This is a genomic window from Nocardioides proteolyticus, assembly GCF_051280635.3.
Taxonomy (GTDB): domain Bacteria; phylum Actinomycetota; class Actinomycetes; order Propionibacteriales; family Nocardioidaceae; genus Nocardioides.
Window position 1 is genome coordinate 1 of sequence record NZ_JBNBPO030000008.1, and the last position, 112,915, is coordinate 112,915.

Consider the following 112,915-nt stretch of genomic DNA (forward strand, 5'->3'; position numbering starts at 1 on the left):
AAGTGCAGGAATCACCGGTTAACCGGTGATTCCTGCACCCCGACGATCAGGCCGGGAAGCCCTTCCCGGACGCGGCGAGCTCGCGCAGCCACGGGGTGGCCCGGAAGCGGTCGCCGTACTTCTCGGCCAGCTCGTCGGCACGCTTGAGGAAGGCGTCGAGGCCGATCTCGACCTCGCCGTCGGCGTTCTTGAGCTCGTAGCCGGTCATGAACTGCGCCGCGCCACCGGTCATCGGGGGGAAGCCGATGCCCATGATCGAGCCGATGTTGGCCGCGGCCGCGGAGGTGATCACGCCCTCCTCGAAGCACTTCGCGGTCTCCAGCGCCTCGGCGAAGAGCATCCGGTCGCGGATGTCCTCGATCGGCGGCTGCTCCTCGGAGACCGGGAAGAGGTCGGCCAGACCGGCCCAGATCGACTGGCGCTTGCCGGTCTCCTGGTCGTAGTCGTAGAAGCCGGCCTTCTTCAGGCGGCCCGACCGGCCGGCGTCCAGCATCTTCTGGACGACCGCGATGCCCGGGTGCTCGACGTACTCCACGCCGTCGCGCTCGGCCGCCTCACGGGTGGCCTTGGCGATCTTGCCCATCAGCTCGAGGTTGAGCTCGTCGGACAGCTGCAGCACCGGCGCCGGGTAGCCGGCCTGGGTGGTGCCGCGCTCGATGCTCCACGGCTGCACGCCCTCGGCCAGCATCGCCATGCCCTCGTTGACCATCAGGCCGATCACCCGCGAGGTGTAGAAGCCGCGGCTGTCGTTGACCACGATCGGGGTCTTGCGGATCTGCTGGACCACGTCGTAGGCCTTGGCGAGCGCGACGTCGGACGTCTCCTTGCCGGTGATGATCTCGACCAGCGGCATCTTGTCCACCGGGGAGAAGAAGTGCAGGCCGATGAACGACGGACGGGCCGCCGGGTCCTCGATGCCCTGCGCGAGCTCGGTGATCGGCAGCGTCGAGGTGTTGGAGCACAGCAGCGCGTCCTTGTTGACGTACGGCGCGATCTCGCCGAACACCTTGGCCTTGAGCGCCGGGTCCTCGAAGACGGCCTCGATCACCAGGTCGCAGCCGGTCAGGTCGGCCGGGTCGGCGGTCGGCTTGATCCGGCCGAGCAGCTCGGCCTTCTTCTCCTCGGTGGAGCGGCCGCGGCTGATCGCCTTGTCGAGGATGCCCTCGGAGTAGGCCTTGCCCTTCTCGGCGTTGGCGACCTCGACGTCCTTGAGCACGACCTCCATGCCGGCCTTGGCGCAGACGTAGGCGATGCCCGCGCCCATCATGCCGGCGCCGAGGACGCCGACCTTGGTGGCCTTGAACGTCTCGATGCCCTGCGGGCGCAGGGAGCCGGAGTTGATCGCCTGCAGGTCGAAGAAGAACGCCTGGATCATGTTCTTCGAGTTCTGGTTGACGACCAGGTTGGTCAGGTAGCGGGACTCGATCCGCGAGGCGGTGTCGAAGTCGACCTGCGCACCCTCGACCGCGGCGCTGAGGATCGCGCGCTGGGCGGGGTAGACGGCGCCCTTGGTCTGCTTGCGCAGCAGGGCGGGGAACGCCGGCAGGAAGCCGGCCAGGGCCGGCGACTTCGGGGTGCCGCCGGGCATCTTGTAGCCGGGCGCGTCCCAGGGGTTCAGGCCGGCCTCCGGGTTGGCCTTGATCCAGGCCTTGGCGGCCGGGACCAGCTCCTCCTGGCTGCTGACGAGCTCGTCGACGACGCCCTTCTTCAGCGCGTCCTGCGGGCTGAACTGCTTGCCCTCGAGCAGCACGTCCATCAGCGCTGACTGCAGGCCGAACTTCCGCACCGCGCGGGTGACGCCGCCGCCGCCGGGCAGCAGGCCGAGGGTCGCCTCGGGCAGGCCGATCTTGATCCGGTTGTCGTCCACGGCGATCCGGTGCTGGCAGGCGAGCGTGATCTCGTAGCCGCCGCCGAGCGCGGCGCCGTTGATGGCGGCGACGACGGGCTTCGGGAACAGCTCGAGGCGGCGCAGCGCGGCCTTGACGTCCTCGGCCATGGCGAACACCTCGGCGGCGTTCTCCTTGGTCGCGGCGACCATGTTCTTGAGGTTGCCGCCGGCGAAGAAGGTCTTCTTCGCCGACGCGATCACCACGCCGGTGACCTCGTCGTGCTCCTCGTGGAGGCGCTCGACGGCGGCCTTCATGGAGGAGATGTAGAGGTCGTTCATCGTGTTGGCGCTGGCGGTCGGGTCGTCGAGGGTGAGGGTGACGATGCCGTCGGCGTCACGCTCGTAGCGCACAGCGGTTGCAGTGTCGGTGCTCAATGTTCTTCCTTGCGGTCGTGAGGAGTTCGAGGGAGTACGGCGCTCAGACGCGCTCGACGATGGTGGCGATGCCCATGCCGCCGCCGACGCAGAGCGTGGCGAGGCCGCGGCGCAGGTCGCGCCGCTCGAGCTCGTCGACCAGGGTGCCGAGGATCATCGCGCCGGTGGCACCGAGCGGGTGGCCCATGGCGATGGCGCCGCCGTTGACGTTGGTGATCTCGTGGCTGATCCCCATGTCGCGCATGAACCGCATCGCGACGGCGGCGAACGCCTCGTTGATCTCGAACAGGTCGATGTCGCCCACCTCGAGGCCGGCCTTGGCGAGCGCCTTGCGGGCGGCCGGCGCCGGGCCGGTGAGCATGATGATCGGGTCGGCGCCGGAGACGGCCGTGGCCAGGATCCGGGCGCGCGGGGTGAGGCCGAGGTCCGTGCCGACCTGCTCGTTGCCGACCGCGACGAGCGCGGCACCGTCGACGATGCCGGAGGAGTTGCCGGCGTGGTGGACGTGGTTGATCCGCTCCAGCCAGTGGTACTTCTCCAGCGCCACGTCGTCGAAGCCGGCGTCGGCGCCGATCTGGGCGAAGGACGGCTTCAGGCCGGCCAGGCCCTCGACCGAGGTGTCCGGGCGGACCGTCTCGTCGCGGTCGAGCACGGTGATCCCGTTGATGTCCTTGACCGGCACGATGGCGCCGTCGAAGTAGCCGTTGGCCCACGCCTTGGCGGCGCGGTGGTGGGACTCGGCGGCGTAGGCGTCGACGTCCTCGCGGTTCCAGCCCTCGATCGTGGCGATCAGGTCGGCGCCGATGCCCTGGGGCACGAAGCCGGCCTTGAACGCGGTGGCGGGGTCGGACGCCCAGGCGCCGCCGTCGGAGCCCATCGGCACCCGGCTCATCGACTCCACGCCGCCGGCGAGGATCAGGTCCTCGAACCCGCCGCGGACCCGCCCGGCGGCCTGGTTGACGGCCTCGAGGCCCGAGGCACAGAAGCGGTTGAGCTGCACGCCCGCGACGGTGTCGGGGTAGCCGGCCGCGATCGCGGCGGTCTTGGCGATGTCACCGCCCTGGTCGCCGATCGGGGAGACCACGCCCAGCACCACGTCGTCGACGCGCTCGGGGTCCAGGCCGGGGTTGCGCCGCTTGAGCTCGTCGAGGAGTCCGACGGCCAGGTCGACCGGCTTGACCTCGTGGAGGGAGCCCGTGGCCTTGCCCCGCCCTCGCGGCGTGCGGATGTGGTCGTACACGAATGCTTCTGCCATGACCGTCCTTGTTTCTCGGCGTGGGGTACGGCGGTCGGCGGGCGCGCCGTACGGGAAGAGGTGTCCCTCCCGACGATTGTGACACTATTACTGTCATGGTCAAGAGCGAGGGTGGTCCCGAGGAGCGGTCACCGGGTGACCTGCTCACCCTCGACGAGCTCACCCAGCGCGTCGGGATGAGCGTGCGGACGGTGCGCTTCTACACCACCCGCGGGCTGGTGCCGCCGCCGATCCGGCGCGGCCGGCTCGGCTACTACACCGCCGACCACGTCGCCCGGCTGGAGCTGGTGCAGGAGCTGCAGGCGCACGGGTTCACCCTGTCGGCGATCGAGGGGTACGTCGCCAGCATCCCGGCCGACGCCTCGCCCGAGGACATCGCGCTGCGCCGCACCATGCTGGCGCCGTGGCAGGCCGACCGGCCGCTCGAGCTGAGCCACGACGAGCTGGAGCGCCGCTGCGACCGCAGCCTCGACAGCGACACCCTCAAGACGCTGGAGGCGCTCGGGGTGATCTCGACCCTCGAGCACGGCCGGTACGCCGTGGCGCTGTCCCAGCTCTCGGTCGGCCTGACCCTGCTCGACCTCGGCTTCCCGACCGAGGCGGCCGAGGCCGCCGCCGAGGTCTACCGCGAGCACGGCCGCCAGATCGCCGAGGAGCTGATGGAGCTGTTCCGGACGATGGTGTGGCCGGCGTACAAGTCCCAGGGCGCGCCGCCGGAGACGATCCGCCAGGTCGTCGAGCAGCTCAAGCCGCTGTCGGTCGCCAGCCTGGTCGCCGCCTACGAGCAGGCCATGGACGAGACGCGGCGGCGTCAGGCGCTCAAGGGCACCTGACCCGGCCGCCCGTCGGGCCCGTCCGGGCCCGTTGGGTCGAGCGCGCTCAGCGCCGGCCGGAGCTGAACGACGCCGCGCTGTGGCTGCCGCCCGCTGCGGAGCCGCCGCTCGTACGGCGCCGGTTGCGGCCGCCCCCGCTGGCACCGTTGGCACCACTGCCCGAAGCGCCGGACCCCCCGGACCCCCCGGAGCCGGACGCGCCGCGCCGCTTGCCGCCGCCGGAGCGGGGCTGGCCGCCGGCCTTCGCCGGGGACTGCCCGCCGCCGTTGCGCGAGCGGCCGCCGGACCGGCCACCGCCCTGCTTGCCGGCACCGGCCTTGGGGCGCGAGCGCCCGCCACCGGAGGAGGCCGTGGCCACCTCCGCGACCAGGCCGCCGGGCCGCGACCGCTCGCCCGGCGCGAGGTCGCGCAGCAGCGGGTGGCCGGCGTCGTCGACGCGAGTCGTGGTGGGCTGGATGCCGGCGGCGCGGGTGAGCGACCGGACGTCGCCGCGCTGCTCGCTGGTCATCAGGGTGACGACCGTGCCGGCGGCCCCGGCACGCGCCGTACGACCGGAGCGGTGCAGGTAGGCCTTGTGCTCGGCCGGCGGGTCGGCGTGGATGACGAGCGAGACGTCGTCGACGTGGATGCCCCGGGCGGCGATGTCGGTCGCCACCAGGGTGGTCGCCCGGCCGCTGTGGAAGGCGTCCATGTTGCGGGTGCGGGCGCCCTGGCTCAGGTTGCCGTGCAGGTCGACGGCCGGCACGCCGTTCTTGTTCAGCTGGCGGGCCAGCGCCTTGGCGCCGTGCTTGGTGCGGGTGAAGACGACCGTGCGGCCGGGCGCGCTGACCAGGTCGAGCAGCACCGGCAGCCGCAGGTCGCGGTCGACGTGGAGCACGTGGTGGTCCATCTTCGCCACCGGCGACTGGGCCGAGTCGGCCTCGTGCACGGCCGGCTTGTCGAGGAACCGCTTGACGAGCACGTTGATCGCGCCGTCCAGGGTCGCCGAGAACAGCATCCGCTGGCCGCCCTTGGGCGTCTGGTCCAGCAGGCGTCGTACGGCGGGCAGGAAGCCGAGGTCGGCCATGTGGTCGGCCTCGTCGAGCACGGTGACCTCGACGTCAGCGAGGCTGCAGTGGCCCTGCTGGATCAGGTCCTCGAGCCGGCCGGGGCAGGCGATCAGGACGTCGACGCCCCTGCGCAGGGCGGTGACCTGGGGGCCCTGGCCGACGCCGCCGAAGACGGTGGTGGTGGTCAGGCCGGCCGCCTTGGCCAGCGGCTCGATCGTGGCGTTGATCTGGCTGGCGAGCTCGCGGGTCGGGGCGAGCACGAGCGCGCGGGGGCGCTTGGCTGCCGGCCGGCGGCCCGACTGCGTGAGTCGAGCCACCAGCGGGAGCCCGAAGGCGTAGGTCTTGCCGGAGCCGGTGCGGCCGCGGCCGAGGACGTCGCGGCCGGCCAGGGAGTCCGGCAGGGTCGCGGCCTGGATGGGGGTGGGAACGGTGATCTGGTCGGCCGTCAGCACGGCGAGCAGGTCGGTGGGCACGCCGAGGTCGGCGAAGGTGGCAGTCACAGAAGAGATCTCTCGGTGGGCGTCTCGCCGTGCTGTCCCGACGGGTGAGGGGACGAGGTAAGCGGGCCTCTGGATCGAGGGCGCCGCGCCGAGGCGCTGCGCGTGGGTCCGGGGCAAGACCGGCCGGACCAGTGGTCCCAGCCTAGCGGGGTGGTGGCCGCGTCAACGAATCCCGGACGGCCCTGGCGGGTCGGGGCGGGGCGGGGCGGGGCGGGGGCCTCCGCGACGGTCGGCCTACTTCAGCTGGAGGACGCCGTCGTCGATGGGCGCCTTCTGGATCGCCTTGCGGTCGACGATGTAGTTCTGGTCGAGCCGCCACGGGGCCTGGTCGCCCTGGGCGGGGAGCAGGTGCGCGGAGCGCTCGACGTAGCCGGACTTGAAGTCGAGCAGCGGCATCCGCTCGACCTGCGGGTCGGGCTCGGGTACGGCGATCCGGTAGCCGTGCCGGTCCATGTGCTCCAGCAGCCGGCAGACGTAGTCGATGACGAGGTCGGCCTTGAGCGTCCAGGACGCGTTGGTGTAGCCGATGGTGAACGCGAAGTTGGGCAGGCCGCTGAGCATCAGCGCCTTGTAGGCGACCAGGTCCTTCAGCTCCATCTCCTGGCCGTCGACGGCGAGGTCGACCCCGCCGAACGGCAGCAGCAGCTGGAAGCCGGTGGCGGTGACGACCACGTCGGCGGCGATCTCCTCACCGGAGGTCAGCCGCACCCCGTCGGGCGTGAACGTCTCGATGGTGCCGGTGACGATCTCGGCCTGGCCCTTGCGGATCGCGCGGAACAGGTCGCCGTTCGGCACGAAGCAGAGCCGCTGCTCCCACGGGTTGTACGGCGGGTTGAAGTGGGTGTCGACGTCGTAGCCCTCGGGCAGCATCCGCTCCGCGTTCTTGCGGATGAACGCCTTCGCCTTCTCCGGCCAGCGGCGGGCCACCTGGTAGGACACCACCGCCTGGAGGATGTTGGACCAGCGGACGACCGGGTAGGACAGCCTGTAGGGCAGCCGGCCGAGCGCGCGGGCGACCGGGTCGCGGCCGGGCCGGGACAGGATGTAGGTGGGCGTGCGCTGCAGCATGGTCACGTGCTCGGCGCTCGGGGCCATCGCCGGCACCAGGGTCACGGCGGTCGCGCCGCTGCCGATCACGATCACCCGCTTGCCGGAGTAGTCGAGGTCCTCGGGCCAGTGCTGGGGGTGCACCAGCGCGCCGCGGAACTCGTCCATGCCCGGCCAGGTCGGCTGGAAGCCCTCGTCGTAGCGGTAGTAGCCCGCGCACGACCACAGGAAGCCGGTGGTGATGGTGACCGTCTCGCCGTCGGCCGGGTCGCCGACGGCGACGGTCACCGTCCAGCGGGCCTCGGAGGTGTCCCACTCGGCCCGCACCACGCGGTGGCGGTAGCGGATCAGCTCGGTGACGCCGTACTCGTCGGCGACGGTGCGGATGTAGGTCTTGATCAGGTCGCCGTCGGCCAGGGCGACGTCGCTCTTCCACGGGCGCCACTTGTAGCCGAAGGTGAACATGTCGCTGTCCGAGCGGATGCCGGGGTAGCGGAACAGGTCCCAGGTGCCGCCGAGGTCGTCGCGGGCCTCGAGCACCAGCACGCTGCGACCGGGGTGGCGCTCGCGCAGCTGGGCGGCGGCGCCGACACCGGAGAGCCCGGCTCCGATCACCAGGACGTCGACGTGCTGGGGCGTGGCCGCGGAGGACTGCTCGGTCATGGCGTCAGTCTGTCACCTCGACCGCGGCGCCCCGCTCGACGAGGCCGTCGACGTCGCCGATCCCCCAGGCGGCCAGGGCCTCGCGGGTGTGCGCACCCGGCGCGGGGGCGGGCGGCAGGCCGAGCGTGGCGGCGGTCCGCGAGAAGCGCGGCGCCGGCTGCGGCTGTACGACGCCCTCGTGCTCGACGAACACCTCGCGCGCCTTGATGTGCGGGTGGTCGGCCGCCTCGCTGATCCGCAGGATCGGCGCAACGCACGCGTCGGTGCCGTCGAAGACGGCGCACCACTCGTCGCGGGTGCGCTCCTTGAAGCGGTTCGCGATCAGCGTGCGCAGCTCGTCGGTGCGCTCGAGGTCGAACCGGTCCGGCGCGGTGTCCTGGATGCCGAGCAGCTCGACGAACTTGTCGTAGAACTGCGGCTCCAGCGCCCCCACCGACATGTGCTCGCCGTCGGCCGTCTCGTAGATGTCGTAGTACGGCGCCCCGCCGTCGAGCAGGTTCGCGGCCCGCTCCTCGTGGAAGTTGCCGCTGGCCAGGAAGGCCGAGGTCATCGCGTTGAGGTTGGCGGTGCCGTCGACGATCGCGGCGTCGACCACCTGGCCCTTGCCGGAGACCTTGGCCTCCAGCAGCGCGGCGAGGATGCCGATCACCAGGTAGGTCGACCCGCCGCCGAAGTCGCCCACCAGGTTGGTCGGGAACTGCGGCTTGTCCTTCACCTGGCCGAGCCCGAACAGGGTGCCGGTGATCGCGATGTAGTTCATGTCGTGGCCGGCCGCCTGCGACCAGGGGCCGTCCTGCCCCCAACCGGTCATCCGGCCGTAGACCAGGCGCGGGTTGCGCTCGTGGCAGGCCTCCGGGCCGAAGCCGAGCCGCTCGGCGACCCCGGGCCGCATGCCCTCGACCAGCACGTCGGCGGAGTCCACCAGGTCGAGCACGGTGGCGACCGCCTCCGGGTTCTTCAGGTCCAGCGCGACGCTGGGCCGGCCGCGGTTGAGCAGGTCGTGCGAGCCGCCGGTCAGCATCTGGCCGCCGGGGCGCTCCACCCGGATCACGTCGGCGCCGAGGTCGGCCAGGATCATGCAGGCGTGCGGGCTGGGGCCGATGCCCGCGATCTCCACGACCTTGAGGCCCTTCAGCGGACCGGTTCCCTGACCGAGCTCGTAAGACATGGGCCGATCATGGCACGACGATGACAGTGATGGTGTCACCGTCCGGCGCTCGGGGCGCTCGCCGCTCGACCCCCGGGAGACGGGCGGCGGCTCAGCCGGGGCTGACGATCCGCTCGAGCTCGAAGTGCATCGGGTCGGTCCAGGACCAGTCGCCGCCCCAGGCGAAGCCCCAGCGCTTGAAGATCGCCACCACGCCGCGGTCGAGCTCGCCCACCGTGCCGCGCTGGTTGCCCGGGACGTTGATGTCGAAGGCCAGGCCGAAGGAGTGGTTGGACAGCGTCGTGGAGCCGGCGATGAAGCGCGGGTAGTAGCAGCCGGCGTACTCCCCGGGGTTGATCTTGTCGGCCAGCCCGGTGCGCTGGATCTCGGCGAGGGCGGCCTTGAACTGCGGCATCATGTAGCGGTTGCAGGTGACCCGGCCGAGGATCGGCACGGTCTCGGTCACGATGTACTTCTTCACCCAGGCCGGGTCGGGCGCGATCCGGCCGCCGCCGATCGGGGTGTAGCGGAAGACGCCGACCGCGTCGCTGAACGCGCCCACCGGGATGACGTTCTGGTAGGTGTCGAGGTCGATGCCGGCCTGCTGGACGATGTCGAGGGCGGTGATCGAGACGGCGCCCTGCCCGAGGGCCTTCTCGATCCGCTCGCGGACCACCTGGGGGGAGGCCAGACCGGTGTTGATGATGACGGCGTTGTCCTCGGGGAGCCCGAGGGTCTCGCCCCACTTCTTGTTCACCATCGCGTCGACGCTGTCGACGGCCGCCGGCGACCAGGCGCCGAGGTGGATCCGCTGCTTGCCGACCTGCACGTAGCCGTCGTCGTCGACGGGCACCTGCTCCTGGAGGTCCTGGTCGACCGCGATCTCGCCGCCGGCGATCCGGTCCCACTGGTCCTGGAAGGTGGCGCTGCGGTCGCCGGTGAACCGGCGGTACTCCGCGGGATCGACGGCGGCGATGTTGAACACCTGGTTCTCCACGGAGAACTGGCCGTAGGCGAGCCGCTCGTGGGCGACCACGGCCTTCTTGCCGCGGACCTTGATCGAGGTGATCTGCTCGAGCATCTCCTCGGAGATGGTCTCGTCGCTGACGACCAGCAGGTCGTCGCCGTACTGCTGGCCGTCGAAGGTGCCGGGCGCCTCGACGGTGTGCTCGCCGCCGGCGGAGCGGTCGGGGGTCTGCGTCGCGGGACCGGAGGCGTTGCTCGGTTGGTCGCCCTCCGGGGTGCTCCGCTGCGGCGTCGCGCACGCGGACAGCACCGTGACGGCCACGGCGCCCACCAGGCCAGCCGTGACCCCCGCGCGCGGTCGCGCAAACGCCATGGACCTTCCCTCCCACCCCGAGGGTAGTTGCGAACCCCGGGCCGTGCGACCGGATGTCTCAGGAAGGTGCGGATCCCCCGCGGCCGGACTCGAGCACCCGCGCCGCGATCCAGGCGATGTCGTCGGCCGTCCTGGCGGGGTCGCCGGAGGGCTGCATCACGTGGCTGAGCACCAGCCGGACCACCATGTCGATGCTGGCCTCGAGCCGCTCGGCCGGCAGCCCGAGGTCGTACGACGCCACCCGCTCGGCCACCACCAGCTTGGCCCCGTCGAGCAGGTGCTCGGAGTGGGTGGTCAGCAGCGGCAGCAGCTCGGTGTCCGCGCCGTGCGTCGCCGAGACCACGGCGTGCAGCAGCGCATTGTCCTGGGCGTAGCCGAGGACCCGGCGCGCGGAGTCGCGGATCGCGCCGATCAGGTCGTCGGGGTTCTCCTCGAACGACCGGGTCACCCCCGCGAGGAACCGCTCGAGCTCCCGCATCACCATCGCCTCGGCGAGGTCGTTCTTGGTGCCGATCTCGTTGTAGACGGTCTGGCGGCTCACGCCGACCTCGTCGGCGAGCCGCGCCATGGTGACCTTCGCCCAGCCCTGGTCGGTGGTGAGCCGTACGGCGGCGTCGACGAGCCGGTCGCGCAGGGTGGTGCCGGCGGCGCCGGACGCCCGCTCGCCCACCCGCGCGCTTAGACCCGGTAGGATCCCCATCGTAATGCCCTTCATCTCGGCCGGCCAACCGGCGCGGCGCCGGCCGCGTGCTGCGGCCGGCGCCACCAAGGATGCCAAACGGTCCCCCGTCCTGCTCAGCCCTCGAGCGTCAGCGCGAGGACGGGGCAGGCCTGCACCGCGGCGTAGACGTGGGCGCGGTCCGCCTCCGGGGGGGTGTCGTCGAGCACCCGGACCAGCTCCTGGTCCTCGTCGACCTCGAAGTAGTCGTCGGCCATCGCCTCGCACATGCCGAGGCCCTCGCACTTGTCCAGGTCCGCGATGATCCTCATCTGCTCCTGCCTCTCCTGCCTCTGAGCCGCGGGCGGCTCAGGCCTCCACCTTGTCGGGGTCGAACGGGACGAAGTCGATCTTGTCGCGCACCCCGCAGTCGGGGCAGGTCCAGTCGTCGGGGATGTCGGCCCAGGCGGTGCCGGCGGGGAAGCCCTCGTGCTCGTCGCCGGCGGCGACCTCGTAGCTGTAGGCGCAGCCGGGGCAGCGGGCGGCGAGCACCTCGCCGTCGTACTTCTGCATCCAGACGTCGTCCTTGTGGACCTCGTGGTCCGAGGGCGGCGGGAACTTGGCGAGGTACTTCTGCTCCTTGCCGGGCTGGATGTTGGCCAGCGTCACGTCGCCGTCGAGGTGGTCGACGACCCGCTTGTCCATCACCTTGCGCCACAGCGGCGGCACCAGGGCGAGGTTGATCATCCCGGCGTAGCCGGTCGGCAGGGCCGGCGACTCCTTGAAGTCCCGCAGCGTCTGGTAGCGCCGGGTCGGGTTCGCGTGGTGGTCGCTGTGCCGCTGCAGGTGGTAGAGGAAGACGTTGGTGACGATGTTGTTGCTGTTCCAGCTGTGCATCGGCAGCACCCGCTCGTAGCGCTGCTTGGGTCCGACCTTCTGGCGCAGCATGCCGTAGTGCTCCAGGTAGTTGACGACCTCCAGCAGCGAGAACCCGATCACCATCTGGAGCAGCAGGAACGGGATGATCTCGACGCCGAACAGCGCGATCACGGTGCCGAACAGGGCCAAGGACATCAGCCAGGCGTTGAGCACGTCGTTGCCGAGGTGGAAGGGGTGCGTGCCCTTGCGGCGGTAGCGCTTGGCCTCCAGTTCCCAGGCGCTCTTCAGCGAGCCGCTGACCGTGCGCGGCCAGAACCGGTAGAAGCTCTCACCCAGGCGGCTGGACGCGGGGTCCTCGGGGGTGGCCACCCGCACGTGGTGGCCGCGGTTGTGCTCGATGTAGAAGTGGCCGTAGAAGGCGGGCGCCAGCGCGATCTTGGACAGCCAGCGCTCGACCGACTCCTTCTTGTGCCCGAGCTCGTGGGCGGTGTTGATGCCGATCCCGCTGATGTAGCCGAGCGAGATGGTGATGCCCACCTTGTCCCAGACCGAGAGGTCGAAGTCGCGGACCAGGTCGGCGCTGACGTTGGCCGCGACCCAGTCCCGGATGCCCAGCAGCTCGGCCGCGCCCTGCAGCGGGTTGCCGCCGGCCACCATGTACATCACCCCGAAGAAGGCGAGGTACTGGATCGGCAGGTACATGAAGACCACCCACCGGTAGTAGCGGTCGTTCTCCAGCTCCTCGATCGCGTCGTCGGGCGGGTTGGTCGGGTCGAGGCCCGCGAGCAGGTCGAGCACGGGGATCACCGCGACGATCAGGATCGGCCCGATCCACAGCGCCCAGCTCCAGCCGGCCGTGGCGTAGGCGACGAACGCGAACACTGCGAAGCCGGGGATCAGCAGCCCGAGCAGCCACAGGTAGCGCTTCTTGTCCTTCCACTTCTCCGTCGAGCCCTCGGGGATCGTGTGGCCGTACTCGTCCGAGGTGGCTCGGGTGCTCGAGGTCGTCATCGATCTCTGCCTTCCGCTGTCGTGGTCGTCCGGTGCGTCCGGGCCCGGCGCGGGCGTGGTCGGCGCCGGTGGTTGACAACACCGTAAGACTTGTAAAGCGTGCTTGACAAGAGGGCGGCGGTTGTAAAGTGACCGGCGTCTCTCCGGCAGGCCGGTCAGCGGACGTCGAGGTCGTGACGGGTGCCGACCTGGCTTCCCGGGACCGGGCGGAGGCGCAGCAGGTCCAGGACCAGGTTGGCGACCGCGGCGTTGCGCACCGGCTGCGGGCCGTCGTACGACGGACGGCCGGTGCCGGGGTCCGCGTAGTCGGGGTTGAGTGCGTAGAGGTCGGCGGCGGCCACGCCGCGGCCCCAGACGACGAACGGCACCTGGTGGTCGGCCCGCGAGGCGGGGTCGCCGTGCTCGAACTCGCCCCGGGCGCCGCCGTGGTCGGCGGTGACGACGACCAGCGTCTCCCTGGCCAGCCGGGGGTCGGCCTCCACCGCGTCCACCACCCGCGCGAGCGCGGCGTCGGCCTCGACGACCGCGGCGTCGTACTGCGGCGACCCCCAGGCGTGCTCGTGGCCGGCGCTGTCGGGCGCGGCGACGTGGAAGAAGGTCAGCTCCCGGCGCTCCTCGGCGAGGTCGTCGAGCAGCGCACCGGTCAGCGCGGGGAGGTCGTCGTCGATGACGAGCTCGTCGATCGTCCCCGGCCAGGCCCGCTCCCACATCTCGAACTTCGGCTTGCCGGCGAAGACGGCGCTGTCGCCGCCCGCCCGGGCGATCACCGAGAACACCGACTGCACCCCGGGCCGCACCGTGCGCCGGGACTCCTCGTTCCACGTGACACCGTGACCGCCCTCGGCCGGGTCGACCCGCCGGCCGGTGACCATGCCCGTGTGGTTGGGCAGGGTGTGGGTCTGCTCGTAGGCGGTGCGGGCGTTGAGCGTGCCCGCGCCCTCCTCCAGGAGCCGGTGGAGCGTCGGCGTGCCCTGCTCGGTCACGGCGTACGACGCCAGGCCGTCGATCGACACGACCACCACGCGGGGGCGGCGCGGCAGCGCCGCGGGGGCGGCGCCGGCCCCGGGACCGCCGGTCGCGGTCTCCCCCGGCGCCGCATCGGCAGTGTCGTCGGCAGTGTCGTCGGCGGGGCCGTCGGCAGGGTCCTCGGCGGGGCCGGAGGGCTCGGCCGGCGTCGACGTGCCCGCCGGTGTCGCGGTGGGGAACTCCGTGACGGCGCCGCCGGGCGGCTCGCCGCCGTCGCGCTGCCAGAGGAAGCCGGCTGCGACGAGCACGACCACCAGGACGACGAGCGCGACCGTGCCCAGGTGTCGGGAGACGCTCCGCGGGCTCGGGTCGGGCACGTCTCGACCGTAGCCCCGCGGCGGAGACCCCTCAGGCGTCGACGCGGGCCCCGGTCGCGACCGGCAGCCGCTCGAAGCCCCGGAGCACGCGGGTGGTGCGGCGCTCTGTGCGGCCGGCGATGCGGAGACCCGGGTGCCGCTCGTAGAGGGTCCGCAGCGCGACGGCCGCCTCCAGCCGGGCGAGGCTCGCCCCGAGACAGAAGTGGACGCCGGCGGAGAAGCCGAGGTGGTCGGCCGCGTTGGGGCGGCCGACGTCGAAGCGGTCCGGCTCGGCGAACACGGCCGGGTCGCGGTTGGCCCCGCCGAGGAACACCAGCACCGCCTCGCCGGCGCGCATCGTCGTCCCGGCGACCTCGACGTCGTGCTTGGCCGCCCGCATCGTCATCTGCACCGGCGACTGGTGCCGGAGCACCTCCTCGACCGCGTTGGGCCAGCCGTCGGGGTCCTCGCGGAGCCGGGCCAGCTGGTCGGGGTGCGCGTCGAGCAGCGCCACCGCGTTGCCGATCAGGTTGACCGTCGTCTCGAACCCGGCGCCGAGCACCAGCAGGCCCACCTGGTGGAGCTCGACCTCGGTGAGCCGCTCGGGTCCCTCGACCAGCGACAGCTGGCTCAGCAGGTCGTCGCCGGGGCGCTCGCGGAGCCGGGCGACGTGCGCGGCGAACCACCGGTGCATGTCGCGCAGCGCGGCCTCGGCGCGGCGGTACTGGCGCCAGGTCAGTGCCGGGTCCAGGGTCACGGCCGCCTCGTTGCCGAGCTCGAGCAGGCGGCCGTGGTCGGACTCCGGCACCCCCAGCAGGTCGGCGATGACGGCGACCGGCAGCCGGGCGGCGTACCGCTCGACGAGGTCGAACCCCGTCGCGCCCTCGGCGTCGAGCCGGTCGAGCAGCTCCTCGGCGACCGCGGCGACCCGGTCGCCCAGCCGGCCGACCTTGCGGGCCGTGAACGCGCGCGCCACCTGCTTGCGGTAGCGGGTGTGCTGCGGCGGGTCGACGACCAGCATCGACGGCGGGTCGACCGGGCCGAGCGCCTGCGGGTCGGCGACGCGGTCGTGCAGCCACCGCAGCGGCGCCGGCAGCTCGGCGTGGCCGCCGCCGGTCCCGAACGCCTCGCTGCGCAGGATCTCGTCGCAGACGGCGTGGTGGGCGGTGCCGTGGACGAACCCGTTGCTGACGAGCGGGCCCTGCGCCCGCAGCGCGTCGTACGACGGGAAGGGGTCGGCCGAGACGTCCGCGTCGATCGAGAGCCGGCTGATCAGGTCGCCGCGGCGCGCGGCGCGCAGGATCAGCCGCCGCTGCATGCCGTGCGCGAGGGTCCAGGCGACGAAGGAACGGGGGGTGTCAGGCGACCACACGCCGGTCACCCTCCTCCTTCGCGGGCTCCTCCGCCATCCGGCGGTCCAGCACCTGGAGCACCCCGCGGGAGCGGAGCGCGAGCCGGCGGCGCTGCTCCTCGAGCAGGTGCTCGGGCAGGTGGGTGTCGAGCTGGGCGGTCGTCGCCAGCCGCCAGCGGTAGCGGAGCGCGGCCAGCAGGCCGTCGCGGTCGCCGAACAGCTCGGCGTACTCCTCCCGCCACGGCAGCTCGGGCACCTCGGCGGCCGACAGCTGCTCCTCGATGGCACGCAGTGCCTGCCAGCGGCGGTGCGTCTGGTCCCACGTCATCGTCCTCACCGACCTTCCTCGGCCCCGCGGCGGCCGGGCGGCCTCCGTCGGAGCACCGACGCTACGGAGCCCGGGGCCCGCGCGCATCGCGCGACGGGAGGGCTCGCACCTCCTCCCCTGGTAGGAGTCGAGCCGCCTCCCCCAGCAGGATGACCGGAGCGCCGGTCGTCCCTAGGGTGGGCTCATGCTGCGCTGGTTGCGGCTGCGGATAGAGAGGTCTATGGCGCAGCGCCAGATCCTCTACCCGTGGTGGGTGCCGGCGATGTGCTTCGCCGGCCAGGTGACGTGCGTGCTCGTCGCGCTCGGCATGCGTGACGCACTGTGGCCGCTGCAGCCCCTCACCCTGACGCTGCCGCTGGTGCTGTTGTCGCCAGTGGTCCACTTCGGCTTCCAGCGCTGGCTGCCGTGGTGGCTCGACGGCCTCGGCGCGGTCGTCGCCGCCACCTGGCTGATGCTGGTGCCGATCGGCGGCGTCGTGGACCTCGCCCCGTCGGTGCTGGCGCTGGTCACCGCCGAGATCGTCGCGCGCGACGGGCTCCGCCCGGGCCTCGCCGTCGCCGTCACCTCCTTCGCGCTGCTGACCGGCACGGCCCTGGCGCTCGACGTGCCCGGCTACGTCCTGCACGTGCTGGAGCTCCCGCTGGGCTTCGCCGTCGGAGCGGCGCTCCTGTGGCAGATGCGCGCCCTGGCCGCCGAGCGCGAGGCCCGCGAGCGCGCGTGGGCGCAGGCGACCACGGCCGAGCGTGAGCGGATCGCTCGGGAGATCCACGACCTCGTGGCCCACTCGCTGAGCGTCTCGCTGCTCCACGTGACCGGTGCCCGGCACGCGCTGCACGACGTCCGCGGTGGCCGCGACGAGGCCGACGTGGCGGAGGCCGTGGCCGAGGTCGACGCCGCGCTGGCCGACGCCGAGCAGGTCGGCCGTCGCGCGATGGCCGACATCCGTCGTACCGTCGCGGCCATGGCCGACGGCGCGGCCGACCGCCAGCCGCTGCCGGGCGCGGGCGACATCGCCGCGCTGGTGCAGGAGGTGGACGGCGCCGGCCTCCGCGTGGAGTACGACGAGCACGGCGACCCGGCCGCAGTGCCGGCCGCCGCGGGCCTCGGCCTGTACCGGATCGCGCAGGAGGCGCTCGCCAACGTGGCCAAGCACGGCACGGGCGCGGCGCGGATGCGGCTGGAGGTGGCGCCCGGCGGCGCGCGGCTCGAGGTGCGCAACGGGCTGCCCCCCGGCCGGCCGCGGAGCGACGGGCTGGGCTCCGGTCTCGCCGGCATGCAGGCACGGGCGGCTCAGCTCGACGCCGTCCTGGACGTAGGGCCGGCCGGCGGTGCCGACTGCCCGGAGTGGGTCGTCGACGTCCGGCTCGGCGACCGCCGCCCGGCCGACGGCCGCGAGGGGCGGTTCGAGCTGCCCTGCGGCCACACCCTCGGGCTGCCCGGCGTGCTGCGGGCTCGCGAGGCGCGGCTGTGACGGCTGCTGCGCCGGCCGAGCCGGTCCGGGTGGTGCTCGTCGACGACCAGGAGCTCGTGCGCTCCGGGCTGCGGCGGATCCTGCGCCGGCGCGACGGGTTCGAGATCGTCGCCGAGTGCGGCGACGGCGCCGAGGTGCCGGCGGCCCTCGCCGACGCTGCCGTCGACGGGACTGTCGACGGTGCTGTCGACGTCGTGGTGATGGACCTGCGGATGCGCGGCGTCGACGGGATCACCGCCACCACGGGGATCGTCGCCCGCGGCGGGCCGCCGGTGCTCGTGCTCACCACCTTCGACGACGACGAGATGCTCTCCGGCGCGCTCCGGGCCGGAGCCGCCGGCTTCCTGCTCAAGGACTCCTCGGCCGAGGACCTGATCCGCGCGGTCCGCACGGTCGCGGCGGGCGGGAGCTGGCTGGACCCGGCCGTCACCGGGCGGGTGCTGAGCCGGTTCCGGTCCTTCGCCGCGCCGGCGCCCTCGCCGGCGCCCGCCGCGGCCGACCAGCTGACCGCCCGGGAGCTCGAGGTGCTCCGTGCGATGGCGCTGGGCCGCAGCAACGCCGAGATCGCCGCCGACCTGGTGATCTCCGAGCTCACCGTCAAGAGCCACGTCGGCCGGATCTTCACCAAGCTCGGCCTGCGCGACCGGCCGGCCGCGATCGTCTACGCCTACGACCACGGCCTGGTCTCGCCGCACCGCGCCTGACCGGCCACGCCGACCGGTCACCTGGCCACCTGGGCGCAGGCTGGTCGGCGTGCTGCGCTCAGGAGCCGCTGCCGGCCCCCGAGGCGACCGCCTTGCCGTCGGTCCCGGGCGCCCCGTCGGCCCCGTCGGCGCCGGAGATCGCGCCGAGCCCGTTGGCGGCGCGCTCGACCGAGCGGTGGATCAGCGACTCCAGGTCCAGACCGGTCGAGGTCTTCAGCATCTGCAGGGTCTGCACCACGTTGTCGGTGACCTGCTTGGGCATCGCGCCGGCGCCGTCGCTGGAGATCACCGTCAGCTGGTCGATGGCGCTGATCGGCGCCGCGACCTCGCGGGCGATCTGCGGCAGCACCTCGATCAGCATCTGCAGCACCGCGGCGTCGTTGTAGTGGGCGAACGCGTCGGCGCGCTTGTCCATCGCCTCGGCCTCCGCCTGGCCGACGGCGAGCGTGGCCGCCGCCTGCGCCTCGCCCTCGGCGCGCGTGGCCTCGGCCTCGGCGACCCGGCGGGCCTTCTCGGCCTCGCCGCGCCGGGCGCCCTCGATGGCCTCCGCCTCGGCGAGCGCCGCGCGGCGGGACTTCTCCGCCTCACCGGTGAGCCGGGCCTCCTCGGCCTTCGCCTCGGCCGCGGCGATGGTGGCCGCCTTGCGCGCCTCGGCCGCGGCGATCTCCGCCGTACGACGGGCCTCGGCCTCCTGCTCGACCTTGTAGCGCTCGGCGTCGGCGGGCTTGCGGACCTGCGTCTCGAGCTCGCGCTCGGTGAGCGCGGCCTTCCGGACGGCCACCTTCTCCTGCTCGGTCATGATCGCCTGGTCGCGGTCGGCTTGGGCGAGCGGCCCGGCGGCCGCGGCCTGCGCGGCCGCGGCGTCGGTCTCCGCCTTGATCTCGGCCTGCTTGAGCGCGAGCGCCCGCTGGGAGACCGCGATCTCCTCCTCGGCCTTGATCCGGGCCTGCTCGGACGCGCGGCGGGCCTCCGCCTCGGCGATCGAGGCCGCCTGCTGGATGCGGGCCGCCTCGGGCCGGCCCAGGTCGGCGAGATAGCTGCCGTCGTCGGTGACGTCCTGAATCTGGAAGGTGTCCAGGATCAGGCCCTGCCCGGTCAGCGAGGTCTCCGACTCGTCGGCGACCCGCTGGGCGAAGGCCGCGCGGTCGCGGATGATCTGCTCGACGGTCAGGCCGCCGACGATGGACCGCAGCGCACCGGCGAGCACCTCCTGGGTGAACGGCTCGATGTCGCCCTGCTGGGAGAGGAACCGCTGACCCGCCAGCCGGATCTGGTCGGCGTTTCCGCCGACCTTGACGATCGCCACGCCGTCGAGGTTGAGCTTGATGCCCTGGCCGGACACCGCGCCGCGGATCTGCACCGAGATCCGGCGGCTGGAGAGGTCCATGGTCGCAAGCTTCTGCACGAACGGGATCACGAAGACGCCGCCGCCGAGCACGACCTTCTGCCCGGACAGGTCGGTGGTGAGCTCGCCCGTCTCCGGGTTGATCACCGCCTTGCCCTTGCGGCCGGTGACGATGAAAGCCTGGTTGGGGCCGGCGACCTTGTAGCGGCTGGTGACCAGCAGCACGAGCAGCACCAGCAGGAGCACGATGCCGGCGACCGGCACCAGGACGTCAGGGTTCATGGGGGTTCCTCTAGAGCGGCGGAGTCAGGGTTTCCAGACGGCCACGACGTGGACCGCGGTGGGGGAGAGCACGCCGGCGACGCTGACCTCGGTGCCGGCCGGGAGGGGCACGTCGGCCCTGGCGTTGAGCCGGAGGGTGTGGCCGCCGACGCTCACCCGGACGACGCCGAAGCCGTCGCCAGGGACGTCGGTGACGACCTGTCCGACCTTGCCCACGCTGTCGCCGACGGAGACCGTGGCGTCGCTGGGTCCCTCCTTGAGCAGGCCGGTGAGCCACCCGGCGAACCACCCCACCGTGACGCCGGCGACCGCGCCGACCCCCAGCGCAAGGGGCAGGGGCGCACCGGCGCCCTCGGCGATCGCACCGCCGAAGCCGAAGGCGGAGACGAACCCGCCGATGATCGCGGACGAGAGCCAGTCCGCCTCCAGCGCGTCGAGCAGCCCGTCGAGCAGGTCCCCGGCCACCAGCGAGAGCGCGACCAGGAGCAGGCCGACGACGCCGAGGGCGAGGAAGAAGGTCACGGAGACTCCCGTGGGTGGGGGGCACCGATCCTAGGGGGCCGCCAGCGGCCGCGTGACCACGGTCACACTTTTGCACTGTCAACCAGCAGAGTGCAAGAATGCTGGGCATGGCCGACCCGTCCTCTCCGAGCACCGGACGCGAGGCGAAGCGACACCAGACCTCGCTCCGCCTGCAGCAGTGCGCGGTGCGGCTGACGCTCGACAAGGGCTTCGACGGCTGGACGATGGACGACCTGGCCGAGGCCGCCGAGGTGTCGCGGCGCACCGCGTTCAACTACTTCGACAGCAAGACCGACGTGGTGCTGGGCCCGCGGGTCGAGCTCGACCCCGCCCGGGTCGAGGTCTTCGTCGCCGGCGGACCCACCGGCAACCTGCTCGACGACGTGCTGGCCCTCGCCGCGGACGTGATCGAGGAGCACGGCCAGGACCAGGACGCGATGGCGGCCGGGCGCAAGGCCGTGCTCAGCGACGCCCGGCTGCTGGCCGTGGTGCACGAGCGCTTCGAGGTGATCACCGCCGACTTCGTCGAGCACATGCACGCCCGTGAGGGCGCCCGGTTCGACGAGCCGCGCGCCCGGCTGCTCACCCGGCTCGTGGTGATGATCTTCGACGCCGCGCTCGAGCGCGCGGAGGCGGCGCCCGGCCGACCCTTCGCGGAGCACTTCTCCCGCGCGGTGGCCGACGCGCGCGCCGTACTGACCTGACCACCCACCCCCCGAGCTCCGGAGACCCCGGACGACCCCAAAACCAGGAGACCTCACATGGCCCGCCTGCTCTACCGCCTCGGCTCGACCGCCTACCGGCGGTGGCCCTTCTTCGTCGGCGCCTGGCTGCTGCTCGCCGTCGTCGTCGGCAGCCTCGCCGCGACCCTCGCGAAGCCGACCACCGACGAGTTCACCATCCCCGGGATCCCGTCGGAGCAGGCCGCGGACATGCAGCAGGAGCTGTTCCCCGGCGCCGAGGACCCCTTCGACGACGTGTCGGTCAACGTCGTGGTCGCGGCGCCGGAGGGGCACACCCTCGACGAGCCGCAGTACGCCGAGGCCGTCGCCGGCCTGATCGACGACATCGCCGAGCTCCCGCAGACGGCGGACGACCCGGCCGCCCACCCGCAGCTGGTCGACCCCGTCGCGGCCGCAGCGGGCCAGGAGCAGGCCCTCGTCGAGCGGGCCGAGGCCGCCGGAGGCGACGTCGCCACCGCTCGCGCCGACGCGGCCGCGATCTCACCGCTCTCCGAGGACGGCCGGATCGGCGTTATGCGGTTCGAGTGGGACGTCGAGAAGCCCACCGACATCGAGCCGGCGTCGCAGGACGCGCTGGTGGACCTGCTCGAGGAGACCACCGACGAGACCGGCCTGGTCGCCGAGGCCAACGGCCCCGGGATGGCGTCGATGGAGCCGCCCGGCGCCACTGCCGAGCTGATCGGCATCGCCGTCGCGCTCGTCGTACTGCTGCTCACCTTCGGCTCGCTGGTGGCCGCGGGGCTCCCGATCCTCAACGCCGTCGTCGGCGTCGGTCTCGGGCTGGCGGGCGTGAGTGCCGCGACCGCGTTCACCGACAGCATCGGCTCCACGACGCCGATCCTCGCGAGCATGCTGGGGCTCGCCGTCGGCATCGACTACACGCTGTTCATCGTCGCCCGCTACCGCACCGAGCTGCACCACACCGACGACCGCGCGCACGCCGCCGGCATCGCGGTGGGGACCTCCGGCTCGGCGGTCGTCTTCGCCGGCCTCACCGTGCTGATCGCGCTGGCCGCGCTCTCCGTGGTGGGCATCCCGTTCCTCACCGCGATGGGCCTCGCCGCGGCCGCGACCGTGCTGCTCGCCGTACTCGTCGCGCTGACCCTGCTGCCGGCGATCCTGGGGATGCTGAAGTCCAAGGCGTTCGGCGGCCAGGTGCGCCGGTACCGGCCGACCCGCGACGACCACGGGCTGGTCATCAACAACGGCGTCCGCTGGGCGCGCCTGCTCGGCCGCGCCCCGCTCGCCTTCGCCGCGCTGGTCGTGGTCGTCCTCGGGGCGCTGGCCGCGCCGGTCTCGCAGATGCAGCTCGCCTTCCCCTCCGACAGCACCGCCGCCAGCGACACCACCCAGCGGCAGGCCTCGGACCTGATGTCCGAGGCGTTCGGGCCCGGCCGGGAGGGCCCGCTGGTGCTGGTCGTCGACGGCCGCGACATCGCCGACGACGACGCCCGCCAGCAGGCCTTCGCCGAGGTCGCCGCCTGGGCCGGGGAGCAGGACGACGTCGCCAACGCCCAGCTGGTCGCCGACAACGCGCCGGTGGACGAGTCGGGCGCGCCGACCGGCCCGGCGACCGGCGCCATCGTGCAGGTCACCCCCGAGTCGGGGCCCACCGACCAGGCGACCCTGGACCTGCTCGAGAACCTGCGCGACGGCGAGGACGAGGTCGAGGCGTCGACCGGCGCCGAGCTCGGCGTCACCGGGCTCACCGCCATCACCACCGACGTCTCCGACCGTCTCAACGGGGCGCTGCCGGTCTACCTGGGGCTGGTCATCGGCCTGGCGTTCGTGCTGCTGGTGCTGGTGTTCCGCTCGATCCTCGTCCCGCTCACCGCGACGCTGGGCTTCCTGCTCTCGGTGCTCGCGACGTTCGGGGCGACCGTCGCCGTCTTCCAGGAGGGTGCGTTCGGGATCTTCGAGGGCCAGCCGATCGTGAGCTTCCTGCCGATCATGCTGATCGGCATCGTCTTCGGGCTCGCGATGGACTACCAGGTCTTCCTGGTCACCCGGATGCGGGAGGCGCACGTCCACGGCCTCACCACGCGCGAGGCGGTCGTCGACGGCTTCCGCAACAGCGCGCGGGTGGTCTCGGCCGCGGCGACGATCATGATCGCGGTCTTCGCCGCCTTCATCCTGATGGACGACCCGATCATCAAGTCGATGGGCTTCGCACTCGCCCTCTCGATCGTGTTCGACGCGTTCATCGTCCGGATGGTGCTGATCCCCTCGGTGCTCTACCTGCTCGGCGAGAAGGCCTGGTGGCTCCCGAAGTGGCTCGACCGGGTCCTCCCCAACGTCGACGTCGAGGGCGAGTCGCTGGAACGCGACTCCAAGCCCGTCTCCACGGCCGAGCGCGAGCGGGAGCTCGCCGGCGTCTGACCCTCCCCCGCCCCCGACGAGGTGGCAGGTTTCGGCCCGCGAGGTGGGAGGTTTCGGCGCGCGAAGTGGCGAGTTTCGGCGCACGAGGTGGCAGGTTTCGGCGTACGAGGTGGGGCGTTACGGCGCGCGAGGCGGCAGGTTCCGGCGTACGACGGCGACGAGCTCCGCCACCTCGCGCGCCACTTCCTGCCACCTCGCGCGCCACTTCCTGCCACCTCGCGCGCCACTTCCTGCCACCTCGGGCGCCACATCCCGCCACCTCGCGCGCCACTTCCTCCCACTTCGCGCGCCGGAACCTCCCACTTCGTGGGGTCAGGTGAGGGCCTTCTCGATGTCGGCGGCGATCTTCTCGGGCTTGGTGGCGGGGGCGTAGCGGTCGATGACCCGGCCGTCGCGGCCGACGAGGAACTTGGTGAAGTTCCACTTGATCTTGTCGCCCAGCAGGCCGCCGTGCTCGGAGCGCAGCCACTTCCACAGGGGGTGGGCGTCGTCGCCGTTGACGTCGACCTTGGCGAACATCGGGAAGCCGACGCCGTAGTTGCGCTCGCAGAAGGTGGCGATCTCGGCCTCGTCGCCGGGCTCCTGGTGGCCGAACTGGTCGCACGGGAACCCGAGCACGGCGAACCCCTGGTCGCCGTACTTGTCATAGAGCTGCTGCAGCCCCTCGTACTGCGGGGTGAAGCCGCACTTGGAGGCGGTGTTGACGACGAGGACGACCTTGCCGTGGTACGACGCCAGGTCGACCTCGCCGCCGTCGATGGCCGTCGCGGAGAACTCGTGGAGGGTGCTCATGGCTCGCAGTCTCTCAGGCCGCGGCGGCCGGTGCCCGTGCCGAGCGGGCGGTCACCGGGCGCGCAGCGCCCTGGCCTGCAGCACCGCGAGCGCCGCCACGACGACCGCCTGGGCGACCACCCAGCCGCGGCCGAGAGCGTCGAGGTCGAAGGCGCCGGTGGCGGCGACCTCCAGCGACGCGGCGACCCAGACCGCGTTGCCGACCACGATCACCCAGCCCAGCCGCACCGGCATCGTGCTGCGGGCGTACAACCCCACGGCCAGCGCGTAGCCGGCCAGGAACAGGCCGACCCAGCGGTAGGTCTCGGCGCTGGCGCCCATCAGGTCGGCGAGCAGCCCGGCGGCGGCGAGGTAGGCGACGGCGTTGACGCCGGTGATGGCCGCGTCGGCGGCGAACCACCGGCCACGGCCCGCGGTCAGGGCGCCGGAGCGCGAGCGGCCGGTGACGGTGCTGGTGCTGCTGGTGCTGCTGGTGCTGCTGCTCATGGGATTCTCCTCGTGGCCCGGGTCGCCCCTGCGGCGACCGGATGACCCGACTCTCGCCCGAGCCCACCGCAGCCGACCATGACCCCGCAGGTCATGCTCCACCTGCACCGCCGCGGGCGGGCGTCAGCGGCGAGCCGGGCTCAGCCCCGCCACTGCCCGGGCCCGGACTCCGGGTCGACCGTCGGCCCGGACGGCACCAGCCCCGGCCACGGCTCCCCCCAGCGGTCGCCGTACACGGTCTCCTCGAGCGGCCGACGCCGGCGCACCCGCTGGTCGCGGCCGGCGTCGCGCTCGGAGAGCCCGGCCGGGTCGCCGAGGACGCCGACGGCGATGCCGGCGACCAGCGTCGCGACGGGAGGTACGCCGAGCTCCCGCGCCACCGCATCCCGGTCCATGCCCAGGAACGGATGGGCGTGCAGGCCCATCGCGCGCGCCTGGAGCAGCAGGTGGGCGTTCGCCAGGCCGAGGTCGTGCGCCGGGTAGGTCGGATCGCCCGGCTCGTCCCCCTCCTCGGCGGTCACCGTCAGCGCCAACAGCACCGCCGAGGCCCGCGGCACCCACCCGGAGTTGCCACGGCTCAGGTGGGCCACCAGGGTCGCGTGCGCCGCGCTGTCGCGCACCGCCACCAGGTAGCGCCACGGCTGGCGGTTGCCCGAGCTCGGCGCCCACTGCGCCGCCTCGAGCAGCCGGGTCACCTGCTCGTCGGTGAGTCGGTGCTCGGCGTCGAAGACGCTGGGGCTCCAGCGGGAGCGCAGCGGCTCGGCGATGTCCACGGGGTTGACCGTGCGTCGGGTCATGCGTCGAGTATCGCCACCGCCCGGTGGCGCACCCGCCCGGTGACGCGCCCGCGCGCTGGCGCACGCAGGGGTGACGCACCGGCGAGCGCCGTGCCTCAGGCCCAGGTGATGGTGCCCGTCAGCCGGATCGCGCTCAGTGCCGACTGCATCGCCAGCTCGAAGGTCACGGCCGACTCCGACACCTCCACCCACGCCGGCCCCTCGGCCAGCTCGGGGTACCACGTGCTGTCGTCGGACTCGGCGCCACGGACGAGGTAGATGTCGAGCACCTCCCACCACTCGATCTCGCCGGCCTCACCACGGCGCATCAGGTCGACCAGGTCGTAGGACCCGGGCCCGGCGTAGGCCGGGATCGCGAGCGAGAGCTCGGTCAGCGTGGTGGTGCCGAACCGGACCGCGTCGGGCGCCTCAACGCGCACCGTCAGCCAGTCCAGCGGCGGCGGGCCGTCGTCGTACGCCTCGCCCCCGGGCTGCTCCTCGACCGACACCGGCAGCTCGGCCTCCAGCTCGCCGTGCTCACCGCCGGTGACCCGCAGCTGCACCCGGCCGGTGGCCTGGCCGGCCAGCCGCACCCGCCGCTCGGCGTCGGCGCGGGCGTCGGCCTCGGCCCGGCGGGCGGCGACGTTCTCCGGCCGCATGTCGGTGACCTTCTGCGCCCACGGCTCCGGCAGCACGGCCTCGAGCAGGGAGGTGCCCGCCTCCTGCTGCGCCGCGCGCTCCACCTCGTCCTGCTGGTAGCGCGCGTTGCTGCGCTGGTGGTTGTCGGTGGTCAGCAGCTCGGTCTTCTTCGCCTCGGCCCAGTCCTTGCCGAGCTTGGCGATGTCCTTCCAACCCATGGACCGAACGGTAGGTGAGAACGACCCGGCGCACCGTCGAAACGGACACGGACGGGCCGAGACCGGGGCGGAGCCGGGCCGAGCCGGGCAACCTCAGTACCCCGTCAGCCGGTTGACACACAGGCTTGATCATTCGGGAGCACAGTCGTTCACTGAGACAATGGCGAGCACCATCCCGTGGGAGCGAGTACGACGCGTGGGCAGCAAGCTCACCACGCCCCTCCACCCCGATGACTACCTGCGTCTGCTCAACCCGCTGTGGAGCTCCCGCGAGCTCCGCGGCCGGATCGAGGAGGTCGTCCCCGAGACCGACGACGCGGCGACGATCGCGATCCGTCCGGGCTGGGGATGGCACTACGACCACAAGCCGGGCCAGTACGTCGGCATCGGCATCCCCGTCGACGGCCGCTTCCAGTGGCGGTCCTACTCGGTGAGCTCGCCACCGCAGCGGCGCCGCGGCTTGATCACCATCACCGTGCGGGCCATGCCCGAGGGCCTGCTGTCCAGCCACCTGGTCAACGGCGTCGAGCCGGGGACCATCGTCCGGCTGGCCCTGCCCGAGGGCGACTTCGTGCTGCCGGACCCGCCGCCGCCGCGGATCCTCTTCCTCGTCGGCGGCAGCGGCGTCACGCCGGTGATGGCGATGCTGCGCACCCTGGACCGGCGCGGCACCATGCCCGACGTCGTCATGCACTACTCCTCGCCGACCGAGGACCGGATGATCTTCCGCGACGAGCTCGACCGGCTGGAGGCCAAGCACGACGACTTCTCCCTCCACCGGCTGCACACCGACGTCGACGGCATGCTCGACCTCGAGGACCTCGACCGGATCTGCCCGGACTGGCGGGAGCGGCAGACCTACGCCTGCGGGCCGGCGCCGATGCTCGACGCCATCACCGAGCACTTCGAGCGCAACGACGTGGCCGACCAGCTGCACCTCGAGCGGTTCTCCCTGGAGCTCGGCGGCGAGGGCGGCGAGGGCGGCACCATCACCTTCCGCAACTCCGGCAAGACCATCGAGGCCGACGGCGCCACCACGGTCCTCGAGGCCGGCGAGGAGGCCGGCGTCGGCATGCCGTACGGCTGCCGGATGGGCATCTGCCACACCTGCACGCTGACCCTCGTCGAGGGCAAGGTCCGCGACCTGCGCAACGGCGACGAGTACGGCAGCCCGAACGAACCGGTGCAGACCTGCGTCACCGCCGCCGTCGGCGACTGCACCCTCGACATCTGATCTCTCGACCTGAGAAGGAGCAACGAACATGGCGATCTCCGACGTCAAGGAGTACGTCCACCTCACCGAGGAGGAGGTGGACCAGATCGGACGCGAGCTCGACCAGATCCGCGCCGACATCGAGGAGTCCCGCGGCGCGGCCGATGCGGCCTACATCAACCGGATGATCAAGGTGCAGCGCGGGCTGGCCGCCGCGGGCCGGGTGACGCTGCTCGCCGGCACCCAGTTCCGTCGTACGCGCAAGCCGGCGTGGGTGCTCGGCACCGGCCTGCTCGGGCTGGCCAAGATCCTGGAGAACATGGAGATCGGCCACAACGTGATGCACGGCCAGTGGGACTGGATGAACGACCCGGAGATCCACTCCTCCAACTGGGAGTGGGACACCGCGCAGCCGGCCGAGCAGTGGAAGCACTCCCACAACTACATCCACCACCAGTTCACCAACGTGCTGGGCTACGACAACGACATCGGCTACGGCATCCTCCGGATGGCGCGCGAGCAGAAGTGGTCGCCGTTCAACCTCGGCCAGCCGGTCTACAACAGCCTGCTCGCCTTCCTCTTCGAGTGGGGCGTCGCCCTGCACGACCTGGACATCGAGCGGATCCGCAAGGGCGAGAAGGACCCGAAGGAGATGAAGCGGCAGCTCGGCCAGATCTTCCGCAAGGGCCGCAACCAGATCCTCAAGGACTACGTCGTCTACCCGGCGCTGGCCGGGCCGCAGTGGAAGACGGTGCTGACCGCCGACGCGACGTCCAACGTGATCCGCAACCTGTGGGCCTACGTCATCATCTTCTGCGGCCACTTCCCCGACGGCGCGGTGCACTTCACCGAGGAGGAGATCGAGAACGAGACCCGCTCGGAGTGGTACCTGCGGCAGATCCTCGGCGCGGCCAACTTCAAGGGCGGGCCGATGCTCCACATCCTCTCCGGCAACCTCGGCTTCCAGATCGAGCACCACCTGTTCCCCGACCTGCCGAGCAACCGCTACGCCGAGATCTCCGAGCGGGTCCAGGCGCTGTGCGACAAGTACGACATCCCGTACACCACCGGCCCGCTGTACCGGCAGTACGGCCAGGCGCTGCGCACCATCCTCAAGCTCTCGCTGCCGAACTCGTGGACCAACAGCGACCAGCCCGAGCCGCCCACCCCGCCGCGCGACCGCAAGCGCCGCGGCGACGACGAGCGGCCCTCGCGCATCCCGGAGCTCGGAGGGTGGTCGCGCTCCTGGGCGGGAGCCCGCGGATGAGGACGCCGCGCGGGATGCTCGGTCCCTTCGCGTGGGGCGACGGGACCGACCCGGCGACGGGGCTGGGTGACCTGGAGAAGCGCCGGGTCACCCAGTGCGCCCTCAGCCGGATCTGCGGGGTGTGCGCGGAGCCGCTGGGCCGCCCGATCGCGTTCGTGGGCACCGTGCAGGAGGTCGGGCGCAACGCGTTCCACGCTCCCCCGCTGCACGAGGAGTGCGCCCGCGACCTGCTGCGGTTCCCGGGCGCCGACCCGGGTTGGCAGGTGGTGACGACCGCGGCCTTCGAGTTCGTCCGGCCCGCTCGCGAGGACGCCGACAAGCGCCCCACGTTCCAGCCGGTGTCGCTGCTCAGCTCCGCCGAGTAGCCGGCGCGCGCAGGCGCCGGCGGGGTCGCCCCGCGCGGCGCCGCGCGTCGGTCAGCAGACCGACCGGGCCCGCTGCCGCGCCCCCGTGGCGTTGAGCGCGATCCGGCCGACGAGGAACGGGTGGTCGGAGATCCGCCGGCCGTGGGTCAGGGTGCACGACTCCATCAGCCGGAGTCCGCGGGCGGCCGGGTAGAAGAGGTAGTCGACACCGGCGGCGTGCCACTGGTAGCCGGCCCGCCTCATCTTGGTGACCGCCGTCCACCCCTGCCGCTGGCCAGCGTGCACGTTGAAGTCGCCGCCGACCAGCACGGGGCCGCGCCGACCGAGCGCCTTGGTGAGGCGGACGAGGCGGTTCATCCCGACGCGGTAGGCGCGCTGGCGCTTCGCCTTGTTGGGCCCGTACTTGCCCGGGTTGGTCATGTGGTGGACCGAGACGACGGAGACCACCTCGCCGCTGGCGCGGCTCCGTAGCTTCACCCAGGTCGCGTAGCGGTCCCACACGACGAGGCGGCGGCCGTGGCGGGCGCGGTCGTCGTTGACCAGGCGGATCCGGCCGCCTCGCACGAGGCGCCACTTGGTGCCCTTCCACAGCACCACGGTGCTGAGCGCCTCGCGCCCGCCGCGGCCGGACGGCACCTTCGTCACCCGGAAGCCGCGGTAGCCGTCGGCCACCCTGGTGATCTCGCCGACCGACCGGTTGAACTGCTCGTTCAGCGTGACGAACTCCGGGCGGCCCGCGAGCAGCTGGCGCATGCCGCGACGGAACCGGGTCTTGCCGCTGCGCATCGGGATGTTGGCGTGCGCGATGGAGACCTGACCGACGGTCTTCACCGACGGAGGCGGCGGGGGCTGGGGCGCCTCGGGCTCGCGCGGGTCCCCGTCCCGGTCACCGTCCCGGTCCCCGTCACCGTCCCCGCCGCCGTGACCGTGGCCGCACGGCGGACCGTAGGGGCAGTGGCCGCCGGGGCGCGCGGCGAGCCCGGCGGCCGCGAGGGCTGCGGTGTCGACGGTCCCGGCGGTGTCGGACGGGCCGGCGACCGGCGCCGCGGCGCCGGACGGGGCCGCGGACAGGACACCGACCGTCAGAGCGCCGGCCAGCAGCCGGCGGCCGTACGACGCCAGTCGGTCGAGAGCATCACGAAGAACAGGCACAGCGGTCCATCGGCACCCGAGCCGGTGGCACAAGTGGCCCGCCGGGAGTTCTGGGCCGGGGTCCTGTGGTCTGGGTCTCACACCGAGTTGGGCGAAGTGCCACGCGGATCCGCCGCGGCGCCTAGGGTCGGGCCGCGCCGGCTCGACGGCTTGCCGGCCCCACTCTCCTGACAGGACACCCCCCATGCAGCTCACCCGACGACGCCGCGGTCTCGCCGCGAGCGCGGTCACGGCCCTCGCGGTCTCCGGCCTCGCGGTCTCCGGCCTCGCCCTCACGGCCGCACCGGCCCACGCCGCCAGCGACGACGTGCGGCTGGTCAGCCAGCTCAACGGCAAGGCGTCGGTGCGCGAGGCGGACGGCTTCCTCTTCGGCAACGTGTCGCGCACCGTCGCGCTGGTCGCCGAGCGGCTCGACCCCGAGGCCACCATCGCGTTCGAGTACAACACCGACCCCCAGGCGGGCGACGAGGCCGCCGGCTGGACACCGATCGGTGAGCCGGCGGCGCCTCCGGGCAGGTTCGTGCGGGTCGACTGGGACGCGCAGGTCGAGGAGGTGAGCCTCGCGGGCTCGTCGGTGGCGATCCGGGCCGTCGCCACGACGGGCACCGCCACGTCGTACGCCACGCACCACGACGTCGCCATCACCGGACCGGAGTCGCCCGTCGAGGCCGTCGGCACGGATGCTCCCGGGGGCTACTTCGTCCAGCCGTACGACGACGCGGGCGAGACCCGCACGCTCCTCGCCGTGCACGGCGCCACCACCGCTGTCGACGGCGAGGTGGAGGTCTCGTGGTGGCGGTCGTCCGACGGCACGTTCCAGGGCCAGACCAACGCGGCGGTCACTCCCATGCCGATCAAGCTGCCCGAGGGTGGCGGCACGCTCGGCAGCTTCCGGACCGCCCTCGACATCAGCGGCTACGACGCCGAGGCCAACGACGGCGAGCTGGCCGTGCGGGGCCTGCGGGACACCGACGACGTCGCGACCGCCGCGGTCTACCGGCAGCAGCTCACCACCGTGGAGGTCGGGGCCGTCGAGGAGGTCGTGTCGTCCGACGGCGTACGGACCGAGGCCCGGGTGCTCGACCAGGAGGGCGCACCGGTCGTCGGCGCCGAGGTCCGCCGCCAGCGCGACGGCGGCCTCCTGGGCTACACCGACATCGACGGCGCGGTGGAGGTCGAGCAGGACAACGGCACCACGGAGACCTACTACGCCAACACCACCGACGCCGACCCGTTCGAGGAGGGCACCGACGTCGCGTCCACGCCCTACACGGCTCCGGAGTACGTGCCCGTGGCGACCGACACCGAGGTGGTCCTCGCCGACGGGGCGCTGTTCGACCCCGACGAGTACGCCGAGGGCGACATCGTGCTCCAGGTCGTCGACCAGGAGGGCACGCCGATGGCGAAGGCGGGCGAGACGTTCTCCTACGCGCTCCACCCGAGCGACGAGGCGGCGCCCGAGCCCACCACGGTCACGTCCGACGACCGGGGGCGGGTCGTCGTACCGTTCGACGCGTCGGGCCCGGAGGGCGAGTACACCCTCGTCCACACCGCGCCGCAGAGCTGGGGCTCCACCCAGAGCACGGACACGTTCGTGACCGGGCAGGCGGCGGTCACGCTGACCCCCGCCCGGGCCAGCACGGTCTCGGCCGGGAAGGTGGTCTACGACGGCCGGCTCGCCGTCGGCGACGAGCCGCTGGCCGACCGCGTCATCGACCTGACCTACACCCGCGGCGTCGAGCGGGCTCCCGGCGGCAGGGCCGACGCGGGGATCGCCGTGGGCACCAAGCGCAAGCTGACCGCCCGGGTCCGGACCGCGGCGGACGGCTCCTTCAAAGTCACCATCGTCGACCCGCCCGAGGCGGGGCGGCCGGCCGAGCGTGGCGGGATCCTGCGGGCCCACGCCGCCGCCGCCGACACCGCCGACTCCGCCACGACCGACTTCGGCGTCCCGCTGCGGCTCAGCGGCGTGCACAACGGCGGGGCCTCGGACCGACTGGTCGTCGACGCTCCCGCATGGGTCGCCGGCGAGCGCGTCGAGGTGTTCCGGAAGGCCCGGCCCGGCGTGTGGCGGCTCGTGCGCACGGCCAAGCTCGGCCGCGACGGCGCCGCCTTCCGCGTGGAGGACCGCAACGGCGACAGGGCCACCCGCTACCTGGTCAGGCTGGTCGCCAGCGACGACGTCCCGAGGACCCGCTCCAACGGGGTCAACCTGAGGTGACCACCGCGCGCCTGGCGCCCATGGCTGCGGCCGAGCTCGAGGAGTGGCGCGCGGCTCGGGCGGCGGACGGCGATCCGCTGCCCGAGCCACCCGCAACCGGGGGTGATCGGCAGGAGGCGCTCGTCGTGCTGGTCGACGACGTGGCGGTCGGCGGCCTGCTCCTGCAGTACGCCGCGGCCGACGGCCGGACCCGGTGCCTGGTCCGCGTGCTCCAGACGACGCTGCCGCCGGAGGCGGAGCGTGCCTGGCGCGGCGTGATCGCCGCGCTGGAGGCCCACGCCCGCGCCGTCGGCGCCGTGACGGTCGCGACCGCGGTCGATCCCGCGCTCGCGGGCGTGTTCGGCGCGGCCGGCTTCCAGGCGACCATGGCCACCGTCGGCAAGCGGCTCGACCCCGCGGCGCCCCTGGAGCTGCAGGAGGACCGGCGGGTCGCCGTACGGCCGATGGAGCCGGCGGAGCGGCGCCGGTTCGTGGTCGAGGTCCGCGACATCCTCCGCTCCGGCATGGAGCGGGCCGGCGTGGTGGACCGCGCCGCGGCACGGCTCGACGCGATGGAGGAGCGGCTCGTGCGGCTCGCCGACGACCCGCCGCCGGCCGAGGAGCTGTTGATGGTCGGGACGGTCGACGGCCGGCCGGTCGGCCGGGCCTGGGCCACGCTCGTGCCCGGCGACGACGGCGCGCTCGACTTCCACGGCAACACCATCGACCTGTTCCCCGAGCACCGCGGTCAGGGACTGACCCGGTCGTTCCTCGGCGCGCTGCGGCGCCACGTCGACGGGCTCGGGGTGCGCGACGTCCGGCTGCGGGTCTACGGCCACGACGCCGGCGCGCGGAGGACGTTCCTCACCGCGGGCGCCGGGATCGGCGACGTACACCTGCGCAAGGACCTGCGCTGACGCGATGACCCGGCGGCGGGTGGGTACCGCAGGCACGTGCGCGAACCCCAGCCGACCCAGGAGGACGCATGAGTCAGGACGACGCCCAGCCCACCGTCGACGGCAACGCCGACGCTGCCGACGCTGCCGGAGGCAGCCCCGACGACCGCGCCGGGAACGGGACGGACGACGGCCGGACCGCGGAGCGTGAGGACGAGCGGCGCGAGATCGCGGAGGGCCAGGAGGTGCTCGACGCCCAGGCGGACGGTGAGGGCCTGGCCGCCGAGGCCGGCGCCGGCGAGGAGACCGGGCTCGCCGAGGGCTGACCTCGTGCGCCCGTGGCCGCCCTCAGAACAGGCGCTCGACTGCGCGGGCGGCGTTGTGCAGGTAGGCGTCCTGCCCGGTTCCGAGGCCGAACTCGAAGTCCTCGAGCGCCCGCGCCTGGGCGTAGAAGCGGGCCCGGGCGGCCAGCTCGTCGCGCTCGTCGTCGTCCGCCGGAATCCGGGCGAGCGCGGAAGCGAAGCCGGCATCGCCCAGGTCGCGCCAGACCAGGCCGAGATCCAGGGCGGGGTCGCCGAGGGATGCGTCGGACCAGTCGATGACCCCGGTCACCTCGCAGTCCGGCGACCCCACGAAGACGTGCTCGGCCCCCAGGTCGTTGTGGCACAGCCGCAGCGTCCGAGCCGGTGCCGGGAGGGGCGCGGCGAGGAACCGATCCACCGGCTCGACCGACGCCGGCGGGAGCTCGCGCCGCACCGCGGCGGCGATGCGTTGGGCGTCCTCGTGGTGCTCCGCGAGGGAGGACGGCTCGGCGGGGACGATGGCCGCCACCCGCTCGGGCCGCACCCGGCCCAGCGCGGCGACCAGGTCGCCCAGCTGTCCGCCGACTCTCCGGGCGGTCGGCACCGGCAGGTCCGGGAGGGACCCGAGCAGCGGCGCGCCGGGCAGGCGCTCCATCACCAGGACCTGCGTGGCCGCCACGACCTCGACGACCCGCGGCACCGGGACCGGGGAGATCTCCGCGACCAGCGCGAGCAGCGCGGCCTCCTGCTCCACGGCCAGCCCCTCGCCGTCCGCGAGCCGGCGACGTACGACGGTGCCGCCGGCGCCGTCGGTCACGGCGTGGTCCCGCCCGCGGAGCGGCTCGCCGGTCACGACCGGCTCGCCCCGGCCGTCGTACGACCCTCGACGTGCACCCGGGGCAGCAGCCGGTCGAGCCACCGCGGCATCCACCAGTTGCGCTCCCCCAGGAGCTCCATCAGCGACGGCACCAGCACCATCCGCACGAGCGTCGCGTCGACGAGTACGGCGAACGCCAGCCCGAACCCGAACAGCTGGAGCTCGCGGCTCTGGCCGAGGACGAAGCTTCCGAACACGCAGACCATGATCGCAGCGGCGGCTGTGATGACCCGCGCCGTCCGGGCCAGCCCCTCCGCCACCGCGGTGGCGTTGTCGCGGGACCGGTCGTACTCCTCCTTGACCCGGGACAGCAGGAAGACCTCGTAGTCCATCGAGAGCCCGAAGACGATCGCGATCAGCATCATCGGCGCCCACGCCTCGATCGGTGCGCTCGCGCCCAGGTCGAGCAGGTCGATCCCCCAGCCCCACTGGAACACCGCCACCGTCGCACCGAACGCGGCTCCGATCGACAGCAGGTTGGCCACGACCGCCTTCACCGCCACCGCGACGCCGCGGAACACGGCCATCAGCAGCAGCATGGCCAGGCCCAGCACCACGCCCAGGAACAGGGGGAGCCGTGCGGCGGTGTAGTCGGCGAAGTCGACGGTAGCAGCGGTGGAGCCGCCGATCGCCACCTCGGCGCCGCTGCCGGCGACCGCGGCCGGGACCACCTCCTCGCGGAGGTGGTGCACGAGCTCGGTCGTCTGCGCCGCGCGCGGGCTGGTGGTCGGGACCACCTCGACCAGCGCCACGTCGGCGGTGTCGCTCAGCAGCGGCGGACTCACCCGCGCCACCCCCGGGGTCTCCGAGAGCGCCTCGGCGATTCGCTGGGCGACGGCCGGGTCGCCATCGGCATCCAGGTCGACCGCCGCCACCAGCGGCCCGGTCGAGCCGGCACCGAAGCCCTCGGACATCAGGTCGTAGGCGCGCCGGGCGGTGTCGGACTCCGGGCGGGTCCCCGCGTCGGAGAACCCGAGGCGCATGTCGAGCACCGGAACGGTCATCACGACGAGCACGGTCACCGCGGCCAGCGCCCACGGCGCCGGGTGGCGCTGGATCTGCCGGCTCCACCGGCGGGCAGCAAGGCCCTCCCGGCTCGCGCCATGCCGGCGATGCACGGAGAGGCGGTCGATGCGCCCGCCGACGATCGAGAGCAGCGCCGGCAGCAGGGTGACGGCGGCGAGCATGGTGAGCAGGACCGCCCCGGCGATGCCGAGGGCCACCCCGGTGATCAGCTCGAGGTCCATCAGCACCAGGCCCAGGGAGGCGATGACGACGGTGATGCCGGCGAACAGGACGGAGCGACCGGCCGTCCGCTGCGCGGTCACCACGGCATCGACCACCCCCGCGCCGGAGGTCAGTGCCTCCCGGAAGCGGGTGACGACGAGGAGCGCGTAGTCGATGCCGACCCCGATCGCGATCATCGCCGCGACCGGTGCCGCGAAGCTCGGCATGTCCACCCACCGGGCGGCGATGCCGACGACGGCCACCCCACTTCCGGCGCCGACGATTCCCACCAGGATGGGGAGTGCCATGGCGAAGACCGAGCCGAAGGCCAGCAGCAGCACGAGCACGGCGGCGACGATGCCGATCAGCTCGGCCGGTGGGCCCGACTCGCTCCCCTCGTCCACCACGACGCCGCCCACCTCGAAGGCGAGCTCCTCGTGGTCGCTGCGGATGTCCGACAGCTGCTCCTGTACCTCGGCCAGCTCCTCGGCGGGCATGCTCGGGAGCTCGACCGAGACGTAGCCGATCGACCCGTCCGCCGAGAGCTGATGCGCCCCCTCCGGCGTGAACGGGCTGACCACGTGGGCCTCGGGGATCTCCTGGGCCACGTCCTCGGCGAGCGCGTCCACCCGGCTTCGGAACCGTTCGGTGTCCGCGGATCCGGGTATCCGGAACACCAGCTGTCCCTGGGTGCCGGTCCGGAAGTCGAAGCCGGCCTCGGCCATCAGCTCGGCCGCGCGGTGGCTCTCGGAGCCGGGGAGGTCGTAGTCGTCGCTGACGTCACCGCCGATCGCCGCGGACAGCGCCGACAGCCCGACCACGACGGCCAGCCAGGCCGCGACCACGACGTACCTCAGCCGCTGGCACGTCAGCGCAAGGCGCTCCATCGCCTCCTCCTCCGCTCGGGTGCTGGGACGCGGACCGACGCTAGGAAGTCGTCCGCCGCCGCACAGGCCACGCGGAGCGAGGACGTGGTCGCCGTGAGGCGACGCTCGGGCCTCCTGGCGGCGTCGCCGAGTACGACGCGCTCCGGCCGGTCGCCGCGGTGGACCGTCGCCTCGGGGCGATCCCGTCGTCGCGGTTCGCGACCTAGCATGCGAGGCGTGGCAGCGACCGACCTGAACGCCCGGCGGATCGACCTGCTGCTCTGCGTCGCCGTCACCGCCGTCCTGGCGGTCATCGTGTCCTCCGACCAGGGCGCCGCCGGACCGGTCGACCCGCTGGCCTACCTGTGGGCCGTCGGGCTGGGCCTGCTGATGCTGGTCCGGCGCAGCCACCCGGTGCTGATGCTGGTGCTGACCGTGGTGGGCTTCTTCAGCTACTACGTCGCCGGCTTCCCCTCGATCGGGGTCGCGGTCCCGGTGTCCGCCGCGCTGTTCTCGGCCGCCGAGTCCGGGCACACCCGCGCGGCCCTCGTCGCCGCTGCCGTCACGCTCGGAGGCTCCACGGCCTACCGGGTGGTCGACCAGCAGAACCTGGCCTACGTCCTCGGCTACGAGCTCGCCACGCACGTGACGCTGATGGCTGCGGTGGTCGCCCTCGGGCACAGCCTGCGGACCGGCCGCCAGCTGCGACGCCGCCGGGACCAGGTGACCCGGCTGCTGAACCGTCAGCAGGTGATGGACGCCGACGCCCGGCGTCGGGAGGACCGGCTCTCGCTCGCCCGGGACCTGCACGACTCCATCGGGCACTCCCTGACCCTGGCCGCCCTCCACGCCGGCCTGGCCGCGGACCAGCGGACGGGCGCGAGCCAGCGGCAGGAGTCGATCTCGCTGGCCCGCACCGCCGTGTCCGAGGCGCTGTCCCACCTGCGCCGCACGGTCAGCGTGCTGCGAGACGGCGGTGGTGCGCAGACCACGCCGGGCGTCCAGGACCTGCCGCGGCTCACCCGGGCGCCCGAGTCGGCGGGGTACGACGTGCGGGTGGAGGTCGACCCGGTGTCCCTGTCGCCCGAGGTCGACGCGGCCGCGTTCCGTGTGGTGCAGGAGGCGATCACCAACGTCCTGCGCCACTCCACGGGCCGGACCATCCAGGTCCGCATCGCCGAGGCGCCGCCGGGGACGCTGGAGGTGTCGGTCGCCGACGACGGCCGCAACGACGCCGCGCCCGCGCTCGAGCAGGGCCACGGGCTCAGCGGGATGCAGGAGCGGGTCCACGACCTGGGTGGGGACCTGTGGGTCGAGGCGGACAGCGGCGGCTGGGTCGTCCGCGCCCGGCTCCCCATGGCGGTGGCACCGTGATCAGGGTGGTCCTCGTCGACGACCAGGCGTTGCTGCGCGCGGGCCTGCGCGCCCTGCTCGAGGGTGCGGACGACATCGACGTGGTCGGCGAGGCCGGCAACGGACGCGAGGCACTCGCCCTGGGGCGCGAGCTCCGCCCGTCGGTGTTCCTCATGGACCTGCAGATGCCCCAGATGGACGGCCACGCGGCCATCCGGGCGATCCGCGCCGACCCCCTGCTCGAGCGGACGCCCGTCCTCGTGCTCACCACCTTCGACGACGAGGACGACGTGGTCGAGGCGCTGGCGGCGGGGGCGAACGGCTACCTGCTCAAGGACCTGGATGCCGAGGACCTCCGCCGGGCCGTCCGCAACGCGGCCGAGGGGCGGGCCGAGATGGCCCCCAGCGTGCTGCGGCAGATGATGAGCCGGATCGCTCGGCTGCCGACCCGCAGGAGCCGGGAGGAGGAGCTCGCCGGGCTGACCGAGCGCGAGCTGGAGATCCTCACCCACGTCGGCCTCGGTTTGACGAACGAGGAGATCGGCAGGGCCCTCTTCCTCAGCCCGGAGACGGCGCGCACCTACGTCAGCCGCCTGCTCGCCAAGCTCGGTGCGAGGGACCGGGCCCAGCTGGTGATCCTGGCCCATCGCGCCGGCCTCGTGGACCCGACCGCCGACTGACGCGGTGAGCAGGCCGCACCCACGCCCCCGGGATCGGTCGGTCGACCGCCGGACGGCGTTCGCGCGACGCTGCTGTCGCCGCCGAGCGACGTCACCCGCGCCGGCAGGAGGACGTGCCCGGCAGCCGCCGCGCCTAGCGTCGCAGGCATGGACAGACCACCGTCGCGCCGTACCTTGGGACTTCCCCTGTGGCTCGTCGTCGGCCTCGCCGCCCTGGCGGTGCCCCGGATCGTGCTGCACGACCTGGGCACCCCGGTCGGGCCGCTGGTGCAGGCGCTCCTCACCTTCGGCCCGCCGGTCGTGTGGGTGCTGGTCGCCTTGCGGGCCCGGGTGCCGTCGCCGGTCCTCACCCTGGTCACCGTCGGGACGCTCTACGGGTGCGCACTCGCCCTCACCCACAACCTGATGTGGGACACCGTCTTCACCGACGGCGACCCCACGCTCGGCGGCGCTCTGGCCGGCGAGCTCGACGAGGACACCGAGGAGGCGCTGCTGCGGACGGCGGCGGGCGTGAGCAGTGTTTTCACCGGCATGGTGCTCGGACTGATCTCCGGGCTGGTCGCCTCCGGGATCCGTCAGGTCACCGACCGCCGTCGCGGACGGTGACGGCCACTCCCGGCGCCGCAGGGCAGCCGGCCGCTCAGCCCCGGCTCCGCGAGGTGCTGCTCGACGGCCGGTCGTCGGTCGTCCTCATCGCGCTCGCCGTGGCCGCGTTCACCTTCAACACCGTCGAGATGACGCCGCTGGGCATGCTCCCCCAGATCACCGCGGGCCTCGGCCTGAGCGACCAGCAGGGTGGGGCGCTGGTGTCGGGGTACGCGGCGGTGATCGCGCTCGCCACGGTGCCGCTGGTCCGGCTCACCCGGCGCGTGCCCCGGCGGCCGCTGACCGTGGGGTTGATGTCGGTCCTCGCTGTGGCCTCGTGCGTGTTCGTGGTCAGCGCGACGCCCGCGGTCGCCTTCGGCAGCCGCTTCGTCACCGCTGCCGCACACGGCCTGCTCTGGTCGCTGATGGCGCCGATCGCCGTCGCCCAGTTTCCGGCCAGGCTTCGCGGACGCGTGCTGTCCGTGCTGGCCGTCGGCGCGTCGACGGCCGCGATCGCCGGGGTCCCGGGCGCGACGTACGTCGGCGGGGAGCTCGGTTGGTGGACGCCGTTCGCCGCCGCCGCCGTGCTGGGCGCGGTCCTCGCTGCCGGGCTGTGGCTCGCCATGTCGGCGCATCCGGGGCAGGCCCGCACCGAGGCCGCCGGGCGGGCCGACCACCCGCACGCGGCGGGCTTCGTGGCGACCCTGCTCACCGTCGCGACGACCGTCGCCGGGCTGTTCGCGACGATGACCTACCTGCCGTTGATGCGGAGCGAGCCGGCACCCCTCGACACCGGCGACCTGACCCTGCTGCTCGCGGTGTTCGGCGTGGCCGGCACGACCGCGGCCTTCCTCGCGGGGCGGTGGCTGGATCGATGGCGCGGTGCCTCCCTGGCCGCGGGTCTCGCGCTGCTGCTCACGGGGTTGGGGACGTGGTGGCTCGCGGGTCACGGGCTCGGCGCGTTGACGGTCGGTGCGGCGCTGGTGGGCGCGTCGGCGCTGGTGGTGCCGTTGGCCTGTCAGCACCTGCTCTTCGACAACTCCCCGGTGAGCATGACGATGGCTCTGGCTCTGCACTCGCTGGCGTTCAACGTGGGCGTCGCTGCCGGCGGGTTCCTCGGCGGCCTCGCGCTGCGCCTGGCCGATCACGAGGCGCTGGTGCCGACGTCACTGATCCTCGCGGCGGCCGCCTGCGTGCCCACGGCGGTGGCGGTCCGGGGCACGGGCCGTGCGGGTCGGTCCCGCGGTGCGGCCCGCGATGCTGCTGTCGCCGGGTAGGGCGCCGTACTCACCGAGGGCTGACCTCGTGCGACCGCCGTCGGACACACTGGAAAGGTGAGTCGGCACCTCCTTCGGATAGCGGCACCGCCGCAGGTCGCGTTCGACTATCTCGCCGAGCCGCGCAACCGACCGCAGTGGCAGTCGAGCCTGCGGGCGGTCCAGATGCTGACGACCGGGCCGACGCGGCTCGGCACGCGATGGGTGGACCGTACGACGATCGGCGCCCGTCCCACGCTCGAGATCACCGCGATGTCGCCGCCGTCGGCGAAACCGTCGGTCCCCGGCGTCTGGAGCGAGGTGGGCCGCTGGCGCGGCCTCACCGCATCGCTGACCCTGACCGTGCATCCCGTCGCGGCCGATCCGGCCGCCACCGACGTCGGTGTGGACCTCAGCCTCGCGGGCAGGGGTGCTTGGCGGGCGCCGGCTGGCGTGCTCCGGTTGCTCGCCCCCACCGCCGTGCGTGCGGACCTGCACCGAGCGGCCCGACGCATCGAGGCGGCGTGGGCTGACGGTCCCGGTACGAGCCGGAACTGACGCACGCCTCGCCAGCGCGGGGACCACCGGCTACCGGCGGCGGCGACCGGCGGCGACTCCCACGCCGACCGCGAGTCCGACCGCGACGAGCAGAGCGATCTCCATGGCTGCCTCCTTTCCGACTGGTCACGGGGCGGCCGCACGGTTTGCGACCTCCGGCTTCCGCTTGGCTCCCGCATCCTCGGGTACCGCCGAAGCGTCAGCTCCACCACACCGAGGAGGTGCTCCATGGCAGCCAAAGCAGGCGAGAAGGCTCAGAAGACCGGCGACTTCTACTGTGCCTCGTGCGACCAGAAGGTGCACGTCACCGAGGGAGACACGATCCCCGAGTGCCCGAACGGCCACAAGACGTTCGAGGCCCGCCGGAACGAGCCGGGGAACGAGTCCTAGCCGCACTGAACCGGCACCCGGCCGGCACCCGATGCGCAGCCGGGTCAGCCGCGCGGGACGATGCTGATGCCGCCGTTCTTCTCCAGCACGGCGTACTTCACCTGGTCCATCGAGTCCAGCCCGTGTGCGCTACGCGCCGATGCCAGGATCTCCTCCTCGTCGACATGACACTTCGCCATCCGGTCGTCCAGCATCCTGCCGTCGTCGACGAGCAGCACGGAGGCGCCCTCCAGGACCCGGTCGAACCGCGGGAACCGGTAGCCGATGTAGTCCGCCACCCGGTCCAGGCCCATGATCGTCGCGATGACGATCGCAGCGTTGGTCAGCGAGAAGTCCTCGCCGAGCAGAGCCTGCTGGGTTGCCTCGCCGACCACCAGGAGCAGGACGAAGTCGAACGTGGTGATCTGGCTCAGCGTCCGCTTGCCCAGGAGGCGGAACAGCAGCCACAGGACCAGGTAGACGGCCAGTCCACGCAGCACAGCGTCCATGTCAGGTGCCCTTTCGGTCAGGGGTAGATCCACTGGTGCACAGCAGCGGGCTCGCCGGTGCCGGCGCGGACGAGACCTTCGTGCACCCCGAGGCCGTCGCCGCGGTACAGGAACTCGATCTCAGGCGGCGTCTCGCCCAGTACGTCGAACTCGTAGATCAACCAGTCGTCGCTGCTGCTCTCGGTGCTCGGTGCCGGGGAGACGCTCTGGATCCGCCACCCCTCGGCAAGCTCACGGGAGATGTAGAGGGTGGCCTTGGCTGCCTCGACGGACGCCGGGCCCATCGAGACCGTCATCGTGGCCGTGCCGACGTTGCGGATGAACCGCTCGTACTGGACCTGGACCGAGCCGTCCGTGGCGGTTGCCGTGGTCTGGCTGACCGGACCGATGCCGAAGGCCCCGACGGCCGCGGCGAGGACGAACAGGGCGACGAGGACCCAGCCGGCCCGGACCGCGACCCACTCCTTCTGCGCGACGCCGATGTCGTCGATGTCCGCGGTGCTCAACCGCTCACTCATCCGACCAGTCCCTTCGTCGTCGCCGACGGCCAGCGCCGGGCAGGTATGCAGCAAGGACCCCTCCCACCATCCACCTCGACGCCGCCGACGACCGACCGACTCGCCGTGCGTCCGCCTCTCCGCCGGTTCTCACCCGGTCAAGCCGCGTCGCCTGCCGCCGACCTCACGACCGGGCGCTCCCTGCGCGTCCCCACCAGCGGTGGGTTCGCCGCCGGTACGCCGCATAGGGGGCGCCGACCGTACGGGACAGGTGCTGCTCCTCGACCGGCACCCACGCCCGGTAGGTGGCGGCCAGGACGCCGGTCAGTCCCAGCGCGAGGCCGCTGCGGCATGCCACCGCCAGCCCGCCATGGACCGCGACGTAGCCGACGTACTGGGGATTGCGGCTGTAGGCGTAGATCCCCGTCGTCAGCAGCGGTTGGTCCGCGGTCCCGCTGACCGCCGCGGCGCCGTCGAACCGGCGTACGCCCGCCGCCCACAGCGCAGCTCCGGAGGCCATCGCCAACCACCCGGCCCGCCGGGCAACCGGATCCGGAACGGGGAGCGTCGAGGGCCGACGCGCCGCGGCCACGGTCGCTGCGACGTGCGCGACGTAGGCGGCGTACATCCAAGCCGCGGTGCTGCGCCGCAGGGCGCCGTACCGGCGCAGGTCGGCAGCCATCCGACCCAGGAGCGGCAGCCGATGCGCGAGCAGGCCCTCCGGGAAGGGCGCGGCGCCGCCGCCCGTCACGACGCCTTCTTGGCCTGGGCGGTGTGGGTGAAGGTGATCAGGAACAGGCCGCCGACGAGGTTGCCGGCGGTTGCGAGGCCGAGGTTCGCCAGCACGTCGAGATACCCGACTGCGCCACCCAGCCAGACGCCGAAGATCAGGTGGAGGGCCGAGACCGCCGCGTGGTCGAACGGTCCGAGGGCGAGGAAGAACCCGACCATCATGGTCACCAGGATGCGCGCGCTGACGGTGTCGACGGCCTTGAGCATGTACGACAGCAGGGTCACCAGCGCGCCGGCCAGCACGGCCCGCGCCAGCGTGGCCTCCCACCCCTTGCCGGCGACGTCCTCGGCGACCTTCACCAGCACGTCCGCCGAGCCGGTCGGCAGCGCTCCGTCGACGACCATCACGGCGGCGAGGACGGCCCCGCCCACGAGGTTGAGCAGCAGGATCGTCGCCCACAGCCGGACCAGCCTGACCCACACGGCGGTGCCCCGTTGCTCGATCGCCGTGGCGACCGGGTCGAAGAAGTTCTCGCTGAAGAGCTCGCTGCGGCCCACGATCAGGAACACCATGCCGATCGAGAACGCCAGCGCGCCGGCGACCTCGGCGGCGTGGTCGCCCACGGCGCCGTCGAGGTAGCCGACCACGACCGCGAACGCCACGATGCCGAAGATGATGGTGACCCCGGCGATGAAGCCGGTGGCGACCTGCTCGAGCAGCGGCATCCCGAGGCGGCGTCGCCCCTCGGCGCGGGCGCGGTCGAAGATCTCGACCGGATCAGGCGCGACAGCCAAGGTGCGGCTCCTCGGATGTGGCGGGCAGGGTTCTTCGCCACCTTACGTGGCTCGCTCGCCGTCCGGCCCCGGCAGACCGCCGGGTGCGACAACGGCGTGGTGCTGATGCGCCACGCGCTCGACAATGGGCAGGCACCCCTCTGCGGAGCCAGGAAGCACCCGAGGAGAACCCCATGCCCATCCAATTCGAGAACGTCGGCATCGCTGTCCGCGACCTCGACGAGGCGATCGCCTTCTTCGTCGACCTGGGGCTGAGCGTCCTGGGCCGCGACACCGTCAGGGGAGAATGGGCCGACACCGCGGTCGGCCTCGACGGCAACCACGCCAAGGTCGCCGTGCTCCAGACGCCCGACGGCAACGCCTGCCTCGAGCTGTTCGAGTACATCCACCCCGAGGCGATCGAGACCGCGCCGACGCTGCCCAACGACCTCGGGATGCACCGCGTCGCCTTCCGGGTGGACGACATCGACGAGGCCGTCGAGATCGCGGCCCGGCACGGCTATCACCCGCTGCGCGGCGTCGCGACGTACCAGGACCTCTACAAGCTCACCTATCTGCGTGGCCCCAGCGGCATCCTCGTGATGGTCGCCCAGGAGCTCGCCGGGGCTGACGGTGGTTTCTGACGGTCCAGCCGTGACCTGCGCCCACAACGTCACGAGTGCCCGGTCGAGCCTGGCGCTCCCCGCTGTGCCTGAAGCGCCACCGCTGGTGATGACGGGCGTGCCGATCTCATGGTTCACCGCCTGCCGGCGACCTTCGGCCCGTCGACGAGACGGAAGGCCATCACCGAAACCCACGCACACGACCTACGCACGACAGCGCCAGCGGCAGAGCGACGGACCAGGACAGCACGCGTTCAGGTTTGCTAATGCGTCGCTCCCTCGTCCCGCGAGCGTCGGGTGAAGGGCAGGGCGACGACGCCGGCGACGGCACCCCATGCCACGTTGACCACCGCCACCGAGATCACCGCGAACGGGTTGGTGAGTGGCCCTTGCAGCTCGCCTTCGAGGATGGGCGACAGTATCGCGCTGAGGGTGACGGAGAGCGCCGCGTAGACAAGTCCCGCTGCCAGGAGCGTGGCCACGGGCCGCGTCTGCCGGGTCACCACCACTGCTAAAACCCACACCAGCGTGATCACGGCCGTCGCGACGAGCGGCGTGGCGGGGCGCCCCCAGTCGTCGGCCAGTCCGGTGATGCTGAGCAGTGGACGCACCAACGCGAACGCGCCGAGCGCGACGACCAGCGGCCAGGGCAGGGATCTCACGGTGCGTGCCACCTCCATCAGTTCACGGCCCATCGTGGTGCCGTCCGCTCGAGCCGACGTGGCGCCCGCGACGCCGGATGTCCCAGCAGCTGCGGCAGGTGCAGCACAGTGGGGCGCCCAGGCATCGGATCACCACGGCGTCGATGAGGATCACCGCGGCCAATCCGAGGGCGAACTGCTGTAACACCCGGCTCGGCAAGAGCACGAACAACCCGAAGACCATGACCATGCTCGCCGCCGCGGCAATGATGAAACCACCCGTGGCTGCCAGGCGTTCCCGGATGGTGGCTGCCCTGCCACCGGTGCGTCGCCCGAGCGCTAGCAATAGGGCCGTGAGCCCCACAGCCACCATCGCCAACGAGGGATGCCGCTCGGACCAGGTGGCCAACCGCACCCTCCGCGGTGCCGGCCGGATACGTCCCTGTGTGGGCGGTCAGCGTCATCGTGCACCTCCGGTCGATAGGTGGCTAGCCGAGATGTAGGTTCCCTACTTATCGACTGTAGGCAGGTCACATGTAGATTGTCTACGTGAGGGCCGACGGGGTGCGTGGACACCTGGACGGGATGATCCTGTCCGTTCTTGAGACCGAGCCCCGACACGGGTACGCGGTGATCGAGGCGCTTCAAGCGCGCAGCGGTGGGGAGCTCGATCTACCGACTGGCACCGTCTATCCCGCCCTGCGACGACTGGAGGCCGCAGGCTATTTGGCCAGCAAGTGGTCCGAGGTCGGCGGCCGCAAGCGGCGCACCTACCGACTCACCGCCTCTGGTCGGCGCGAGCTCGCGGCACGTCGCAAGGAGTGGACGGCATTCTCCCGGGTCATCGGTGGTGTTCTTGACCCGACGTGAGCACCCTTCGTCGAGATCCACCGCGCTCACGGGACCGGGGCCATCTCCGATGGCGTCCGCGGTCGCGGCGAGTGAGGCTGCGATCGTGCCCACACCGACCGTCCACCAGCCTGGACCGGTGGCCAGCTACCTCGAGCGGCTGCGCCCCCAGCTGCTCGGGCCGCGGCGCCTCCGCCGAGACCTCCTTCGGGAGATTGCTGACCACCTTGAGGATGCCACCGAGGCGTACCGCCGTGCCGGGTACGACGACCTCGAGGCCGGAGCACTAGCGGTCGCGGACTTCGGGACGGTGGAGGAGGTCGTTCCCCACCTGCGTACAACGCTCGCGATGGCCGCCTCGAGACGTACCTCGCTCATGCTGCTCCTCGCCCTCGGGCCGCAGGCGTTTCTATGGGACGCCGGGCTCGGGCTGGGTGGAGGCGCTCATCGGGAGGCCGCGACGGGCGCGGTCTACCGCGCCCTCGACATCGCCATCGAGTGCGGGGGCGCACTGTGCCTGCTCGGCGCGCTCATCGCGGTTCTGGCGACCGGGGTCGGGAACCGCTGGTCCGCCGCGGGACGGGGCATCGCCAGGTCCACGGCGTGGCTCGGCCTCGCGGCGGCGACTCTGATCCCGGGGACCGGCGTAGCGATGTTGCTGCTCTCTGGTGGCGGCACGCTCGCGTTCTGGGCCCTGGTCGTCATGCTGATGGGCTTGCCGATGTTGGGCGTCGCGACCCTCGCCAGGCGCACCCTGGAGACCTGCTGAGCGGTGCTTCCACGGCGCGGCCGCGCCAGGGCCACCGGGCGGCTGGGCATTCTCGTTGATCGGTCGCGACGGGTCGACACTCGGTGGGTGCACCGTGGCGCTCGTGCACGGACTCCGGGACGGCGATGTGCGGGGCAGCGCCCATGCCCAGTCGAGAGTCTTGAGGACCCGGACCGGGCCGACAACGATCCCCGCACCAGGGCCCACGTTCTCGACGTTCCGGCAGGGCTGTGACGTGCCCAGATCGCCCTCGGTTGAGGCTTTACCCGTTTTCGGTTGATGGTCGACACCGACTTCGGTTGAGTCTTGACACTCCCGTCCATGCGGGAGATGAGTGTGGCTGAACAGCGGTACCAGGCCGTGCTGGCGGTGATCAGCGACGGTGAGACGATGACAGAGGTCGCGGCCCGGTTCGGGGTGTCGCGTCAAACGATGCATGCCTGGCTGGCCAAGTACGAGGCCGGCGGGATCGAGAATCTGGGTGACCGGTCGCACCGACCCCGGTCGTGTCCGCATCAGATGCCGGCGCACGTGGAGGTCGCGATCGCCGAGATGAGGCGGGCCCATCCGACGTGGGCTCCCAAGCGGGTCAGGCTTCGACGCTCATGACACGCCCGAGACCAGACACACCTTCTGGCCTATAACCCCTACAACCCGAGATGGACGAGGCCCCGGGTCCGAGGACCCGGGGCCAGCCACTCACGTGCGCGAGGGGGGAGTTGAACCGCGAGAGCCCTGCGTTCGATCACGCCCGAACGAGCGTCCTGAGCGTGAAACCGGACTCCGGTTGGCTGCGGTTGCCTCCCGTTTCCTCGGTTCCGTGCGCCCCAGGGGTGCACCAGCCGTTTGTTCAGTTGATCCGGCGCGAGACCGGCAAGAACACCGTAGTCGGTGGCGCGTGGGGCGACGTTGCTGAGCGCCTGATCGAGGCCTCGGGGTTCAGACCGGCTGACACCAGCCCGTGCAGCAGACCCAGTTCGACCGGACTACTCCGGCGGCATCGACCTTCGCATCGACGGGAGCCGTCGATTCCGAGAGCGGGCACGGTTGTACTCACTGCCCAGAGAAGCCACCCTGGCTGCTTGAAGTTGTGCACATCGTGCACTTCTCGACTTCTGCGGACGGATTGCAGCACGCGGAAGCGGCGGAAGTCGGGGCGCGACCTCTACTCGTGGCGCTCGTGATCCAGAACGGGAATGGCTACCGGCCCACGAACCGCGGCGCCCGCCGAGCGAGAAAGGAACGCACGCCCTCGCGATGGTCTTCCGTCTCCCAAAGGACGTCCGTGACTGCGTCTGAGTACTCATCGAGCGTACGCCAGTCAACCTCGAGACCCTTACGGACGATCCGCTTAATTGCGCGCTGGGCCAAAGGGGGACCACCGGCCAGCCGGACCAATAACTCGTCCGCCCGAGCCTCGAGCTGCTCCGCCGGAACGACATCCGAGACGAGCCCGAGATCGGCCGCCCTGCGGGCATCGACCACGTCCCCGGTCAGCAGCATCTCCATGGCTGCCGACAACCCGATGATCCTGGGGAGCAGATATGTTCCGCCGACTGTCCCGACGATACCGCGGCGCACGAAGAAGGAACCGAAGGTCGCGTCCACGCTCGCGATCCGGATATCGCACATGAGCGCGAGATCCAAGCCCATTCCGACCGCCGCACCGTTGACCGCCGCGACCGCTGGGACCTCGATGGCCATGAACGACTCGACCACAGCGTTCAGGCCGCTGGTTCGCAGCCGATCCAGGCGCCGACGTTGCTGCCACTCCTCGGTCGACTCGGACCCAAAGACGTCAGAGAAGTCGTCGCCGGAACAAAATCCCTTCCCCGTCCCGGTGAGCAGCAACGCACGCACAGTGTCGTCCCCGGCGACGGCGCGGAGCGCGTCCACGAGCTCCTCGTACGTCTGCCAGCGCAGCGCGTTGCGGACGGCAGGTCGCTGCAACACGATGCGGGCGACGCCGTCGTTCACGGTCAGCGCGAGGTCGTCGTAGGGCACGGCCGGCCCCCTTCCTGGGGATCGATGGACAGGGATCGAGCGCGTTCCGGCGCCGGGGTGCGCCGGTGTCGGTACATCTGGAAGAGGCCGAGGGCCCAGAGGGGGTACTGCGCACACATCGCGAGGGTCCAGGATGACGGTGCCGACCGGTCGGTCGCGTCGAGCAGCAGACCGACCACGACGATGATGCCGAGACTGGCAAGGAACCCGCCCTGGTTGACGATCGCATTGGTGATGCCGAGGCGGTCCGTCGGCGTCCCGACCCGGCCGAACTCGAACCCGATCAGCGCTGCTGGCCCCGTGGCGCCGATGGCCAGGACCAGCGCGGCGAGCACCCAGAGGGGTGCACCCCCGGGCCAGGCCAGGACCACGGTCCACGCGATGGCCACCGCGGCCGTCGACACCACCACGTGCCGGAGGGTCAGCGCGGGGCGTCGTGCGATCCACCACCCCGTGGCCGGACCCGCGACGACGATGGTCGCCAGGAGGAGGCTGAGGAGCGCCCCCGCCTGCGCCTCGGTCGTCCCCTGACCGACGACGAAGAAGGGGAATCCCCACAACAGACCGACCATCGACGCGCTGAAGTGGTGGGTGAAGTGGACCCAGAACCCGAGTCGCGCCCCGGGGTTCGCCCACGCGAGGGCGACCCCTGCGCGGGCGGTCGTCCAGGACAGCGCGGCGCCCGGTCGACGTCGGATCCCGGGCTCGTCATCGACCAGGAGGAGGAGGACGGCAACGACGAGCAGCCCGAAGGCGGCGGACCCGAGGTAGAACCGCTCCCACCCGAAGGCGCCGAGCGTCCACACCGCAGGTCCCGCGGCGAGGATGGCTCCGATCTGCCCGACCGGCCCGGTCAGCTGAGTCATCAACGGCACCCGCCGCGGGGGGAACCAGGCAAGGACGAGCCGCAGTACGCAGACGAAGACGACGCCATCGCCCACGCCGACCAGCGCCCGCCCGACAAGTGCCAGCTCGTAGGACCCGGCCACCGCGAACACTGCCTGGCCCACGCTCATCGACAGGGTGCCGAAGATGAGCACACGACGTGCTCCGTGGCGATCGACGAGAAGTCCGACCGGGACCTGCGTGACGGCATAGACCAGCAGCTGCAGGACGACGAACCACGAGAGCCGGGCCGCGTCGAGGCCGAAGCGGTCGGCTGCCTCGAGGCCCGCGACCGCGAGCGAGGACCGGTGGAAGACGCCCACGGCGTACGCCGCCAGCGCCACTCCCCACACGAGGACCGCCGGCTTGGTCGACGACCGCCGGACTCCGGAGGGCTCGGCACCACCCGTGGGCCCGGCGACCGCCCCGGTCACGGCGGTTCAGTCCAGACGGCGGAACAGGGCGGCGAGGGCCTGCCCTCCGCCGATGCACATCGTGACGACGCCGAGCTCGCCTCCCGTGCGGCGCAGGTGCTTCACCACCCGCAGCGTGAGGATAGCCCCCGTCGCGCCCACCGGGTGGCCGAGGGCGATGGCACCGCCGAGCGGGTTCACTCGCTCGGGATCGAGCTTGGCGTCGCGCACCACGGCCACTGCCTGGGACGCGAAGGCCTCGTTGACCTCGACGACGTCGAGGTCGGCCGGCGTGAGGGACGTGCGGTCGAAGAGCTTCTGCAGCGCCAGCACCGGCGCGTAGCCCATCAGCGCGGGCTCCATGGCTGCGGTGGCCACCGCCTCCAGCGCTACGAGCCCGGTGTGCCCGCGGTCGCGCGCGATGTCCTCGGTGGCCAAGACCAGCGCCGCGGCGCCGTCGTTAATGCCCGAGGCGTTGCCAGCCGTGACCGTGCCGCCGGTCGAGAAGGCCGGTCGCAGCGCGGCCAGAGCCTCGAACGTCGTCTGGGGGCGGGGATGCTGGTCGTTGGCGACCAGTGTCGTCCCGCCCCGTCCAGCCACGGCGACCGGGGTGATCTCCTCGGCGAAGGCGGTCCGCGAGGCATCGGATGCAGCGAGGCGCTGCGACCGCAGGGCGAAGCGGTCCTGCTCCTCCCGCGAGACGGCGTACTTCCGCGCCACAGCGTCAGCGGTCACGCCCATGTGCGTGCCGCCGAACGGGTCGGTGAGCATCGCCACCGTGCCGTCGACGAGGACCCGGTCCCCCAGCTTCGCCGCCGACCTGGCGGAGAAGTCGTAGAATGGCATGCGGCTCATCGACTCGTCGCCGCCAGCGACGGTTATCCCGAGGCCGTTGTCGCGCATCTGCTGCGCGGCCGACCACACGGCCTGCAGGCCGCTGCCGCAGAGCCGGTTGACCGTGAACGCCGGGACCGAGTCCGGGATGCCGGCCCGGATGGCGACGCGTCGGGCGTTGTAGGCGTCGGCACCGACCTGGCCGATGCAGCCCATCACCACCTCGCCGGGCTCGGCGAGCCCGACGCCCGACCGCGTCAGGGCTGCGGCCACCGCCGTCGCCCCGAGCTCATGGGCGGGCACGTCCTTGAACTGACCGCCGAAGCTCCCCACGGGCGTCCTCGCCCCGTCGATAATCACGATCCGGTCCTTCACCACGCTGCTCCTGCCGTTCAGTAGACCGCGAGCCGGCCGCCGTCGACCGGGATCACCGCGCCGGTCGTGTAGCTGCTGGCGTCGCTGGCGAGGTGGAGGACCATGCCCACGAGCTCCTCGGGCCGGCCGAGGCGGTCGGCGGGAAGGCCCTCGACGACCTTGGCGACGAACTGCTCGTCCCAGCTCTCGGCCATGTCGGTCGCGAAGGCGCCCGGCATGACGCAGTTGACCCGCACCGCCGGTGCGTACTCCTGCGCGAACGCCTGGGTCAGCGCGTTCAGGCCCGCCTTCGCGGCGGAGTACGTCGCCTCCGTCGCGCTCGGCCGCACCGCGCCGATGCTGGAGATGTTGACGATCGACCCGGTGCCGTGGGCGGCCATGCGCGCGCCCGCCACCGCCATCAGCCGGAAGGGTCCCTTGAGGTTGACCTCCAGGGTCTTGTCGAACAGGCCCTCCGACTGCTCCTCCAGCGAGGGGGACAGCGGCGCGATGCCGGCGTTGTTGACGACGATCGCCAGGGGTCCGAGCTCCCGCTCGACCGCGTCCACGGCCGGTCCGATGGCGTCCCACTGGCCGACGTGGAGGGGCAGGGCCATCGTGCGCGAGCCGGTGGACTCCGCGATCTGGCGGGCGACGGCCTCGCACGCGTCGGCCTTGCGGCTGGACACCGCCACGCAGGCGCCGGCCTCGGCGAGGCCCTGCGCGATGGCGCGACCCAGGCCCCGGGTGGCGCCGGTGACCAGGGCGACCTTGCCGTCGAGCAGCGGCGCCGTCATGCCCCGATCCAGACGCTCTTGACGTGGGTGAGCTCGTGGATCATCTCCTCGCCGAGCGTCCGGCCGTAGCCGGACTGCTTGACGCCGCCGTAGGAGACCGTCGGGTACCCGGCCTGGTAGGTGTTCACCCAGACCGTGCCGACGTCCAGGCCGTCGACCATCCGCTGGCTGCGGCGCAGGTCGTTGGTGAAGACGCCGGCGGCCAGGCCGTACTCCACGTCGTTGGCGATCCGCAGCGCCTCCGCCTCGTCGTCGAAGGGGATCACCGACATCACGGGGCCGAAGATCTCCTCCTGCGCGATCCGCATGTCGTTGCGGACGTTGGTGAAGATGACCGGCTCGTGGAAGAACCCGCCGTCGCCGGTGAGCCCGCCGTCGAGGGCCACGTCGACGCCCTCCTCCTTGCCGATGCCGACGTACGACGCCACCCGCTCGAGCTGCTGGCGGGAGACCAGCGGGCCGAGGGTCGAGGTCGGGTCGAAGGCGTTGCCGACCTTCACCGAGCCGCTGGCCTCCACCATCGCCTCGACGAAGCGGTCGTGGATCGAGCGCTGGACCAGGACCCGGGACCCCGCCGTGCAGACCTGGCCCTGGCCGCTCCACACGGCGGCCGTCGCAGCGGCCGCGGTCGCGGCGATCTCGACGTCGTCGAACACGATGAACGGGCTCTTGCCGCCGAGCTCCAGCGACACCGGCGTGAGCGTGGTCGCGGCCGCCTGCTGGATGGCCCGCCCGGTCGCCGCCGAGCCGGTGAACATGACGTAGTCGGTGCCCGGATGGGTCACGAGCGCCTCGCCGACCTCGGCCCCGGTGCCCTGCAGGACGTTGAAGACGCCCGGCGGGATGCCCGCCTCGACGGCGAGCTCGGCCATGAGCACGGCGCTCATCGGGGTGTTCTCCGCGGCCTTGAGCACCACGGAGTTGCCGGCAGCCATGATCGCGGCGGCGAAGGCCACCACCGCGGTCGGGCCGTTCCACGGGACGATCAGGGCGACGACCCCGCGCGGGACGCGGCGGTGCTGGGCGGTCAGGCCCGGGGGCACCGGCGGGATGGAGCCGAGGATCTTCGAGGGCCACCCGGCGAAGTACGCCGTCGCGTTGACGCCGAAGTCCTCCAGGAACTTCGTGTAGGACCGCAGCAGCCCGGCGTCCACGGCGTCCAGGTCGCCGAAGACGGTGCGGTCGCGGTCGATCAGCTGGGCGAACCGGTGGAGCCGCTGCTCCTTCTCCAGCGGAGCCAGGTTGCGCCAGCGGCCGTCGTCGAACGCCCGGCGGGCACTGGCCACGACCCGGTCGACGTCTGCCTGCGAGCCGCGGGCGGCGGTGGCGACCTCCAGCCCGGTGGAGGGGTCCACGACCGGCATCGTGCGACCGTCGGTGGACTCGACGACGGCGCCGTCCACGACGTGTCCGAAGAAGGTGCGGCCGAGGTAGCTCGCCGTCTCGGGCGCGAGGTGGCTCAGCGTGGGGGAGGCTTCGATGGTCATGCCGTTCTCTTCTCTGGGTCTGGTTCGGGCGGCGGTCGTGCAGGTCGGGTCAGAGCCCGCGGGCGAGGAGGAGCGCCTCGCGCGCTGCTCGTACGTCGTGGAACGCGTCGCGGTCGGTCAGCGCGCGCCGGACGTAGCGGTGGGCATCGTGCTCCCAGGTGAAGCCGATGCCACCGTGCAGGTGCACCATCTCCTCGGCGCACGTGAGGTAGGACTCCGAGCCGGTGATGGCGGCGATCGCCGCTGCCGACGGTACGTCGCCGGGCGACTCGTCCAGCGCCCACACCAGGTGCGCGAGCGCCGACCGGGTGTCGTCGACGAGGAGCGCGAGGTCGGCGCACTGGTGCTTGAGCGCCTGGAACGAGCCCAGGACGCGGCCGAACTGGACGCGCGTCCGCAGGTGGTCGAGCGTGGAGTCCAGGCACGCCTCGGCACCACCGAGCTGGTCGCTGACCAGGGCCAGGGTCCGCCAGTGCGCGAGGTCGTCGACGACGGCCCGGTCGGCGGTCCCCAGCAGCTGCGCCGGCGTGCGGTCGAGCACGGTGCGGGCGAAGGTCCGGGTGAGGTCGACGCCCTGCTGGGGCACCCACGAGGGCGACTGCGCGTCGTTTCCCGGCTCCAGGGCGAAGAGGGCGACGCGGTCGCCCAGCGGCGCGAGCACCAGGACCACGTCGGCGACAGCGCCGTCGAGGACCCGGGCCAGGCCACCCGACAGCAGCCACGCGCCGTCGCCCTGGTCGACCGTGATGCTCTCCAGCGAGTCCTCCCACGGCGCGATCGTCGCGACGACCTCGCCGGACAGCAGGCCCTCGAGGAGCCGGCTGCGCGCGTCCGGGTCGGCGACCAGGCGCAGCGCGGTCTGCGCGAGCACGGCCGAGCTGAGCAGCGGGAGCGGGCTCAGCGAGCGGCCCGCCTCGACGAGGACCGCAGCCAGCATGGCGGCGCCGCCCGCGAGGCCCCCGTCGGCCTCCGGCTCCAGGATGGCGGCGACCCCGAGGTCCTCGCAGGCACGGCGCCAGAGCGCGCGCTCGTAGCGCGGCGCCCCGTCGTCGTCGAGCGAGACCCGGTGCCTGGCGAAGAACTCCGCAGCCACCGCGCGTACGTCGTCCAGCTCGGCGATCTCTGCGGTGATCACGACAGGACCACTCCCTTCGCGAGCTCCTCGCGCACCACGCGCCGCAGGAGCTTCCCGGTCTCGTTGAACGGCAGCTCGGGCCGCAGGTGGATGGCTGCCGGGACCCTGGTCGAGCGGAGTCGCTCCCGGACCCAGCCGGAGAGCTCGGCGGTCGGGTCGGCGGCGCCGTCCTCGACGACCACCACGGCCTCGACCCGCTCCCCCCACTCCACGTCGGGCACGCCGACGACCGCGGCCGCCGCGACGGCGGGGTGGCTGACCAGCACGTCCTCCACCTCCTCGGGCGAGATGTTCTCGCCCCCACGGACGATGATGTCGTCGGCGCGGCCCCGCAGGAAGAGGAAGCCGTCGGCGTCGAGGTGGCCCTGGTCGCGCGTGGCGTACCACCCGTCGTCGGCCACCGCGCTGTGCGAGGTGTACTCGCCGGCCACCTGCTCGCCCCGGACGAAGACCTCGCCGATCTCGCCGGCCCCGAGGACGCTGCCGTCGTGGCCGCGGATCTCGAGCTCGATGCTCGGTACCGGACGACCGACCGAGCCGAGCCGGGCCCGGACCGCCGGGTCGAGGCTGGCGATGGCCTCGCGATGGTCGTCCGGGCCGAGGATCGTCACCGTGGAGCTGGTCTCGGTAAGGCCGTAGGCGTTGACGAAGTCGACGTGCGGCAGCATGCCGACAGCACGCTCGACCACCGGCACGGGCATCCGGCCTCCGCCGTACGACAGGTGCCGCAGGGCGGGCAGCTTCTCGCCCTTCTCCTCCAGCACGTCGAGGATCCGACCCAGCATGGTCGGCACCACCATCGCGTGGGTGACCCCCTCGCGCGCCGCCGTCTCGACCCAGGCCTCGGGGCTGAAGCTGGCCAGCTGGACGATCCGCCGGCCGGCGAAGACCGAGCCGAGCACCGAGCTGATCCCCGCGATGTGGTAGTTCGGCACCGAGACCATGATCGCCTCCTCCGGGCCGGCGTGGCCGAACTCCACGGTGGAGGTGACGTAGGAGAACAGGTGGCGGTGGCGCAGGATCGCGATCTTGGGGGTTCCCGTCGTGCCGCTCGTGAAGAGCAGCACCGCGGGTGACTCCGGGTCGGCCATCTCGAGCTCTCCAACGGTGTCCGCCCCGCGGGCGGCGCTCCGCAGGAAGGCGTCCGTGGACAACAACGAGTCCGCCGGCCCGACGTCGACCCGGTTGGAGACGCCGGAGCCCTGGTAGAGCGCGACCGGGCTGAGCCGGGCGACGGCGGCGGTCAGCCGGTCGTCGGCCAGGCGGTAGTTGAGCGGCGCGAGCGGGACGCCGGCCGCCGCAGCGCCGAAGAGGGCGACGGGGAAGGCGGCGGTGTTGAGGTCGAGCAGCGCGACGTTGGCCGCCCCACCGGCACGCAGGTCGGCGGCCAGCGCACGCGAGCGCTCGAGCAGCTGTCCGTAGGTCAGCTCCTCCTCGCCGGCGGTCACCGCGACCCGGTCGGGGTCCAGCTCGACCGCCATGGTCAGCAGCATGATGATGCTCATGGCAGGTCAGTCCGAGGCGGGCAGGGACTTGGCGGCCTTGACCTCGAGCACGGTGCCGTCCACCGCCAGGGAGCCGGCCCCGGCCTGGACGCACATGACCTCCAGGCCGGACGACTCGTGCACGTAGCGCTTGCCCAGCAGGGTGCCGCCGTCGAACCCGGGGGCGACGTCGCCGGTGGGCTCCCCCTCGAGCTCCTCGACGACCGGCGCACCGCCGCAGCTGAGGGCGACGTCGGCGGCGCGGACCACGACGACGTTGGTGGAGCACACCGTGCTCCGCAGTCGCTTACCGACCTTCATGAGTTCTTCCTTCCGTGGGGCCGGGCAGTGCCCAGCAGTTCGAGCGCACGGGTGGCGAGGGCCACGACGGGGCCGCCTCGCTCAGCCATGCGGGGATCGGTGGACTCGCCGCGGACCCAGCGCATGTAGAGCTGCTGCATGATCACGGCGGTCTTCCAGCAGCCGAGCGCCTCGTACCAGAGCAGGTCCGCGCGGGTCAGGTCCAGGCCACGCCGCTCGGCGTACCGGGCGACGACCTCGTCCTTGCTGGGCAGGCCGAGCCGGTCCAGGCCGGGGATGGCGATCGCGGCCGACGCGTCGGTGTCGGGCCAGTAGTTCAGCAGGGTGCCGAGGTCGGCCAGCGGGTCGCCGAGCGTCGCCATGTCCCAGTCGAAGACGGACACCACCCGGTCGGGGTCGGCCGGGGCGAACTGGCAGTTGTCGATCTTGAAGTCGTTGTGGATGACCGATCCGGAGCCGCGGTCCGGCATCAGCTCCAGCAAACGGACGCCGACCTCGCCGACGACCTCCTTGCCGTCCTCCGCGACCGCCTCCCAGCGGCTGGTCCAGCCGCGCACCTGCCGCTCGAGGTAGCCGTCGGGGCGGCCCAGGCCCTCCAGCCCCACCGCGACCGGGTCGACGTCGTGCAGGTCGGCGAGCGCATCGGTCACCGCGAGGCCGATCGCGCGCCCGGCGTCCGGTCGGTGCGCCATCGTCGCCGGGATCTGGTCCCACACCACGACCCCGGAGCGGTACTCGGTCACCAGGAACGGGGCGCCGACGACCGAGTCGTCCTCGCCGAGGGCCAGCGCACGCGGAGCGCGGTCGTAGGCGGCGTTGAGCCGGGAGAGCACGCGGTACTCCCGCGTCATGTCGTGCGCGCCCGGCGCCACCTTGCCCAGCGGCGGACGGCGTACGACGAGGCGGGTCTCGCCGATGGTCACCTGGTAGGTCAGGTTGGCCGAGCCACGCGGGAACTGGAGGACCGAGAAGTCGCCCTCCAGACCGGGCACGGTGTCCCTGAGGAAGGTCTCGAGGCGGGCCCAGTCGAGCTCCTCGCCCGGACGTACCGGCGCGGTCTCGGTGGCGGCCTCGGTCGCGGACGTCACTCGGCACCCACCAGGTCGTCGACGGACGCGAGCCGGGTGGCGAGCTGGAGCTCGGCGGCCTCCCGCAGGGCCGGCTTGTGCCGCGTGGGGAAGAGCCCCGGCGCCGGCACCGCCGTCTTGAGCAGCTGCTTGGCGACCTGCATCTGGTGGAGCTCGGTGGCGCCGTCGGCCAGCGCCATGTGGTGCGCCTCCGCCGACCAGGTCCCGAGCGGCAGCTCGGTGGAGATGCCCAGCGAGCCGTGCAGCTGGATGGCGCGGCCCGTCACGTCGCTGAGCACCTTCGGCATGGCCGCCTTCACCGCGGAGATGTCGGCGATGACCTTGCGGTAGTCCTGGAGCTTGTCGATCTTCCAGGCGGTCTGCAGGACGAGCAGGCGGAACTGCTGGTACTGGATCCAGGAGTCGGCGATCATCGCCTGCACCAGCTGGCGGTCGGCGAGGGTGCCGGTGCCGCTGCGGCGCGAGACCGCGCGCTCGAGCATCATGTCGATCGACTCCCGCACCAGGCCGACCGTGCGCATGGCGTGGTGGATCCGGCCGCCGCCCAGACGGGTCTGCGCCACGGCGAAGCCCTCGCCGCGCGCCCCGAGGATGTGGTCCTTGGGGATCCGCACGTCGTGGTAGCGGATGTAGCCGTGCGTGCCCTCGACCTCGTCGTGCCCGTAGACGGCGACGTTGCGGACGATCTCGATGCCGGGGGTGTCGGCCGGCACCACGAACATCGACGCCCGCTTGTGCCGCTCGGCGTCGGGGTCGGTGACCGCCATGACGATGAAGAAGCTGGAGAAGCGGGCGTGGGAGGAGAACCACTTCTCGCCGGTGATCACCCAGCTGTCGCCGTCGTCCACGGCCCGGGTCACGAAGGCCGTGGGGTCCGACCCTCCCTGCGGCTCGGTCATCGAGTAGCAGGAGGCGATCTCGTTCTCGATCAGGGGGCGCAGGTAGCGCTCCTTGAGCTCCGCGGTGCCGTAGTGCGCGAGGATCTCCGCGTTGCCGGAGTCCGGGGCCTGGCACCCGAAGACCACCGGGCCGGAGTGGGTGTGGCCCAGCACCTCGTTGAGCAGGGCGAGCTTCAGCTGGCCGTAGCCGGGACCGCCCAGCTCGGGACCGAGGTGGCAGGCCCACAGCCGCCGCTCCCGCACCTTCTCCTGCAGGGGCCGGATGAGCGCGTTGCGCACCGGGTCGGTGACGTCCCACGCGTGCTCCACGACCTGGTCGACGGCCTCGACCTCGGTGCGCACGAGCTCCTCGGCCCACTCCAGGTCCTTCTGGTAGTCCGGGTCGGTCTCGAATCCCCAGGTCATGTCTTGTCTCCTTCGGTGTGCCGGATGCCGGTGCAGCCGGCGGTGTCGGTGGGTCGGGGGTGGGAGCGGCGCCCTGGGCTCCCGGGATGTCAGCGGGAGAGCACGGTGCAGGCGCTGATGCCGGGCGCCCCGTAGACGTGCGTGAAGCCGGTCCTCGGTCCGCCGGGGACCTGGCGCGCGCCGGCGTCGCCCCGCAGCTGCAGGACGGTCTCGTAGACCTGGCGCAGACCCGTGGCACCGATCGGCTCGCCGTTGGCGATCACGCCCCCGTCGGTGTTGACCGGGAGCCGTCCGTCGGGGCGGGTCTGGCCGTCGGCGATCAGCTTCTCCTGCTCACCGTGCGCGCACAGCCCGGTCTCCGCCATGTGCATGATCTCGGCGCCGGTCTCGGTGTCCTGGATCTGCGCCACGTCGATGTCCTCCGGACCGATGCCGGCTGACGCGAAGGCCGCGGCGGCGGCGTCCGCGGTCGGCCCCGACAGCGTCTCGGGCGTCGTCCACGGGCTGAACACCTCGAAGGACCCGAACCGCCGCGAGCGGAACTCGGCCGAGCGCAGGTAGACCGGTGTCGAGGTGTAGCGGTGGGCGACCTCGGCGCGGGCCAGCACGAGCGCCACCCCGCCCTCCCCCGGGGAGCAGAACATGTACTGCGTCAGCGGGTGGTTGACCATCGGCGCGTCGAGGATCTCCTGCGCGCTCAGCGGCTTGCGGCGCCACGCGTTGGGGTTGAGGGCACCCAGCGCGAAGGACTTCTCCGCGACGGCAGCGAGGGTCTCCTGCCCGATGCCGTGCTCGGCCATGTAGCGCACGATCTTCTGCGCGAAGAACTGCGTGGTGACCATCATCCCGGTCTCGCCGTACCAGTCCCCGATGCCGAGGCTGGCGGGGTCGGTGTTGAAGGCACCCCGCGGGTGCTTGTCGAAGCCGACGACCATGCCGAGGTCGTACTGGCCCGACATCAGGGCACTGCGTGCCGAGATCAGCGCCGAGCCACCGGTGCCGCAACCGTTGTGCACGTTGATGAACGGCGCCCCGGTCAGGCCGAGGTCGGAGACGAGGGAGTCGGCGTCGCCGGCGGAGTGGCTGCCGCCGTACGCGAACTGGATGTCGGACCACTGCACGCCGGCGTCCGCCAGCGCCTGACGAGCCGCGAAGGCTCCCTGCGCGCGGCCGCTGACGCCCTCGGTACGGCCGAAGGGGTGGATGCCGATGCCGACGATGGCGACGTCGCTGCTCATGCGGAGACCTCCTGGGGAGCGAAGGCGAAGGTGTCCACGCGGACCTCGCCGTCGGGGAACGCCGGCAGCACGACGAGCTGCATCGGCATGCCGAGGGAGAGGGCACCGGGGTCGGCGACGGTCAGCCGCGCCTCGACGCAGACGTCGCCGAGGTCGACGTACCCCACGCCGTAGGGCTGGAAGGGCTCGAAGCCGCGGTAGGGCGTCTTGGGCGGGAAGTACTGCACCGTGAAGGACCACAGGGTGCCCGACGTCGGCAGCGCGACCCGGTCCATCGCCTCCCCGCCGCACCGCGGACATCCGTCCTGGTAGGGGAACGTGGTCGTGGCGCAGCCGGGGCAGCGGGCGCCGGCCAGCGTGGGCGACACCGTCTCCGACGGGTCGACGAACAACGAGTCGTCGACCCAGCGACGCTCACTCATGGTCACTCTCCTCCTCGGTCGCCGGCACCCACTGGGGCAGCCGGACTCCCTCGACGTCCTCGAACCGGACTGCCATGGGCTGTCCGATGGTCAGTGCGGGCCGTCCGTCGACGTGCCCCACGAGCCGGACGCCGGGCGCCTCGTCGAGCTCCACCAGCACGACCGTGTACGGCGTGGGGTGGGCCGGGTGCACCTGGTGCTCCACCACGGTCCAGCTGTAGAGCGTGCCCCGGGGCTCGACGGTCCGCCACGTGTCGCCGAGCTCACCGCAGTGCGGGCAGCTGGCGCGCGGCAGGTGCAGGTCGGTGCCGCACGCCTCGCAGTGCCGGATCGCCAGCTCGCCGCGTGCCGCGGCGGCGAAGAACTCGCCGGTGTCGACGTCGTCGACGACCGGGACCACCCGGCCGGTGGTGGTCTCCGCGCCGCTCATCGGTCCACCCCCAGGATCAGGGCGCTGGCTCCGGGCGGGGGCGCGGAGGTCACCAGGCACAGCTCGGCGCCGGGCACCTGGTTGGTGGAGGTCCCGCGGATCTGCCGGACCCCCTCGACGACGTGGTTCATGCCGTGGATGTAGGCCTCGGACAGGTGCCCGCCGCTGGTGTTGATCGGCAGCAGGCCGCCGACGCTCAGCTGCTCCTCGGAGAGGCGCGCCGCCTCCCCGCGCGGGACGAACCCGTAGTCCTCGAGCTGGATCAGGGTGGTGATGGTAAAGCAGTCGTAGACCTGCGCGACGTCGATGTCGGCGGGCGCCACGCCGCCGCGGGCGAAGAGGGTCCGGGCTGCGGCCGCCGACGGCCAGGTGGTGATCGAGGGGCGGAGCAGCGCCGGGAACATCAGACCCGGCTGCACGCCCGCACCGGTGCCCTGGGCGACCGACACGATCGGCACCGGCACGCTCGCCAGGTCGCGGGCCCGCTCGGTGGACGTCACGACGACGGCGCACGCGCCGTCGGTCTCGAGGCAGTAGTCGAAGAGCCGCAGTGGGTCCGAGAGCATCCGCGACGAGAAGTAGTCGTCGCGTGTCATCGGCCGGTCGTGGAACTGCGCCGCCGGGTTGTTGTTGGCGTGCGACCGGCAGGCCAGGGCGATCGACGCCAGGCCCTCGGACAGCTTGTCGACCGGCAGGCCGTGCTCGTGGGCGTAGCGCCGGGCGACGACCGCGAAGAACTGGCCGGGCGTCTGCATGCCGAAGGGTAGGAAGAACTCGTCGTAGCTGCCCTCGCCGCCGATGGCGCCCCTCTCCCCGACGAGGCCGTACCTGTTGCCGGAGCGGCCGTTGAGGGACCGGAAGACGACCACCGTCGAGGCCAGGCCCGCGGAGACGGCCGCGGCCGCCTGCGCGACCATCGCGGCCGGGCCGGAGCCGCCGGGACCGGCCTCGCCCCAGTAGGTCAGGTCGCGGGCGCCGAGGGAGTCGGCGAGGGCGGGCGCGGAGACCAGGTCCATGTCGCAGCGGACGACGCCGTCGACCTCGCGGGGGTCGATGCCCGCGTCGGCCAGGGCGGCACGGGTCGCCTGGACCGCCAGGGTGAGCGGCGAGCGGCCGGAGCGCTTGGAGAAGTCGGTGGCGCCGATGCCGGCGATCGCCGTGGCACCGGGGACCCAGGCCGGGGTGCGGTCAGCCATCGGAGCCCTCGGTCGTGGCGGCGCCCTCGTCGAGCCGGGGCGGCGCCCCGGGCGTCGTCTCGAAGGCGGTGAACCGGTAGGGGAGCCCGGGGTAGGGGTGCGTGGACCCCTCGGGGGAGGCGATGTCCACGAAGAACTCCCGCTCCCGCAGGTGCTCGTCGTCCACCAGGTCCTCGAAGGCGTTGAGGCGGCCGATGGGCAGGCCGCGGCGCTGTCCCTCGTGGTAGACGGTCTCGGCGTCCTGGATGAGGAAGAAGACCTCGATCAGCTCCTGGACGTGGCCGAAGGCCTGCTGGCGGTGGGCGACGTCCTGGTACGCGGGGTCCGTCAGGTCCGCCGCCATCCCCAGGTCGCTCATCCAGGACAGCAGGGCGTTCCACGCCTTCTGCTCCGACAGGATCAGCGCGAAGTACACGTAGTTGCCGTCGCCGCACTCGAACAGCGCCGGCTGTGTCGGCTCGGGCTGGGCGTGCCGGCAGGTCTGCCGCTTCACCAACGCCTTCGGGTAGAACCAGTACGGGTTGGCGAGCTCGCCGCTCACCGCGTTGGCCTCGTGGATCGACACGTCGACCAGCTGCCCCCGCCCCGTGCGGTGGCGCTCGATCAGGGCCAGGAGCAGGGCGCACCAGGCGAAGCTGGCTCCCAGCTGGAACCCCTGGTTGCCGCCCGGCCGGATCGGCGGGATCGAGTGGTCGTCGTACCCGCAGCTGTTGAGCATGCCGCCGGCCGCGAGGGCGACGAGGTCGCTGGTGCGGTAGTCCTTCCACGGTCCGGTGAGGCCGAACGGCGTGACCGACACGATCACCAGGTCGGGCCGCTCCGCGCGGAGCGCGTCGAGGTCGAAGCCGAGGGCTCCGAGCCACTCGGGGTCCTCGAGGATGAGGACGTCCGCGCCGGCGAGCACCTGCGCGAACGCCGCCCGTTCCTCTGCCGAGGCCGCATCCACGACGCGGCTGCTCTTGCTGGAGTTGTAGGCCCAGAACTCGAGGCTGTGGTCCGGGTCCTCGTGCCCGGCCACGAACGGTCCGGTACGACGGCTGGCGACGCCGCCGGGCGGCTCGATCTTGACCACGTCGGCGCCGAGGTCGGCGAGGAGCTTCCCGGTCTGCTCCCCCGCCGGGCTCTGCGCGAGCTCCACGACCGTGAGCTGCTGGACGGGGGTGGTCCCCGCGATCACCTGTGCGGCACCCATCAGATGACCCCTTCCTCGGAGAGCTGGGCAAGCGTGTCGGCGTCGCGGCCGAGGAGCTCGCCGAAGACGTAGGCGTTGTCCTCACCGAGCAACGGCGCGGAGCGCCAGTTGTCGGGCTGGGAGACGGAGAGCTGGGCGGGGAAGCCCTCGAAGAGGGCGGGCCCGATCACCGGGTGGTCGAGCTCGAAGAAGGTGCCCCGGGCGGCGATCTGCGCGTCGACCTCGCTGAGGTCGCGGGAGTTCTGGACCGCGGCCGCGATCACGCCGACGGTCTGCAGGTCGTGCATCGTCTGGTGCTTGTCGCGCCCGGCCGTCCAGCGGGCGACGTGCTCGTCCAGCTCGTCCTGGTGGGCGACCCGACCCGCCGCCGTCGCGAAGCGCGGGTCATCGGCCCAGGAGGGGTTCTCCATGACCGCGCACAGCGACTTCCACTCCTCCTCGGAGAAGACCGCGATCGCCACCCACTCGTCCTCGCCGCTTGCCGGGTAGACACCGTGCGGCGCGCACTCGGGGTGCTCAAGCCGGTTGCCGCGCGGGAAGTCCTCGCGCCGGCTCGGGCGGTCGTTGACCAGCGTGTCCAGCAGGTCGGCGCCCAGCAGGCCGATGCCGGCCTCGACGGCCGAGACGTCGACCTCGGTCCCCTGCCCGGTGAGCATCCGGTGGTAGATGGCGAGAAGCAGCCCGGCCGAGTTGTAGTACGCGGCCTGGTTGTCCATGTACGACAGACCCCACCCGGACGGCTCGCGTCCCGGGAGGCCGCTGTTGAACGACAGTCCGCTGACCGCCTGCACGACCGGCCCGTAGCTGCGGTACTCGGCGTGCGGGCCGGAGTGCCCGTAGCCGCTCATCCGCGCGAAGATGACGTCCTCGCGGATCTCGCGGAGCTCGGGGTAGGTCAGGTTCCAGCGCTCCATGACGCCCGGCGCGAAGTTCTCGGTGACGATGCCGCAGTGCTCGATCAGGTCGTGCACCAGCTCCCGGCCACGCGGGTCGCCCATGTCGACGGTGACGCCGAGCTTGTTGCGCGAGTAGTTGTTGAACAGCCCGCCCTTGTCGGGGTCGGGGTTGGGGTCCTCGTCGCCGTACGACCGCACCTCGCCCTTGTAGATGGGCAGCCGGCGGGGGGTGTCGAGGCGCTTGCGGTTCTCGATCTTGATGACCTCGGCCCCGAAGTCGGCGAGCAGACGCGTCGCCACGGCACCCACGCCCATCCAGCAGAAGTCCGCGATCCGCACGCCGGTCAAGGGGCCGGTGCGCGGCCGGGGGCGGCGCTGGTCCGCAGCCTGCGGCGGGAGCTGTCCAAACGTGGTCTGCGTCACGCCGCAATCGTATTCATCATGATGAACTAGGTCAAGGGCTCGTCGGCGAGCGCGTCCGCACCCGGCACGCACCGACGAGAATGGGCGCCATCGCCGACTCCGGGCGCACGACGACCATGGCGCCGCGTTCATTGCCACTCCCCGCCTGAGGTGCCAGAGTGAGGGCCTGTCCGTCCGCAGGGCCCCGGCGCGCAGCGCGTCCGCGGCCGCCCCGCCGCGACCTCGACCAGAAAGCCGACATGAGCGCAGAGCTGATCCCTGACGTCCCCCCACTCGGCGAGAACGACGCAGTGCACGGCCTGCCCATCATCTACGCCCCCCGCGGGTTCCGCTCGGCGTCGGAGTCGGGCGCGCGGACCCGCGAGCCGAAGGCGGCCGAGGTCACCGCGTCGCGGATCGTCGACGACATCATCGACGGCAGGGTGCAGGTGGGCCAGAAGCTGCCGACGGAGCCCGAGATGCTCGACCGGTACGCCGTCAGCCGGGAGTCCCTGCGCGAGGCGCTCCGGCTGCTGGAGATCCAGGGCATCATCGACATCAAGCGCGGCCCCGGCGGTGGGCCCTTCGTGGCGCCGCTCAACTCCGGCTACCTGGCGAGGACCTCCTCGCTCTACTTCCACCTCAGCGGCGCGACCCACGCCGAGCTGTTCCAGACCTGGGCGATCCTCGAGCCCTCCCTGGCCGAGCTGGTGGCCCAGCAGCCGGACCGGAAGGCCAAGCGGCAGATCTTCGCGCCGTTCATCGACTACGACCCGGACGCCCACCAGTCCGACGAGCTCTTCACGGACTTCAACAACTTCCACGCGGTCATCGCGCAGCTGAGCGGCAACCGGGTCCTGACCCTGGTCACCCAGTCGGTCACCCACATCGTCGTGGAGAACGTGCTCCGCTCCGTCGACCCCGTCTCCGAGCGGTCGATGCTGAGCCACTCGCACGAGGACATCGCGGTCGCCATCGTGGACGGGCGCGCCACCAAGGCGCGCAAGCTGATGGCCGACCACATCCACGAGGTGCGCGACACCTACCTCAGCCGGTCCCCCGACCAGGGGCGCAAGCCCGTCGAGTGGCGCCTCTGACGTCGTTCAACCCACCACGAGGACGCGGTCGACCAGCTCGCGGGCGATGGCGAACGCCGCCGTGGCTGCCGGCGAGGGCGCGTTCCGAACGTGGGTGACAGAGCCGTCGGTCGACAGCGCGAAGTCGTCGACGAGCGAGCCGTCGCGACCGAGGGCCTGCGCCCGGACGCCGGCGTGGACGGTTCCGTCGAGGTCCTCGACACTGAGCCCGGGCGCGTACCGCGCAGCCTGACGGACGAATGCCTTGCGACTGGCCGCCATCGCCATCTCCTGCACACCCGTGCGCCAGAAGCGCCGCGCGAGACGCCAGCTCCCGGGCCAGGTGGCGGTCTCCCAGACGTCGCGGCGGCGCACTCGGGTGACCGAGTAGCCATCGCGCGCGCCCACCATCATCGCCGTAGGACCGAGGGAGACCGACCCGTCGATGTGCCGCGTGATGTGCACGCCCAGGAAGGGGAGGGTCGGGTCCGGCACCGGATAGATCATCCCCCGAACCACGGGCTCCTCGCTCTGCCTCAGGGCCAGGTACCCCCCGCGGAACGGCACGATGCGCGGATCCTCGGCCGCCCCGGACGAGCGAGCGAGTCGGTCAGACCACAGCCCGGCACAGGTGATGGCGCGCCGCGCGGACACCTCCTCCCCGCCGGGGAGCTCGACCCGGCAGGCGTCGCCGAACGGGCGCACCGCGGTCACCCAGGTGTCGAACCGGAACTCCACGCCCTGGGCCTCCAGCTCCCGGCGGATGGCGCGAGCGACCTCGGCGTAGTCGACGATGCCCGTGCCCGGGGAGTGGAGGGCCGCCAGCCCCGTGGCGCGCGGCTCGATCTCGCGGATCTCCCCCGCGTCGACGCGTCGGAGGCCCAGGACCTCGTTGGCCTGCCCGCGACGCTCCAGCTCCTCGAGCCGGGGAAGCTCGCGCTCCTCCAGCGCGACGATCAGCTTGCCGCACCGCTCGAACGGGATCCCGTGCTCGGCGACGTAGTCGTACATCAGCCTGGATCCCTCGACGCAGAGGCGCGCCTTCAGCGAGCCGGGCTCGTAGTACACCCCGCTGTGGATGACGCCGGAGTTGTGGCTGGTCTGGTGGGCCGCCACGTCCGACTCCCCCTCGACCACGAGGATGCTCGCTCCGGGGTGGCGCACCGACCACTCCCGGGCAACGGCGAGCCCGACGATCCCAGCGCCCACCACGACGAGGTCGAACTGCTTCATCTGCCACGCTCCTTGCAATTTGTTATGAGGAATAACTATCATCTGCGACGTGGGTCACACAATCCCGCGCCCACGACGACGGGAGCACGCATGATCAGGATCGATGAATTCCTCTTCCCTCGCCGGGTGGTCGCCGCCCCCGGTGCAGCAAGCCGCCTCGGTGACCTCCTGACCGCGGACCGCGTCCCCCGAGGCGCAGTCATGGTCATCGCCGATGCGGTCGTCCACGACCTGGGCCTGGACGCGGCCGTCGTCACCAGCCTCGAGGACAGCGGCTACGACGTCGTCGTCTTCGCCGAGATCGCGGGCGAGCCTGACGACCTCGTGGTCAAGCGAGCCGTCGCAGCAGCCCGCGCCGCAGGCGCGGTGGCGTTCGTGGGGCTCGGCGGCGGCAGCGCGCTCGATGTCACCAAGCTCGTCGCCCACGCCGTCGGCGGCGACGTCGAGCCGGACGACCTCCGCGGTCCCATCGCCGCCATCCCAGACTTCCCGTTCCTTGCCCTGGTCCCCACCACGGTCGGCACCGGAGCGGAGGCGACACGCGTCGCCATGTTCGCGGTCGGCGGTGCCAAGCGCGCGGTGCTGAGCGCCCAGTTCGTCCCCGACGTCGCCGTGCTGGACGCCCACCTGGTCGCCGGCCTCCCGGCACCCGTGGTGGCCAGCACCGCCCTCGACGCGCTGTCGCACGCGCTCGAGTCCGCCATGTCGACGACCAGCAACGACCTGACCTGGCAGTTCTCGGTGCGGGCGTCCCGCATCGTCTTCGATCGGCTCCGTCCGGCGCTCGAGGGCGACCTGGAGGCGCGCGGCGACCTGCTCTACGCCTCGTTCCTCGCCGGGGTCTCCCTCAACGCGGGCGTCGTCCTCGGCCACAGCATGAGCTACGTGCTCGCTGCCCGCCACGGCCTGGCGCACGGCGTCGGCTGCTCTCTCGCACTCCCCTACTGCCTGGCCTACAACCAGACCATGGATGCCGACCGCGGTGCGCGTCTCGCCGCTGAGGTGCTGCAGGACGAGGCGGCCGACCTGCGCCTCCTCGCGACGCGCGTCGCGCAGCTCTCCGCTGACGCGGGACTGCCGACCGACCTCCTCGGTTTCGGCTCGGCGGCCGAGGAGCCGGAGCAGCTCGCCGTCCGCGTCGTGGAGGAGTACCCCAGACCCACCAACCCGGTCGCCCTGGAGACCGGGCGACTGACCACCTTGATCACCCACCTGCGCACCGGCGACCTCGCCGGCGCCTGGACCGCGATGGGAGCCACCCCGTGACCCGATCCACCGACCTCGTCCCTCCCCGCTACCAGGCCCTCGTTGGCGGCGAGTGGACCGGCGCCGCCGAGGACGATTGGCTCGACGTCCGCGACCCGGCCGCCTGGGACACCGTCATCGCGCAGGTGCCGAGCCTCTCGGCCGACACCGTTCGTGGCGCGTACAAGTCCGCGCGCGAGGGTGCGGAGGAGTGGGCGGCGACCGGCGCCCTGACCCGCTCGACCGTGCTCTTCCGCGCGGCCGCCCTGCTGCGGGAGCGGGCGCCCGAGCTCACCGCCCTGCTGACGCGGGAGAACGGCAAGACGACGGCCGAGGCGACGGTCGAGGTCGCGAAGTCAGCAGAGTTCTTCGAGTTCTACGCCGGCCTGGCTCGCCTGCCGTACGGCGAGCTGATCCACGATGCCCGCGAGCGCACCACCACGAGCGTGCGACGTGAGCCGGTAGGAGTGGTGCTGGTCATCACGCCGTGGAACGACCCCCTGCTCACCCCGGCTCGCAAGCTCGCGCCTGCGCTGTTCGCCGGCAACGCCGTGGTGCTCAAGCCGGCCAGCGACACGCCGGTGATCGCGCTCGAGCTGGTGCGCGCGCTCGTCGACGCGGGCGTCCCTGCCCGAGCGGTCACGGCCGTCACCGGCCGGGCGGGCAGGATCGCGGACGCGTTGATCGAGTCCGACGAGATCGACGCCGTCACCTTCACCGGATCCACCGACGTGGGCCTGGACCTCCAGCGCTCGCTCGCGGGACGCAACCTTCGGGTCCAGACCGAGATGGGCGGCAAGAACGCCTCCATCGTTCTGGCCGACGCCGATCTGGACCTGGCTGCGGACACGATCGCCGCCGCCGGCTTCGCCCAGGCGGGGCAGCGCTGCACGGCGACCAGCCGAGTCCTGGTCGAAGCCTCCGTGCACGACGCGCTCCTCGAGCGCCTCGTGGCGCGCGCAGGCGTACTCGTCCCTGGCGCCGGGAGCGCCGAGGGCACCACTCTCTGCCCCGTCATCAACCCCGGCCACCGCCGGGAGATCGATGACCACGTCGCGCGGGCGGAGACGGAGGGCGCCCGGGTGTTGGCCGGAGCGGTGGACATCGCGGGGTTGCCGCAGGACGGCTGCTTCGTGCGGCCGACCGTCGTCGCAGACGTCACGCCCGACATGAGCATCTGGACGCAGGAGGTCTTCGGCCCGGTCGTCGCCGTCATGCCCGTGGCCGGTCTCGAGCAAGCCATCGAGCTGACCAACGCCTCGGAGTACGGTCTGTCCGCCGCACTCTTCACCCGCGACATCGGCTCCTCGGAAGTCTTCCTGGACCGCGTGCGCACCGGCCAGGCCGCGGTGAACCTCCCGACCTCCGGTTGGGACGTCCACCACCCGTTCGGCGGCTACAAGCTCTCGGGCTCGGCTCACAAGGAGCAGGGCCTGGAGGCGCTGCACTTCTACCAGCGCGTCAAGACCTGCGCCGTCAGGGCGGTCTGAGCACCGTCGTGATTCGCTGGGTGTTCCTGCTGCGGCGACGACCGGGCATGGCGGTCGAGGAGTTCCGCCAGTATTACGAGCGCCACCACGCCCGCCTCGGGGAGAAACACGTCCCCCGGGCGGCACGCTATGTGCGGCGCTTCCTCGAGCCCGCACCAGGCGTGCCGGACGCCGTGGACGGGTACGACGTCATCACCGAGCTCTGGTTCGCTACGCAGGAGGATTTCGACGCCTCGGTCGCGCACCTCATGTCGGACGCCGTGCAGGCCGAGATCACCGCGGACGAGGAGCGCCTCTTCGACAGGTCCGGCACGCAGAGCTACCTGGTCACGGAGTGCGATTCCCCGAGGTCAGCGCTTCCGGATCAGTGACCCGATCCCCCTCCGGCCCGTCCTGCCGCCTTTGCGGATGACGCCTCGAGGCCGGACAGTCGAGGGGCCCGCCCCGTTCCTCGCGAAGGACGGTGCGGGCCGGAGTGCCTCAGGCGGAGGCCGATCAGGCTCAGCGAGCGGTGAACCCACCGTCCACGGCCAGAGTCGCACCGGTGACGTACGACGCCGCCGGACCGAGCAGCCAGACGCTTGCCTCGGCCACCTCCTCGGGGCGGCCGAACCGGGAGAAGCCCGTGAAGGCGCCCGCCACCTCGGGCTCGGTGAGCCCCGAGCCCTCCAGCGCACCGCGGAGCATGGGGGTGTCGATGGCCCCTGGCGCCACGGCGTTCACGCGGATGCCGTGTGGCGCGTTCTCGAGCGCGGCGACCTTCGTCAACCCGAGCACGCCGTGCTTGGCGGCGACGTACGCGGCATTGGTCTCTTGCGGCCGGAAGGAGCTCACGGAGGCGATGTTGACCAGCGACCCGCCGTCGCCCTGCTCCAGGAGGGCGCGCAGCTCGTGCTTGAGGCACAGCGCCATCCCGGTCAGGTCGATGGCGAGCACCGACTGCCACTCGGCGAGGTCCAGCTCGCTGAGAAGACGGCTGTCTGGCGGACGAGCCGCGTTGTTGACGGCGCCGTCGAGCCGACCGAACTGCTCGAGGGTGCGGGCGACCATCGCCTCCACCTGCTCCTCGTCCTGCACGTCCACGGCGACGCCCACGGAGGGCGTCGACAGCGACGCGGCGGCTTCGCTCGCCCGGGTCTCGTCCAGGTCGGCCACCACGACGTGAGCACCGGCGTCGGCGCAGCGACGGGCGGTCGCAAGACCCATGCCCTGCGCTGCGCCCGTCACGATGACCACCCGTCCCGCGAGGTCGCGGGACTGGTGTGCGTCTTCGGGTGATCGCCGGGGCGTCGTGCTGCGGTCGATCTTCGACATGGTCTCCTCAGCTCCGCGTTCCTGCGAGGGCGCCGGCCTCTGTGTCGTTGCCTCCGCCGCCGGAATCGACCTCGACCGCCTTGATCCGGCGCTCGTGCTGAGCCGCGCGCAGCCGTGCGCCGGCGAGGGCGACGGCGCCGATCAGGGCGACGCCGTTGAACATGTCGTCGAGCCAACGCTGGTTGTTGATCAGCTGGAGACCCTTGATGCCCGTCGCGAGGGCGTAGATGGCGATGATCGTGCCCCACACGTTGAACTTGCCCGGCTTGAGCTGGGTGGTGCCGAGGAACGCGGCGGCGAAGGCCGGCAGCAGGAGCGTGTTGCCGAAGGTGAGCGAGGGCGCGGTGCGGGAGGCGTAGAGGATTCCCGCCAACGAGCCGATGACCGCAGAGGTGACCAGCGAGATGAAGATCAGCCGGTCGACCCTCACTCCGGAGAGACGGGCCGCCTCCCTGTTGCCGCCTGTGGCGTAGACGTAGCGACCGAATGGGGTGTACTCCAGCACCCACCACAGGATCAGGCCCAGGGCGATCATGTACACGACGATGATCTGGAAGCCGAAGAACTCCGTCTGGGTCAGGCTGCGCCACCCGGCGTCCGGCGGCGGAACCGGCTGCTGCAGTCGCGTCACGATCGTCTGCACGGCGATCACGATCGAGGACGACCCCAGGGTCGCGATGAACGAGTCGACCTTGAGGACGACGACCACGAACCCGTTGAAGGCGCCGATCAGCGCTGAGACAAGGACCGTCAGTGCGATGGCGGGCCACATGCCCAGCCCGTGGTCGGACTGCAGGAGCGTCACGAAGACGGCCGCGAACCCGACGTTCGCCCCGATCGAGAGGTCGAACACGCCCGTCGCGAGCGGAATCACCAGGCCGAGGGCAAGCACGGCGACGATGGCCTGCTGAGCCGCGACCGAGTGGAGCGTCGTCGAGGTCAGGAAGGTGTCCGGGCGCAGGATCCCGAACAGAACGATCAGGGCGGCCCAGATCCACAGACCGCTGTAGCGGTCCAGGCCCAAGGAGATGCGGCGCTTGTCACTCATGACGCGTCCTTCGTGAGTTCTTCGGAGATGTGGGAGACGTGCTCAGGGACGTGGAGGTCGCGCCCAAGGCACCACTGGGCAATCTCGTGCTCCTGGATCTGGTCGCCGGTCAGCTCGGCCACGACCTCGCCGTTCCGGAAGACGAGCACCCGGTCACAGATGGTCTCGAGCTCGGCGAGGTCGGAGGAGCTCACCACGGCCCCTGTCCCTTCGCCCGCGACCTCACGGATCAGCTCGTGGAGCTCGCGCTGCGCGCCGACGTCGACTCCCTGGGTCGGCTCGTCGAACAGCAGAACGGACGGTCGGCAGCGCAACCACTTGGCGAACAGCACCTTCTGTTGGTTGCCGCCACTGAGCGCCCCGAAGGCGAGCGACTGGGCGCCGGCGGGCTTGACCTGCAGGCGCTCGAACCAGGTAGACACCTCCTTCTCCTCCAGTGAACGCCGCAGCAGTCCGCGCTTGAAGAAGCGGCGTACGTCGGTCACCGAGCAGTTGTCGGAGGCAGTGAGGGTCAAGATCGAGCCGTGCGTCTTGCGCTCGGCCGGCAGGTAGGCGATGCCTCGACCGATGGAGGCGGCCGGGTCATTGGCGCGCAACTCGGTCCCGCTGAGCACCACCTTGCCGCGCTCGCGCTGGTGGGCACCGAAGATGAGACCGAGCGCCTCCTCGCGGCCCGAGCCGGTCAGACCGGCAAGACCGAGGATCTCACCCTCGTGCAGCGTAAAGGTCGCATCCCGCACCGCTCCGGCGCGGACTCCCTCGACTCGCAGCAGCTCGGGCAATCGCTCGCGTGCGGCGTCGGTGCGCTCGGCCTTCTCGATGGAGTAGCCGACCATCGTGACGATGAGGTCGTCCTTGGTCATCTCAGCGACCGGCCGAGTGGCCACGTTGACGCCGTCGCGCAACACGGTCAGCCGGTCGGCGATCTGGAAGACCTCGTCGAGGCGGTGGGTGACGTACAGCACGGCGGTGCCAGCCGCGGCAACCTGGTCGACGATACGGAGCAGGTTCTCCACCTCAGCCGCCGGCAGGGTCGCTGTCGGCTCGTCGAGCACGAGGACCGCCGCCGAGTCATCTGCCGCGGAGGCGTCTGAGTTCAGCGCCCGGGCGATGGCGACGCCGGTCTTCTGCGAGGGCGTCAGCTCCTCGATCGAGGAGTCCAGGTCGAGGTGCTGAAGGCCGACGCGGGACAGCGAGCGGCGGGCCGACTCACGAGCCTTGGACCAGCTGATCACGCCGAAGCGCGTCGGGAAGGACCGACCGAGGAACATGCTGTCGAGGACCGAGCAGGTGTCCACGAGCCCCAAGTCCTGGTGGACGAACCGTAGGCCCAGACGCGCGGAGTCGCCGGGGCCGCTGAAGCTGAGCGACTGGCCATCAACGGTGACCGCGCCGCCGTCGGGCGTGTAGTAGTTCGCGAGGATCTTGATCAGCGTGGACTTGCCAGAACCGTTGTGGCCGAGGAGGGCATGCACCTCGCCGGGCAGGATCTCGAACGAGACGTCGTCCAGAACGCGCGTGCCGGAGAACTTCTTGACGATGCCCTCCACCGCGAGGCGGGGCCGGAGCCCCGCCTCGCCAGTGGCTGCACGCCGGACGGGGTGTGCAGGAGCCTGGCTCATTTCACGAGCCACAGGGCCTTGAACTGCTCGGCGTAGTCGGCCGGCTCGCACCAGGCCTGCTCCGGGTTCTCGCCGATGTTGGACTTGTCGAGCAGCTGCTTGGGCATCAAGCCGGCTGTCTCGCTGTGCTCCATGCCCTGCTGGTCGCGCAGAAGCGTGTCGACGATCTGCCAGCCGTTGTACTGGAAGCACAGGGCGGTCCAGGCTTCCTCGGTGCCGTTCTTGATGCCGGCCCGCTGGGGTGCGCCGGCCGCCTCCCCGGCGAGCTTCACCTTGTCGGCGAGCCCCGCGGACTTCAGCGCGCTGTCGATGCCGACGGCGAAGTCACCGACCGAGCTGATGACGTAGTCGATCTCCGGGTCCTGCTGGATCATCGAGACGATCTGCCCGGGGATGGCGCCGGAGGCGACGTCGGTGATCGCGGCGTCGAGGTGGGTCACCTTGCAACCGGGGCAAGTGTCGGCGATCTGCTTGTCGAAGCCCTCGGAGAACTTCTTGAGCACGGGGAACGCCGGGACGTTCATCACCAGGACGTTGGCCTCCCCGTTGGAGTCAGCCACGGCCCAGTCAGCGAGCATCTTGCCCTGCTCACCGTTCTCGTCGCGGGCGATGCTCGCGATGACCGTCTCTCCCAGCTCGGTGTCACCGATGTGTCCGGGAATGATCTTGATGCCGGCCGCCTCGTACTTGGGGATGATCTGCTCCCACTGCGAGCGGTCCACACCGGTGAAGGTGACGCCGTCCGGCTTGGGGTTCATCTCCAGCGCCTCCTCGAGGCCCTTCAGGAGCGTGGCGGGGTCGGTGTTGTCGAAGGGGATCTCCTCGTAGTCCCATCCGGCAGCCGCGGCCGCCGCCTTCGCGCCCTCGGCGGTGTTGACGCAGTTGCTGTCCGCGCACGAGATGTTGACCAGCAGGCCGGGCTTGGGAGCTTCGTTCAGCGGCTCGCTGATCCCGATCTTCGTCGGCGGCTTCTTGTACTCCTCCACCGCCGCCTTGGCCGCCTCGACGGCGGAGGCCTCGGTGGTACCGGAACCGTCGAGCGCGCCGTCCGACGACGAGCAGGCCGCCGTCGCAAGCGCCAGGGATGCCACCAGGGCACCGAGCCTGACGTGGGTCTTCCGGGACATGTGCTTCTCCTTAGCTTCGTGAGGTCGGGCAGCCGGCATGGCCGAGCCGCCCGAGGTCGTCCCCGAGTCGTTGGGTGGTGTGGTGGTCCGGGGTTCCGGACCGGATGGCGCGGGTTCCGCGCATCGATCAGGCGGAGGCCGCCTGCCTGGCAAGAACCGACTCCGCGGCGTGCGCGCCGGCGAGCCAGCCGAAGACCATGGCCGGTGCCAGGGTTCCACCGGCGCCGCCGTAGGTGCCGCCCATCACCGACGACACGACGTTGCCGGTCGCGTACAGGCCGTCGATGGGCGCGCCGTCGACGTGCTCGACCTGTCCATTGACGTCCGTGCGGGGACCGCCCTTGGTCCCGAGGGCCCCCGGGTGCATCTGCACGGCGTAGTACGGCGCGGTGTCGATGGGGCCGAGCGTGGACTCGTGTCCGGTTCCGATACGTCGATCGCCCCAGTAGCGGTCATGGGCCGAGTCACCTCGGTTGAAGTCGTCGTCGTGCCCCTGGGCGCAGAAGCCGTTCCAGCGCTCGAGCGTCGCGGCGAGCTGGTCGGCGGGTGCGCCGATCCTCTCGGCGAGCTCCTCGACCGAGCCGGCCTGGATCAGCCAGTCGGGCACCGGCTGGCCGGCCTGGTGCACCGCGATGCCGTAGCGCTCGAGGTAGACCTGGTCGAAGATCATCCACGCCGGAAGGTTGGCGTAGCCGTAGCCGGTCGCGTCCATGACGTGGAAAGCCGCGCCGAGGGCGTTGTACTCCGTCGCCTCGTTGGCGAACCGCTGGCCCTTCGAGTTCACCATGATGGTCCGCGGCCAGGTCCGCTCGGGGTTGATCATCCAAGCCGTCATGCCTCGGCCCGGCACGTCGACATCGATCATCGGCACCCACCACGCCTCGCGCATGTTGCCCAGGGCAGCGCCCACCCGCATAACCATGCGCAGGCCGTCACCGGTGTTGGTGGGAACACTCGCGAAGCGCTCCAACGGTCCGCGCATGAAGGCCTGCTTGAGCCGCTCGTCTCGCTCGAACCCGCCGGTGGCGAGGATGACGGCTCCGGAACTCACTTCCTTGCGGCCCTCGGGCGTGTCGAAGACCGCGCCCCGGACCGCGCTGTTCTCGGTGATCAGTTCAACCGCCGCGTGGCTCACCTGCGGCTCGATGCCGCGGTCGAGACACGCGCGCAGCAGCGGGCCGATGAGGCCCTGCCCCGAGCCACGCTCGTCGCGCTCCTTGCGACGCTCCAGCTCCGCGGGATCGATGCCGAACACGGGCTGGTTGCCCAGCGGGCTCTCGCCCATCCTGGTGGAACCGTCCAACTGGGGCCCGCGAGTGACCCGCGCCGCCCACTCGCCGAGCTCGTCGAAGGGGTAGAGCGGGCATTCCAGCGAGCGGCCGCCGGCCGTCTTCCCTCCGACCTCCTCGGGGTGGTAGTCGGGAAAGGACTCGATCAACTGGAAGCGGGTGGGGGTGTTCTCCTCGAGCCAGGTGACCATCTCGGGCCCCGCCTCGACCAGCTCGCGGGCCAGCTTCTCGTCGATGAGGCCGTTGGACATCGCCATGATGTAGCCGACCGCTTCATCGGTGCTGTCCGGGATGCCGGCCTCGATCATGTGCGGGTTGTTCGGGATCCACACCATGCCGCCGGACCAGGCGCTGGTCCCTCCGACCTGGTCGCCCTTTTCGAACAGACCGACCCGAGCGCCGCCGTCGTGCGCCCGCAAGGCGGAGACGAGCGCACCGGCGCCGGTACCGATGACGATGACGTCGTAGTTGAGGCTCATGAGGGCTCCTGGTCCGATCGATGGGAGGTACTGCTGCGGTGTGATGGCCGCCACCCGAAGGCTGTGTGAGTCAGTCAAGTGTCCTGCATCACAGATGTCAATCCTTCCGAGGAATTGCGTCCAAAATTGGTCTTCTCACGCTTGGATCGGACCCGGAATGCGAGGCGATTCATCGGAAACTGGCGTGCGTCCATCAAGGTGGGAGGGCGCGTCGCCCGGCGGGTGGACGTCAGTACCGGGCGGATTGGCCACCGTCGACAGGCACCACGGCGGCGTTGACGTAGCTGGCGTCCTCCGACAGCAGGAACGCCACGACCGCAGCGACCTCCTCCGGTTCGGCAAAGCGCCCCGCCGGGTTGCCGGCGGCAAGCTGCTCGGCCGCCCGACGCGGGTCCTCGGGATCCAGCTGGCGCATCGACGCCTCCACCATGGGCGTCCAGGTGGCACCCGGCGCAATCGCATTCACCCGGATGCCCCATTGGCCGTACTCCACGGCGGAGTTGCGGGTGAGCCCGACGACGCCATGCTTTGCCGCGGCATAGCCGGACTGGCGGCCGATCCCGCGAATGCCGCCCACGGAAGCGCTGTTCACGACGTAGCCACCGCCCTGCGCGCGCATGATCGGCAGCACGGCCTCGAGGCCGAGGAACACGCCCGTGAGGTTGACGGCCAGGACTCGCTGGAACTCTGTTTCTGTGTAGTCCTCGGTGAGGTTCTGGGTGCCCTCGATGCCGGCGTTGTTGAAGAACCCGTCGATCCGGTGGAACCGGTCGAGCGTGGCCCGGACGTAGCGATCGGCATCGTGTCGCTGCGAGACGTCAGCCTGCGTCGTCAGCATCGCCGTGCCGGGCACGGCCGACTCGACGGCCTCCCTTGTCTCGACCAGTCCAGCCTCGGAGAGATCGACCAGGGAGAGTGCCGCCCCTTCGGCCGCGAGCCGCAGTGCCGCCGCGCGACCGAGGCCTGCCCCCGCGCCGGTGATGAGGACGGCACGGTCGTCGAAGCGCTTCATGGAGTGGCCACCTCCTGTGCGTGAATTCCCGACGGAGAGGATCAGTAGGGCAACGTGCCGCCGTCCACGTTGATGGTGGACCCGGTGATCCCCGCCCCCCCGGCTCCGGAGAGAAGAACGGCGACTGCGCCTACCTCCTCCACCGTGTTGAGCCGGCCGATGGCGGACTCCTTGGCGTAGTCGGCCTTGTACTCCTCGTAGGTGAGCCCGTTCTCCGCAGCGAAGGCGGGGCCGTTCTCCGCCATGAGGTCGGTCTCGATGCCTCCGGGGCAGATGGCATTGCAGGTGATGCCCTCGCGGCCGTACTCGTGGGCCACGGCCTTGGTGAGCCCCAGCATGGCGTGCTTTGCCGAGGTGTAGTGAGCCACGTTGGCCTTGTTGCCCAGCTTGCCGTTGACCGAGGCGATGTTGATGATCCGCCCGCCGCCCTGCTCGAGCATGTGCGGAATCGCGGCGCGGGTGGCGACGAAGGCCGAGTCGAGGATGAAGGCGAAGGCGTTGCGCCAGGACTCGTCACTCATCTGGTGGACCAGGGCGAAGCCGTCGACGCCGCCAGCGTTGTTGACCAGGATGTCGAGACGGCCGAACCGTTCGAGAGCGTGAGAGACCCAGGCCTCCACGTCGACCCGCGAGCGCGCATCGCCGCTCACGAAAGACGTGTGATCCGGCATCCCGATCTCCGCTAGGGCCTTCTCGCCCTTCTCGACGGAACGGCCCGTGAGGACGACTCGTGCGCCTTCGTCGAGCAGGGCCTCGGCGATCCCGCGCCCGATCCCTCGGCTCCCGGCGGTCACGAGCGCGACCTTTCCATCCAAGCTGCCCATCATGTCTCTCCTCGAGTCCTCGGACCGGTGGTCGCCGCGGGGCCTCGCCCCGGGCGCGGATCAGCGCGGAATGTCCTTCCACGGCGTGTTCTTGTCTGCCCGCGGCTCGGCGGGCAGGCCGAGCATCCGCTCGGCAATCAGGTTGCGCTGGACCTCGTCGGAGCCCCCCGCGATGCGGTACCCCGGCGCACCGAGCACGTGCTCGGTCCAGGCGAACGTGTCGGGCGTCCCGTCGTCGACGACCAGTCGCGGTCCGAGGACGTCCTGGGCGAAGGCGGAGACCTGCCGCAGGCGGTTGACCCACTGCAGCTTGCGCATCGAGCCGGTGACATCGGTCGAGTCCCTGCGAGCGACGGCGTCGCGTGCGAGCGCGACCTCCGCCAGGGTGTGGGAGACGACGAGGTCGGCGAGCCGCTGCCGGACCACGGGGTCCTCGAGGGCGCCGGTCGCTCGCGCGAGCGCGACGACGTCGTCGAGGCCGCCCCCTACGTGGGTGTTCTCGCCGCTGGAGGTGCGCTCGAAGCCGAGCGTCGTGAGCGCGACCTTCCAGCCCTCGCCCACCTCGCCCACGCGCAGGGCGTCGGGGATCCGGACCTCGGTCAGGAAGACTTCGTTGAAGCTCGACCCGCCGGACATCTGGCGGAGCGGCCGCACCTCGACGCCCTCGGCGTCGAGGGGGACCATGAAGGCGGTGATGCCGCGGTGCTTCGGCGCGTCCGGGTCGGTGCGGGCCAGGAGCTCGCCCCACTGGGCGAACTGGGCTCCCGACGTCCACACCTTCTGGCCGGTCACCACCCAGTGGTCGCCGTCGCGACGAGCACGGGCCGAGAGCGCGGCGAGGTCGCTGCCCGCCCCCGGCTCGGAGAAGAGCTGGCAGGCGAGCAGGTCTCCACGCAGCATCGGCTCGACGAGGGCGCGCAGCTCGTCGGTGCGGTCGTAGACCCGGAGGGTCGGGGCGATCAGATGGAGAGTCACCGACACGAGCTCGTGCGGGGCGGGGAGGTCGTAGGCGGCCTCCGCGCGCGCGAATGCCTGCTCGTACGACGACGGGAGTCCCGCGCCGCCGAGCTCGGTCGGCCAGCTGATCGCCCCGAAGCCTGCGTCGTACCGGCGGCGGACCCAGTCGGTCAGCCGGGCGATGAGGGCCGCCTCCTCGTCGTAGGCCAGGTCGTGGAAGACCGCGAGCGAGGAGTCAGCCTCTCGGCCCGACCGGGAGTCGCGCCGGGGCAGGCCTTGCGACTCCAGCCACTCGGTCGCACGCGCCAGGAAGCCCTCGAGGGTCTCGGGGCGGTCGGGAGCCAGGGTCATGTCAGTCCTCCAGGGAGACGAGGGCCTTGCCGATGACGGCACGCCCGTCGAGCAGGGTCAGGAACCCGCCGAACGCCTGGTCGATCCCCTGGCCGACGTAGGTCTCGGGGCTGACCACTGCGCCGTCACGGACCAAAGCGGTCATCTCGGCGAGGAACTCGTTGCGGCGGGCCTCGTGGTCGCCGACCAGGAAGCCCTCCATCCGCAGCCGGCGCCAGATCATCAGCAGGAGGTTGCGCGGGCCGGGCACGGGCTCGGTCGCGTTGTAGACCGCGATCATCCCGCACAGGGCGATCCGGCCGTTCTCCCGCATGGCACGGATGGCGGCCTCGAGGTGCTCGGCGCCGACGTTGTCGAAGTAGACGTCCAGCCCAGGGCGGTCGACCTCCTGGAGCGCCCCGGCGAGCAGGTCGCGGACCGGCCCGTCGTGGTAGTCGAAGGCAGTGTCGAAGCCGAAGTCCGCCACCACGCGCTTGGCCTTGTCCGGACCGCCGCAGCTGCCGATCGTGGTGCATCCCCGCGCCTTGGCGAGCTGTCCCGCGATGGCGCCGACGCCACCGGCCGCGGACGACACGAAGACCGTGTCGCCCTCGCGGGCGCCGGCGACGACGTCCAGCCCGACCCAGGCGGTGAAGCCGGTCTGGCCGAGCGCCCCGAGGTGGTCGGTGGCCTTGAGCCCGTCGACATCAACGACCTCGACGTCCTCGGGAGGCAGGGCGGCGTACTCGCGCCAGCCCTGCTGGTGCACGACCACGGAGCCCACCGGGACGGCAGGGTCGTCGGAGCGCTCCACGACGCCCGTCGCGTGGCCGGTCATCGGCTCACCGAGCGGGTAGGGCTCGACGTAGCTCTTGCTCTCCGACATGCGTCCGCGCATGTAGGGCTCCACCGACATGGCGGTGTTGCGGACCAGCACCTGGCCGGGCTCGACGACGAGGTCAGTGGTGACGACGTCGACGTCGTCGGGGACCGGGGTGCCGACCGGTCGGCGCACCAGGTGCACCTCCCGGCTGCGCACCGTCGTCACGGGGTGACGTCCCACTCGAGCCAGAGGTCCTCGAGGCCGAGCTGCGGCCCGGTCTCGCGGAGCTCGTCGACCTGCACCGCGCGGTAGTGGGGAATCCGCTTGTGCCACTCCTCGAGGGCGATGTTGAGCTCGCGACGGGCCAGGTGGGTCCCGAGGCACTTGTGCGGACCGGCGGCGAATGCGAGGTGCCCGGTGGCGTCGGTGCGCGTGAAGTCGACCCGGCTCGGGTCGGCGTACTTCGTCTCGTCACGAGTGGCCGAGGGAACCGTGAGCATGGCCATCTCGCCGGCGGACATCGGGCAGCCGTGGAACTCGGTGTCCTGGACGACCTTCCGCCCGTCCATCACGATCGAGTAGACGCGCAGCATCTCCTCGACGGCGACCGGGATCAGGGACGGGTCGTCGACGATCTGCTGGCGGTCCTCGGGGTGCTCGGAGAGGTGCAGCATCATGTAGCCGAGCTGGCTCTTGACCGTGTCGAGGCCGGCCAGCACCAGGACGCCGCAGATGTTGAGGAACTCCTCGTCGGTGATCGGCTCGTCCCCGATGCTCGACCGGCTGAGGTCGGTGAAGAAGTCGTCCTCGCGCGGGTGGGCCTTCCGGTCGGCGAGCAGCTCGACGAAGTAGCCGCGGATGCTCGCCTGCGCCTCCGTCATCGCCTCGGCGGCGTCCTCCGCCTCGGCGCCGAGACCGCCGAAGACCGTCTCCACCCACGGGACGAACTTCTTGGAGTCCTCGTGGGGCAGGCCCAGGATCTCCAGGAAGACCTTCGTCGGGAACTCCTTGGCGAACTCGTCGACGAAGTTGACGCGGCCGCGCGCCACCATCGGCTCGATGAAGGCGACGGCGTGCTCCCGGATCCGCTCCTCGCGGTCGCGGATCGCGCGCGGGGAGAACGGCGCGTTGAGCACCCGGCGGTAGAGCTTGTGCTTCGGCGGGTTCTCCATCGTGGGGATCCAGTGCCAGTCCGGCTCGGGAACCGTCGGGATGGTGGCCTCGCTGCTGAACACCTCGTGGTCGTGGAACGCGTCGCGCACGGTCTGGTCGTCGAGCAGCATCCAGAAGCCGCCCCCGAAGGTGTTCCACACGATCGGGGAGAGGGCTCGGAGGCGGTCCAGCTCGGAGTGGTAGCTGTGGATCGGCAGCGGCTGGTTGAAGTCGAAGTGCACGACCGGGCAGCCGCCCTTGGTCTGGCCCTCGAGCACCTCGACAGCGGGCTTGTCAGACATGCGCGACCTCGGCTTCCGGAGCGGGGACGAGCCGACCGAGGTCGACCGGGCGGTGCTCGACGGTGCCGACGACGAGGCGGAGCGACATGATCCGCCATTCGCCGTCGGCCAGCACCAGGTCGACGTCGTACCTGCTGTTCATCATCAGTGCGGTGTCGGAGGTCTCGTAGGCGACCTGATGCGACGTCAGGTAGGCGACAGCGCTCGCGCGCTCGCCCTCCAGTTCCACGCGCATCACCCGCAAGCTGTGCTGCTGCCAGCACAGGTGCGCGGTCGCGTCCAGCACCCAGCGCGCGATGGTGGCGCCCCCGGCGAGGTCGGCGTCGGCGTCGTATGACGCCTCGGCGTCCGGATGGAAGAGACGCTCGAGCGTCGCTCCGTCGCGCTCGTCACAGGCGAGCGCGTAGGACGTCATCACCTCGGCCACCCGCAGCCGCTCGACGGCGGAGCGGATCGAGGCGTCGGTGCCGGGGTCCTGTTGCAGCATGTCCTTCTCCTGTCGGTGTCCGCGATCGACGCGGTCGTGGACTCCCGGCGGTTGAGACCTCAATCACTTGCCGGGCGTGACCCCGATTACACTCGGCCTTCGCGATGCAGTCAATGCTTCGGAGGAATTTTCCTCATGATGTTTAGGCCGGGACTGCTTGACACCGTCCGCGATGATTCCTCATCATGATTCCGTGACGCCGCTCACATCGCAGACCCTAGGAGCCCGGATGCCGTCGACCGCTGACCGACCGCCCGTCCACGTCCTCTTCGGCAGCCAGACCGGCAACGCCGAGATCATCGCCATGGACGCCGCGGACGCCTTCACGGCGGCCGGGTTCACCACGAAGCTGCTCGGGATGGACGAGATCGGCGCGGGTGACCTCACCGGGATGAGCCAGGTCGTCCTCGTCAGCTCCACCTACGACGACGGCGACATGCCCGACAACGCACAAGACCTGTGGGACGAGCTCGAGGTCGAGGCGCCGGCGCTCGACCACGTCCGCTACGCCGTGCTCGCGCTGGGCGACTCGTCGTACGACGACTTCTGCGCCGCCGGCCGCCACTTCGACGAGAAGCTCGCGGAGCTCGGCGGGCAGCGGGTGCTCGCGCGGGTCGAGTGCGACCTCGACTACGAGCAGCCCTCCCGCCAGTGGATCAAGGCCACGGTGGAGACCTTCGGGTCGATCGGCGCGACGGGCGGACCCGTCGAGACCCGCGTCGCCGAGGTGCAGGCGTCCGACGCGCCGGCCCAGAGGTGGACCCGCCGGACGCCCTACCTGGCGGACCTGACCGTCGCGACCCTCCTGTCCGGCGACGGCTCCCGCAAGGCGGTCCACCACTACGAGGTCGACCTCGGCGACAGCGGCATCACCTACGAGCCCGGGGACTCCCTCGGACTGGTTCCCGTCAACCCCGCCGACCTGGTCGACGGGACCATCTCTGCCCTGGGTGTCCGGGCCAGCGAACCGACCCCCAGCGGCGAGGGGTCCTGGACCGAGGTGCTCACCCACCAGCGGGAGCTGCGGCTGCCGGGTCGCGAGCTGGTCGCGTGGGTCGCCGAGACGTCCGGGGACGTTGAGCTCGACCACCTGCTCTCGACCGGCGACCGCGAGGCGCTGGACGCCTGGCTGTGGGGTCGTGACGTGCTCGACCTGCTGCGCCTGGTCCCTGCCGAGAACCGGGACGCGGCGCGGGTCCTGGCGCTGCTGGGCCCGGTCCAGCACCGGTCCTACTCCATCAGTTCCGCCCCGAGCCGCAGCCCCCGCACGGCAGAGCTGCTCGTCTCCTGCGTGCGCTACCACCGCGACGGCCGCGACCGGGTGGGCGCCGGGACGAGCACCCTCGGCCCGGCTCCGCGGTCGGGCGAGGGGGCCCGCGTGGCCGTCTTCCTCGCGCCCAACCCGAGCTTCCGGCTGCCCGACGACGACCGGCCGGTGATCATGGTCGGCCCGGGCGTCGGCGTGGCGCCGTTCCGCTCCTTCCTCCTCGAGCGGGAGTCGCGCGCCGCGACGGGTCGCAACTGGCTGTTCTTCGGCGACCAGCACGAGGCCTGCGACTTCCTCTACCGCGAGGAGCTCACGAAGTGGACGGCCAGCGGGCTGCTCACCGAGCTCACCACGGCGTTCTCCCGCGACCAGGACCACAAGGTCTACGTCCAGGACCGGCTGGTGGCCCGGGGGGAGGACGTCTACCGCTGGCTGGAGGAGGACGCCCACTTCTACGTCTGTGGCGACGGCACCGCCATGTCGCACGCCGTCGAGGCTGCCCTCGTCGAGGTGGTCGCCAAGCACGGCGACCGCTCCGAGGCCGAGGCGTGGGACTACGTGGCCGACCTGAAGCGGCAGCGCCGGTACTCCCAGGACGTCTACTGATCGACCCGCGCGCCGCCGACGAAGGTGGCGCGCACCGGTGACTCCGTTGCGCCTGCCACCACCCGGTCCAGCACCTCGCTGAGGGGACTGTCCAGGAGGCAGAGGTCGGCGGGCGCGCCCGGCTCCACGCGTCGTACGGCGCCGGCCGGATCGGCCGGGGACGTGAGGTAGGACCGCAGCGCGACGCCGGGGTCGATGCTCTCGTCGCCGAGCCACGGCGAGCCGGGGCCCGGTCCGGCCGAGGCGGCCAGCCGGATCGTGGTCCAGGGGTCGGGGTCGCCGTACGGCGCGTCGCTGCTCAGCACGACGGGCACCCCGCGCTCGACCAGGCCGCGCACCCGCCACAGCCACGGGCGCTCCGCGGGCTCGGCCTCCTCGAGCATGGCGGCACCGCGACGGGCCGCCACCGAGGGCTGCGTGACCACCACCAGGCCCAGCTCCGCGAGGCGGTCCGCCGTACGGTCGTCGCACACGGCCGCATGCTCGACCCGGTCGCCCGGCACCACGCCGACCTCGTCGAGCACCGCGAGCACCAGGGCGAGCGCCGTCGCGGAGACGGCGTGCAGGGCCACGGGCCGGCCCTCGGCGCGGGCCGCGGCGACGCCCGCGCGGAGCCGGGGCCAGGCGTCGTCGTCGTGGTCGGTGACCAGGACCTTCCTCGGCAGCGCCCGGACCCCCGGACCCAGCGAGCAGACCCGCTGGGGCACCGCCGCCCGGACCGTCGCGAGGGCCGAGGGCTCCAGGTCCGGGGTCGCGTCGGTGAGGCCGGTGACGCCCCAGCGGGCGTACGCCGTCCCGACCTCGGTGAGCTGCGCGGTGAGGTCGAGGGCCGCCAGGGCGCCCTCCCAACGGCCGCGCTCGCGCCAGACCCGTCCCGTGCGTCGCTCCTCCTCGGTCAGGTGGTCACCGAGCTCCTCGATCGCGGCGGAGCTCAGCACCCACAGCGCTCCGGACCGGTGCTGCGCGCGGACCGGCCGCCCCGGCCACACGGCGTCCAGGTCGGCCCGGGTGGCGTCGTCGTCGCCGAGCCCGACGACGCGCAGCCAGCCCCCGTCGTCCGCGGCAGCCGGGCCGCCGAGCGAGGCGTCGGCGGCCGGGAGAGGACCACCGCGCAGGTCCAGCGAGGCCCGGGCCGCCGCGGCGGCGAGGACGTGGACGTGGTGGTCGTGGAGCCCGGGGAGCAGGGCGCCGCCGCCGGCTTCCAGCACGGGTTCGCCGGGGTGGGGCTCCAACCGGGGCGCCAGCTCGGCGACGACGCCGTCGGCCAGCCGGCAGTCGACGAGCCGGCCGTCCAGCAGCGCCCCGCGCAGCAGGAGGGGGTCAGGTCCCGACACCGTCGACGAGTCCCCACTCGAGGGCGACGTCGAGCCCCAGACGCCGGCCGGACATGGCCCACCACAGCACCCGGTGCCGTCCGATCCTGCGGGTCAGGCTCACGGTGCCGCCCGCGCCGGGAACCAGCCCCATCGCGAGCTCGGGGAGGCCGAGCGAGACGTCCGGGCGCGCCAGGACGGTGCCGGCGAAGGCCGCCAGCTCGATGCCGGAGCCGATGCAGCTCCCGTGCAGGTGCACGGTGACCCGCTCGCGCATCGCCTCGACGACCAGCCCCGGGTGGGCGCCGACCCGGAGCCGGTGGGCGAGGGCCAGGTCCGTCGCCGAGCCGAACTCGTCGAGGTCTCCCCCTGCGCAGAAGTCGGGCCCCTCCCCGCGCAGCGACACCGCGACGCGCGGCTCCAGGACGGCCACGTCGAAGGCCTCCAGCAGCGCGTCGCGCATCCGGGCGTCGTACGCGTTGCGGCGCCGCGGCCGCGTGAGCGTGATCTCGAGCTGGTCGCCCTGGCGCTCGCAGCGCACCCGCTCGGCCTCGCGGTCCTGCTGGTCGTCCGCGCGGCGGCCGGGCCGGTCGCGCTCCGCGAGCCACCTGCGGAACTCCGCACCGCCCAAGAGGGCGGAGTACGTCGCCGACTCCGCCACCAGTGCGGCTTCGACGGGAAGTGCCTCGGTCAGCCGCAGGAGCCGGGCGAGCGCCCACGTCGCGTGCGGGCTGCGCACGCCGGTGGCGAGCAGTGCGCCGAGGTCCGCGTCGACGTCGTCGCTGACCACCACGCCGGGCGCCTGCGTCCCGGCACTGCTACGCGGGGCGATCGCGATGTCGAGGAGGTCGAGCAGGCCGGCGTCCGTCTCGCAGTCCCGGAGCACGCCCACCAGCACGGCCCTCCGGCGCACTGCGCCCCATTGGGCGCGGAGCTCGGCAGACCCGGACACCTCGTCGGCGTCCACGACCGCGACGGGCGACCGGTCGAGGTCCGTGGCGGCGAAGTCCCCGGGCGCCGCCGACGGCGCCGGGAGGTCGAGCATGATGGGGAGTATGCCACCGGAGCGCCCCGCCGAGCCGCCCGCGGGGGATCCCCTCCCGTCGTCGACGCTCGAGGGCCAAAGGCTCCTCGCCTCCCTCGGGTACGACGCCCTGCCGCTCCGCTCGCCCAGCCGGTCCACGGTCGAGGACTGGGCGGAGTCGGGGCTGATGGACCTCACCCGGGACACGGCGGGCCGGCCGCTGCGTCCCCGCGGGATCCCCGCGACCGTCGCCCGGGGCGCGGCGGCGGCACTGACTGCCGTGACCGAGCGGAGGTTCGGCCGCGTCCTGGCGGGGGGATCGCTCGACGGCGCCGCCCTGCTCGCCGAGCGGGCAGCGCTGGCCGCCGACGCCGCGGCGTCCCGCGCGCCGCAGACCTCACGCGGTGGCCGTGCCCGCTTCGTGCGCGCCCGCGACGGATGGTGGGTGCTGCACCTCGCCCGGGAGTCCGACGAACAGCTCGTACCGGCGCTGGTGGAGGACGACGTGACCGAGCCGTGGCGGGCGGTCGAGCAGTGGGCGGCCGCGCTGCCGGCAGCCGTCGCCGTCGAGCGGGCGGTGATGCTCGGCCTGGCTGCCTCGGTGCCCGGCGAGACGGCCCCGGCGTCCGCCCCGTGGTCGGTCCGCAGCTCCCCCGGCTCGGCGTCCCGTCGCCCTCGGCGCGGATCCGACGCGCCGGGACGGGTGGTCAACCTCGGAGCCCTGTGGGCGGGGCCGCTCGCGGCGCAGCTGCTCGGCGAGGTCGGGTTCGAGGTGGTCCACGTGGAGAGCTCGGGCCGGCCCGACGCCTCCCGCTGGGGCGATCCGGGGCTCCACGAGCTCCTGCACTGGGGGGCGCAGCAGGTGACCCTCGACTTCGGGTCCCGGGGCGGGCGGGAGGAGCTCGCGGCCCTCGTCTCATCGGCAGACGTGGTCATCGAGGCCAGCCGGCCCCGCGCCTTCGAGGACCTCGGCATCGCCGCCCGGGACGTGATGGCGGACGGGCGCGGCCGGACCTGGCTGCAGATCACCGGCCACGGGCCCGACCAGCCCCTGCGGGTGGGCTTCGGCGACGACGCCGCGGTCGCCGGCGGCCTGCTGGCCGAGCATCCCGACGGCACGCCCGACTTCAGCGGCGACGCGCTCGCGGACCCGTTGACCGGCCTGCTCGGCGCGCTGGCCGTCGCTGCGCTGCACGACCCGGCGCGCGCCACCCACGTCGCGGTCTCGCTGGCCGGCGCGGCGGCGAACTGCCGGGCGGCCGGCGACGTGCCCTGGGGCGAGGAGCTGCCGGAGGCCCTGCCCCCGCGCCACCGCGGTTGCCGCGACGACGACAAAAGATCATGATGAATCGGCCCGATTTCATTGACTTGGGTCCGCACGCGGCTGTGTAATCCGGGCAGCACCCGCGAACGCCAGGAGAGTCATGTCCACCACCACCGTCGCGGCGACGACCGACGTGGCGTCGTTCGCAATCACGACGCACTACTACCACTACGACCAGCAGGGCGTGGTCTTCAACATGTGGTACCTGTCCTTCCTCGAAGACGCCCGCAACGCCTGGTTTGCCCACCGCGGCTACCCCCTCGAGCAGCTGCTCGCCGACGGCTTCGACATCCAGGTGGTCCACGTGGACCTCGCCTGGAAGGCCGCGGTCCGGTACGGCGACCACGTGCGGGTCGAGGTCCGCACGGAGCGGGTCGGCACGACCAGCCTGACCCTGGCCTTCGCCGTCCTGGCGGGCGACGAGGTGTGCGCGAGCGGGACCTCGACGTACGTCATCGTGGACGGCGCCATCAACGGCAAGGCTGCCGTGCCTCCTGCGATGCGGGACGCGCTCCTGGTGGGCGGGACCACCTCGGCTCGTGACTGACGACGTCCGAACGGTCACCCCGGACTCGCGACCGGGCCCGGACCCCACGGCGGGTGGCCGGACCAGGACGGTGCGCTTCGACGGACCGGGCCGGGGCTTCCGGATCGAGGAGCGGGACGCCCCCGTGCCCGGCGCCGCCGAATGCCTCGTGCGGGTCGGCGCCGTGGGCCTGTGCGGCTCCGACGCCCACATCGTCTCGGGCCACACGCCCACGGGTCACGTGCCGATGACCCTGGGCCACGAGATCGCTGGCACGGTCCTCGCGGCACCGGTCGGAGCCCCCGTCGGCCCGGGCGACGCCGTCTTCGTCAACCCGATCCTCGGTTGCGGCCGATGCCGGGCGTGCGCGGACCAGGAGACCAACCTCTGTCCCCGGCGCAGGATGCTCGGCATCCAGGTGGACGGGGGGCTGACCCAGCTGCTCGCCGTGCCTGCGGAGAACCTCGTGGCCCTGCCGCCCGGAGCCGACCTGCTCTCGGCCCCCCTGATCGAGTCCGCCGGCACGGCGCACCACGCGCTGCGGGCCGGGCGGGCCGGCCCCTCGGACACGGTCGTGGTGTTCGGCGCCGGGGGGCTGGGGATGCAGGTCCTGCGCCTGGCGCGCGCACGGGGCGCGCGCGTCGTTGCTCTCGACCTCGATCCGCTCGCTCGCGAGCGCGCCGTGGCTGCCGGCGCCGTCGCCGGCCTGGACCCGACCGCTCAGGACGTCGCCGCCCTGCTCGCGGACCTGGACGCCCCGGACGGGTGCGACGTCGTCGTGGACTGCGTCGGCGCGCCCTCCACGGTGGAGTCCGGGCTGGCGCTGCTGCGGCCGGGCGGCCGGTGCGTGGTGGTGGGGATCGGCGTCGACCCGCCTGCCCTTCCCCCACCGGGCCAGTTCGTCCGCCGCTCGCTGACCCTCTCCGCGGTCTACGCCTACAGCGGGGCGGACATCGCCGCGGTGGTGGCCGCCGTCGGCGACGGGACGTTGCCGCTGCGCCCCTCGGTGAGCCGCGTGGTCGGCCTCGACGACGTCGAAGCGGCCCTGGCCGACCTGAAGACCCGCCAGGGATCGCCGGTTCGCATCGTCGTCGACCCCTGGCTCGGAACCCCTCACTCCTGGAGCACGCAATGAGCACCCACCTCCTCGCCGGCCGTCGCATCCTCGTCACGGGCGGCAGTCGAGGACTGGGCCTTGCCATGGCTCGGGCCGCCGGCGAAGCAGGTGCCGAGCTCGTCCTGGTGGCCCGCAGCGCCCCCCAGCTCGACGACGCAGTGGCCGAGCTCGTCGACTCAGGCATCCGGGCGACCGCCGTGGCGGCGGACCTCGCCGACGCCGCGCAGCTCGACGCGTTGGTGGCGCGCGTCTCCAGCGACGGCCTCCATGGCGTCGTGCACGCTGCAGGAGTCCAGCACCGCGCTCCCGCCACGGACTTCGGCGACGACGACTTCCAGCGCGTCGTCGCGCTGAACCTGGAGTCGCCGTTCCGGCTCACCCGGGAGCTGGTGCGCCACGACGCGCGGGGAACCCTGCGCAGCGTCGTGCTCATCGGCTCGCTGGGCAGCTCGATCGCAATTCCGCGCGCCGTGGCCTACGCCGCCTCCAAGGCGGGCCTCCTCGGGATGGCGCGCACGCTCGCGACGGAGTGGGCGGCGCGCGACATCCGGGTCAACGTGCTGTCGCCCGGCTACTTCTACACCGAGCTCACCGCGGACCTGCTCGACGACCCCGAGCAGCACGCACGCGTCACCAGCCGGATCCCGATGGGGCGCCTCGGCCGTCCCGCGGAGCTGGGAGGGGCCGCGGTGTTCCTGCTCTCGGACTGGGCCGGCTACGTCACGGGCCAACAGCTCGTCGTCGACGGCGGCTGGCTGGGGTCGTAGCCAGCCGTCAGCGCAACGCCTGCCGGGCGAGCTCCAGGTAGGGCTCGACCGTCTGGCCGGCCGTGTCGAAGCCGGCACCGGAGCCCGAGCCGGCGCGCCGGCGGTGGTCGATGCCGGCGGAGATGACCGCGACCTTGAAGCACGCGAGCGCGCGGTGGAAGTCCCAGCTCTCCAGGGCGACGCCGCCGACGCGCTCGTAGGTGGCGGCGAGGTCGTCGGCCTTGGGCAGCCGGGGGCTGGTCTAGGCGCTCGGGGCGCCGATGACCAGGTCGAAGGCCTCGTCCCGGTAGGCGCACATCATCGCGACGTCGGCGACCGGGTCACCGATCGTCGAGAGCTCCCAGTCGACGACGGCCGCCACCTCCCCCTGACCCGGCGCACCGGGTGCGCCGATCAGCGCGTTGTCGACGCGGTAGTCGCCGTGCACCACGGAGACGGCCCGCTGCTCGGGGAGGTCGGCATCGAGCCCGCGGAGCACCTCGGCGGCCAGCGGGCCGAGCGCCTCGGTGCCCACCGTCTCCCACTGTCCGGACCACCGGCGCAGCTGGCGGGCCGCGTACCCGTCGGGGCGGCCGAACTTCGTCAGGCCGATCGCCTCGTGGTCGACGCGGTGCAGGGCGGCGAGCGTCTCGAGGAGGCTGTCGACCACGACGACCAGCGCGTCGTCGTCGTACGACGCCAGGTCGGCCTGGGTGCGGACGCCGACGCCGTCGACGAAGCCGCTGACGGTGAACGGCACTCCCAGCACGTCCTCGTCATCGCACAGCAGCACCGCCGGCGCGACCGGGACGTCGGTCGCCATCAGAGCCGCGGTGACCCGGTGCTCGCGGGCGACGTCGTGGGCCGACGCCGTCCGGCCCGTGCGCGGCGGCGTGCGCAGCACCCATCGGGAGGCGCCGTCGCTCACGACGTAGGTCAGGTTCGAGCGCCCGCCCGCGATCGGCGACGCCATCAGCGGGCCGGCGACAGGCACGCCCGCCGCGGACATCCGCTCCGCGACGACCCTGAGCTCGTCGGCGGAGAGCTCCGTCACTGCCGAGCCTCGGCCAGGCGTCGTACCGCCCGCTTCGCGATCGACCAGCGGTGCACCTCCGAGGGGCCGTCGTAGATCCGGAACGGCCGGATCTCGCGGGCGATCCGCGCCACGGGCAGGTCGCGGGAGACGCCGAGGCCGCCGCACATCTGGACGGCACGATCGGCCACCCGGTGCAGCGCCTCGGCGGCGAACGTCTTCGCGATGGACGTCGACTCCGACGCGCGGCTGCCGGCGTCGAGCTCGCGGCAGGCGGTGAGCAGGAGGGCGTGGGTCGCCGCCAGGTCGATCTCGTTGTCGGCGATCATCTGCTGCATCATCCCCAGGTCCGCGAGCCGGCCGCCGAACGCCGGGCGCTCCGCCACGTGGCGGACGGCGACCTCGTGGGCGCGCCGGGCCGCGCCGGACCAGCGCATCACGTGGGTCATCCGGGCCGGGCCGAGCCGGACCTGCGCGTAGCGAAAGCCCTCGTCGACCCCACCCAGGACGTGGTCGTCCGGGACGAACATGTCGGTGAACCGCATCTCGCAGTGACCGCCGAGCATCGAGCGGTCCACGGTGCCGATGTGGCGCACCACCTCCAGCCCCTCGGAGTCCGCGGGCGCCAGGAACATCGTGGCGCCTCCGGCCTCGCCCGGCTCACCGCTGGTGCGGGCCATCACGATGAAGAACCCCGCGCCGTCGGCACCGGTGATGAACCACTTGTGGCCGTTGACGACCCAGCCGCCGTCGACCCTGGTCGCCCGCGTGGCGAGCATCGACGGGTCGGCGCCGGCCCCTGGGGACGGCTCGGTCATCGCGAAGGCCGACCGCATCTCGCCGCGGACCAGCGGTCGGAGGAACCGCTCGCGCTGCGCCGCGGTCGCGACGTGGTCGAGGAGATGGATGTTGCCCTCGTCGGGCGCGTTCACGTTGATCGCCATCGGGCCGAAGAGGCCGTAGCCCGCCGCTTCGAAGACCGGCGCCCGGTCGACCATGCCCAGGCCGAGCCCCCCGCAGTCGACCGGCCCGTGCGGGGCGAGCAGGCCCGATGCCGCGGCCCTGCCCTGGAGCTCCTTGCGGAGCGTCTCGCCGCCGGCGGCCTCCACGTCGCCGTCGAACTCGTCCTCGACCGGCAGCACCTCGCGCCGGACGAAATCCTCGGTCGCCGCAACCACCGCCGTCACGTCGTGCTGCTGTCCCACGGTCCACCCGCTCCTCACCGACCGAGCGATCGCTCGGCCATCCGGAACGGACTCTCCCACCCCGACGGGGCGGGGTCAAGGGAAGGTCGGCCGTCGCCGATCAGACCGCGCCGGTTCAGACCCCGACGAGCCGGCGGGCCAGCGCCAGGTGGCGCTCGACCAGGACGTCCGCCGCGACCGGACCCCGGGGGTCGTACCAGGTCGCGACCCCGACGCACAGCGTCGCCACCGCGCGCACGGTCTCGGCCGGGTGCGGGACGTCGAACTCACCGGCCGCCACCCCGTCGGCCACCACGCGGGCGATCATCTGCTGCTGCTCGTCGCGCAGGGCGACGTACCGCGTCCGGTTGGCCGGATCGAGGCTCCGGATCTCGCTCGAGGCCACGAACGCCTCGAGCCGGCGCTCGAGGTGGAACCGGAGCAGCGCCTCGACCAGCGCGTCGAACCGCGCCGTCGGCGAGCTCGCACCGGCGGCCTCGAGCGCGGCGGTCGTACGCCGGAGCAGGTCGTCCATGACCGCCACCATGAGGGCCATCAGGACATCCTGCTTCGACCGGTAGTGGTGGTACAGGCCCGGCACGGACAGCCCGGCCCCAGCCGCGATGTCTCGGATGCTCGTCCCGTGGTAGCCCTGCTCGGCGAACGCGTCGAGGGCGCTCGCCAGAACGCGAGGCATGCTCGCGGGCCCCGCGTCGCGCACCGTCTTCGACACGCCCTCACCCTAGTGACCCGCGAGCCGGCACCACGCCACTCCGCCCTGTCGGGTCGAGATCCCGGAGCGCCAGCGTTCGCCAGGACCGCGACCAGACGTCGAAGCACCGTCGTCCCCATGCCCTCACCGAGCACCACGCCATCCTGATGGCGATTGTCACCCGCAAGCCCGAAGGAGCCGCCGCTGCGATGCGCCTCCACGTGGCGTCAGCGCGACAGACACTGCTGCTCACGGTGACTGGGAATGCGCCGACCGCATGAGCCCCTGCCGTACGGGCACCGGCCGGGGCTCCCTGGCTCAGGACAAGCGCCACGCCAAGGCAGTGGTCAAGGCAGTCGGACCTTGACCGTCGTGTCGCCGGCCGCGCTGACGAGGTCGACGTTGCCGCCGTGCGCCTCGATGATCGCGCTCACCAGCGCGAGCCCGAGTCCGGCTCCCCCATCGCGGCGACGGGAGGCGTCGCCCCGAGTGAAGCGTTCGAAGGCGCCATCGACGAGGTCGAGCGGGAACCCCGGCCCGTCGTCGTGTACGTCGAAGCCGTCCTGCCTGACCGTCACGGTGACGGTGGTGCCTGCCGGGGTGTGCTTGCGCGCGTTGGTGAGCAGGTTGCTGAGGACCTGGTGGAGTCGGAGGTCGTCGCCGATCACCCCGACGGGCTCGCCGCCCGGTGGCAGCACGACCTGCCACCGGTGGTCGGGCGCCACGACGCGGGCGTCATCGACGGCCTCGAGAGCGAGACGAGTGAGGTCGACGGGGTCCCTCATCAGCCACGACGAGCTCCACGTCAGGATGGAGGGGCACGGCCAGAACCTCGAGGCCGTCGCCGAGGACATCGGCGTCGACCCGCAGACGCTCATCGACGCGCTCGTCGACTCGTGGAACCCCGCAATCGACAACCTCCTCGAGGCCGGCACGATCACCCAGGACGAGGCCGACGAGTACGAAGCGGCGCTCGAGGAGGCGTTCACCTTCCGCGTCAGCTGGGACGGTGAGGAGGAGACCCCCACCTTCTCCGACCCGGAGGCCTGAGCCGTGGCCGGCGCGCTCCGCCGGCTGGCACTCGCGGGGGGAGCCGCGGCCGCAGCGGCCGTGGCTCTCCTCCCCTCGCCTGCCGACGCGCACAACCTCGACAGCAGCACCCTCTCGGTCCACGCCAGCGACGACGGCACGGACGCCACGATCAGCATCGCCCTCGAGACGCTCGACCAGGCACTCGGCACCGAGTACAGAAGCAGCGACATCGCGTCGTACTCCGACGAGCTCACCGCCTACCTCGCCGACCACCTCGCCGTCACCCGCGACGACGGGACTGAATGGACCGAGACCTTCACCGACGTCACGCGCGAGACGGTCGACGGCATCGACTCGATCAACGTCGAGGTCAGCCTCGACCCCGGTACCGCAGACACCTCGTCCTTCGACATGACTTACGACGCCGTCATCGAGGCCCTGCCCGACCACGAGGCCGTCGTCGTCCTCACCGACGCCAGCGGCGACATCTCGACCCCCGGCGTCCTCACCTCCTCCGACACCACCCTCACCATCGGCTCCGGCAGCTCGGACACCGCCGACGCCTCGACAGGGCTCGTCGACATGATCGGTTACGGGTTCCACCACGTGCTGGAGGGCGCCGACCACCTGCTCTTCGTGGTCGCACTCCTGCTCACCGCGCCCGTCGCCTACGCGGCCGGACGCTGGCAGCCCCGCCCGCGCATCTCGGCGACCCTGCGCGACGTGGTCGGCGTCGTGACGGCATTCACCGTCGGACACTCCGCGACACTCATCGCCTCCGCGCTGGGCTGGGTGAACGTGCCCTCGCAGGCGGTGGAGATCCTGATCGCGCTGTCGGTCGCCGTGGCCGCCGTCCACGCCGTCCGGCCACTGGTGCGCGCCGGGGAACGGATGATCGCCCTGGGCTTCGGCCTCGTGCATGGTCTCGCGTTCGCCGGAATCCTCGGCGACCTCGGCCTGTCCGGGTCGACGTCGATCGCGATGCTCCTGGCGTTCAACGTGGGCGTCGAGCTCGCACAGCTCACCGCGACGCTGGCGCTCTTCCCCTCCCTCTACCTCCTGGCCCGCACCCGGCTCTACCCGGCCGTCCGGTTCGTCCTCGGCGCCCTCGCGGGACTGGCAGCCGCGGGCTGGCTCGTCGAACGGCTCGGCCTCCTCGCCAATCCGCTCGGCGCGGTCGAGGACGCAGCCATCGCCCACTCCTGGCATGTCGCGCTCGGCCTCGGGCTCATTGCCGCGCTCGCAACGGTCGGTGCGACCCGGACCGACAGACCGAACATCGCGAGGCGTGTAGGGCCGCAGGCGCACAAGGTGGCCAAACGAGACATCCCCGATCGGCCGAGCATGCTCAGCGAGCGTGCCGCGTCGTGCAACTCCCGGCGGACGGTGCGCCCCCAGGGGTGCACGGCGGCCGAAAGACCCTAGTCAGAAAGTTGTCGCGGATTGATCGCCCGCACTCACCGCTGCTACTTAGGTGACTGAGACCAGCACTCACACGCAGATGAGGAGGAGCACGCCGCAGCCACGGCGCCAACCGAACAACGCAAGGCACCTTCGCCCCCGCGATCCGACCTCGGCCGGAATCGACGAAGCCCCGGATCTGAGACCCGGGGCCTGTCACGACGTGCGCGAGGGGGGAGTTGAACCGTAGGAACGCCACGCTCAACCCCGCGTGAACCACGGTCGTGAGCGTGAAACCGGTGTCCCGTTGCCTCCGGTTGCCTCCCGTTACCTCGGGGGCGTGCACCCCAGGGGTGCACCAGCCGTTCTTGAGTTGCACCAGCTTGACGGCCGGCACCTACACCTTAGGTGAGACGAAACGTGCCCGTACGACGGATCGGTGTTCAGCGACTCTCACGGCGAGACCTCCACCGGAGATGGACCGAAAATCGGGGGCAGGACAATCGAATTAGGCGGTTGCGGTCTCGGCCGCGATGAAGACCTCCGCAAGGCTGCGGTGCAGGGCGGGGCCGCCCGGGAGACGTTCAAGCAGCTCCTCGGCGGACCGTTCGTCCATCTTGATGCGCATCTTGACGAACTCTGGGTTGTCCAGTCCGACGAGCTTCCGCTGAACTGCGGTCGTGACTGCCTGTCCGATGACGGGACTGTCCTGGTGGAGTGGGTCGAGGTGGACGACGAAGCGGACGTCGAGGTCCTCGTCGTCTGCCTTCTTGACGAGCTCGTCGTAGGAAGCCTTGATGCCCTGGTAGAAGCGATCTTCGCGCATTGAGATCGTGGCGAAGCCTTTCAGCTTGCATGCTGCGATCACACCGCTCATGAAGTCGTCGACCGTGATGTCTGTGGTCACGAAGCCATCCTGACTGGTAGCGCCGACAATCGGCTGATCGACGCTGAGCGCTCCATGGGGCCATGGTACCGCTCAACCCTGTTTGTGTAGTGGTACGTTCGTACTGGTACGTTTGTACGATGCCACGCGGGTCGACGTTGTCCCATGGCGAGGTCTTGGGACGCGCTTTGGGTCGCCTCGTAGCGGACGCTCGACGGCAGCGACGTCTGTCGCAAGAGGCGGTCGCTCGATCCGCGGGCATCTCGATCGAGACGCTTCGAAAGTTGGAGCAAGGCAAGCGGACGGGTCCAGATCTGTTCACAGTGGCGGGGATCGCGCGATCGCTCGATCTGTCGCTCGATCTGTTGCTGGCAAGGGTGTACGAGGTGACGGCGGATGACGCATCTGCGCCTGACGCGTCTAGCGTCGACGACTGACGCTCCGCCTGTCAGCGCAATCCTCAGAGGATTGGCTTGGTCTGAGTGGATCACCTCTTGGTCCGCCGCTGAAGAAGTGGACGCCACTGGGGACCGGCCGCCCACAGAACGGTGAGACTGGCGGTAGGCGTGTTGAACGGGCCGGTGAGGAGCAGACCTTTGTTGCCGAAGCCAAAGACTCGCTGATCGATCCAGTCGTCGTCTCGCTCCTTGCCGTTGTGGTGCCGCAACGCCTCGGTGGCGTGCTGCCTCACGAACTCTTCGAAGTGCTCCCGCTCGCCAGGCTCCAGAACGGTCTCGAGTGTTGGGATGTCGTCTTCGTTGATGCCAACTCTCACCTTGACGTCGAGCCCGATGGCCTTGGCCGCTTGTTCGAGTTTTTGTGCTCCGTCTCGGGTGCCAGCGGCGAATACGAATGCAAGCGGCCTGTTGCGAAGTTGCTCCTTGAGCAGATCCGACAACTCTTCGCGCTCTTCGTCTAGTCCTTCGGTCCTCTCTGCACCCATCCATGCCTGGACGATGTCTGTTGCTTGGCGGCCGGTACCAATGAAGTCGTCGACGAACAGGATGGGGGCATCCCGGGCCACTGCTTCTCCCACCGAACCGATTGCCAGGCCGCCCTCCTCAGCAACATCGCCCAAGAAGTAGGTGAGAACAGCACTCGAGTCTTTCGCGGTACCGAGCGGGGCGCACGAAGCCCCATGGAACTCCTGCTCGTCGTCCAAGAACGCACGGACGGCACGAGCAACGTCGACCCGACCGATGAGTTTGATGGCCTCGAGGACTTTCAGGGCGGAGCCAACGAGACGGTCGTCGCCGAACGCGAACTGTCGGACGAAATTCTCCACCTGGGCCTTGCCCACCGTTCCTGACGGTCCGAGGTCTCGTGCGGCGTCGGTCGAGCGGGCGGGTCCCCAGTAGCCTTGCAGTTTCTCTGCGATGGTCCGAACACGGTCAGGAAAGTCAGCTTGGGACAAGATGGCTGGACGAGCGCGCAACTCGGGCGAGCGACCGTCGAACCATCCCGTGGCTTCCAGACGCCGCCGCAAGTCGTCGAGTACGTCGTGCTTCTGCTTGGCGTAATTGATCATCGAGGACGGGATGCGAACGTCGTAATGTTCGAGCAAGACGGTCTGCGCAGCGATGAAGACCGCGGGCGCGAGTTGCGGAAGGCAGAAGAGGTGGCCTACGTCTCGAGTGGCGATGTAGGCGTCGCTCCAAGGCGTGGTCTCGGCTGCATCTTCTGAGCCACGCGTGATTTTGCCGTCGGACTCGATCAGCTGCGCATTGCCGGTGTCTTGGTGCCGAGGCGCCGGCTTTGGTGGGCTCAACAGGATGTAGGACGCCAGTTGATCAATCGGCATGGGAACTGGGTCGCCGACCGCCTCGAGGATCTCGACGACCAGTCGTCGAACCTCAGTGAGGAAGCGTTCCGAGGCCTCGGCCGAGTTGGCGTCGACTAGGAAGCGCTGTAGACCGTCCTGCTGCTGATGGTCATGTCGATAGTCGTCGTCGGTCATAGTGGACGCGAACGCGAATCCTCGAGCGAACAGCGATCGGTGCCGCACTCGCCGTGACAGATCCAAGATCGTTTCGACCGTCTGTTGGTCCTCTTGGCCTAACTGTCGTCCAGCGGCGGTTTCGATGCCATTGTGGTCGAGTGTCAGCAGTTCGTCGTCGGTGAGGCTATAGAGCAGCATCGCCGGGTGTGTGTCTGACAAGGAGCAGATCAAGCGCATGATCTCGAAGATCATGGCCTCGATGGTTCGGACCTTCTGGTGTCGGTAGACCTTGTCGAAGAGCAGCGTTCGCGCGATGGCGATCTCGTCCAGTGTTCGGCTTCCTGAGGCAGCGATGCCGGTAACGATGTAACCGCCGGGGCGGTCTCGCGCGCCCTGCTTAAGGGGTGCTGGCATGCGTTCCCGATCAACCCTCGTGGCACGTAACTTCTGGATGAGTCGAGGTATGTCAGTCACGTTGGGGACCCCGCACATGTAGGCGTCGCGGGCGAGGTAGTCGAGCTTGTCGGCGTCGAAGGGACCGCTGATGAACTCGTGAAGCAGAAGCGCTTCGTTGTCCAGCGGCATCCCAAGGATCATCTGCTGCATGTTCTCGACCAGGTTTGTCGGTTGCGGCACTCTGGTCGCGTCGTACGCGGCTGCGAGGAGCGTCGAGAACGCGGGTGACCCGATCATGTAGAACGCCGCCATCTCGGAGAGTTGGCATGTGTCTGCCCTGCGGCGCTCGTTCTGGAACAGAAGCTGGAGATCGTTGCACTGCCGGTTGCCCGCGAGCGCATACTCCGAGACGTGCGACATGAAGCCATGACCGATGTCGTGACAGAGAGCGGCCAGTCGTAGGGTCTGCTCCATCTCGGGCTTGATGACTTCGGACGGCCCAGACTCGCCAGGATTGCTGAGTCCGCGTTCGTTGACGCTGGTGATCATCTGTTGCGTTTGGTGAACAACGCCCAGGCTGTGTTCAAGTCGCGTGTGTGTAGCGGCCGGGTAGACGAAGTGGACGACCCCGAGTTGTTTGACCCGTCGTAGCCTCTGCAGCAGTGGGCTGTCGAGGATCACCACCTCGTGGGGGCGCAGGAAGGTCGTTCCCCAGACAGCGTCGTTGAACTCTTTCGTGCGCGGCGCTTTCGGCGAGTCGGAGATCTCAGCTATGTAGGACTCGAGCTCGCGGCTGCAATATTCTTCGATGCGTCTCTTGTGATCGTGCAGGTCCGACAACGACGGCATGCGGCTGACAATAGGTCGAACCGCATCCAAATGTGTGTCACGTGCGCCCAGCAAGAACCGTGAACTCTTGCGGCATGGGTGTACGTCGATGACGCTGACTCAGAGGAGGACCGCGAGGTCGTCGAAGTGGCGTGGGACGGCATCGAGTCTTGGCGGACCTGGCTGGAGGCATCAGGCCTCGAGGTTCCTCCGGATCTCAACAAGCGTTAGGACCTGCATGCCGGCGTCGCCGTTCAGTCGAGATCTGGACGAGGAGCCGAGCGTCGCCGGCCGCGCATGCCGGCCTCGCCCGCTCCGACTCCGCCCAGACTGAGGCAGCGGACGGTGTCGGCCAGACGCAGCAACGGCCGACTCCGTTTCGTAGTTGCTTCGCCGAGCCCCAGATCTCGGAATGCGATGGGGACGTTCAGGGACCACGACATCGACCTGCGCCTAGGTAGTCGGCGCTCAGTCGAAGACAGTCCGAGTGCGTCGAGCAGCTGTCCGGCGATCTGACGTTCGACGTACCGCCACGACTGCGGCGGCTCCAGTCCGAATTCCCGCAAGCGGCTCAGTGAGACCTCCTCACCGCTGCGGCGCGGATGTGTCAGTTCAAGCGCCGAAGCGGTCTCGCTTCCTTTGAAGTACTCGTTGAACTCGGCTCGGGTGACCCCGGAGGTACCCCCGAACTTCTTCCAAATATCGTCCGGCGTCGAGGTGTGGACTTCCTTGAGCTGAGCCACCCCAAGGACGGCCTTAGCCGCTCCGGACCCATAGATGATGACGAAGTCCGGTTGGTCGCGCGGTGGTTTGCGACGCAGTTCCACCGTCTTCGTTCCGTCGAGGATCGCCTTAGCGAACCGGGGTTGGATCGACAGCAGCAGACCGAAGCGTTCATCGTCAGAGCCACCGGCATTGTGGTCATTGCCGGCCGGGCGGCGAGGGCTCCTCATCCCGGTGCGCCCTCCTCGTAGACACGGAAGAAGTCTTCCTCATCGATTTCTCGTGGTGAAGGTAGCGGTTCCATCCGATGATTAATCGCACGCAGGCGACCCAGGGACACCGGGCGCGTGAAGGACTCCGTGTCCCCGAACCTGACGGCCATCGCCTTCCCGCGCTTGGCCTGCTTCTCGATCTGCGCGACACCGAGTACGCCCAGGTGCCGGAACCGACCGTGTAGCGTGGCCGGGTCGGCGACAACCACCTGGTCCAGTCGCGAGGATGCGACGACTCGCCTCTCACCGCTGACGTACCAAAGGACCCGTCCGGGTGCTTCCAGGACTGGAGGCGAGGGCGCCCGGTAGTACACGTGCTGACGGGACAGCCCGAGAACCGGATCGCTGTCCCACAGCCCAGCATCACGTCCCAGCAGTGCGTCGGCAGGGGCAGGACGGATCGGGACCAGGAAGCACTTCAGCCCGGCGTCACGTACCTTCAGCGGCCAGTGCGACCTTTCCAACCCGACAAGCACCCGTGCGGCGGGCACCGAGCCGTCTTCGGCCGGCACCGTCCCGAGACGCGCAGCGACTTCTGTCCAGGGCAGCACACCAGTGATCACGGCGGCGACCCAGTCATCACCGCACTGCTGGAATCCACATTCGGGTAGTGCGCGCGACACCGCGGGGCTCAGGTATCGGTCGTGGACCACAATCCGGTCGGCGCCCGCCAAGACAGCTTCTTGCCGGAGGAGGTGGATGAGCTGGTTCGCCAGCGTCCGGGCGAGCGGGGAGCTGACCACGCGGAAGAAGGAAACTGCCAACTCATCTCCGACAATGGCGAAGAAGACCGCGGCCGCGACCGAGCCGTCCGGGCCCCGGACGACGCGTCGGGAACCGGACCGGCCAGCTTCCTGTGCGGCAGAACGCAGTACTACCTTGAACTGGGTGCGGCGTTCGTTGGCTCCGTGGTTGAGCAGCGGCCGCAGTTCGTCGTCGATCCGGGCATCGCCTTCGGCAACCGTGAACCCGGTGTCCCGCAGCCGCACCGGTGAGTAGCTGGCCGCGTCACGGATCTCGTCGAGGTGGACGATCAGGTCGGCCGGCGTTGAGATCCACAGGTCGGTGAACGGTGCTGCGGCAGCGGCCAGCAAGCGGACGACATTCTCGTCGCGTGTCACGAACGCTTCGGCCCCGCCAGCGGCCGCCTGTGCGACGAGCTCTGCGTCATTGCGCAGGGACGCGTCACGGGTGAGGTCGTCTGCCGGCAAGCCTTCGACGATCTGTGCGGTGAGTTCGACTGCCGGGTCCGGGCCATCTGCGGGTGGGCGTCCGATGATGTGGTACGACGCGTGCGCCGTGCCTAGTAGCCGTTGGCGCAGGGCGGCGTCGTCGATCGCGTTGAACTCGAGTAGGTTGCCGGGGGTGAGGACGAGCTCGATGTCGTCGGCGAGCCAGTCCGCGGTGAGCGCCCGGGACTGCTCTGCGCGCTCTCCTCTGCCCTCCTCGTGCAGGTCTCGGAAGACGTTTGTGTCCATCGCGACAGTCACCCGGGCAGACTCGGCGTCTAGCGAGGAGAAGAGGTCGTCGTGCCCGTGGTCTCGCCACCATGCGGTGAGCAGGTGACCCTCCCTGCTCCGGCCCGGCGCGTTCGACCGGACCTCGAATCCCAATCGTGGCCACGCGTTGGTGGCCGGCCAGTCTCGGCGACACCGCAAGGCGATGCCTTCTCGGTCCGCGTGGAGCCTGCTCAGCTCGTCGACTAGCAGTTTGGCGATCCCCTGGCGGCGATGAGCCGGGTCGACGCACAGCTGGACGAGCGTCACCCGGGTCTTGGGGAGCCTGAAAATCATGTAGCCGAGAAGGTCTTCGCCTCGGAGGGCGACCAGGATCAAGCGCTTCGCCACATACTCGACGTAGGCCGGCGGCGGGAGCATTCCGAGCCACCGCTTGTGCCGCTCCGCAAGGTTGAACACCTTGGCGAGCAACTTGTCCTCGGCAGGATCGAGCAGGCGAACCACTACGGGCTGCGCGTTGCTCATCCGACCTGACCCTCTCCAGTGCGTACCCGGCATTGTTTCAGCCCGGGTTCGACCGACCGGGAGTTTTACCCGCGGTAGCACCGCGTAACTTCGCAGCGAGTCCTGCGGCCCGCTATCAGGACTGGAGGCGCTCGCCGGCCTGACCAAGGCCGTCATGCCCGCTCCCACCGGCAACGGTCTGTCCGGGGCGATCGACAGGCCCGACGAGGCATTGACCACCCGGAGGCCGCGACCCGCCCCGTGCACCCCAGGGGTGCACGGCAGTCGAAAGTTCGCGATTCGTTCCAGAAAGTTGCCGCGGATTGATCGCCCGCGCGCTCGGCCGCGACTTAGGTGACTGAGACGAGCACCCCGACCGACAATAGGAGGACCGCGCCGCGGCATCGGCGACAACCGCATATCGCGGACACACCCGACGGGCGACTCCTAAATGGAGGAAGCCCCGGATCCGAGGATCCGGGGCCCCATCTCACGTGCGCGAGGGGGGAGTTGAACCCCCACGCCCTCTCGGGCACACGGACCTGAACCGTGCGCGTCTGCCTATTCCGCCACTCGCGCGTGAAGCCCGGCAAGGCTATCCCAGGCCGTGGCTCGCGCCCAAACCGGCGCCCGACCCACGGGGTCCCCGGCGCCGGTGGGTCCCACCGATACGATCGACACGCCCGGTGGGTCCGGGTGGGCGGCGCTGCCCCGGCGTGGCTGCCCTGTGTCGACACCCCAGCAGCACAGCGGAGAGGAGGCCGACCCGTGGGAGGACTGCAACGCTTCGAGCAGAAGCTGGAGCAGGCGATCTCGGGGGTCTTCGCCCGCACGTTCCGCAGTGCCGTGCAGCCGGTGGAGATCGCCGCGGCGCTTCAGCGCGAGCTGGACAACAAGGCTCAGGTGCTGTCGCGGCAGCGCCGGCTGGTGCCCAACAGCTTCGTCGTCGAGCTGTCGGCGGGCGACCTCGAGCGGCTGGCGCCGTACGACTCGACGCTGGAGTCCGAGCTCGGCGAGCAGCTGCAGGACCACGCCGACCTGCAGAGCTATGTCTTCCCGGGTCCGGTCCGGATCGCCTTCGAGGCGGCCGACGACCTCAGCACCGGCCGGTTCCGCGTCCGGAGCAAGGCGGAGGCCGCGGTGACCGGGCACAGCCGGGCCCGCGGCGGCCAGCGCACGCGCGCCGTCCTGGAGGTCAATGGCACCCAGCACCCGCTCCAGCCCCCGGGCCTGGTGGTGGGGCGCGGGAGCGAGGCCGACATCCGGATCCACGACCCCGGCGTCAGCCGCCGGCACGCGGAGTTCCTGATCACCACCGAGCGGACGCCCGGCCGCGCGCCCGGCGACGGTCCGGTCCAGGTGGAGGTGCACGACATGGGCTCCACCAACGGCATCCGCGTCGACGGGCAGAAGGTGGCCCGCGCCGCGCTGCGCGACGGCTCCCGCGTGCAGGTCGGCCACACCTCGCTCGTCCTGCGCCTGCTCGAGGAGGCGGCCGATGTCTGAGCTGACCCTGTTCCTGGTCCGGATCGCCTACCTGGCGATCCTCTGGATCTTCGTGCTCTCCGCGATCTCGGTCATCCGCTCGGACATGTTCGGCGCGCGGGTGCCGTCGGCCCCGGCGCCGGCCAAGCAGCCGCGGGCGCCGAAGGCCGCCTCGCCGCGGCGCGGCCAGCCCACCCAGGTCGCCGTCGTCCAGGGCGTGAACACCGGCGTCACCGCCGACCTCGCCAACGCGCCGATCCTGATCGGCCGCGGCAACGATGCCGCGATCCGGCTCGACGACGACTACGTGTCGACCCGGCACGCGCGGATCGTCGCCTCCGGCAGCCAGTGGTACGTCGAGGACCTCGGCTCCACCAACGGGACCTACCTCGGCAACCAGCGGATCACCGAGCCCGCGCTGGTCGGGCTCGGCTCCCAGGTGCGCATCGGAAAGACCATCCTGGAGCTGAGGAAGTAGATGACCGACCCTGCCTCCACCGCCTCCCGGGACCCCGACCCGGCGGGCGCCCCTCCCGGCGAGCCGGCCCCGCTCGACGCGACGGCCGTCGAGACGGTGGAGAACCCGCCACCGACCCCCGCCGACCCGGGCGCCGACACCGTCGACGTGCCGGTGCAGCGGGGCGCGCGGCTGCGGCTGCGCTACCACGCGGTCTCCGACGTCGGCCGGGTCCGCAAGGACAACCAGGACTCCGGGTACGCCGGGCCCTGGCTGCTCGCCGTCTGCGACGGGGTCGGCGGGGCCGCCCGCGGCGACATCGCGTCCGCCACCGCGGTCGCCGAGCTGCGGCAGCTGGACGAGCCCCCCGGGTCCGTGGACCTGATGGCGCGGCTCAACGACGGGCTGCACGAGGCGCACGTCTCGATCGGGTCGCAGGTCGACCACGACCCCTCCCTCAACGGCACCAGCACCACCGCGACGGTGGCCCTCTTCGACGGAGGCCGGCTGGCGGTGGGCCACGTCGGCGACTCCCGCGGCTACCTCTACCGCGACGGCGAGCTCTCTCAGCTCACCAACGACCACACCTTCGTGCAGAGCCTGATCGACGAGGGCCGGATCACCGAGGAGGAGGCCCGGGTCCACCCCCACCGCAACCTCATCCTCAAGGCGCTCGACGGGCTGCACGAGGTCGAGCCCGACCTGTTCGCGCTCGAGCTGGTGGCCGGCGACCGCCTGTTCCTGTGCAGCGACGGCGCCTGCGGCGTGCTCGACGACGCCCGGATCGCCGGCATCCTCGCCGGCGGCTCCCCCGAGTTCGCCGCGATCGAGCTGGTCCGCGCGAGCCTCGAGGCCGGCAGCTCCGACAACGTCACGTGCGTGGTGGCCGACGTGGTGAGCGCCGAGGAGGTAGTGGCCGAGGGCTCCGACCTCGCCCCGGAGCCCCAGGTCGTCGGCGCCGCCGCCGACCTCCGCCAGCGCCGCGCCCCGCGGGCCCTGTTCCGCGGACACCGCTCCGGCGACACCGGCGAGCTGGAGCCGGTCACCGCCGAGATCCCCGAGGGCATCGACTACGCCATCCGCGCCGACCCCCCGCTCGACCCGGAGGCCGCGCGCTACGCCCCCCAGCCGCCGCGGCGGTTCACCTGGGCGCGCCGGCTGCTCGGGCTCGCCGTGCTGCTCGGACTGCTGTGGATCGTGCTCGGCGCCGCCTACTGGTGGACCCAGCAGCAGTACTACGTCGGCGACGACGACGGGAAGGTCGCGATCTACCGCGGCGTGCAGGTGCCGGGCCTGTCCAGCGTCTACCGGACCACCGAGCTGTCGGTGGAGGACCTCCCTGAGGTCAAGCAGGACAGCGTCCGCGACGGCATCCCCGCCGACGACTTCCAGGACGCCGCCGACACCGTGCAGCAGCTCGGCGACGAGGTCCGCACCGGGGCCGACGACGAGGGCCTCGGCGAGCCGGAGCCCTCGGAGGACGCCGCCCCGGGCGGCACGGCCGGCGACCTCGGCGGCTCCTCGAGCTCCGAGGGCCCGACGGCGCCCACCGACCCCGCCGACCCCACCGACCCGGCCCAGCCCTTCGACCCCGACGCCAACCCGTGACCGCGCGCTGACATGGCCTCCAACTCCGCCCTGATGGGCTTCGTGCACCGCCGCCGGCGGGGCGCGGAGCTCTTCCTGCTGATCCTGGCCCTGGTGGTCGGGATCGGCGCGTACGCCGCCGTGGGGCTGGGCGTCGAGGGCGAGGTGCCGACCAACCTGATCGGCTACGGCGGCTGGCTCACCGTCCTCGTCGTCGCCGCGCACGTGGCGGTGCGGATCGTGGCGCCGTACGCCGACCCGGTGCTGCTGCCGGTGGTGGCGGCGCTCAACGGGCTCGGCCTGGCGATCATCCACCGCCTCGACCTCGCCAAGGACACGGGCCTCGCCAGCCAGCAGCTCACCTGGATGACGCTCGGGCTCGCCCTGTTCATCGGCACGCTGGTGCTGCTCCCCGACCACCGGCTGCTCGCCCGGTTCACCTACACCTCGGGCCTGGCCGCGATCGTGCTGCTGATCCTGCCGATGCTTCCCGTCATCGGGCAGGAGATCAACGGCGCCCGGATCTGGATCTCGCTCGGCCCGTTCAGCTTCCAGCCCGGCGAGATCGCCAAGGTGCTCCTCGTCATCACCTTCGCCGGCTACCTCGTCGTGCACCGCGACGCGCTCGCGCTCGCCGGTCGCCGGGTGCTCTTCCTCGACCTGCCGCGCGGCCGCGACCTCGGCCCGATCCTGATGATGTGGGTAGTCAGCCTCGGGATCCTGATCCTCCAGCGCGACCTCGGCTCCAGCCTGCTGTTCTTCGGCCTCTTCCTGGTCATGCTGTACGTCGCCACGGAGCGACCCGGCTGGCTGGTGGTCGGCGGGCTGCTGTTCTTCGGCGGCGCTGCGGTCGCCTACCGGCTCTTCGGCCACGTCCAGCAGCGGGTCGAGATCTGGCTCGACCCGTTCGCCGACCCCGACGGCAGCGGCTACCAGCTGGTGCAGGCGCTCTACGGCCTGGCGTGGGGCGGCATGATCGGCCGCGGCTTCGGCGAGGGGATGCCCGAGCGGGTGCCCTACGCCGAGTCCGACTTCATCCTCGCCGCGATCGGCGAGGAGCTCGGCCTGACCGCGGTGATGGCGGTGCTGCTGCTCTACGGGCTCGTTGTCGAGCGCGGTCTCCGCGCGGCACTGATCTCCCGCGACGGGTTCGGCAAGCTCGTCGCGACCGGCCTGGCCGCGATCTTCGCGCTGCAGATCTTCGTCGTCATCGGCGGGGTGACCCGGCTGATCCCGCTCACCGGCCTCACCACGCCGTTCCTGTCCTACGGCGGGTCGTCGCTGGTCGCCAACTGGGTGATCATCGCGATCCTGCTGCGGATCTCCGACCAGGCCCGGCGGCCGCTGCCCGACCTGACGCCGTCCGAGGAGGACCCCGACGAGGCGCAGACCCAGATCGTGAAGGTCCTCCCGCGCGAGGAGGTGGACAGGTGATGCCTGCTCTGCCGGCCGGTCGCCCGGCGGCCGCTGCCGCGCGACGTCCTCGACCTACAGTGGTGATCCCCCGATGAACAAGCCGATCCGAGCCGTCTCGATCTTCTGCATGTTCCTGTTCCTGGCGCTGATGGCCAACGTGACCTACGTGCAGTTCTGGCGGGCGGAGGAGCTCAACACCGACCCGAAGAACGCCCGGGTGGCGGCCGCGGCGTTCAGCCGCGAGCGCGGGCTGATCCTGGTCGGCGACGAGCCGATCGCGCGCAGCGAGCCGGTCGACAACCGGTTCAAGTACCTGCGCACCTACCCCCTCCCGCTGCTCTACGCGCACACCACCGGCTACCTGCAGCTGGGCGCGCAGACCGGGCTCGAGCGCAGCCAGAACGAGATCCTCTCCGGCGAGGACCCGCGGCTGTTCGTCGACCGCCTCGTCGACATGCTGCGCGGCGACACCAACAAGGGCGGCAACGTGGTCACCACGCTGCACCCCGGCGCGCAGCGCGCGGCGTTCCGGGCGCTGCGCGACACGGTCGGCCCGGAGGGCGAGGGCGCCGTGGTCGCCATCCAGCCCAAGACCGGCCGGATCCTCGCCATGGTCTCGATCCCGTCGTACGACCCGAACCTGCTGGCCAGTCACGACCGCGAGGTGCGGCACGAGACCTACGAACGGCTGGAGAGCAACCCCCACCAGCCGCTGCTCAACCGCGCCATCCAGACCCGGCTCTTCCCGGGCTCGACGTTCAAGATCGTCACCGCGGCCGCGGCGATCGAGAACGGCACCTACAGCTACGGCGACCAGGTGCCCTCCGGCGCGACCTGGCAGGCGCCCGGCACGACCGGCTCCCACAACGTCATCGACAACGAGGGACGCACCGGCTGCAGCCCGGCCCAGGTGCCGTTCTCGGTCGCGATGGGCCAGTCCTGCAACACCGCGTTCGCCAAGATGGCGGTCGAGGTGGGTCCGAAGGAGCTGCGGGAGCAGGCCGAGGACTTCGGCTTCAACAGCACCTACCTCGACGACCTGGCCCCGGAGGCGCGCTCGGTCTTCCCCGAGGAGGTGGTCGACGAGATCGACGGCGAGGAGCAGGAGCCCCGCGAGCTCAACGACGCGGAGACCGCCCGGTCGGGCTTCGGCCAGTTCGACGTGCAGGCCACACCGCTGCAGATGGCGATGGTGATGGCGGCGATCGCCAACCGCGGCACGCTGATGAAGCCCTACATCGTGCAGGAGCTCCAGACCGCCGAGTTCGACGTGCTGGAGACCAACGAGCCCGAGGAGGTGCGCGAGGCCGTGTCGCCGCAGACCGCCGACCAGCTCAAGGATCTGCTCGTGGACACCGTCGACCAGGGCACGGCCTCGCCCGCGGCCATCCCCGGGGTCAGCGTCGCCGGCAAGACCGGCACCGCCCAGCGCGGCATCGAGGGGAAGGCGCCGTACGGCTGGTTCGTCTCCTTCGCGCCGGCGGAGGACGCCGAGGTCGCCGTCGCGGTGATGATCCAGGAGGCGCCGGGCAAGAACATCTCGGGTGGCCAGCTCGGCGGCCCGATCGCGAAGGCAGTGATGGAAGCGGTGCTTGCGAAGTGACTGAGTACGCCGACCCGGCCGGCCGCTACCGGCTCGACTCCATGATCGCCACCGGCGGGATGGGGGTGGTGTGGCGTGCCACCGACACCCGCCTCAACCGCCCCGTGGCGGTGAAGGTGCTCAAGACCGAGTACGCCGACGACCCGACCTTCCGCACCCGGTTCGAGGGCGAGGCGCGCAGTGCCGCCGCGCTGCACCACCCCGGGATCGCCGGGATCTACGACTACGGCGCCGGCGAGTCCTCGGCGTCCGCGCCGCCGTACCTGGTGATGGAGCTGGTCGACGGGCAGCCGCTCTCGGCCCTGCTCGCCGACGCCCGCGCGAGCGGCCGCACGCTCGACGCGGCGGTGGTGCAGGACCTGATGGCCCAGGCCTCCGACGCGCTCGGCGCGGCGCACCGGGCCGGCATCGTGCACCGCGACGTCAAGCCCGCCAACCTGCTGGTGACCCCCGACCGCAGGATCAAGATCACCGACTTCGGCATCGCCCGCGCCGCCGACGCGGTCGCGCTGACCCGCACCGGGTCGGTGATGGGCACGCCGCAGTACCTCAGCCCCGAGCAGGCGCGCGGCAACCCGTCGACGCCAGCCTCCGACGTCTACTCGCTGGGCGTCGTGGCCTTCGAGTGCCTCACCGGGCGCCGGCCCTTCGAGAAGGAGACGCCCGTCGCGACCGCGTTGGCGCACCTCCAGGAGCCGGTGCCGACGCTGCCGGAGAGCGTCCCGGCCGACCTCGCGGCGGTGGTGACCCGCGCCCTGGCCAAGGACCCCGCCCAGCGGTACGACGACGGCTCGGCCTTCGCCACCGCGCTCCGCGAGCCCGACGGCGCCGCCGCCGGCCTGCCGACGACACCGGCCGAGGGCGCCACCCAGGTGCTGCCGCCGGTGACGTCCGCGGTCCCGGCCGCCGAGCGGGTGCCGCCGCCGGCCCCGATGGAGCGGCTGACCACCCCGGCGGCGTACGCCGGCACGGAGGACCCCGAGCAGCGGCGCAGGAAGCCGTGGCTGGCCGCGCTGGTGGTGATCCTGCTGGTGGTGGCGGCCATCGTCGTGGCCGCGCTGCTGCTGGGCAACGACGACGATGACCCGGTCGCCGACGACACCGCCACCACCCCAGCGGAGACGGTGACGGAGGAGTCGTCGTCGCCGACGGAGCCCACGACGTCGGCCACGACCGAGGACACCTCGGTCCAGGTCGATGCCAGCGACTACGTCGGCCGCGACTACCGCGAGGTGGAGGACGACCTGTCGGCGCTCGGCCTGCGCGTCACCCTCCAGTCCGAGTCCAACGACGGCTCGCAGCAGCCCGACCGGGTCAGCCGGGTGGAGCCGTCCGGTGCCCTCGAGGAGGGCGACCGGATCACCGTCTACTACTGGGGATCGGCCCCGCCGCCGCCGGAGACCGAACCCACCGAGCCGACGGGTCCGACGGATCCGACCCTGCCCACCGACCTGCCGACGTCCCCCGACGACGGGGAAGGAGACGACGGATGACGACTCCTCCGACCGACCCGCCCTCGTCGGGACGGCCGATGGTCGGTGGCCGCTACGAGCTCGCCGAGCTGCTCGGGCGCGGCGGGATGGCGGAGGTCCGCAAGGGCACCGACACCCGGCTCGGCCGGGTGGTCGCGGTGAAGCGGCTGCGCACCGACCTGGCCAGCGACCCGACCTTCCAGGCGCGGTTCCGGCGCGAGGCCCAGTCGTCGGCGTCGCTGAACCATCCCGCGATCGTCGCCGTCTACGACACCGGTGAGGAGCGCACCACCCACCCCGACGGCACCAGCGAGGTGGTCCCCTACATCGTGATGGAGCACGTCGCCGGCCGCACGCTGCGCGACATCCTCCGCGAGGGGCGCAAGATCCTGCCGGAGCGCGCGCTGGAGATCACCAGCGGCGTGCTGTCGGCGCTCGACTACAGCCACCGCGCCGGGATCATCCACCGCGACATCAAGCCGGGCAACGTGATGCTCACCCCCTCGGGCGACGTCAAGGTGATGGACTTCGGCATCGCCCGGGCGATGAGCGACGCCCAGTCCTCGATGACCCAGACCGCCGCCGTGGTCGGCACCGCCCAGTACCTCTCGCCGGAGCAGGCCCGCGGGGAGACGGTCGACTCGCGCAGCGACGTCTACTCCGCCGGCTGCCTGCTCTACGAGCTGCTGACCGGGCGGCCCCCGTTCGTCGGCGACTCCCCCGTCGCCGTGGCCTACCAGCACGTTCGCGAGCCGGCGGTGCCCCCGTCCCGCCACGACGCCGACCTCACGCCCGAGATCGACGCGATCGTGATGAAGGCGCTCGCCAAGCGGGTCGAGGACCGCTACCAGTCGGCCGGGCAGATGCGCGCCGACATCGAGCGCTACCTCGCCGGCCGGCCGGTCCAGGCGGTCGTGCCGCCGAGTGCGGAGACGCCCACGGTGGCGGCCGCCCCCGCCCCGACCGCCGCCGCCGACTCCGAGACCGCGGTGCGTCCCGCGGTCCCGGCGGCCCGCGACGACGACCCGCGCAACCGGGTCGGCCTGTGGGTGGTGCTCGGGCTGCTGGTGCTCGCGCTGATCGCGACCGCCTACCTGGTGTGGCCCAAGCTCTTCGACACCACGCCGCCGGAGGTGCGCGTGCCGGACGTGTTCCGGATGTCGGAGGAGGACGCGCGCGACGCGATCAGCGACGCCGGGCTCGGGATCGGCACGGTCAGCGTGCGCAACGACGACCAGATCGCCGCGGGCCTGGTGATGGAGCAGGACCCGACCGGTGGTGAGTACGTCCCGCCGGACACCAACGTGAACCTGGTCGTCTCGCTCGGGCCCGGTGAGTTCGCCCTGCCCGACGTGACCAACAAGCTGCGCCGGGCCGCCGTCCGCGAGCTCCGCGACGCCGGCATCCTGCCCCGCAACATCACCGAGACCGAGTGCGACACCGACGAGCCCGAGGGCACGGTCGTCGAGCAGGAGCCGACCGCCGGGACGTCGGTCGACAAGGACGCGACCGTGGAGATCTGCATCTCCGACGGGCAGGAGGCGGTGCCGGACGTGGTCGGCCGCAAGCGGAGCGCCGCGGTCCGCCTGATCGAGGAGGCCGGGTTCAACCCGGTGGTCCGCGAGGCCGCCGCCGACGACGACAGCCAGCCCAAGGGCAGCGTCACCGAGCAGGTGCCCGCGGCCGGCGAGCGGCGCGCCCAGGACAGCGACGTCGTCATCTTCGTCTCCGTCTACGAGGAGCCGCCGGAGCCGGTCGACACCGACGGCGACGGGCTGACCGACGAGCAGGAGGCCGACGAGGGCACCGACCCCGACAACCCCGACAGCGACGGCGACGGGATCGAGGACGGCGCCGAGGTCGAGGACGGCACCGACCCCAACGACCCGCTGGACCCGCTGCCGACGCCCGGCAACGGCAACGGCGGCGACGCGGCCCAGCGGCCCGGCGCGGCGGCGCTGCCGGCGCCGCGGATCAGCCCAGCGGGCGCGCGTACTGCACGTCGACCACGCCGTCGTACGCCGGCGCCTCGACCAGGTCCTCGAGCTCGACCGACCAGCCGATAGCGATCTCGGAGTTCTGGGCGTCGGCGCGGTAGCCGGCGACCAGCGGGTCGGCCTGCACCTCGGTGTAGAGCTGTCCCGGGTCGCCGACCGCCTCGATCACGTAGGGCTGGGGATACGGCACGCCCTGCAGCTGTACGGCGTTGCCCTCGCACTTGATGCCGGTGGTGGAGACGATCCGCTGGCCGGCGATGGTCACCGCGCTCGCGCCGCCGCGCCACAGGGCGTTGACGACGGCCTGGAGGTCCTGCTGGTGCACGACGTAGCGGTTGAGGTCGATCCGGTCCT

Annotated in this window: 105 protein-coding genes, 1 tRNA gene and 2 pseudogenes (1 of these 108 cut by a window edge); 41 read left to right on the plus strand and 67 right to left on the minus strand. The window is 71.7% G+C overall.

The window, feature by feature from the left end; translation table 11 throughout:
• Positions 1–46: 46 nt before the first annotated feature.
• A complete protein-coding gene (locus tag ACPOLA_RS06360) occupies positions 47–2,263 on the minus strand; it encodes a 3-hydroxyacyl-CoA dehydrogenase NAD-binding domain-containing protein (protein ID WP_435769567.1) in 2,217 nt (738 codons plus the stop codon).
• 43 nt (positions 2,264–2,306) lie between these two features.
• Positions 2,307–3,518: an acetyl-CoA C-acetyltransferase gene (locus tag ACPOLA_RS06365; protein WP_435769568.1), complete on the minus strand. Its 1,212-nt coding sequence runs from the start codon at positions 3,516–3,518 to the stop codon at positions 2,307–2,309.
• Positions 3,519–3,613: 95 nt separating this feature from the next.
• Between ACPOLA_RS06365 and ACPOLA_RS06370 the strand changes: the two genes are divergently transcribed.
• A complete protein-coding gene (locus tag ACPOLA_RS06370; RefSeq protein WP_435769569.1) occupies positions 3,614–4,351 on the plus strand; it encodes a MerR family transcriptional regulator in 738 nt (245 codons plus the stop codon).
• Positions 4,352–4,397: 46 nt separating this feature from the next.
• On the opposite strand, the gene ACPOLA_RS06375 is transcribed toward ACPOLA_RS06370, so the two are convergent.
• The 10 genes from ACPOLA_RS06375 to ACPOLA_RS06420 all read right to left on the minus strand — a co-directional run bounded on the left by ACPOLA_RS06375 (position 4,398) and on the right by ACPOLA_RS06420 (position 15,654).
• Positions 4,398–5,900, minus strand: a complete 1,503-nt coding sequence (locus tag ACPOLA_RS06375; RefSeq protein WP_435769570.1) for a DEAD/DEAH box helicase — start codon at positions 5,898–5,900, stop codon at positions 4,398–4,400.
• Positions 5,901–6,134: 234 nt separating this feature from the next.
• The gene (locus ACPOLA_RS06380; RefSeq protein WP_435769571.1) at positions 6,135–7,610 is read right to left on the minus strand and encodes a flavin-containing monooxygenase; all 1,476 of its coding nucleotides are present in this window, start codon (positions 7,608–7,610) and stop codon (positions 6,135–6,137) included.
• A 4-nt stretch (positions 7,611–7,614) separates the two neighbouring features.
• Positions 7,615–8,778 (minus strand): CaiB/BaiF CoA transferase family protein, encoded by a 1,164-nt coding sequence (locus ACPOLA_RS06385; protein WP_435769572.1) that lies wholly within the window; start codon positions 8,776–8,778, stop codon positions 7,615–7,617.
• 91 nt (positions 8,779–8,869) lie between these two features.
• Entirely contained in the window at positions 8,870–10,096 is a 1,227-nt protein-coding gene (locus tag ACPOLA_RS06390) for a M15 family metallopeptidase (protein ID WP_435769573.1), read from the minus strand.
• A 58-nt stretch (positions 10,097–10,154) separates the two neighbouring features.
• Positions 10,155–10,796 (minus strand): TetR/AcrR family transcriptional regulator, encoded by a 642-nt coding sequence (locus ACPOLA_RS06395; protein ID WP_435769574.1) that lies wholly within the window; start codon positions 10,794–10,796, stop codon positions 10,155–10,157.
• A gap of 95 nt (positions 10,797–10,891) precedes the next feature.
• Positions 10,892–11,086 carry a ferredoxin gene (locus ACPOLA_RS06400; protein WP_435769575.1) on the minus strand — a complete coding sequence of 65 codons (195 nt, stop codon included), beginning with the start codon at positions 11,084–11,086 and terminating at the stop codon, positions 10,892–10,894.
• A gap of 37 nt (positions 11,087–11,123) precedes the next feature.
• Positions 11,124–12,644 (minus strand): fatty acid desaturase, encoded by a 1,521-nt coding sequence (locus tag ACPOLA_RS06405; protein ID WP_435769576.1) that lies wholly within the window; start codon positions 12,642–12,644, stop codon positions 11,124–11,126.
• A 155-nt stretch (positions 12,645–12,799) separates the two neighbouring features.
• Positions 12,800–13,987, minus strand: coding sequence for an alkaline phosphatase family protein (locus tag ACPOLA_RS06410; protein ID WP_435769577.1), 1,188 nt, complete (start codon positions 13,985–13,987; stop codon positions 12,800–12,802).
• 31 nt (positions 13,988–14,018) lie between these two features.
• The gene (locus ACPOLA_RS06415) at positions 14,019–15,338 is read right to left on the minus strand and encodes a cytochrome P450 (RefSeq protein WP_435769578.1); all 1,320 of its coding nucleotides are present in this window, start codon (positions 15,336–15,338) and stop codon (positions 14,019–14,021) included.
• A complete protein-coding gene (locus ACPOLA_RS06420; RefSeq protein WP_435769579.1) occupies positions 15,325–15,654 on the minus strand; it encodes a hypothetical protein in 330 nt (109 codons plus the stop codon). Before ACPOLA_RS06420 ends, ACPOLA_RS06415 begins: the two co-directional genes overlap by 14 nt.
• Positions 15,655–15,865: 211 nt before the next feature.
• On the opposite strand from ACPOLA_RS06420, the gene ACPOLA_RS06425 reads away from it, so the two are divergent.
• Positions 15,866–17,116: a histidine kinase gene (locus tag ACPOLA_RS06425; RefSeq protein ID WP_435769580.1), complete on the plus strand. Its 1,251-nt coding sequence runs from the start codon at positions 15,866–15,868 to the stop codon at positions 17,114–17,116.
• Complete coding sequence (locus tag ACPOLA_RS06430) at positions 17,113–17,820, plus strand: response regulator transcription factor (RefSeq protein WP_435769581.1); 708 nt, start codon at positions 17,113–17,115, stop codon at positions 17,818–17,820. Before ACPOLA_RS06425 ends, ACPOLA_RS06430 begins: the two co-directional genes overlap by 4 nt.
• Before the next feature lie 58 nt (positions 17,821–17,878).
• Here ACPOLA_RS06430 and ACPOLA_RS06435 read toward each other — a convergent pair whose 3' ends face one another.
• Complete coding sequence (locus ACPOLA_RS06435; RefSeq protein WP_435769582.1) at positions 17,879–19,447, minus strand: flotillin family protein; 1,569 nt, start codon at positions 19,445–19,447, stop codon at positions 17,879–17,881.
• Positions 19,448–19,471: 24 nt separating this feature from the next.
• The gene (locus tag ACPOLA_RS06440) at positions 19,472–19,969 is read right to left on the minus strand and encodes an NfeD C-terminal domain-containing protein (protein WP_435769583.1); all 498 of its coding nucleotides are present in this window, start codon (positions 19,967–19,969) and stop codon (positions 19,472–19,474) included.
• 107 nt (positions 19,970–20,076) lie between these two features.
• Here ACPOLA_RS06440 and ACPOLA_RS06445 point away from each other — a divergent pair, with 107 nt between their 5' ends.
• Together ACPOLA_RS06445 and ACPOLA_RS06450 are read left to right on the plus strand one after the other, a co-directional pair.
• Positions 20,077–20,673, plus strand: a complete 597-nt coding sequence (locus tag ACPOLA_RS06445; RefSeq protein WP_435769584.1) for a TetR/AcrR family transcriptional regulator — start codon at positions 20,077–20,079, stop codon at positions 20,671–20,673.
• Between the two features lie 57 nt (positions 20,674–20,730).
• Positions 20,731–23,091 carry an MMPL family transporter gene (locus ACPOLA_RS06450; RefSeq protein ID WP_435769585.1) on the plus strand — a complete coding sequence of 787 codons (2,361 nt, stop codon included), beginning with the start codon at positions 20,731–20,733 and terminating at the stop codon, positions 23,089–23,091.
• A 312-nt stretch (positions 23,092–23,403) separates the two neighbouring features.
• Here the strand turns inward: ACPOLA_RS06450 and ACPOLA_RS06455 are convergent, their stop codons facing one another.
• The 4 genes from ACPOLA_RS06455 to ACPOLA_RS06470 form a co-directional block, all read right to left on the minus strand.
• Entirely contained in the window at positions 23,404–23,883 is a 480-nt protein-coding gene (locus tag ACPOLA_RS06455) for a glutathione peroxidase (RefSeq protein ID WP_435769586.1), read from the minus strand.
• Positions 23,884–23,934: 51 nt separating this feature from the next.
• Positions 23,935–24,369 (minus strand): hypothetical protein, encoded by a 435-nt coding sequence (locus ACPOLA_RS06460; RefSeq protein ID WP_435769587.1) that lies wholly within the window; start codon positions 24,367–24,369, stop codon positions 23,935–23,937.
• A 140-nt stretch (positions 24,370–24,509) separates the two neighbouring features.
• Complete coding sequence (locus ACPOLA_RS06465) at positions 24,510–25,166, minus strand: nitroreductase family protein (protein ID WP_435769588.1); 657 nt, start codon at positions 25,164–25,166, stop codon at positions 24,510–24,512.
• A gap of 95 nt (positions 25,167–25,261) precedes the next feature.
• Positions 25,262–26,002 carry a hypothetical protein gene (locus ACPOLA_RS06470; protein ID WP_435769589.1) on the minus strand — a complete coding sequence of 247 codons (741 nt, stop codon included), beginning with the start codon at positions 26,000–26,002 and terminating at the stop codon, positions 25,262–25,264.
• A gap of 160 nt (positions 26,003–26,162) precedes the next feature.
• Here ACPOLA_RS06470 and ACPOLA_RS06475 point away from each other — a divergent pair, with 160 nt between their 5' ends.
• From ACPOLA_RS06475 to ACPOLA_RS06485, 3 genes are read left to right on the plus strand one after another with little or no spacing between them, the layout of a single operon-like run.
• Entirely contained in the window at positions 26,163–27,236 is a 1,074-nt protein-coding gene (locus tag ACPOLA_RS06475) for a ferredoxin reductase (protein ID WP_435769590.1), read from the plus strand.
• 28 nt (positions 27,237–27,264) lie between these two features.
• Positions 27,265–28,482, plus strand: a complete 1,218-nt coding sequence (locus ACPOLA_RS06480) for a fatty acid desaturase family protein (RefSeq protein ID WP_435769591.1) — start codon at positions 27,265–27,267, stop codon at positions 28,480–28,482.
• Complete coding sequence (locus tag ACPOLA_RS06485) at positions 28,479–28,847, plus strand: hypothetical protein (protein ID WP_435769592.1); 369 nt, start codon at positions 28,479–28,481, stop codon at positions 28,845–28,847. Before ACPOLA_RS06480 ends, ACPOLA_RS06485 begins: the two co-directional genes overlap by 4 nt.
• A 51-nt stretch (positions 28,848–28,898) precedes the next feature.
• Here ACPOLA_RS06485 and ACPOLA_RS06490 read toward each other — a convergent pair whose 3' ends face one another.
• Entirely contained in the window at positions 28,899–29,999 is a 1,101-nt protein-coding gene (locus tag ACPOLA_RS06490; RefSeq protein WP_435769593.1) for an endonuclease/exonuclease/phosphatase family protein, read from the minus strand.
• Positions 30,000–30,183: 184 nt separating this feature from the next.
• Here ACPOLA_RS06490 and ACPOLA_RS06495 point away from each other — a divergent pair, with 184 nt between their 5' ends.
• From ACPOLA_RS06495 to ACPOLA_RS06505, 3 genes are all read left to right on the plus strand, one after another.
• On the plus strand, positions 30,184–32,220 hold the full coding sequence (locus ACPOLA_RS06495; protein WP_435769594.1) for a hypothetical protein: 2,037 nt from the start codon (positions 30,184–30,186) through the stop codon (positions 32,218–32,220).
• A complete protein-coding gene (locus tag ACPOLA_RS06500; RefSeq protein ID WP_435769595.1) occupies positions 32,217–33,116 on the plus strand; it encodes a GNAT family N-acetyltransferase in 900 nt (299 codons plus the stop codon). The genes ACPOLA_RS06495 and ACPOLA_RS06500 overlap by 4 nt, the downstream gene beginning before the upstream one ends.
• 68 nt (positions 33,117–33,184) lie before the next feature.
• On the plus strand, positions 33,185–33,421 hold the full coding sequence (locus ACPOLA_RS06505) for a hypothetical protein (protein ID WP_435769596.1): 237 nt from the start codon (positions 33,185–33,187) through the stop codon (positions 33,419–33,421).
• A 22-nt stretch (positions 33,422–33,443) separates the two neighbouring features.
• Here the strand turns inward: ACPOLA_RS06505 and ACPOLA_RS06510 are convergent, their stop codons facing one another.
• Together ACPOLA_RS06510 and ACPOLA_RS06515 are read right to left on the minus strand one after the other, a co-directional pair.
• Positions 33,444–34,250, minus strand: a complete 807-nt coding sequence (locus ACPOLA_RS06510; protein ID WP_435769597.1) for a phosphotransferase family protein — start codon at positions 34,248–34,250, stop codon at positions 33,444–33,446.
• On the minus strand, positions 34,247–36,388 hold the full coding sequence (locus ACPOLA_RS06515) for an MMPL family transporter (RefSeq protein ID WP_435769598.1): 2,142 nt from the start codon (positions 36,386–36,388) through the stop codon (positions 34,247–34,249). Before ACPOLA_RS06515 ends, ACPOLA_RS06510 begins: the two co-directional genes overlap by 4 nt.
• A gap of 216 nt (positions 36,389–36,604) precedes the next feature.
• Here ACPOLA_RS06515 and ACPOLA_RS06520 point away from each other — a divergent pair, with 216 nt between their 5' ends.
• The 6 genes from ACPOLA_RS06520 to ACPOLA_RS06545 all read left to right on the plus strand — a co-directional run bounded on the left by ACPOLA_RS06520 (position 36,605) and on the right by ACPOLA_RS06545 (position 41,189).
• A complete protein-coding gene (locus tag ACPOLA_RS06520; protein ID WP_435769599.1) occupies positions 36,605–37,741 on the plus strand; it encodes a sensor histidine kinase in 1,137 nt (378 codons plus the stop codon).
• Positions 37,738–38,400: a response regulator gene (locus ACPOLA_RS06525; protein WP_435769600.1), complete on the plus strand. Its 663-nt coding sequence runs from the start codon at positions 37,738–37,740 to the stop codon at positions 38,398–38,400. Before ACPOLA_RS06520 ends, ACPOLA_RS06525 begins: the two co-directional genes overlap by 4 nt.
• Positions 38,401–38,547: 147 nt before the next feature.
• Positions 38,548–39,006, plus strand: a complete 459-nt coding sequence (locus ACPOLA_RS06530) for a hypothetical protein (RefSeq protein WP_435769601.1) — start codon at positions 38,548–38,550, stop codon at positions 39,004–39,006.
• Positions 39,003–40,262, plus strand: a complete 1,260-nt coding sequence (locus tag ACPOLA_RS06535; RefSeq protein ID WP_435769602.1) for an MFS transporter — start codon at positions 39,003–39,005, stop codon at positions 40,260–40,262. The genes ACPOLA_RS06530 and ACPOLA_RS06535 overlap by 4 nt, the downstream gene beginning before the upstream one ends.
• Before the next feature lie 57 nt (positions 40,263–40,319).
• Complete coding sequence (locus ACPOLA_RS06540; RefSeq protein ID WP_435769603.1) at positions 40,320–40,799, plus strand: SRPBCC family protein; 480 nt, start codon at positions 40,320–40,322, stop codon at positions 40,797–40,799.
• A 228-nt stretch (positions 40,800–41,027) separates the two neighbouring features.
• Positions 41,028–41,189, plus strand: coding sequence for a zinc ribbon-containing protein (locus ACPOLA_RS06545; RefSeq protein ID WP_435769604.1), 162 nt, complete (start codon positions 41,028–41,030; stop codon positions 41,187–41,189).
• A 44-nt stretch (positions 41,190–41,233) separates the two neighbouring features.
• On the opposite strand, the gene ACPOLA_RS06550 is transcribed toward ACPOLA_RS06545, so the two are convergent.
• From ACPOLA_RS06550 to ACPOLA_RS06565, 4 genes are all read right to left on the minus strand, one after another.
• Entirely contained in the window at positions 41,234–41,677 is a 444-nt protein-coding gene (locus ACPOLA_RS06550) for a DUF421 domain-containing protein (RefSeq protein ID WP_435769605.1), read from the minus strand.
• Between the two features lie 17 nt (positions 41,678–41,694).
• Positions 41,695–42,195, minus strand: coding sequence for a hypothetical protein (locus ACPOLA_RS06555; RefSeq protein WP_435769606.1), 501 nt, complete (start codon positions 42,193–42,195; stop codon positions 41,695–41,697).
• A gap of 163 nt (positions 42,196–42,358) precedes the next feature.
• Positions 42,359–42,925 (minus strand): methyltransferase family protein, encoded by a 567-nt coding sequence (locus ACPOLA_RS06560; protein ID WP_435769607.1) that lies wholly within the window; start codon positions 42,923–42,925, stop codon positions 42,359–42,361.
• The gene (locus ACPOLA_RS06565; protein ID WP_435769608.1) at positions 42,922–43,701 is read right to left on the minus strand and encodes a formate/nitrite transporter family protein; all 780 of its coding nucleotides are present in this window, start codon (positions 43,699–43,701) and stop codon (positions 42,922–42,924) included. The genes ACPOLA_RS06560 and ACPOLA_RS06565 overlap by 4 nt, the downstream gene beginning before the upstream one ends.
• Positions 43,702–43,874: 173 nt before the next feature.
• On the opposite strand from ACPOLA_RS06565, the gene ACPOLA_RS06570 reads away from it, so the two are divergent.
• Positions 43,875–44,324 carry a VOC family protein gene (locus tag ACPOLA_RS06570; RefSeq protein ID WP_435769609.1) on the plus strand — a complete coding sequence of 150 codons (450 nt, stop codon included), beginning with the start codon at positions 43,875–43,877 and terminating at the stop codon, positions 44,322–44,324.
• A gap of 242 nt (positions 44,325–44,566) precedes the next feature.
• On the opposite strand, the gene ACPOLA_RS06575 is transcribed toward ACPOLA_RS06570, so the two are convergent.
• Together ACPOLA_RS06575 and ACPOLA_RS06580 are read right to left on the minus strand one after the other, a co-directional pair.
• Positions 44,567–44,965 (minus strand): hypothetical protein, encoded by a 399-nt coding sequence (locus tag ACPOLA_RS06575; RefSeq protein WP_435769610.1) that lies wholly within the window; start codon positions 44,963–44,965, stop codon positions 44,567–44,569.
• A gap of 22 nt (positions 44,966–44,987) precedes the next feature.
• Positions 44,988–45,353, minus strand: a complete 366-nt coding sequence (locus ACPOLA_RS06580) for a hypothetical protein (protein WP_435769611.1) — start codon at positions 45,351–45,353, stop codon at positions 44,988–44,990.
• 140 nt (positions 45,354–45,493) lie between these two features.
• On the opposite strand from ACPOLA_RS06580, the gene ACPOLA_RS06585 reads away from it, so the two are divergent.
• The 3 genes and pseudogenes from ACPOLA_RS06585 to ACPOLA_RS06595 form a co-directional block, all read left to right on the plus strand.
• Positions 45,494–45,814, plus strand: coding sequence for a PadR family transcriptional regulator (locus ACPOLA_RS06585; protein WP_435769612.1), 321 nt, complete (start codon positions 45,494–45,496; stop codon positions 45,812–45,814).
• A 118-nt stretch (positions 45,815–45,932) separates the two neighbouring features.
• Positions 45,933–46,562 (plus strand): permease prefix domain 1-containing protein, encoded by a 630-nt coding sequence (locus ACPOLA_RS06590; RefSeq protein ID WP_435769613.1) that lies wholly within the window; start codon positions 45,933–45,935, stop codon positions 46,560–46,562.
• A gap of 321 nt (positions 46,563–46,883) precedes the next feature.
• A pseudogene (locus tag ACPOLA_RS06595) lies at positions 46,884–47,153 on the plus strand (helix-turn-helix domain-containing protein); the annotation flags it as partial.
• Between the two features lie 609 nt (positions 47,154–47,762).
• On the opposite strand, the gene ACPOLA_RS06600 reads toward ACPOLA_RS06595, so the two are convergent.
• From ACPOLA_RS06600 to ACPOLA_RS06675, 16 genes are all read right to left on the minus strand, one after another.
• Complete coding sequence (locus ACPOLA_RS06600) at positions 47,763–48,566, minus strand: enoyl-CoA hydratase/isomerase family protein (protein WP_435769614.1); 804 nt, start codon at positions 48,564–48,566, stop codon at positions 47,763–47,765.
• Positions 48,542–49,885 carry an MFS transporter gene (locus ACPOLA_RS06605; protein WP_435769615.1) on the minus strand — a complete coding sequence of 448 codons (1,344 nt, stop codon included), beginning with the start codon at positions 49,883–49,885 and terminating at the stop codon, positions 48,542–48,544. The genes ACPOLA_RS06600 and ACPOLA_RS06605 overlap by 25 nt, the downstream gene beginning before the upstream one ends.
• Positions 49,886–49,891: 6 nt before the next feature.
• Positions 49,892–51,073: a thiolase family protein gene (locus ACPOLA_RS06610; protein WP_435769616.1), complete on the minus strand. Its 1,182-nt coding sequence runs from the start codon at positions 51,071–51,073 to the stop codon at positions 49,892–49,894.
• Between the two features lie 17 nt (positions 51,074–51,090).
• A complete protein-coding gene (locus ACPOLA_RS06615) occupies positions 51,091–51,849 on the minus strand; it encodes an SDR family NAD(P)-dependent oxidoreductase (protein ID WP_435769617.1) in 759 nt (252 codons plus the stop codon).
• The gene (locus tag ACPOLA_RS06620; protein ID WP_435769618.1) at positions 51,846–53,336 is read right to left on the minus strand and encodes an aldehyde dehydrogenase family protein; all 1,491 of its coding nucleotides are present in this window, start codon (positions 53,334–53,336) and stop codon (positions 51,846–51,848) included. The genes ACPOLA_RS06615 and ACPOLA_RS06620 overlap by 4 nt, the downstream gene beginning before the upstream one ends.
• A 49-nt stretch (positions 53,337–53,385) precedes the next feature.
• Positions 53,386–54,471 (minus strand): acyl-CoA dehydrogenase family protein, encoded by a 1,086-nt coding sequence (locus ACPOLA_RS06625; RefSeq protein ID WP_435769619.1) that lies wholly within the window; start codon positions 54,469–54,471, stop codon positions 53,386–53,388.
• The gene (locus ACPOLA_RS06630; protein ID WP_435769620.1) at positions 54,468–55,976 is read right to left on the minus strand and encodes a class I adenylate-forming enzyme family protein; all 1,509 of its coding nucleotides are present in this window, start codon (positions 55,974–55,976) and stop codon (positions 54,468–54,470) included. The genes ACPOLA_RS06625 and ACPOLA_RS06630 overlap by 4 nt, the downstream gene beginning before the upstream one ends.
• Positions 55,977–55,982: 6 nt before the next feature.
• A complete protein-coding gene (locus ACPOLA_RS06635; protein WP_435769621.1) occupies positions 55,983–56,276 on the minus strand; it encodes a hypothetical protein in 294 nt (97 codons plus the stop codon).
• The gene (locus ACPOLA_RS06640; RefSeq protein WP_435769622.1) at positions 56,273–57,364 is read right to left on the minus strand and encodes a phosphotransferase family protein; all 1,092 of its coding nucleotides are present in this window, start codon (positions 57,362–57,364) and stop codon (positions 56,273–56,275) included. The genes ACPOLA_RS06635 and ACPOLA_RS06640 overlap by 4 nt, the downstream gene beginning before the upstream one ends.
• Positions 57,361–58,668 (minus strand): acyl-CoA dehydrogenase family protein, encoded by a 1,308-nt coding sequence (locus ACPOLA_RS06645; RefSeq protein ID WP_435769623.1) that lies wholly within the window; start codon positions 58,666–58,668, stop codon positions 57,361–57,363. The genes ACPOLA_RS06640 and ACPOLA_RS06645 overlap by 4 nt, the downstream gene beginning before the upstream one ends.
• Positions 58,669–58,757: 89 nt before the next feature.
• On the minus strand, positions 58,758–59,906 hold the full coding sequence (locus ACPOLA_RS06650) for a thiolase family protein (RefSeq protein WP_435769624.1): 1,149 nt from the start codon (positions 59,904–59,906) through the stop codon (positions 58,758–58,760).
• Complete coding sequence (locus ACPOLA_RS06655; RefSeq protein WP_435769625.1) at positions 59,903–60,328, minus strand: Zn-ribbon domain-containing OB-fold protein; 426 nt, start codon at positions 60,326–60,328, stop codon at positions 59,903–59,905. Before ACPOLA_RS06655 ends, ACPOLA_RS06650 begins: the two co-directional genes overlap by 4 nt.
• A complete protein-coding gene (locus tag ACPOLA_RS06660; protein WP_435769626.1) occupies positions 60,321–60,758 on the minus strand; it encodes a Zn-ribbon domain-containing OB-fold protein in 438 nt (145 codons plus the stop codon). The genes ACPOLA_RS06655 and ACPOLA_RS06660 overlap by 8 nt, the downstream gene beginning before the upstream one ends.
• Complete coding sequence (locus tag ACPOLA_RS06665) at positions 60,755–61,954, minus strand: thiolase C-terminal domain-containing protein (protein WP_435769627.1); 1,200 nt, start codon at positions 61,952–61,954, stop codon at positions 60,755–60,757. Before ACPOLA_RS06665 ends, ACPOLA_RS06660 begins: the two co-directional genes overlap by 4 nt.
• Positions 61,947–63,146 (minus strand): CaiB/BaiF CoA transferase family protein, encoded by a 1,200-nt coding sequence (locus tag ACPOLA_RS06670; RefSeq protein WP_435769628.1) that lies wholly within the window; start codon positions 63,144–63,146, stop codon positions 61,947–61,949. Before ACPOLA_RS06670 ends, ACPOLA_RS06665 begins: the two co-directional genes overlap by 8 nt.
• Positions 63,146–64,465 carry a CaiB/BaiF CoA transferase family protein gene (locus ACPOLA_RS06675; RefSeq protein WP_435769629.1) on the minus strand — a complete coding sequence of 440 codons (1,320 nt, stop codon included), beginning with the start codon at positions 64,463–64,465 and terminating at the stop codon, positions 63,146–63,148. The genes ACPOLA_RS06670 and ACPOLA_RS06675 overlap by 1 nt, the downstream gene beginning before the upstream one ends.
• Before the next feature lie 239 nt (positions 64,466–64,704).
• On the opposite strand from ACPOLA_RS06675, the gene ACPOLA_RS06680 reads away from it, so the two are divergent.
• Positions 64,705–65,541, plus strand: coding sequence for a FadR/GntR family transcriptional regulator (locus tag ACPOLA_RS06680; protein ID WP_435769630.1), 837 nt, complete (start codon positions 64,705–64,707; stop codon positions 65,539–65,541).
• Between the two features lie 6 nt (positions 65,542–65,547).
• Here the strand turns inward: ACPOLA_RS06680 and lhgO are convergent, their stop codons facing one another.
• Positions 65,548–66,753, minus strand: a complete 1,206-nt coding sequence (lhgO, locus tag ACPOLA_RS06685) for an L-2-hydroxyglutarate oxidase (protein WP_435769631.1) — start codon at positions 66,751–66,753, stop codon at positions 65,548–65,550.
• Positions 66,754–66,843: 90 nt separating this feature from the next.
• Here lhgO and ACPOLA_RS06690 point away from each other — a divergent pair, with 90 nt between their 5' ends.
• The 3 genes from ACPOLA_RS06690 to ACPOLA_RS06700 are packed head-to-tail and all read left to right on the plus strand — an operon-like array spanning position 66,844 to position 69,859.
• Entirely contained in the window at positions 66,844–68,019 is a 1,176-nt protein-coding gene (locus ACPOLA_RS06690) for an iron-containing alcohol dehydrogenase (protein ID WP_435769632.1), read from the plus strand.
• Positions 68,016–69,488 (plus strand): aldehyde dehydrogenase family protein, encoded by a 1,473-nt coding sequence (locus tag ACPOLA_RS06695; RefSeq protein WP_435769633.1) that lies wholly within the window; start codon positions 68,016–68,018, stop codon positions 69,486–69,488. Before ACPOLA_RS06690 ends, ACPOLA_RS06695 begins: the two co-directional genes overlap by 4 nt.
• An 8-nt stretch (positions 69,489–69,496) precedes the next feature.
• Entirely contained in the window at positions 69,497–69,859 is a 363-nt protein-coding gene (locus tag ACPOLA_RS06700) for an EthD domain-containing protein (protein WP_435769634.1), read from the plus strand.
• Between the two features lie 130 nt (positions 69,860–69,989).
• Here ACPOLA_RS06700 and ACPOLA_RS06705 read toward each other — a convergent pair whose 3' ends face one another.
• The 11 genes from ACPOLA_RS06705 to ACPOLA_RS06755 all read right to left on the minus strand — a co-directional run bounded on the left by ACPOLA_RS06705 (position 69,990) and on the right by ACPOLA_RS06755 (position 82,254).
• Positions 69,990–70,802, minus strand: coding sequence for an SDR family NAD(P)-dependent oxidoreductase (locus tag ACPOLA_RS06705; protein WP_435769635.1), 813 nt, complete (start codon positions 70,800–70,802; stop codon positions 69,990–69,992).
• 7 nt (positions 70,803–70,809) lie between these two features.
• Positions 70,810–71,850, minus strand: a complete 1,041-nt coding sequence (locus ACPOLA_RS06710) for an ABC transporter permease (protein WP_435769636.1) — start codon at positions 71,848–71,850, stop codon at positions 70,810–70,812.
• Complete coding sequence (locus ACPOLA_RS06715; protein ID WP_435769637.1) at positions 71,847–73,523, minus strand: sugar ABC transporter ATP-binding protein; 1,677 nt, start codon at positions 73,521–73,523, stop codon at positions 71,847–71,849. Before ACPOLA_RS06715 ends, ACPOLA_RS06710 begins: the two co-directional genes overlap by 4 nt.
• Positions 73,469–74,599 carry a sugar ABC transporter substrate-binding protein gene (locus ACPOLA_RS06720; RefSeq protein WP_435769638.1) on the minus strand — a complete coding sequence of 377 codons (1,131 nt, stop codon included), beginning with the start codon at positions 74,597–74,599 and terminating at the stop codon, positions 73,469–73,471. The genes ACPOLA_RS06715 and ACPOLA_RS06720 overlap by 55 nt, the downstream gene beginning before the upstream one ends.
• Before the next feature lie 127 nt (positions 74,600–74,726).
• Positions 74,727–76,367: an FAD-binding protein gene (locus tag ACPOLA_RS06725; protein WP_435769639.1), complete on the minus strand. Its 1,641-nt coding sequence runs from the start codon at positions 76,365–76,367 to the stop codon at positions 74,727–74,729.
• A gap of 229 nt (positions 76,368–76,596) precedes the next feature.
• Complete coding sequence (locus ACPOLA_RS06730) at positions 76,597–77,379, minus strand: SDR family oxidoreductase (RefSeq protein ID WP_435769640.1); 783 nt, start codon at positions 77,377–77,379, stop codon at positions 76,597–76,599.
• A gap of 41 nt (positions 77,380–77,420) precedes the next feature.
• A complete protein-coding gene (locus ACPOLA_RS06735) occupies positions 77,421–78,173 on the minus strand; it encodes an SDR family NAD(P)-dependent oxidoreductase (RefSeq protein ID WP_435769641.1) in 753 nt (250 codons plus the stop codon).
• Positions 78,174–78,263: 90 nt separating this feature from the next.
• The gene (locus ACPOLA_RS06740; protein WP_435769642.1) at positions 78,264–79,511 is read right to left on the minus strand and encodes an acyl-CoA dehydrogenase family protein; all 1,248 of its coding nucleotides are present in this window, start codon (positions 79,509–79,511) and stop codon (positions 78,264–78,266) included.
• Position 79,512: 1 nt separating this feature from the next.
• On the minus strand, positions 79,513–80,538 hold the full coding sequence (locus tag ACPOLA_RS06745; RefSeq protein ID WP_435769643.1) for an NADP-dependent oxidoreductase: 1,026 nt from the start codon (positions 80,536–80,538) through the stop codon (positions 79,513–79,515).
• Positions 80,535–81,767 carry a cytochrome P450 gene (locus ACPOLA_RS06750; protein ID WP_435769644.1) on the minus strand — a complete coding sequence of 411 codons (1,233 nt, stop codon included), beginning with the start codon at positions 81,765–81,767 and terminating at the stop codon, positions 80,535–80,537. The genes ACPOLA_RS06745 and ACPOLA_RS06750 overlap by 4 nt, the downstream gene beginning before the upstream one ends.
• Positions 81,760–82,254, minus strand: a complete 495-nt coding sequence (locus ACPOLA_RS06755; protein WP_435769645.1) for a nuclear transport factor 2 family protein — start codon at positions 82,252–82,254, stop codon at positions 81,760–81,762. The genes ACPOLA_RS06750 and ACPOLA_RS06755 overlap by 8 nt, the downstream gene beginning before the upstream one ends.
• 229 nt (positions 82,255–82,483) lie before the next feature.
• Between ACPOLA_RS06755 and ACPOLA_RS06760 the strand changes: the two genes are divergently transcribed.
• A complete protein-coding gene (locus tag ACPOLA_RS06760) occupies positions 82,484–84,127 on the plus strand; it encodes a diflavin oxidoreductase (protein ID WP_435769646.1) in 1,644 nt (547 codons plus the stop codon).
• Here ACPOLA_RS06760 and ACPOLA_RS06765 read toward each other — a convergent pair.
• On the minus strand, positions 84,121–85,461 hold the full coding sequence (locus ACPOLA_RS06765; RefSeq protein WP_435769647.1) for an amidohydrolase family protein: 1,341 nt from the start codon (positions 85,459–85,461) through the stop codon (positions 84,121–84,123). The two genes, ACPOLA_RS06760 and ACPOLA_RS06765, sit on opposite strands and share 7 nt — an antisense overlap.
• Positions 85,448–86,485: an enoyl-CoA hydratase/isomerase family protein gene (locus tag ACPOLA_RS06770; RefSeq protein WP_435769648.1), complete on the minus strand. Its 1,038-nt coding sequence runs from the start codon at positions 86,483–86,485 to the stop codon at positions 85,448–85,450. The genes ACPOLA_RS06765 and ACPOLA_RS06770 overlap by 14 nt, the downstream gene beginning before the upstream one ends.
• A gap of 10 nt (positions 86,486–86,495) precedes the next feature.
• Between ACPOLA_RS06770 and ACPOLA_RS06775 the strand changes: the two genes are divergently transcribed.
• The 4 genes from ACPOLA_RS06775 to ACPOLA_RS06790 all read left to right on the plus strand — a co-directional run bounded on the left by ACPOLA_RS06775 (position 86,496) and on the right by ACPOLA_RS06790 (position 90,198).
• Positions 86,496–87,809, plus strand: a complete 1,314-nt coding sequence (locus ACPOLA_RS06775) for a CoA transferase (RefSeq protein WP_435769649.1) — start codon at positions 86,496–86,498, stop codon at positions 87,807–87,809.
• A gap of 79 nt (positions 87,810–87,888) precedes the next feature.
• Positions 87,889–88,335 carry an acyl-CoA thioesterase gene (locus ACPOLA_RS06780; RefSeq protein ID WP_435769650.1) on the plus strand — a complete coding sequence of 149 codons (447 nt, stop codon included), beginning with the start codon at positions 87,889–87,891 and terminating at the stop codon, positions 88,333–88,335.
• Complete coding sequence (locus ACPOLA_RS06785) at positions 88,328–89,449, plus strand: zinc-dependent alcohol dehydrogenase (RefSeq protein ID WP_435769651.1); 1,122 nt, start codon at positions 88,328–88,330, stop codon at positions 89,447–89,449. The genes ACPOLA_RS06780 and ACPOLA_RS06785 overlap by 8 nt, the downstream gene beginning before the upstream one ends.
• Positions 89,446–90,198, plus strand: a complete 753-nt coding sequence (locus ACPOLA_RS06790; protein WP_435769652.1) for an SDR family NAD(P)-dependent oxidoreductase — start codon at positions 89,446–89,448, stop codon at positions 90,196–90,198. Before ACPOLA_RS06785 ends, ACPOLA_RS06790 begins: the two co-directional genes overlap by 4 nt.
• A 241-nt stretch (positions 90,199–90,439) precedes the next feature.
• On the opposite strand, the gene ACPOLA_RS06795 is transcribed toward ACPOLA_RS06790, so the two are convergent.
• From ACPOLA_RS06795 to ACPOLA_RS06805, 3 genes are all read right to left on the minus strand, one after another.
• Positions 90,440–91,231, minus strand: coding sequence for a phosphotransferase family protein (locus tag ACPOLA_RS06795; RefSeq protein ID WP_435769653.1), 792 nt, complete (start codon positions 91,229–91,231; stop codon positions 90,440–90,442).
• Positions 91,228–92,415 carry an acyl-CoA dehydrogenase family protein gene (locus tag ACPOLA_RS06800; protein ID WP_435769654.1) on the minus strand — a complete coding sequence of 396 codons (1,188 nt, stop codon included), beginning with the start codon at positions 92,413–92,415 and terminating at the stop codon, positions 91,228–91,230. Before ACPOLA_RS06800 ends, ACPOLA_RS06795 begins: the two co-directional genes overlap by 4 nt.
• Positions 92,416–92,530: 115 nt before the next feature.
• The gene (locus ACPOLA_RS06805) at positions 92,531–93,127 is read right to left on the minus strand and encodes a TetR/AcrR family transcriptional regulator (protein WP_435769655.1); all 597 of its coding nucleotides are present in this window, start codon (positions 93,125–93,127) and stop codon (positions 92,531–92,533) included.
• An 86-nt stretch (positions 93,128–93,213) separates the two neighbouring features.
• Between ACPOLA_RS06805 and ACPOLA_RS06810 the strand changes: the two are divergent.
• Positions 93,214–93,387, plus strand: a pseudogene (locus ACPOLA_RS06810) (FCD domain-containing protein); the annotation flags it as partial.
• 66 nt (positions 93,388–93,453) lie between these two features.
• Here ACPOLA_RS06810 and ACPOLA_RS06815 read toward each other — a convergent pair.
• Complete coding sequence (locus ACPOLA_RS06815) at positions 93,454–93,891, minus strand: sensor histidine kinase (protein WP_435769656.1); 438 nt, start codon at positions 93,889–93,891, stop codon at positions 93,454–93,456.
• Between ACPOLA_RS06815 and ACPOLA_RS06820 the strand changes: the two genes are divergently transcribed.
• Both ACPOLA_RS06820 and ACPOLA_RS06825 read left to right on the plus strand, forming a co-directional pair.
• Entirely contained in the window at positions 93,869–94,156 is a 288-nt protein-coding gene (locus ACPOLA_RS06820; RefSeq protein ID WP_435769657.1) for a hypothetical protein, read from the plus strand. The two genes, ACPOLA_RS06815 and ACPOLA_RS06820, sit on opposite strands and share 23 nt — an antisense overlap.
• Before the next feature lie 3 nt (positions 94,157–94,159).
• Entirely contained in the window at positions 94,160–95,563 is a 1,404-nt protein-coding gene (locus ACPOLA_RS06825; RefSeq protein WP_435769658.1) for a HupE/UreJ family protein, read from the plus strand.
• A 484-nt stretch (positions 95,564–96,047) separates the two neighbouring features.
• Here ACPOLA_RS06825 and ACPOLA_RS06830 read toward each other — a convergent pair whose 3' ends face one another.
• Complete coding sequence (locus tag ACPOLA_RS06830) at positions 96,048–96,446, minus strand: hypothetical protein (protein WP_435769659.1); 399 nt, start codon at positions 96,444–96,446, stop codon at positions 96,048–96,050.
• A 119-nt stretch (positions 96,447–96,565) separates the two neighbouring features.
• On the opposite strand from ACPOLA_RS06830, the gene ACPOLA_RS06835 reads away from it, so the two are divergent.
• Entirely contained in the window at positions 96,566–96,862 is a 297-nt protein-coding gene (locus ACPOLA_RS06835; protein WP_435769660.1) for a helix-turn-helix domain-containing protein, read from the plus strand.
• A 50-nt stretch (positions 96,863–96,912) separates the two neighbouring features.
• Here the strand turns inward: ACPOLA_RS06835 and ACPOLA_RS06840 are convergent, their stop codons facing one another.
• From ACPOLA_RS06840 to ACPOLA_RS06855, 4 genes are all read right to left on the minus strand, one after another.
• A complete protein-coding gene (locus ACPOLA_RS06840) occupies positions 96,913–99,609 on the minus strand; it encodes a phosphoribosyltransferase-like protein (protein ID WP_435769661.1) in 2,697 nt (898 codons plus the stop codon).
• A 233-nt stretch (positions 99,610–99,842) separates the two neighbouring features.
• On the minus strand, positions 99,843–100,541 hold the full coding sequence (locus ACPOLA_RS06845) for an ASCH domain-containing protein (RefSeq protein WP_435769662.1): 699 nt from the start codon (positions 100,539–100,541) through the stop codon (positions 99,843–99,845).
• Positions 100,538–102,565, minus strand: coding sequence for a GNAT family N-acetyltransferase (locus tag ACPOLA_RS06850; RefSeq protein WP_435769663.1), 2,028 nt, complete (start codon positions 102,563–102,565; stop codon positions 100,538–100,540). The genes ACPOLA_RS06845 and ACPOLA_RS06850 overlap by 4 nt, the downstream gene beginning before the upstream one ends.
• 474 nt (positions 102,566–103,039) lie before the next feature.
• Positions 103,040–103,123: transfer RNA gene (locus ACPOLA_RS06855), tRNA-Leu, on the minus strand.
• A 189-nt stretch (positions 103,124–103,312) separates the two neighbouring features.
• Between ACPOLA_RS06855 and ACPOLA_RS06860 the strand changes: the two genes are divergently transcribed.
• From ACPOLA_RS06860 to pknB, 7 genes are all read left to right on the plus strand, one after another.
• Positions 103,313–104,050 carry an FHA domain-containing protein gene (locus ACPOLA_RS06860; protein ID WP_435769664.1) on the plus strand — a complete coding sequence of 246 codons (738 nt, stop codon included), beginning with the start codon at positions 103,313–103,315 and terminating at the stop codon, positions 104,048–104,050.
• Complete coding sequence (locus ACPOLA_RS06865; RefSeq protein ID WP_435769665.1) at positions 104,043–104,507, plus strand: FHA domain-containing protein FhaB/FipA; 465 nt, start codon at positions 104,043–104,045, stop codon at positions 104,505–104,507. Before ACPOLA_RS06860 ends, ACPOLA_RS06865 begins: the two co-directional genes overlap by 8 nt.
• Complete coding sequence (locus ACPOLA_RS06870; RefSeq protein WP_435769666.1) at positions 104,508–106,094, plus strand: PP2C family protein-serine/threonine phosphatase; 1,587 nt, start codon at positions 104,508–104,510, stop codon at positions 106,092–106,094.
• 12 nt (positions 106,095–106,106) lie between these two features.
• Entirely contained in the window at positions 106,107–107,507 is a 1,401-nt protein-coding gene (locus ACPOLA_RS06875) for an FtsW/RodA/SpoVE family cell cycle protein (RefSeq protein WP_435769667.1), read from the plus strand.
• Positions 107,508–107,580: 73 nt separating this feature from the next.
• Positions 107,581–109,092 (plus strand): peptidoglycan D,D-transpeptidase FtsI family protein, encoded by a 1,512-nt coding sequence (locus ACPOLA_RS06880; protein ID WP_435769668.1) that lies wholly within the window; start codon positions 107,581–107,583, stop codon positions 109,090–109,092.
• Entirely contained in the window at positions 109,089–110,585 is a 1,497-nt protein-coding gene (locus ACPOLA_RS06885) for a protein kinase domain-containing protein (protein WP_435769669.1), read from the plus strand. Before ACPOLA_RS06880 ends, ACPOLA_RS06885 begins: the two co-directional genes overlap by 4 nt.
• A complete protein-coding gene (gene pknB, locus ACPOLA_RS06890; RefSeq protein WP_435769670.1) occupies positions 110,582–112,630 on the plus strand; it encodes a Stk1 family PASTA domain-containing Ser/Thr kinase in 2,049 nt (682 codons plus the stop codon). The genes ACPOLA_RS06885 and pknB overlap by 4 nt, the downstream gene beginning before the upstream one ends.
• Here the strand turns inward: pknB and ACPOLA_RS06895 are convergent.
• Positions 112,539–112,915, minus strand: the 3' end of a protein-coding gene (locus ACPOLA_RS06895) for a DUF881 domain-containing protein (protein WP_435769671.1). 421 nt of this gene lie beyond the right edge of the window; 377 of the gene's 798 nt are visible here — the last part of the coding sequence; its start codon lies off the right edge, out of view — the gene reads right to left on this strand; it ends in the stop codon at positions 112,539–112,541. The two genes, pknB and ACPOLA_RS06895, sit on opposite strands and share 92 nt — an antisense overlap.

Bases quoted from the DNA above. Each gene is read 5' to 3' on its own strand.
- ACPOLA_RS06365 (WP_435769568.1), bottom strand. From the start codon at position 3,518: ATGGCAGAAGCATTCGTGTACGACCACATCCGCACGCCGCGAGGGCGG.
- ACPOLA_RS06370 (WP_435769569.1), top strand. From the start codon at position 3,614: ATGGTCAAGAGCGAGGGTGGTCCCGAGGAGCGGTCACCGGGTGACCTG.
- ACPOLA_RS06380 (WP_435769571.1), bottom strand. From the start codon at position 7,610: ATGACCGAGCAGTCCTCCGCGGCCACGCCCCAGCACGTCGACGTCCTG.
- ACPOLA_RS06385 (WP_435769572.1), bottom strand. From the start codon at position 8,778: ATGTCTTACGAGCTCGGTCAGGGAACCGGTCCGCTGAAGGGCCTCAAG.
- ACPOLA_RS06390 (WP_435769573.1), bottom strand. From the start codon at position 10,096: ATGGCGTTTGCGCGACCGCGCGCGGGGGTCACGGCTGGCCTGGTGGGC.
- ACPOLA_RS06395 (WP_435769574.1), bottom strand. From the start codon at position 10,796: ATGGGGATCCTACCGGGTCTAAGCGCGCGGGTGGGCGAGCGGGCGTCC.
- ACPOLA_RS06400 (WP_435769575.1), bottom strand. From the start codon at position 11,086: ATGAGGATCATCGCGGACCTGGACAAGTGCGAGGGCCTCGGCATGTGC.
- ACPOLA_RS06405 (WP_435769576.1), bottom strand. From the start codon at position 12,644: ATGACGACCTCGAGCACCCGAGCCACCTCGGACGAGTACGGCCACACG.
- ACPOLA_RS06425 (WP_435769580.1), top strand. From the start codon at position 15,866: ATGGCGCAGCGCCAGATCCTCTACCCGTGGTGGGTGCCGGCGATGTGC.
- ACPOLA_RS06435 (WP_435769582.1), bottom strand. From the start codon at position 19,447: ATGAACCCTGACGTCCTGGTGCCGGTCGCCGGCATCGTGCTCCTGCTG.
- ACPOLA_RS06445 (WP_435769584.1), top strand. From the start codon at position 20,077: ATGGCCGACCCGTCCTCTCCGAGCACCGGACGCGAGGCGAAGCGACAC.
- ACPOLA_RS06450 (WP_435769585.1), top strand. From the start codon at position 20,731: ATGGCCCGCCTGCTCTACCGCCTCGGCTCGACCGCCTACCGGCGGTGG.
- ACPOLA_RS06455 (WP_435769586.1), bottom strand. From the start codon at position 23,883: ATGAGCACCCTCCACGAGTTCTCCGCGACGGCCATCGACGGCGGCGAG.
- ACPOLA_RS06460 (WP_435769587.1), bottom strand. From the start codon at position 24,369: ATGAGCAGCAGCACCAGCAGCACCAGCAGCACCAGCACCGTCACCGGC.
- ACPOLA_RS06465 (WP_435769588.1), bottom strand. From the start codon at position 25,166: ATGACCCGACGCACGGTCAACCCCGTGGACATCGCCGAGCCGCTGCGC.
- ACPOLA_RS06470 (WP_435769589.1), bottom strand. From the start codon at position 26,002: ATGGGTTGGAAGGACATCGCCAAGCTCGGCAAGGACTGGGCCGAGGCG.
- ACPOLA_RS06475 (WP_435769590.1), top strand. From the start codon at position 26,163: ATGGCGAGCACCATCCCGTGGGAGCGAGTACGACGCGTGGGCAGCAAG.
- ACPOLA_RS06480 (WP_435769591.1), top strand. From the start codon at position 27,265: ATGGCGATCTCCGACGTCAAGGAGTACGTCCACCTCACCGAGGAGGAG.
- ACPOLA_RS06485 (WP_435769592.1), top strand. From the start codon at position 28,479: ATGAGGACGCCGCGCGGGATGCTCGGTCCCTTCGCGTGGGGCGACGGG.
- ACPOLA_RS06495 (WP_435769594.1), top strand. From the start codon at position 30,184: ATGCAGCTCACCCGACGACGCCGCGGTCTCGCCGCGAGCGCGGTCACG.
- ACPOLA_RS06505 (WP_435769596.1), top strand. From the start codon at position 33,185: ATGAGTCAGGACGACGCCCAGCCCACCGTCGACGGCAACGCCGACGCT.
- ACPOLA_RS06515 (WP_435769598.1), bottom strand. From the start codon at position 36,388: ATGGAGCGCCTTGCGCTGACGTGCCAGCGGCTGAGGTACGTCGTGGTC.
- ACPOLA_RS06530 (WP_435769601.1), top strand. From the start codon at position 38,548: ATGGACAGACCACCGTCGCGCCGTACCTTGGGACTTCCCCTGTGGCTC.
- ACPOLA_RS06545 (WP_435769604.1), top strand. From the start codon at position 41,028: ATGGCAGCCAAAGCAGGCGAGAAGGCTCAGAAGACCGGCGACTTCTAC.
- ACPOLA_RS06550 (WP_435769605.1), bottom strand. From the start codon at position 41,677: ATGGACGCTGTGCTGCGTGGACTGGCCGTCTACCTGGTCCTGTGGCTG.
- ACPOLA_RS06555 (WP_435769606.1), bottom strand. From the start codon at position 42,195: ATGAGTGAGCGGTTGAGCACCGCGGACATCGACGACATCGGCGTCGCG.
- ACPOLA_RS06570 (WP_435769609.1), top strand. From the start codon at position 43,875: ATGCCCATCCAATTCGAGAACGTCGGCATCGCTGTCCGCGACCTCGAC.
- ACPOLA_RS06615 (WP_435769617.1), bottom strand. From the start codon at position 51,849: ATGACGGCGCCGCTGCTCGACGGCAAGGTCGCCCTGGTCACCGGCGCC.
- ACPOLA_RS06620 (WP_435769618.1), bottom strand. From the start codon at position 53,336: ATGACCATCGAAGCCTCCCCCACGCTGAGCCACCTCGCGCCCGAGACG.
- ACPOLA_RS06630 (WP_435769620.1), bottom strand. From the start codon at position 55,976: ATGAGCATCATCATGCTGCTGACCATGGCGGTCGAGCTGGACCCCGAC.
- ACPOLA_RS06635 (WP_435769621.1), bottom strand. From the start codon at position 56,276: ATGAAGGTCGGTAAGCGACTGCGGAGCACGGTGTGCTCCACCAACGTC.
- ACPOLA_RS06645 (WP_435769623.1), bottom strand. From the start codon at position 58,668: ATGACCTGGGGATTCGAGACCGACCCGGACTACCAGAAGGACCTGGAG.
- ACPOLA_RS06650 (WP_435769624.1), bottom strand. From the start codon at position 59,906: ATGAGCAGCGACGTCGCCATCGTCGGCATCGGCATCCACCCCTTCGGC.
- ACPOLA_RS06655 (WP_435769625.1), bottom strand. From the start codon at position 60,328: ATGAGTGAGCGTCGCTGGGTCGACGACTCGTTGTTCGTCGACCCGTCG.
- ACPOLA_RS06660 (WP_435769626.1), bottom strand. From the start codon at position 60,758: ATGAGCGGCGCGGAGACCACCACCGGCCGGGTGGTCCCGGTCGTCGAC.
- ACPOLA_RS06665 (WP_435769627.1), bottom strand. From the start codon at position 61,954: ATGGCTGACCGCACCCCGGCCTGGGTCCCCGGTGCCACGGCGATCGCC.
- ACPOLA_RS06670 (WP_435769628.1), bottom strand. From the start codon at position 63,146: ATGGGTGCCGCACAGGTGATCGCGGGGACCACCCCCGTCCAGCAGCTC.
- ACPOLA_RS06680 (WP_435769630.1), top strand. From the start codon at position 64,705: ATGAGCGCAGAGCTGATCCCTGACGTCCCCCCACTCGGCGAGAACGAC.
- lhgO (WP_435769631.1), bottom strand. From the start codon at position 66,753: ATGAAGCAGTTCGACCTCGTCGTGGTGGGCGCTGGGATCGTCGGGCTC.
- ACPOLA_RS06690 (WP_435769632.1), top strand. From the start codon at position 66,844: ATGATCAGGATCGATGAATTCCTCTTCCCTCGCCGGGTGGTCGCCGCC.
- ACPOLA_RS06705 (WP_435769635.1), bottom strand. From the start codon at position 70,802: ATGTCGAAGATCGACCGCAGCACGACGCCCCGGCGATCACCCGAAGAC.
- ACPOLA_RS06710 (WP_435769636.1), bottom strand. From the start codon at position 71,850: ATGAGTGACAAGCGCCGCATCTCCTTGGGCCTGGACCGCTACAGCGGT.
- ACPOLA_RS06720 (WP_435769638.1), bottom strand. From the start codon at position 74,599: ATGTCCCGGAAGACCCACGTCAGGCTCGGTGCCCTGGTGGCATCCCTG.
- ACPOLA_RS06725 (WP_435769639.1), bottom strand. From the start codon at position 76,367: ATGAGCCTCAACTACGACGTCATCGTCATCGGTACCGGCGCCGGTGCG.
- ACPOLA_RS06730 (WP_435769640.1), bottom strand. From the start codon at position 77,379: ATGAAGCGCTTCGACGACCGTGCCGTCCTCATCACCGGCGCGGGGGCA.
- ACPOLA_RS06740 (WP_435769642.1), bottom strand. From the start codon at position 79,511: ATGACCCTGGCTCCCGACCGCCCCGAGACCCTCGAGGGCTTCCTGGCG.
- ACPOLA_RS06750 (WP_435769644.1), bottom strand. From the start codon at position 81,767: ATGTCTGACAAGCCCGCTGTCGAGGTGCTCGAGGGCCAGACCAAGGGC.
- ACPOLA_RS06755 (WP_435769645.1), bottom strand. From the start codon at position 82,254: ATGCTGCAACAGGACCCCGGCACCGACGCCTCGATCCGCTCCGCCGTC.
- ACPOLA_RS06760 (WP_435769646.1), top strand. From the start codon at position 82,484: ATGCCGTCGACCGCTGACCGACCGCCCGTCCACGTCCTCTTCGGCAGC.
- ACPOLA_RS06770 (WP_435769648.1), bottom strand. From the start codon at position 86,485: ATGCTCGACCTCCCGGCGCCGTCGGCGGCGCCCGGGGACTTCGCCGCC.
- ACPOLA_RS06775 (WP_435769649.1), top strand. From the start codon at position 86,496: ATGCCACCGGAGCGCCCCGCCGAGCCGCCCGCGGGGGATCCCCTCCCG.
- ACPOLA_RS06780 (WP_435769650.1), top strand. From the start codon at position 87,889: ATGTCCACCACCACCGTCGCGGCGACGACCGACGTGGCGTCGTTCGCA.
- ACPOLA_RS06790 (WP_435769652.1), top strand. From the start codon at position 89,446: ATGAGCACCCACCTCCTCGCCGGCCGTCGCATCCTCGTCACGGGCGGC.
- ACPOLA_RS06815 (WP_435769656.1), bottom strand. From the start codon at position 93,891: ATGAGGGACCCCGTCGACCTCACTCGTCTCGCTCTCGAGGCCGTCGAT.
- ACPOLA_RS06835 (WP_435769660.1), top strand. From the start codon at position 96,566: ATGCCACGCGGGTCGACGTTGTCCCATGGCGAGGTCTTGGGACGCGCT.
- ACPOLA_RS06840 (WP_435769661.1), bottom strand. From the start codon at position 99,609: ATGCCGTCGTTGTCGGACCTGCACGATCACAAGAGACGCATCGAAGAA.
- ACPOLA_RS06845 (WP_435769662.1), bottom strand. From the start codon at position 100,541: ATGAGGAGCCCTCGCCGCCCGGCCGGCAATGACCACAATGCCGGTGGC.
- ACPOLA_RS06850 (WP_435769663.1), bottom strand. From the start codon at position 102,565: ATGAGCAACGCGCAGCCCGTAGTGGTTCGCCTGCTCGATCCTGCCGAG.
- ACPOLA_RS06865 (WP_435769665.1), top strand. From the start codon at position 104,043: ATGTCTGAGCTGACCCTGTTCCTGGTCCGGATCGCCTACCTGGCGATC.
- ACPOLA_RS06870 (WP_435769666.1), top strand. From the start codon at position 104,508: ATGACCGACCCTGCCTCCACCGCCTCCCGGGACCCCGACCCGGCGGGC.
- ACPOLA_RS06875 (WP_435769667.1), top strand. From the start codon at position 106,107: ATGGCCTCCAACTCCGCCCTGATGGGCTTCGTGCACCGCCGCCGGCGG.
- ACPOLA_RS06880 (WP_435769668.1), top strand. From the start codon at position 107,581: ATGAACAAGCCGATCCGAGCCGTCTCGATCTTCTGCATGTTCCTGTTC.
- pknB (WP_435769670.1), top strand. From the start codon at position 110,582: ATGACGACTCCTCCGACCGACCCGCCCTCGTCGGGACGGCCGATGGTC.